Origin of the sequence: Shewanella sp. SM71, assembly GCF_025653905.1 — a bacterium.
Lineage (GTDB): Bacteria > Pseudomonadota > Gammaproteobacteria > Enterobacterales > Shewanellaceae > Shewanella > Shewanella oncorhynchi.
Genome location: NZ_JAKKRW010000001.1, coordinates 1 through 115343, shown reverse-complemented (window position 1 = coordinate 115343; position 115343 = coordinate 1). Strand labels below are relative to the sequence as shown.

Annotated in this window: 93 protein-coding genes, 1 tRNA gene, 2 rRNA genes and 1 pseudogene (1 of these 97 running past the window's edge); 28 read left to right on the top strand and 69 right to left on the bottom strand. The window is 44.3% G+C overall.

The features are described from left to right. Positions 1 to 92: the end of an RNA polymerase sigma factor RpoD gene (gene rpoD, locus L5L97_RS00485; protein WP_105249892.1), read on the top strand. It extends 1747 nt beyond the left edge of the window; only the last 92 of its 1839 coding nucleotides appear in the window; the start codon falls outside the window, past its left edge; its stop codon occupies positions 90 to 92. Positions 93 to 153: 61 nt separating this feature from the next. Here the strand turns inward: rpoD and L5L97_RS00480 are convergent, their stop codons facing one another. After that, on the bottom strand, positions 154 to 1536 hold the full coding sequence (locus tag L5L97_RS00480; RefSeq protein ID WP_263180792.1) for an IS4 family transposase: 1383 nt from the start codon (positions 1534 to 1536) through the stop codon (positions 154 to 156). A gap of 316 nt (positions 1537 to 1852) precedes the next feature. Here L5L97_RS00480 and L5L97_RS00475 point away from each other — a divergent pair. Then, a tRNA-Ile gene (locus tag L5L97_RS00475) sits at positions 1853 to 1929 on the top strand. Between the two features lie 221 nt (positions 1930 to 2150). Continuing rightward, the gene (locus L5L97_RS00470; RefSeq protein WP_259514753.1) at positions 2151 to 2840 is read left to right on the top strand and encodes a hypothetical protein; all 690 of its coding nucleotides are present in this window, start codon (positions 2151 to 2153) and stop codon (positions 2838 to 2840) included. 505 nt (positions 2841 to 3345) lie between these two features. Here the strand turns inward: L5L97_RS00470 and L5L97_RS00465 are convergent. From L5L97_RS00465 to mak, 8 genes are all read right to left on the bottom strand, one after another. Then, positions 3346 to 4446: a helicase RepA family protein gene (locus L5L97_RS00465; RefSeq protein WP_263180791.1), complete on the bottom strand. Its 1101-nt coding sequence runs from the start codon at positions 4444 to 4446 to the stop codon at positions 3346 to 3348. 38 nt (positions 4447 to 4484) lie between these two features. Continuing rightward, positions 4485 to 5402 (bottom strand): primase-helicase zinc-binding domain-containing protein, encoded by a 918-nt coding sequence (locus L5L97_RS00460; protein ID WP_263180790.1) that lies wholly within the window; start codon positions 5400 to 5402, stop codon positions 4485 to 4487. After that, complete coding sequence (locus tag L5L97_RS00455; protein WP_263180789.1) at positions 5395 to 5754, bottom strand: hypothetical protein; 360 nt, start codon at positions 5752 to 5754, stop codon at positions 5395 to 5397. The genes L5L97_RS00460 and L5L97_RS00455 overlap by 8 nt, the downstream gene beginning before the upstream one ends. Then, on the bottom strand, positions 5747 to 5953 hold the full coding sequence (locus L5L97_RS00450) for a helix-turn-helix transcriptional regulator (RefSeq protein WP_259514757.1): 207 nt from the start codon (positions 5951 to 5953) through the stop codon (positions 5747 to 5749). The genes L5L97_RS00455 and L5L97_RS00450 overlap by 8 nt, the downstream gene beginning before the upstream one ends. An 83-nt stretch (positions 5954 to 6036) precedes the next feature. Next, positions 6037 to 6633 (bottom strand): hypothetical protein, encoded by a 597-nt coding sequence (locus L5L97_RS00445; protein WP_263180788.1) that lies wholly within the window; start codon positions 6631 to 6633, stop codon positions 6037 to 6039. Then, positions 6623 to 7936 carry a tyrosine-type recombinase/integrase gene (locus tag L5L97_RS00440; protein ID WP_261271917.1) on the bottom strand — a complete coding sequence of 438 codons (1314 nt, stop codon included), beginning with the start codon at positions 7934 to 7936 and terminating at the stop codon, positions 6623 to 6625. Before L5L97_RS00440 ends, L5L97_RS00445 begins: the two co-directional genes overlap by 11 nt. A gap of 481 nt (positions 7937 to 8417) precedes the next feature. Further along, a complete protein-coding gene (locus tag L5L97_RS00435) occupies positions 8418 to 10538 on the bottom strand; it encodes a methyl-accepting chemotaxis protein (protein WP_263180787.1) in 2121 nt (706 codons plus the stop codon). Positions 10539 to 10768: 230 nt separating this feature from the next. Further along, positions 10769 to 11665, bottom strand: a complete 897-nt coding sequence (gene mak, locus L5L97_RS00430) for a fructokinase (RefSeq protein ID WP_263180786.1) — start codon at positions 11663 to 11665, stop codon at positions 10769 to 10771. A gap of 419 nt (positions 11666 to 12084) precedes the next feature. On the opposite strand from mak, the gene L5L97_RS00425 reads away from it, so the two are divergent. Together L5L97_RS00425 and L5L97_RS00420 are read left to right on the top strand one after the other, a co-directional pair. Further along, the gene (locus tag L5L97_RS00425) at positions 12085 to 13650 is read left to right on the top strand and encodes a peptide MFS transporter (RefSeq protein ID WP_028760874.1); all 1566 of its coding nucleotides are present in this window, start codon (positions 12085 to 12087) and stop codon (positions 13648 to 13650) included. Positions 13651 to 14175: 525 nt separating this feature from the next. Then, the gene (locus L5L97_RS00420; protein WP_263180785.1) at positions 14176 to 15183 is read left to right on the top strand and encodes an LLM class flavin-dependent oxidoreductase; all 1008 of its coding nucleotides are present in this window, start codon (positions 14176 to 14178) and stop codon (positions 15181 to 15183) included. A gap of 127 nt (positions 15184 to 15310) precedes the next feature. Here the strand turns inward: L5L97_RS00420 and gabT are convergent, their stop codons facing one another. The 10 genes from gabT to L5L97_RS00370 all read right to left on the bottom strand — a co-directional run bounded on the left by gabT (position 15311) and on the right by L5L97_RS00370 (position 27778). Beyond that, a complete protein-coding gene (gabT, locus tag L5L97_RS00415; protein WP_263180784.1) occupies positions 15311 to 16588 on the bottom strand; it encodes a 4-aminobutyrate--2-oxoglutarate transaminase in 1278 nt (425 codons plus the stop codon). Between the two features lie 32 nt (positions 16589 to 16620). Continuing rightward, entirely contained in the window at positions 16621 to 18069 is a 1449-nt protein-coding gene (gene gabD / locus L5L97_RS00410) for an NADP-dependent succinate-semialdehyde dehydrogenase (RefSeq protein ID WP_263180783.1), read from the bottom strand. A 50-nt stretch (positions 18070 to 18119) separates the two neighbouring features. Further along, positions 18120 to 19406 carry an NAD(P)/FAD-dependent oxidoreductase gene (locus L5L97_RS00405; protein ID WP_028760878.1) on the bottom strand — a complete coding sequence of 429 codons (1287 nt, stop codon included), beginning with the start codon at positions 19404 to 19406 and terminating at the stop codon, positions 18120 to 18122. A 262-nt stretch (positions 19407 to 19668) separates the two neighbouring features. Then, positions 19669 to 20484, bottom strand: a complete 816-nt coding sequence (locus L5L97_RS00400) for an ABC transporter permease subunit (protein ID WP_105249905.1) — start codon at positions 20482 to 20484, stop codon at positions 19669 to 19671. Next, on the bottom strand, positions 20481 to 21386 hold the full coding sequence (locus L5L97_RS00395; RefSeq protein ID WP_028760880.1) for an ABC transporter permease subunit: 906 nt from the start codon (positions 21384 to 21386) through the stop codon (positions 20481 to 20483). Before L5L97_RS00395 ends, L5L97_RS00400 begins: the two co-directional genes overlap by 4 nt. Continuing rightward, a complete protein-coding gene (potA, locus tag L5L97_RS00390) occupies positions 21383 to 22519 on the bottom strand; it encodes a polyamine ABC transporter ATP-binding protein (RefSeq protein ID WP_263180782.1) in 1137 nt (378 codons plus the stop codon). Before potA ends, L5L97_RS00395 begins: the two co-directional genes overlap by 4 nt. A gap of 177 nt (positions 22520 to 22696) precedes the next feature. Beyond that, positions 22697 to 23797, bottom strand: a complete 1101-nt coding sequence (locus tag L5L97_RS00385; protein WP_028760882.1) for a polyamine ABC transporter substrate-binding protein — start codon at positions 23795 to 23797, stop codon at positions 22697 to 22699. A 599-nt stretch (positions 23798 to 24396) separates the two neighbouring features. Next, complete coding sequence (locus tag L5L97_RS00380) at positions 24397 to 25752, bottom strand: glutamine synthetase family protein (protein WP_105249908.1); 1356 nt, start codon at positions 25750 to 25752, stop codon at positions 24397 to 24399. Between the two features lie 2 nt (positions 25753 to 25754). Then, the gene (locus L5L97_RS00375; RefSeq protein ID WP_105249909.1) at positions 25755 to 26516 is read right to left on the bottom strand and encodes a gamma-glutamyl-gamma-aminobutyrate hydrolase family protein; all 762 of its coding nucleotides are present in this window, start codon (positions 26514 to 26516) and stop codon (positions 25755 to 25757) included. 713 nt (positions 26517 to 27229) lie between these two features. Further along, positions 27230 to 27778 (bottom strand): cupin domain-containing protein, encoded by a 549-nt coding sequence (locus L5L97_RS00370; RefSeq protein WP_028760885.1) that lies wholly within the window; start codon positions 27776 to 27778, stop codon positions 27230 to 27232. A 236-nt stretch (positions 27779 to 28014) separates the two neighbouring features. Here L5L97_RS00370 and L5L97_RS00365 point away from each other — a divergent pair, with 236 nt between their 5' ends. Then, positions 28015 to 29322: an NAD(P)/FAD-dependent oxidoreductase gene (locus L5L97_RS00365; RefSeq protein WP_263180781.1), complete on the top strand. Its 1308-nt coding sequence runs from the start codon at positions 28015 to 28017 to the stop codon at positions 29320 to 29322. Here L5L97_RS00365 and L5L97_RS00360 read toward each other — a convergent pair. The 6 genes from L5L97_RS00360 to L5L97_RS00335 all read right to left on the bottom strand — a co-directional run bounded on the left by L5L97_RS00360 (position 29306) and on the right by L5L97_RS00335 (position 34606). Next, positions 29306 to 29812, bottom strand: a complete 507-nt coding sequence (locus tag L5L97_RS00360) for a DUF2937 family protein (protein WP_028760887.1) — start codon at positions 29810 to 29812, stop codon at positions 29306 to 29308. The two genes, L5L97_RS00365 and L5L97_RS00360, sit on opposite strands and share 17 nt — an antisense overlap. 108 nt (positions 29813 to 29920) lie before the next feature. Next, positions 29921 to 30778: a sulfurtransferase gene (locus tag L5L97_RS00355; protein WP_263180780.1), complete on the bottom strand. Its 858-nt coding sequence runs from the start codon at positions 30776 to 30778 to the stop codon at positions 29921 to 29923. A 306-nt stretch (positions 30779 to 31084) separates the two neighbouring features. After that, entirely contained in the window at positions 31085 to 31498 is a 414-nt protein-coding gene (locus L5L97_RS00350) for a septal ring lytic transglycosylase RlpA family protein (protein ID WP_263180779.1), read from the bottom strand. Between the two features lie 261 nt (positions 31499 to 31759). Next, positions 31760 to 32155, bottom strand: a complete 396-nt coding sequence (locus tag L5L97_RS00345) for a hypothetical protein (RefSeq protein ID WP_105249914.1) — start codon at positions 32153 to 32155, stop codon at positions 31760 to 31762. A gap of 106 nt (positions 32156 to 32261) precedes the next feature. Next, positions 32262 to 32585 carry a hypothetical protein gene (locus L5L97_RS00340; protein ID WP_263180778.1) on the bottom strand — a complete coding sequence of 108 codons (324 nt, stop codon included), beginning with the start codon at positions 32583 to 32585 and terminating at the stop codon, positions 32262 to 32264. 524 nt (positions 32586 to 33109) lie between these two features. Then, a complete protein-coding gene (locus L5L97_RS00335; protein WP_263180777.1) occupies positions 33110 to 34606 on the bottom strand; it encodes an aldehyde dehydrogenase in 1497 nt (498 codons plus the stop codon). A gap of 280 nt (positions 34607 to 34886) precedes the next feature. Between L5L97_RS00335 and L5L97_RS00330 the strand changes: the two genes are divergently transcribed. From L5L97_RS00330 to L5L97_RS00315, 4 genes are all read left to right on the top strand, one after another. Next, positions 34887 to 36224 (top strand): aspartate aminotransferase family protein, encoded by a 1338-nt coding sequence (locus tag L5L97_RS00330; RefSeq protein WP_263180776.1) that lies wholly within the window; start codon positions 34887 to 34889, stop codon positions 36222 to 36224. Positions 36225 to 36293: 69 nt separating this feature from the next. After that, positions 36294 to 37784, top strand: coding sequence for a CoA-acylating methylmalonate-semialdehyde dehydrogenase (locus L5L97_RS00325; protein WP_263180775.1), 1491 nt, complete (start codon positions 36294 to 36296; stop codon positions 37782 to 37784). 30 nt (positions 37785 to 37814) lie between these two features. Further along, a complete protein-coding gene (locus L5L97_RS00320; protein WP_198573942.1) occupies positions 37815 to 38180 on the top strand; it encodes a cupin domain-containing protein in 366 nt (121 codons plus the stop codon). A gap of 183 nt (positions 38181 to 38363) precedes the next feature. Continuing rightward, on the top strand, positions 38364 to 39086 hold the full coding sequence (locus L5L97_RS00315; protein WP_263180774.1) for a TorF family putative porin: 723 nt from the start codon (positions 38364 to 38366) through the stop codon (positions 39084 to 39086). Positions 39087 to 39168: 82 nt separating this feature from the next. Here the strand turns inward: L5L97_RS00315 and nagP are convergent, their stop codons facing one another. From nagP to L5L97_RS00275, 8 genes are all read right to left on the bottom strand, one after another. Then, entirely contained in the window at positions 39169 to 40467 is a 1299-nt protein-coding gene (gene nagP / locus L5L97_RS00310) for an N-acetylglucosamine MFS transporter NagP (RefSeq protein ID WP_263181008.1), read from the bottom strand. A 328-nt stretch (positions 40468 to 40795) separates the two neighbouring features. Further along, positions 40796 to 41950 carry a transmembrane glucosamine N-acetyltransferase NagX gene (gene nagX, locus L5L97_RS00305; protein ID WP_263180773.1) on the bottom strand — a complete coding sequence of 385 codons (1155 nt, stop codon included), beginning with the start codon at positions 41948 to 41950 and terminating at the stop codon, positions 40796 to 40798. Positions 41951 to 42435: 485 nt separating this feature from the next. Continuing rightward, on the bottom strand, positions 42436 to 43605 hold the full coding sequence (gene nagA, locus L5L97_RS00300) for an N-acetylglucosamine-6-phosphate deacetylase (RefSeq protein ID WP_263180772.1): 1170 nt from the start codon (positions 43603 to 43605) through the stop codon (positions 42436 to 42438). A 133-nt stretch (positions 43606 to 43738) separates the two neighbouring features. Next, positions 43739 to 44737: a glucosamine-6-phosphate deaminase NagB-II gene (gene nagB-II / locus L5L97_RS00295; protein ID WP_220592270.1), complete on the bottom strand. Its 999-nt coding sequence runs from the start codon at positions 44735 to 44737 to the stop codon at positions 43739 to 43741. Positions 44738 to 44754: 17 nt separating this feature from the next. After that, positions 44755 to 45690: an N-acetylglucosamine kinase gene (gene nagK / locus L5L97_RS00290; protein WP_263180771.1), complete on the bottom strand. Its 936-nt coding sequence runs from the start codon at positions 45688 to 45690 to the stop codon at positions 44755 to 44757. Positions 45691 to 45912: 222 nt separating this feature from the next. Further along, positions 45913 to 48711 (bottom strand): family 20 glycosylhydrolase, encoded by a 2799-nt coding sequence (locus L5L97_RS00285; protein ID WP_263180770.1) that lies wholly within the window; start codon positions 48709 to 48711, stop codon positions 45913 to 45915. 28 nt (positions 48712 to 48739) lie between these two features. Then, on the bottom strand, positions 48740 to 50227 hold the full coding sequence (locus L5L97_RS00280; protein WP_263180769.1) for a methyl-accepting chemotaxis protein: 1488 nt from the start codon (positions 50225 to 50227) through the stop codon (positions 48740 to 48742). Then, positions 50227 to 51243: a substrate-binding periplasmic protein gene (locus L5L97_RS00275; protein ID WP_263180768.1), complete on the bottom strand. Its 1017-nt coding sequence runs from the start codon at positions 51241 to 51243 to the stop codon at positions 50227 to 50229. The genes L5L97_RS00280 and L5L97_RS00275 overlap by 1 nt, the downstream gene beginning before the upstream one ends. A 495-nt stretch (positions 51244 to 51738) precedes the next feature. Here L5L97_RS00275 and L5L97_RS00270 point away from each other — a divergent pair, with 495 nt between their 5' ends. Both L5L97_RS00270 and L5L97_RS00265 read left to right on the top strand, forming a co-directional pair. Continuing rightward, complete coding sequence (locus tag L5L97_RS00270; protein WP_263180767.1) at positions 51739 to 52656, top strand: sulfite exporter TauE/SafE family protein; 918 nt, start codon at positions 51739 to 51741, stop codon at positions 52654 to 52656. Positions 52657 to 52670: 14 nt separating this feature from the next. Further along, positions 52671 to 54197 (top strand): tryptophan halogenase family protein, encoded by a 1527-nt coding sequence (locus L5L97_RS00265; RefSeq protein ID WP_263180766.1) that lies wholly within the window; start codon positions 52671 to 52673, stop codon positions 54195 to 54197. Between the two features lie 54 nt (positions 54198 to 54251). On the opposite strand, the gene L5L97_RS00260 is transcribed toward L5L97_RS00265, so the two are convergent. The 3 genes from L5L97_RS00260 to L5L97_RS00250 form a co-directional block, all read right to left on the bottom strand. Further along, a complete protein-coding gene (locus tag L5L97_RS00260; RefSeq protein ID WP_263180765.1) occupies positions 54252 to 55793 on the bottom strand; it encodes a tryptophan halogenase family protein in 1542 nt (513 codons plus the stop codon). Positions 55794 to 55813: 20 nt separating this feature from the next. Continuing rightward, positions 55814 to 56518, bottom strand: a complete 705-nt coding sequence (locus tag L5L97_RS00255; RefSeq protein WP_263180764.1) for a SapC family protein — start codon at positions 56516 to 56518, stop codon at positions 55814 to 55816. A 96-nt stretch (positions 56519 to 56614) separates the two neighbouring features. Further along, positions 56615 to 59293 carry a TonB-dependent receptor gene (locus L5L97_RS00250; protein ID WP_411568952.1) on the bottom strand — a complete coding sequence of 893 codons (2679 nt, stop codon included), beginning with the start codon at positions 59291 to 59293 and terminating at the stop codon, positions 56615 to 56617. A 387-nt stretch (positions 59294 to 59680) separates the two neighbouring features. Here L5L97_RS00250 and L5L97_RS00245 point away from each other — a divergent pair, with 387 nt between their 5' ends. Continuing rightward, positions 59681 to 60697 (top strand): LacI family DNA-binding transcriptional regulator, encoded by a 1017-nt coding sequence (locus tag L5L97_RS00245; RefSeq protein WP_131525952.1) that lies wholly within the window; start codon positions 59681 to 59683, stop codon positions 60695 to 60697. A gap of 49 nt (positions 60698 to 60746) precedes the next feature. Here the strand turns inward: L5L97_RS00245 and L5L97_RS00240 are convergent, their stop codons facing one another. Both L5L97_RS00240 and glnB read right to left on the bottom strand, forming a co-directional pair. Continuing rightward, positions 60747 to 62036: an NAD(P)/FAD-dependent oxidoreductase gene (locus tag L5L97_RS00240; RefSeq protein ID WP_105249931.1), complete on the bottom strand. Its 1290-nt coding sequence runs from the start codon at positions 62034 to 62036 to the stop codon at positions 60747 to 60749. A gap of 195 nt (positions 62037 to 62231) precedes the next feature. Continuing rightward, the gene (glnB, locus tag L5L97_RS00235; RefSeq protein ID WP_028760911.1) at positions 62232 to 62570 is read right to left on the bottom strand and encodes a nitrogen regulatory protein P-II; all 339 of its coding nucleotides are present in this window, start codon (positions 62568 to 62570) and stop codon (positions 62232 to 62234) included. A gap of 241 nt (positions 62571 to 62811) precedes the next feature. Between glnB and L5L97_RS00230 the strand changes: the two genes are divergently transcribed. Next, complete coding sequence (locus tag L5L97_RS00230; protein ID WP_263180762.1) at positions 62812 to 63324, top strand: GspH/FimT family pseudopilin; 513 nt, start codon at positions 62812 to 62814, stop codon at positions 63322 to 63324. Between the two features lie 74 nt (positions 63325 to 63398). On the opposite strand, the pseudogene L5L97_RS00225 reads toward L5L97_RS00230, so the two are convergent. Together L5L97_RS00225 and L5L97_RS00220 are read right to left on the bottom strand one after the other, a co-directional pair. Next, positions 63399 to 64269 (bottom strand): annotated as a pseudogene (locus L5L97_RS00225) (IS30 family transposase). A 128-nt stretch (positions 64270 to 64397) separates the two neighbouring features. After that, positions 64398 to 65495 carry an ISAs1 family transposase gene (locus tag L5L97_RS00220; protein ID WP_263180761.1) on the bottom strand — a complete coding sequence of 366 codons (1098 nt, stop codon included), beginning with the start codon at positions 65493 to 65495 and terminating at the stop codon, positions 64398 to 64400. Positions 65496 to 65725: 230 nt separating this feature from the next. Between L5L97_RS00220 and L5L97_RS00215 the strand changes: the two genes are divergently transcribed. Next, positions 65726 to 66229 (top strand): GspH/FimT family pseudopilin, encoded by a 504-nt coding sequence (locus L5L97_RS00215; protein WP_263180760.1) that lies wholly within the window; start codon positions 65726 to 65728, stop codon positions 66227 to 66229. Between the two features lie 21 nt (positions 66230 to 66250). Here L5L97_RS00215 and L5L97_RS00210 read toward each other — a convergent pair whose 3' ends face one another. From L5L97_RS00210 to murJ, 12 genes are all read right to left on the bottom strand, one after another. Then, on the bottom strand, positions 66251 to 66547 hold the full coding sequence (locus L5L97_RS00210) for a TapY2 family type IVa secretion system protein (RefSeq protein WP_263180759.1): 297 nt from the start codon (positions 66545 to 66547) through the stop codon (positions 66251 to 66253). Further along, positions 66544 to 66942 carry a type IV pilin protein gene (locus tag L5L97_RS00205; RefSeq protein WP_263180758.1) on the bottom strand — a complete coding sequence of 133 codons (399 nt, stop codon included), beginning with the start codon at positions 66940 to 66942 and terminating at the stop codon, positions 66544 to 66546. Before L5L97_RS00205 ends, L5L97_RS00210 begins: the two co-directional genes overlap by 4 nt. Positions 66943 to 66955: 13 nt before the next feature. After that, entirely contained in the window at positions 66956 to 70465 is a 3510-nt protein-coding gene (locus L5L97_RS00200; protein ID WP_263180757.1) for a pilus assembly protein, read from the bottom strand. Positions 70466 to 70467: 2 nt separating this feature from the next. Further along, positions 70468 to 70905: a pilus assembly PilX N-terminal domain-containing protein gene (locus L5L97_RS00195; RefSeq protein ID WP_263181007.1), complete on the bottom strand. Its 438-nt coding sequence runs from the start codon at positions 70903 to 70905 to the stop codon at positions 70468 to 70470. 27 nt (positions 70906 to 70932) lie between these two features. Further along, positions 70933 to 71907 (bottom strand): PilW family protein, encoded by a 975-nt coding sequence (locus tag L5L97_RS00190; protein WP_263180756.1) that lies wholly within the window; start codon positions 71905 to 71907, stop codon positions 70933 to 70935. Further along, positions 71908 to 72447: a type IV pilus modification protein PilV gene (gene pilV / locus L5L97_RS00185; RefSeq protein ID WP_263180755.1), complete on the bottom strand. Its 540-nt coding sequence runs from the start codon at positions 72445 to 72447 to the stop codon at positions 71908 to 71910. 207 nt (positions 72448 to 72654) lie between these two features. Then, the gene (gene ispH, locus L5L97_RS00180; protein ID WP_028760920.1) at positions 72655 to 73611 is read right to left on the bottom strand and encodes a 4-hydroxy-3-methylbut-2-enyl diphosphate reductase; all 957 of its coding nucleotides are present in this window, start codon (positions 73609 to 73611) and stop codon (positions 72655 to 72657) included. Position 73612: 1 nt separating this feature from the next. Further along, positions 73613 to 74035 carry an FKBP-type peptidyl-prolyl cis-trans isomerase gene (fkpB, locus tag L5L97_RS00175; protein ID WP_028760921.1) on the bottom strand — a complete coding sequence of 141 codons (423 nt, stop codon included), beginning with the start codon at positions 74033 to 74035 and terminating at the stop codon, positions 73613 to 73615. Further along, complete coding sequence (gene lspA, locus L5L97_RS00170; protein WP_173246249.1) at positions 74032 to 74547, bottom strand: signal peptidase II; 516 nt, start codon at positions 74545 to 74547, stop codon at positions 74032 to 74034. The genes fkpB and lspA overlap by 4 nt, the downstream gene beginning before the upstream one ends. A 9-nt stretch (positions 74548 to 74556) precedes the next feature. After that, complete coding sequence (gene ileS / locus L5L97_RS00165) at positions 74557 to 77379, bottom strand: isoleucine--tRNA ligase (protein ID WP_263180754.1); 2823 nt, start codon at positions 77377 to 77379, stop codon at positions 74557 to 74559. Between the two features lie 32 nt (positions 77380 to 77411). After that, a complete protein-coding gene (gene ribF, locus L5L97_RS00160; RefSeq protein ID WP_105249940.1) occupies positions 77412 to 78347 on the bottom strand; it encodes a bifunctional riboflavin kinase/FAD synthetase in 936 nt (311 codons plus the stop codon). A 65-nt stretch (positions 78348 to 78412) separates the two neighbouring features. Further along, the gene (gene murJ / locus L5L97_RS00155) at positions 78413 to 79972 is read right to left on the bottom strand and encodes a murein biosynthesis integral membrane protein MurJ (RefSeq protein WP_028760925.1); all 1560 of its coding nucleotides are present in this window, start codon (positions 79970 to 79972) and stop codon (positions 78413 to 78415) included. Positions 79973 to 80224: 252 nt separating this feature from the next. On the opposite strand from murJ, the gene rpsT reads away from it, so the two are divergent. Then, entirely contained in the window at positions 80225 to 80491 is a 267-nt protein-coding gene (rpsT, locus tag L5L97_RS00150; protein ID WP_011790375.1) for a 30S ribosomal protein S20, read from the top strand. Positions 80492 to 80554: 63 nt separating this feature from the next. Here the strand turns inward: rpsT and L5L97_RS00145 are convergent, their stop codons facing one another. After that, entirely contained in the window at positions 80555 to 80851 is a 297-nt protein-coding gene (locus tag L5L97_RS00145; protein WP_006084975.1) for an ArsR/SmtB family transcription factor, read from the bottom strand. A gap of 136 nt (positions 80852 to 80987) precedes the next feature. On the opposite strand from L5L97_RS00145, the gene L5L97_RS00140 reads away from it, so the two are divergent. Next, positions 80988 to 82391, top strand: coding sequence for a M28 family metallopeptidase (locus L5L97_RS00140; RefSeq protein WP_173496299.1), 1404 nt, complete (start codon positions 80988 to 80990; stop codon positions 82389 to 82391). A 65-nt stretch (positions 82392 to 82456) separates the two neighbouring features. Here L5L97_RS00140 and yaaA read toward each other — a convergent pair whose 3' ends face one another. Then, complete coding sequence (gene yaaA / locus L5L97_RS00135) at positions 82457 to 83230, bottom strand: peroxide stress protein YaaA (protein WP_113941317.1); 774 nt, start codon at positions 83228 to 83230, stop codon at positions 82457 to 82459. Between the two features lie 129 nt (positions 83231 to 83359). Further along, entirely contained in the window at positions 83360 to 84802 is a 1443-nt protein-coding gene (locus L5L97_RS00130; protein ID WP_028760928.1) for an alanine/glycine:cation symporter family protein, read from the bottom strand. A gap of 428 nt (positions 84803 to 85230) precedes the next feature. Between L5L97_RS00130 and L5L97_RS00125 the strand changes: the two genes are divergently transcribed. From L5L97_RS00125 to L5L97_RS00105, 5 genes are all read left to right on the top strand, one after another. Beyond that, positions 85231 to 87597 (top strand): phosphoketolase family protein, encoded by a 2367-nt coding sequence (locus tag L5L97_RS00125; RefSeq protein WP_105249944.1) that lies wholly within the window; start codon positions 85231 to 85233, stop codon positions 87595 to 87597. Between the two features lie 238 nt (positions 87598 to 87835). Then, positions 87836 to 88954, top strand: coding sequence for an OmpA family protein (locus tag L5L97_RS00120; protein ID WP_263180753.1), 1119 nt, complete (start codon positions 87836 to 87838; stop codon positions 88952 to 88954). A gap of 250 nt (positions 88955 to 89204) precedes the next feature. Next, positions 89205 to 90161, top strand: a complete 957-nt coding sequence (gene tal / locus L5L97_RS00115; protein WP_263180752.1) for a transaldolase — start codon at positions 89205 to 89207, stop codon at positions 90159 to 90161. 19 nt (positions 90162 to 90180) lie between these two features. Then, a complete protein-coding gene (gene pgi / locus L5L97_RS00110; RefSeq protein WP_263180751.1) occupies positions 90181 to 91818 on the top strand; it encodes a glucose-6-phosphate isomerase in 1638 nt (545 codons plus the stop codon). 216 nt (positions 91819 to 92034) lie between these two features. Further along, complete coding sequence (locus L5L97_RS00105) at positions 92035 to 92220, top strand: DUF3545 family protein (RefSeq protein WP_006080618.1); 186 nt, start codon at positions 92035 to 92037, stop codon at positions 92218 to 92220. A gap of 310 nt (positions 92221 to 92530) precedes the next feature. Here the strand turns inward: L5L97_RS00105 and L5L97_RS00100 are convergent, their stop codons facing one another. From L5L97_RS00100 to L5L97_RS00085, 4 genes are all read right to left on the bottom strand, one after another. After that, the gene (locus L5L97_RS00100) at positions 92531 to 93067 is read right to left on the bottom strand and encodes a hemerythrin domain-containing protein (protein ID WP_263180750.1); all 537 of its coding nucleotides are present in this window, start codon (positions 93065 to 93067) and stop codon (positions 92531 to 92533) included. A gap of 236 nt (positions 93068 to 93303) precedes the next feature. Continuing rightward, the gene (locus L5L97_RS00095) at positions 93304 to 94038 is read right to left on the bottom strand and encodes a hypothetical protein (protein WP_263180749.1); all 735 of its coding nucleotides are present in this window, start codon (positions 94036 to 94038) and stop codon (positions 93304 to 93306) included. After that, complete coding sequence (locus L5L97_RS00090) at positions 94031 to 94636, bottom strand: sigma-70 family RNA polymerase sigma factor (protein WP_105249949.1); 606 nt, start codon at positions 94634 to 94636, stop codon at positions 94031 to 94033. Before L5L97_RS00090 ends, L5L97_RS00095 begins: the two co-directional genes overlap by 8 nt. A 45-nt stretch (positions 94637 to 94681) precedes the next feature. Beyond that, a complete protein-coding gene (locus L5L97_RS00085; protein WP_263142716.1) occupies positions 94682 to 96553 on the bottom strand; it encodes a vWA domain-containing protein in 1872 nt (623 codons plus the stop codon). Positions 96554 to 96785: 232 nt separating this feature from the next. On the opposite strand from L5L97_RS00085, the gene dauA reads away from it, so the two are divergent. From dauA to L5L97_RS00065, 4 genes are all read left to right on the top strand, one after another. Next, entirely contained in the window at positions 96786 to 98549 is a 1764-nt protein-coding gene (gene dauA / locus L5L97_RS00080) for a C4-dicarboxylic acid transporter DauA (RefSeq protein WP_131525266.1), read from the top strand. Between the two features lie 270 nt (positions 98550 to 98819). Then, entirely contained in the window at positions 98820 to 99311 is a 492-nt protein-coding gene (gene purE, locus L5L97_RS00075; RefSeq protein ID WP_028760937.1) for a 5-(carboxyamino)imidazole ribonucleotide mutase, read from the top strand. Then, on the top strand, positions 99311 to 100414 hold the full coding sequence (gene purK, locus L5L97_RS00070; protein ID WP_263180748.1) for a 5-(carboxyamino)imidazole ribonucleotide synthase: 1104 nt from the start codon (positions 99311 to 99313) through the stop codon (positions 100412 to 100414). The genes purE and purK overlap by 1 nt, the downstream gene beginning before the upstream one ends. A gap of 163 nt (positions 100415 to 100577) precedes the next feature. Continuing rightward, positions 100578 to 101831, top strand: a complete 1254-nt coding sequence (locus L5L97_RS00065) for a sensor domain-containing diguanylate cyclase (RefSeq protein ID WP_106649726.1) — start codon at positions 100578 to 100580, stop codon at positions 101829 to 101831. A gap of 206 nt (positions 101832 to 102037) precedes the next feature. Here L5L97_RS00065 and L5L97_RS00060 read toward each other — a convergent pair whose 3' ends face one another. From L5L97_RS00060 to L5L97_RS00040, 5 genes are all read right to left on the bottom strand, one after another. After that, positions 102038 to 102655 (bottom strand): hypothetical protein, encoded by a 618-nt coding sequence (locus L5L97_RS00060; RefSeq protein ID WP_302051421.1) that lies wholly within the window; start codon positions 102653 to 102655, stop codon positions 102038 to 102040. A gap of 167 nt (positions 102656 to 102822) precedes the next feature. Then, positions 102823 to 103287 carry a hypothetical protein gene (locus L5L97_RS00055; protein ID WP_168823560.1) on the bottom strand — a complete coding sequence of 155 codons (465 nt, stop codon included), beginning with the start codon at positions 103285 to 103287 and terminating at the stop codon, positions 102823 to 102825. Then, positions 103284 to 104933, bottom strand: a complete 1650-nt coding sequence (gene gshA, locus L5L97_RS00050) for a glutamate--cysteine ligase (protein WP_263180747.1) — start codon at positions 104931 to 104933, stop codon at positions 103284 to 103286. The genes L5L97_RS00055 and gshA overlap by 4 nt, the downstream gene beginning before the upstream one ends. Before the next feature lie 185 nt (positions 104934 to 105118). Continuing rightward, positions 105119 to 107971: a M16 family metallopeptidase gene (locus tag L5L97_RS00045; RefSeq protein WP_263180746.1), complete on the bottom strand. Its 2853-nt coding sequence runs from the start codon at positions 107969 to 107971 to the stop codon at positions 105119 to 105121. Positions 107972 to 108152: 181 nt separating this feature from the next. Next, positions 108153 to 108578 (bottom strand): YqaA family protein, encoded by a 426-nt coding sequence (locus L5L97_RS00040; RefSeq protein WP_219252009.1) that lies wholly within the window; start codon positions 108576 to 108578, stop codon positions 108153 to 108155. Between the two features lie 291 nt (positions 108579 to 108869). On the opposite strand from L5L97_RS00040, the gene L5L97_RS00035 reads away from it, so the two are divergent. Both L5L97_RS00035 and L5L97_RS00030 read left to right on the top strand, forming a co-directional pair. Beyond that, complete coding sequence (locus L5L97_RS00035; RefSeq protein WP_113941634.1) at positions 108870 to 110123, top strand: dicarboxylate/amino acid:cation symporter; 1254 nt, start codon at positions 108870 to 108872, stop codon at positions 110121 to 110123. A gap of 232 nt (positions 110124 to 110355) precedes the next feature. Then, positions 110356 to 110523: a hypothetical protein gene (locus L5L97_RS00030; RefSeq protein WP_168823570.1), complete on the top strand. Its 168-nt coding sequence runs from the start codon at positions 110356 to 110358 to the stop codon at positions 110521 to 110523. A 167-nt stretch (positions 110524 to 110690) separates the two neighbouring features. On the opposite strand, the gene L5L97_RS00025 is transcribed toward L5L97_RS00030, so the two are convergent. From L5L97_RS00025 to L5L97_RS00005, 5 genes are all read right to left on the bottom strand, one after another. Then, positions 110691 to 111821: a sodium ion-translocating decarboxylase subunit beta gene (locus tag L5L97_RS00025; protein ID WP_263180745.1), complete on the bottom strand. Its 1131-nt coding sequence runs from the start codon at positions 111819 to 111821 to the stop codon at positions 110691 to 110693. Positions 111822 to 111829: 8 nt separating this feature from the next. Continuing rightward, on the bottom strand, positions 111830 to 113653 hold the full coding sequence (gene oadA / locus L5L97_RS00020; RefSeq protein ID WP_263180744.1) for a sodium-extruding oxaloacetate decarboxylase subunit alpha: 1824 nt from the start codon (positions 113651 to 113653) through the stop codon (positions 111830 to 111832). Positions 113654 to 113664: 11 nt separating this feature from the next. After that, a complete protein-coding gene (locus L5L97_RS00015; protein ID WP_198573901.1) occupies positions 113665 to 113931 on the bottom strand; it encodes an OadG family transporter subunit in 267 nt (88 codons plus the stop codon). A 948-nt stretch (positions 113932 to 114879) separates the two neighbouring features. Continuing rightward, positions 114880 to 114995, bottom strand: a 5S ribosomal RNA gene (rrf, locus tag L5L97_RS00010). A gap of 140 nt (positions 114996 to 115135) precedes the next feature. Beyond that, positions 115136 to 115343, bottom strand: a 23S ribosomal RNA gene (locus L5L97_RS00005); the annotation flags it as partial.

Here is a 115343-nt window from a genome sequence, read left to right as displayed (position 1 = left end):
GTGAACGTATTCGTCAGATTGAAGCTAAGGCACTGCGCAAACTGCGTCACCCTTCACGCTCAGAAATCTTAAAATCGTTCCTAGATGAATAGGCTGTTACAAGCCTAAAGTCAGCTAAGATGGATTAAAGCCCTGCCCATGCCTGTCTCTTGATCACATCTTTTGCTCAAGAGACAAGGCTAGCTGGTAACCTTCAAGGATGGTTTGCAGTTTAAACCATCCTTGCCATAACCTTTCCCAGCCCACAATTCCGCTTCGTTTGCTGTCATTCCAGCCCGCGAGTTTTCCTAATCTTAGATAAGCCCAATGCACACTGGGGACTTGTTCGGGCGGTTGGCTTTTTTCCGTCTTTAGCCATAACAACTTCCAGGCCAATGGGCTTAACAGGCTATCGCAAGGCCGTTTTTTCGCTTGTTCAGCCTGGCCTGCGTAACAACGTAGTTGCTGGATACGTGTGGCGATAAATGCCAGAATCACAATCATCCGCTCCAGATTATCTTTGCTTTGCAGCCGTAAGTCTTCCACCTGCGTACCGCCCGTTTTCCAGGATTTATGGAAGTCTTCAATCAGCCAGCGGCGCTCGTAGTAATCAAGAATTTGTTGCGCTTGCTCTGCTGTTGTGACTACCTCAGTCGTCAGCAGGTGCCAACAGAGGCCATCTGCGCTGTCTTTCTCCTGACAACCCACATAAAACAGCGGCACAGACTGGCCCGTTTTATTCGCCGGAACCTTCACGGTAATGGGCGCAAAGCGGATATCACAGTGCGCAACTCTGGCTTTGCGACCGCCTTTTTGTTGCACCTGTACCATCCGCTCACCGGCACTTTGCAGCGTCTCACTAAACGCATAGAGTTTGTGCTGTTCTTCTTCAATACAGCGGCTTTGCATCGAGCGCACAATAAACCGTTGTTGTGTATCGGTTTTAAAGCGCAGGTATTCGATGATATCGGCTTCACGGTCACAAACTGAAATCACCTTCTGCATCTGTGGTCCCAAGCGAGTCGTCATCGCTGCTGAAGCCCGTTGCCATTTGTAACTTTCTTTCTGTTCATAATCACGTTTGGCACGTTGTTTTTTCTGGCCATAGGCTTCGCGGTCGCGTGCCCAGCGATGCTGCTCAATCAGTCCAACGACTTGCTGCGCCTTGGGGGCAAACAATAAAACCGTGTGCGCTTCCAGTCCACTGGAGTGTTTGTGGGCAGTGGTGTGTCCAAGTTCTGCAGCGACACTTTGATGGGTGAATTCCAATGACGTGGTGTCTTCCAGTGCCAGCAGGCAGTCAAATGATCCGCAGGCCTGCACTGTGGCAGCAAAACCTGCCTCAGCAATCGCTGCCGGACTGATATGCTCGTTACGGACAAAGCTGTAAGCGGCTTCAATGTCTGCACTGGATGAAAGGGATTGCACGATAGATTGTCCTGTATGAGCTGCAAGTTGAGCCGCCAACTGTACAAGCCGTTTGGTCCTTCGTACATCCCCTAATTGTGCGCGCTGAAAAATGCTTTGTGCCCAGAGTGATGGTTCACTTAAAAACATGGTATGTGGTATCTGAAACAAAAGGTCAGGATCAGATCAGGGTAATTGAAAATGGTTCAAAAAATCCCTCGGGGCAAACCGAGGGATTTGTGTAGAAGAGACAGGCCCATGCAGGGCTTTTTATTGTCTTTATCACCTCAATTTATGTACAAGCACAGTATCGAAGCCCTAAATTTAGGCGACGATTACATTTAAGTTGATTAACAGATAACCAATTGAATCAGTTGTGTGTATTTCAAGCCAAAACACGGGTGACAAGCGTAAGTAAGCTTAGTATACTTCCACCCGCTTCAGGTAATGACGATTACCTTAAGTCGGCCCCTTAGCTCAGTTGGTTAGAGCACACGACTCATAATCGTTAGGTCCACGGTTCAAGTCCGTGAGGGGCCACCAATTCTGATAAGGCGTAGCTGGTTAGTAACCACTACGCCTTTTTCATATCTAGGCATTACAGTTGCTGTAATGGGTGACGTAGTGTTTAAACTCGCATTAAAAAATATCAAGTAAGCACATCTGTTACATACCTCTCCTTTTCTTTAATATCATCTTCCTCCAGTGAAAGAAAAAGCTTATCTTACTGATTAAAGAACCTAATTAATCAGAAGGATTTGACCTTGAAAACAACTAACTGCCTGTTCATTTTTACCTTAGTGTATGCAGCAACAGGCTGTACTAGCATGCCAAATAATGCTCAAACTTCTGTCAAAGAGTTCTCCCTCCCTCCCATAGAACAAACTACGGAAGCATTTATGGGGGACAATATGCTCTATCAAGGCAAAGCATCTACAGCTAAATATCTCCATGTATCAAGAACCATAGATGGTGCGAGCTATGATATTTACGAAGGTTTTTATAAGGCTCTGGGAGATAAAGAAGGAAAAAACTTCTATGCCATTGTTGGAAATCCTGGTGCAGTAATCAAAAACCCTTTTGTAGATCCTGCCTTAGCAATCTCTGTTAACAGCGATAAAGAAGTCTGTGTTTCTACACCATTGGTGATCGAAGCGGCTTGCTATGAAGGTGGTAATCCTGAAGAAGTTGCTCGTAGCATTGAGTCACCTCAAGACTTCCAGCAAACCTTAATTTACAGTGGCAGTGATGGAAAAGTAATTAAATTGTCCTACAGAGAATTTACTGGGGGCATGGCTCGTGATGCCTTTAGTAACGGCGTTGAATACGATATGGATAAATCAAATATCATTCGCTACAAAGGCGCAGAAATTGAAGTTATAAAATATGACAATCGCAGCATAACCTATAAAGTTTTGAAACCATTCAAACCTGCAGTTGAATACAAATACTAATTTTACGAAGGCAACTTGCGAACACTCAAGTATCGAGTATCAAAATTGCAACCAATGAGATACTCGATACTACCTCATAAAAACTGTCGCCTCTAACGTGCGCAGAATCTCAGAGTTCTAGCTCTTTTAATGCCCCCCGTGACTTCCAAATATTATTTTATAACGCATTTTAGAAAGAACATTATTTGGCTCATTTTTACAATGTTCATGACTTCCGAAAACTCTCGCTAATGCGTATCGAATTTAGATTAACTAACGTGTGCGTAATTTTCTTGACCGCCACAGCTTAAAAATACGCCAGTTACGCTACTCATTTGAAAGCTGTATTTAAATGTGTATAGATCCCCGTAAAACCTTGCGACACCCACCTAATAAAAAGCCCCCAGCTAAGGAGGCTTAGTTCAAAGGTCTAGCTAGCAGCAAAAAATACTTGTGATTAGCCTCTATTTTACTCGTTCGTTTTATTTCCCCCTAAGAGCCATAGCAAACGAACGAGCAAAAAAGGTCAATCAGGAGCTACAACCACAGTGACTAACCTACCGTCAATTTCCTTTAAAACGCCTTTATCAATACAGCCCTTAAGCCACTTTGAGAAATTACTGATCCCCTTCTGGCCTTGAGCTTTTAAGTCATCCCTTATCACAGCAATGGCGGTAGATTCCTCACTGACCATTCTTGAGCGAACCGCTTGATATAATGCCTGCTCGCTAGCTGTTAGTGGCTTTATATCTTGAGTAACGGGCTCTAAAGGCACCATGCCCACATTTAAAGCAGCTAATGATCGTACGTCATCACCATCATCATCTGTAAATAACTTATGCTCTACCAACTCGAACGCCTGAGCGGGTTGCTCTTTCTCATCTTTGGATTTAGTCGCTGTGAGAATGTAAGCCAATTTAGGCTCACGTTCTCGCTCTATGCGATATTCAAAATCACACGCCGCCCGTAAAGATGATGAGCCTCTCGCCCTCTCCTTGTCTTGTACTCCGCTATGATGGACGATTAACAATGTAGCACCACCAGTATTAGCTCTGATTTGATCACAAGCAGATATAAACGCTCCCATATCTCTAGCTTGGTTTTCATCCGCACCGCCAAAACTCCGCGCCAAAGTATCAATGATGACTAACCCAAAAGGCTCATCAACTTCTTTCGCTTTATTCTGAATAAGCTTCACTAATTCATTCATCTGGAAACCGTCTGTCACCTGCACACCAAAATCAATACGGTACAGCCGTGAAAGCTGCAAACCATTATGGTATCTCATGGCTAAAGCCTTCAACCTACGGCTAACACCAACGCCACCTTCACCCGCAATATAAAGGACTGGGCGACTCTGAACACGGCAGCCATTCCAATCTAAGCCCAAAGCGATATGAACAGCCCATGACAACGCATGAAATGATTTGTAGCTACCCGATGCCCCGTAAATCATGCCAAACGAATTAGCAGGTAAAAAGCCTTTGATTAAATAGCTAAATTGTTGATCGTAGCCCTCCCATCCCTGCGCTAGCGAGAACAGCGATTCACGCTCCTTTATCTTTGCTAGTGGTTCTAAATAAACATCAGCCACTTGCGGCTTTATAGGGTGATCAATAACGTCCATTCGTTCAGCTTTTGAAATATCAGCACAGTCCGTACTCATTAGGCCACCTCCTGTACTGCTGGTGGCATTATGTATGCGCCATTTACCGCTAAGGCAGCCTTGATAGCTTCGCGCTCGCCCGTTCCGCTTTCGTCATTATCGGCAATAATCACAATGTCAGCCTTTGGCCTACATTTCCGCACACCTAAAGCAACATTAATCAAATTACCTGCACTGAAAGCACACAATACCAACGCATTGGGTACGCATTCAGCCACCGCTGCACAAGTGGCAAAACCTTCACCAATGTAGACCTGATTGCTGTCTTTACCTGATAACGGATAAAAGCCGCCTTTTAGCCTTGTGCCTGCCAAAATATGCTTTTCACCGTTAGGCTTTATAAACTGCAAGCCAGCCAATTGCGGGTTAAATACTGGCACCACCAGCGAGCCAATATCCATCTTGTGATCGCCGTATAAGTAAAGCGTGTTTGCTAGCTCAAACGTATCAAATGGCTGCACTTGTTTTGCCTGTAGATAAATATTGCTGGCGAGGGCAGGCTTACAGGTTTTAATTGTACAGAGCGCCCTTGTAGCGGCTTTTGCTTGTTTAGCGGTAAGCTTTAGCCCCTCTTGTACCTTTGCTTGTTCAGCCTTTCGTTTACTGCTCTCAAGGGCTGCGGTATCAACTTTATGGCCAATGGATAAACCAACATAAGGCGCGACCATTAAAGCCGCTCCTCGTGCGTTTACGCTGTGCACCTTTGCCACCAGCGATAAACCATCACCGCTACCACACCCACGGCAAACATAGGTTCCACGACCTTCTAAATCATCAAAGGTAAAACGGTCATAGCCACCGCAATTAGGGCATGGTTGCGCCTTCTTATAAACTATGTCACCACAAAGACTATTCACGATATTCAGCCACTGACCGCTAGCGAGGGTAACCACATCACGAATTAAGTTCTCACTCATGATCGACCTCTCTTAACTGCCAGCAATAGGGCTTTTTCGTTCCATACCGCGGTAGTTTTTCAATTTTATAGCCAGCTTTAGCAAGGCGCTTTGATAGCTTTTTGCTAATATCATGGGCATTTGAAACGCCCAGTATTTCATGAATTTTATGGGTATCAATTAGAGGGTTGTGATAAATAAGCAATAAAAGAAGCTGACCACAATATCCACCACTAACATGCTTTAAATCATTTGGTAGCCCTTCAATATTAATTAGGCTAGTATTTGAACCGATAGCTTTGCTTAAGGCTGTTACACGGGCTGCGTCCGATCCGCCAAGATACACGCAGCCCTTTTTATTATCTTTACTCATGATTAGCCCCTTCTAACTGAGCTAGCCACTCATTGTATTGCTCTTGCTTCCAGCCTATTGCGCGCCCGCCTTTCATTATTGGTTTCGGGAAAGATTTATCTTTGGCCCACCAACGCCAGATAGAGCGACGATCGCGACCTGTAAGTACTTCCATTTGCTTATAGTTGATAAGCGGTTGTAGTTGATTAGTTTGTGTCATGTGTTGAACCTCAATGTTACTTAAAAAGACATCGTAAGAATGAGGCATTTTTGAGATATAAAAAAAAGGTAGTTACTAACTCCCTACTTTTTTGGGCGTCCACGCTGACCTTTTCGTGGGTTCAAATCGGATATGTATTGTCTAATTGTCACTGGAGCAAGGTTCATTTTACTAGCCACCAATTCGGATACATTTTGCAAAGTAAAGTGAGGGGATTCTTGCCAGAATTGTTTAGCTAACGTTCTAGCTTCCGTCTGCGATGAAGTAGTTCTTTTTTCAGAATGATGAACAGACGCTAGCCTTTCCGTTACAAACTTCTCAATTAATACAAAACTTTGCCTATAATAATGAGAATACATTCCTTCAAGACCACACGCTCTTGCCAATAATGCTGCGGCAAGTAGTGAATTATGAATCTCCAGTAGTTTAGGGTCTGTTACGATTCCTTTGAACATATCGCTGAGCACAGTCAGACGCTTCCCATCTCGATAATTTAAAACACTGTCATTAGCCTTTTCTAGCATTTCGCGTTTAATCTCCCCTATGTCATCTGGGATATTTACATCATCTATTAACTCTAATTTTGAAATCATTTTTTCAAGACTTTTCAATAACACCTTTATGTCTTCTGTAGATGAAAATCCATCAGATCCTGCATTAATTAATCTCTTATTTGGCATGACATGGCCTCAAACTAACAACATTTCCCTGCTCAACTTCGTTTAACTTAGCTTCCCATGCTTCAAGGGCTATGCGCTTTTCGGGCAAGTAGCTGTAACGGTCATAATGCTTGCTAGATACGTCATTAAGGGCATGGTTCTGTAATCTGTCCCTAATGTCCTTAGATATGCCTAGCGCGCCCATAAGTGTTTTACAAGTGCGCCTAATATCACGAGCAACAAAGTGTTTCGCGTCTGGTCTAGCTTCCCGATAACGGCAAAGACTTTGCGATAAGGAATCAAGCCGCATATGCTGGCTATGGTCGAATTTATGCGGAAAAATGAAGGGGTTTAATGGATCTCTTTCAGCATAAAGCTGTTCAAGTATTGTTATTGCAGACTCAACCAAAGGTAACAGGTGAGCACGTTTGTTTTTTGATACATCAGCAATAATTTCAAGTGTCGCTTCATTCCAGTTGATTGCATCCCATCGGCTAGCCGCTAGCTCGTAGGGACGTTGCCCACCAGTATAAAAACAAAGCTGTATTAACTTGGCTACATGAAACCCCATCCTAAAACCTTCGCGGGTTTCGAGTATGGCTAATAACTCTCGCGTTTCATCAAAGGTAAGGTAATTTTCACCAACGCTTTCGGCGGCCGTCTGCTTTGGTATTGCGAGTACAGGATTAAAGCCAATGCCAAATAAAACATCACAGCCCATTTTGGCAGGATCATTATCATGCTTAAGACCATAGTTAAAAGCGGCACTAAGGTATGAGCGAATACGGTTGCTTTGAACTGCTGCCCCTCTGCGAATGATCCGTCCTAGAATCAACTTAATGTCATCTACGCTTACGTCCTTAGCCTTAGTTTCAGGCTTTACTATTGGGTAAACTTCCGCTTCAAGCGCATGTAACACGGCTTTAAAGGTTCGTTTGCCGTCAACCTTCATTTGCTGGGTATAACCTTCAAATAGCTGGCCTAGGCTACCTTTCTTTGCCTCAACTTGCTGAGCGGCCTTTTCTTTTGCTTGCTCCTTTTCAATTTCAATTTTGGGATCAAGCCCCTGCTTTAACATCCCCGCTAGCGGCTGAGAAATTTCGCGCGCTTGTGCAAGCGTCATAGAGGGGTAACGGCCTAATTGAACATATTGCCGCTTACTGTCAATTTGATATTTGAACGAAAAGACTTTGGCACCTGAAGGGTAAACAGCAATGACTAAACGACCTGCTCCACGCTCGCGGGATGAGTCAATTAATTCATACTTATTGTCTTTGGGTTTTGCACCTTTGACTTCGCGTTCCGTGAGGGCTTTTGTTGTCATGGCATGGCCTTGAGTTAAAGCATTGCCATAGCCTAGTGTTACAGTTGCTGTAACGGGTGACGTAGTGGCAAGACTGAATGAGATATAACAAAACAATACAAGACCACCAGCAACATAGTAAAGCATTAATCTTACTAAGTTTTATGTCTCATTAGATTAATTTATTATCTCATTGAATCTTGCCATTTTTATGACTCATAATCGTTAGGTCCACGGTTCAAGTCCGTGAGGGGCCACCACCCGATTCAACAAAAAAGCCCATTGAAAGATGGGCTTTTTCGTATCTAAAAACTGATCTCCGCAATTTATCACACAATATCCGTGTATTTACACATTCCCCTCGCTGAACTGTTTTAAATTTTTAGCCTATTCGATGCTATTTAAATATCCATAAAAATAGGCTCTTTGATAAGTGTTAAGCTGCAACACAATCAAAAAGCCTATTTAAAATCAATGAGCTAACTCCACAAATATCTGAGTGCTAGGTTTTTAACTTGCCTAACTGCTCATGTTGCTGCTTCACTAAGTTTGCTAAAACTACACTGCTCTGTTGCGCTTCACCCGCAAGACGCGCAAGTTCAGAAGCCGAATCAGAAATGCCTGTAATATTGCGATTAACCTCTTCAGTCACCGCGCTCTGCTCTTCTGCTGCTGCCGCGATATGGGTCACTTGGCCCGAAATTTCTTCAATCTGACTCACCATAGAGTTCAATGAGTTCAGCGCTTGCTCAGTTTGAGATACGGCCATTTGTGCCCGTTCCGCGCCTTTATCTATGATGCCAGAAGCACTTTGAACTTCTTTTTGTAGTGCATCAATAAGAGTACTAATATCATTCGTCGAGCTTTGAGTCTTAGATGCCAACGCACGGACTTCGTCAGCCACCACGGCAAAACCCCGTCCTTGTTCACCCGCCCTCGCCGCTTCAATCGCCGCATTTAATGCCAGCAGGTTTGTTTGTGCGGCAATGGAGCTTATCACCTCAAGGATACGACTGATGTTCATACTGCTTTCAGCCACTTTACTCACCGCCAGCTTAGCCTCCATAGACTCCTGAGACATAGTCGCGACAAAACCCATTGCCTTAGTCAGGCTCTCTTCGCTATGACGAATATTTCGCGACATAGCTTCAGTTTCAGCCGCAGTTTGCTCTGATGCCTTAGCAACCTCAAGTGCAGTAGCACTCATTTGGTTCACAGCCGTTACTACACTCTCAATTTCACCGTACTGGCGATTCACACTGTCACGGGTGAGCTGCGCAATTTTGGCAGAGGCTTGGCTTTCCTCCTGAGAGCGGCTCGCAAGCGTTTTCAGTTCGGCAATCAAATTTTTAAGTTTATAAATAAAGGAATTGAAACCTTTCGCTAGCGCAATCAATTCAGCATGGGAATCAACCTCAATCGATTGCGTTAAATCGCCATCGGCACTCGCAAGGTGCTCTACCCGGCCTTGGATCATTCTCAATGGTGAGATAATGCTACGGATCACTAAGCTAATGGTAATTACAGCGGCAATCGATACCACAATACCCACGATCAGCAGCAAACTGCCTAAGGAAGTCGCCATTTCATCCATATCATTATTAAGCTCAATCGAGCTTTTATACGCCTGTGCAGTCGGTACTTGGATAACCAAGGACCACTCGGCATTCGCTAGCGGGATCTTAATGGGGTAGGCAACAATAATTTCATCATCGTTAACCATGTAGCCGGAATTCTTGTGCAACGAGATAATTTGCGAGGCGAGAGTTGGATTTATCGACTCAGCTAATGGACGCGCCTTTTTACTGTAATGACTTGCCGCGACCACTAAACCACGGGTACTCAGCAAAGTGACTTTTGCTTGTCCATCGTAGAGGCTTTTGGATAACTTATCGATAAGGGTTTGAAACACTGGCAAGTTTACATCTACACCGACTATGCCGATAAATTGCTTATGTTTAAGCACGGGCACAGTCAACGAGGTCATTAATGCTTTGTTGCCTGGAGTGATCTCGTATAAGTACGGCTCCATTAAACAGGGCTTTAAGGTTTCTTTACCACATAAATACCATTCAGCATCACGGATCCCAAACTCATTTAAGCTAGTGAGGTACTTTTCTGCCGAATCTTCAACTTGGTTATGCTCCACAGTGCCATCGTCGTTACGGGTGTAATAGACCTCTAGAGCGCCAGATGTCGCCACACTGTGACTGACATTAACATTCAAAAACTCACTGTCGAGCCCATCATAACCATTAGGTTCGAACTGGGCATACATGGAAGAGACTTGCGCATTCTTCTTCAGCACTGCCGCCACTGCGAGTTCTAAGCGGTCGCGCTTTAAAGGTAATTCGTCAGCGGTACTTTCTAGCATACCCGCAAAAGAGAAAGGAATACGGTAGGCTTCATTGATAAATCCGGCGACCATTTCACCATATTCACCGGCGCGGGCTTCGAGTTTATCCCGCGTTTCCGTTTGTAGGGTATTTTGAACTTGATCCGACAATTGTGCGTTTTGAGCCGACAGCGTCCACCATAAACTGATAGATAAAATAGCCACTATCGATAAAAATAATGCTGATGTAATCCACAACAACTTAGTACTGATGGACAAATGCTTCATCTAGTAAACTCCCAAGAGAACGACAATAGCGTAATTATTATGATCTAATTCATTTTTATACTTTCTACCCAGCATTAAAAATAGCACTTAGCGTAAGAATTACCAGCACTTAAGATAAAGAGTTGCTAATGAAATGTAAAACTTTAGAATGACAAAATCAAAAAAAGGCCAAATTCAAATAAATGAATTCGGCCTTAAATATCAAACACTATTTCAAATTAAGGTTAAAGTTAGCGTCCCCACAACCAAGCGGCGCCACGCACGCCCGATGAAGCGCCATAACAGTTTTTAACAACCGGAGTGTGACACTCACGGCCAACCACATATAAGGGTAAAACTTTTGGCAATTCAGTGTAAATGGCATCGATGTTGGACACTCCGCCGCCAAGGACGATAACATCAGGATCCATCATATTGATCACATGTGCCAATGAGCGGGCTAAACGGTCAATAAAACGGTTAAATGCTTGAGTTGCCAGCGGATCTCCCGCTTGCATCATTTGGGCAATTTCAATACCGCTGTCAGCAACACCGCCCGCAGCGCGAAAGTCGCGAACAAAACCCGTTCCAGATATAAACGTTTCGATACAGTCTCTATTACCACAAAAACACGTCGTGGTATTAAATTCATCGGCTTTCATCCACGGTAAAGGATTATGGCCCCACTCACCACCAATACCATTGCCACCGTCATGTACTTGGCCTTTAATTGCGATACCAGCACCACATCCCGTTCCAATAATGGCACCAAATACAACGGACTTTCCTGCGGCAGCGCCATCTACCGCTTCTGATACGGCAAAACAGTTCGCATCATTAGCAATTTTTACTTTACGATTTAATCGAGTCCCCAGATCCACATCAAGTGGATGACCATTGATCCAAGTTGAATTAGCGTTTTTTACTAGGCCAGTAAAAGGAGAAACAACCCCAGGAATACCTATTCCGATAGTGGCGGTTTGCTGCAGGCTGTCTTCGACTTCAGTTACCAATGCAACCAAAGCATTGACTGTCGCAACATATTCTCTCGGTGTCGGGATGCGTTTACGAAAGACTTCGTTACCATCGCTATCTAATGCGACTACCTCGATTTTTGTGCCACCAAGATCGATACCAATTCGTAACATTCATATACTCCGTTTAAATATATTTAACGCAAAGCGGTGCATTAACAACCTGATGCATATCTGCAACTGTAGAGACGCTGCTAAGTAGAACTTTTCGTTTTAAAGTGATCTACATTAGAATTTCCAAGCGCACTATGCCTGCTGGACAAACAGCAATCAACCTCAATGTATTTAAATACACCATAGCGCATACCCGCACATGCCATTATCTGCTTATCCGATAGTACTGCGAATGTTCCTTGATTTATCCGCAGCAGAAAAACTTGGATAAAACTGTCTCCGCTTAAATCCACCTTAAAATTGATAAGGTCATTTGTAACAAAGTCTGTTTTTGCCTATGTCTGCCATTGGTTTGAATTGGTTATCGCCTTATACTTTTGAGCTCAAATATTAAAACAACAATGTTGGAAGCAAGCGATATGACTATTGGGACTGCTCCGGTAAGTAAAACACATTCATTTATGACAGTGTCTCTTATCGAATTATGGGAACGCTTTGGTTATTACGGCATGCAAGCGCTGATTGTGTACTTTATGGTGCAGCGCCTTGGCTTTGATGACTCACGTGCAAACTTAGTATGGAGTGCCTGTGCGGCACTTATTTATGTATCACCAGCGATTGGTGGCTGGGTTGGGGATAAAATTCTCGGCACCAAACGCACTATGCTGCTCGGTGCGGGGATCCTCTCTCTGGGTTATGCGCTAATGGCCGTACCCACTGAAAATACGTGGTTTATGTTTTCAGCGCTCGGCGTGATTGTGGTCGGTAACGGCCTATTCAAGCCGAATGCGGGTAACTTAGTCCGTAAAATCTATGAAGGTGACGATTCTAAAATCGACAGTGCTTTTACCATCTATTACATGGCGGTAAACGTGGGTTCGACCTTCTCTATGTTGCTCACGCCTTGGATTAAAGATTACGTTAACGCCCAATATGGCAACGAATTTGGCTGGCACGCGGCCTTTGCTGTGTGCTGTGTCGGTATATTGGTGGGGTTAGGTAACTATGCACTCATGCGTAAGAGTCTAGTCCATTACGGTTCTGAGCCAGATACTCGCCCAGTGAACAAGAAAAACCTCGCGATTGTATTGGGTCTATCCGCATTGTCGGTTGTCGCTTCAGCCATTATTCTTGAATACGAAGCTGTTGCGCGCGTCTTCGTTTATGCAGCAGGCGTAGCCGTATTGGCAATCTTCTTCCACTTGATCCGCACCAGCGAAACCAGTGAAAGAGCTGGACTGATTGCAGCACTGATCCTTACCGTGCAAACTGTGTTCTTCTTTATTTTCTATCAACAAATGTCAACGTCACTCGCGCTGTTTGCCCTGCGTAACGTGGATTGGGATTTTCAAGTTTTTGGTACCCACTTGTGGACTTGGTCACCTGCCCAGTTCCAAGCATTAAATCCATTATGGATTATGGTATTAAGTCCAGTACTCGCATGGAGCTATTCGTGGGCTGGACGCAATGATAAAGACTTTTCTATCGCGGCGAAATTTGCTCTCGGTTTTGCCGTTGTGGCGATTGGCTTCTTTATCTATGGCTTTGCGGGCCAATTTGCCGTCAATGGTAAAACCTCTTCATGGATCATGATCTGGGGCTATGCCTCTTACTCTTTAGGGGAATTGCTGGTGAGTGGTCTTGGACTTGCCATGATTGCTCGTTACGTACCTGCACGCATGGGCGGCTTTATGATGGGTGCCTATTTCGTCGCATCAGGTATTTCCCAGTATTTGGGCGGTGTGGTTGCTAACTTCGCCAGTGTACCCAAGGATTTAGTCGACCCACTGCAAACCTTACCCGTATACACAAGTCTGTTTAATAAACTAGGTATAGCCGCTGTGGTCTGTACCTTTATCGCACTTGCGGTATTACCTCTGATGCGTCGCCTGACTGAGACTCACCATTCACATAACAATGCTGCTGATCATGATATTAATGAAAGTGCTGCAGCATCGCTACGGGATGTGAAAGCCGAGCAGTAATGCTCGACTGACAATAGCGATTTATCTATTGCATAACATTAACTGCCGATAACCCTGCTATCGGCAGTTTTTTCATCACTTCATTCAACATCGTTTATACCCTTATATTGCTACTCATAACCAAATGAGCTTTAGCGAAAGTCATGCAATCCCACTGTGACGGGCTTAGCGCTGAGTTGCTGAGAATAAGAACTTCAGTTCCACATTATCGGCCCTCAATCACGGATGACTTCAGCCCCTCAATTTGTTACAAAGCGAGTACACACTCAGTTGTATGGCGATGCTCAAGTGCAAACTCAAATTGAATAACGAATGAAATAACAAAGGGAAAAGTGTTATCCATTAAAGCTTGAGAAGCAGTGTCGTTAACCCCATATCAATAACACTGAATACCTTTTATTCATCAAGACTGAGCCGTTAACGCTTTTTCTTAGCAATGAGCCTAGCAATGCAACGAACAATACGCCTAACACAGTTAGCGCCTCTTGTTGTCGTTAGCAAAAACGGCAGTCACTTGGAGACACTATGTCAGAACAGACATCAATATTGGCCGATATTCCCTTCTCGCTATTGGAACTCGCGCCCATGCGCCAAGGCTCAACCGTGGGTGAAACACTGCACAGCAGTTTGCAGTATGCCAAGGAAGCCGACAGACTCGGCTTTAATCGTTTTTGGTTTGCCGAACACCATAATATGCCCGGTATCGCTAGCGCGGCGACCTCGGTATTAATTGGCTATATTGCTGGCAATACTCAGCGTATTCGCGTCGGCGCGGGTGGGATTATGCTGCCAAACCATGCGCCTTTAGTGGTCGCCGAACAGTTCGGTACCCTTGAAAGCTTATATCCTGGTCGAATCGATTTAGGACTGGGCCGCGCGCCCGGCAGCGATCAAATTACCAGCCGAGCACTGAACCGTGATACCAGTCGCGCCGAACAATTCCCCGAAGAAGTCAGTGAATTACAAACTCTACTTGGCCCTTACAATGGTCGCCATGCGGTGCGAGCGATTCCCGGAGAAGGCACTAATGTGCCAATTTGGTTATTGGGCTCGAGTCTTTTTAGCGCACAGTTAGCGGCGCAGCGCGGCTTGCCCTATGTGTTTGCGGGCCACTTTGCACCACGCTTTCTCTACGATGCGATTGAAATCTATCGCCGCGACTTTAAACCTTCTCAAGTGCTTGATAAACCCTATGTGATGCTTGGCTTACCGTTAGTTGCCGCCGATACAGATGAAGAGGCGCAATATTTGGGCACGACCTCAAAACAGCGCGTGCTGGCACTTATCCGTGGTCACGAGTTATGGCTAAAGCCACCAGTTGATACTATGGATGGCTTATGGAGTGCGCAAGAAGAAACCTATGTCGATAACTTCTTAGGTTTATCAGTTACTGGTGGCCCAGCGACGATTAAGCATCGTTTGGAAATGATCGTAAAAGAACTCGGCGTGAATGAGTTTATCTTTACCAACGACTTGTATGATCTTGATAAACGCAAAAAAGCATTACAGATCCTAATGGATATTAAAAAGTAGTGATTCATTTAACTGATGAGTGCTGAAAGTCATTGGCAGTAAAAATGGCTGCCATAAAAAATCCCGCAGAAGCGGGATTTTTATTGGGCAACACTGTCATCTAAAACCTTTTTATATCAAAGCAATATTAGCTTTTCAGTACGGCATTGAAGCTGGCGCTAAGAATACCAAGGCCTGCATCAATTTGTGCATCCGGCGCCGTTAATGGCACCAAAATACGCAGCACATTACCGTAGGTACCGCAGGATAATAAAATCAATCCACGGTTACGAGCTTCAGCCAACACTTGCGCGCAATAGTGCGGTGCAGGTTTGCCCTCTTCCATCAATTCGATGGCGATCATAGCGCCTAAACCACGCACATCGGCGATTTGCGCATGTTCGACCTGCATCATATTCAGTGCTGACTTAATACGCTCGCCTATGGCATTGGCGCGGTCTAACAGCTTTTCTTCTTCAAACACTTCAATGACAGCAAGCGCAGCGGCGCACGCTAACGGATTACCACCATAAGTACCGCCAAGACCACCGGGACCCACTGCATCCATGACTTGGGCGCGGCCGGTAATACCTGAGAGTGGGAACCCACCCGCGATAGATTTAGCAAAGGTCGTGATATCTGCAGCAACCCCCATTTGCTCCATAGCGAAGAAAGTGCCAGTACGGCCAGCGCCCGTTTGCACTTCATCGGCGATCAGCATAATACCTTCACGGTCGCATAGTGCGCGTAAACGTTGCATAAAGGCGGGCGATGCGGCGTAGAAACCGCCCTCGCCCTGCACTGGCTCTAAAATAATGGCGGCGATATCACTTGGCTCGGCATCATTTTTAAAGATACGTTCAATCGAGGCCATAGCATCATCATCGGACACGCCATGCATTTCGCAGGGGAACTCGGCGCGGAACACATTCGCCGACATCAACCCCATACCTTTGCTATAGGGAGCGACTTTTCCGGTCAATGCCAAGGCCGCAATAGTGCGACCATGGTAGCCCGAGGTAAACGCAATCACGCCAGCACGTTTGGTATAGGCACGCGCCACTTTAACGGCGTTTTCAACCGCTTCTGAACCACTAGTGAATAGTGCCGTCTTCTTGGCAAAATCCCCAGGAACCAGTTGATTGAGCTTTTCACATACTTGGATATAGCTCTCGTAGCCGAGCACCATAAAACAGGTATGGGAAAAATTATCCAGCTGAGCCGCAACCGCCGCCTTCACTTTAGGGTGAAGGTGACCCGTATTGAGCACGGCAATGCCGCCCGCAAAATCGATAAACTCGCGACCTTCAACATCCCACACAGTCGCATTTTCGGCGCGGGCGGTAAAAATAGGGTGAATTTGCCCGACACCACCCGCAACTGCGGCTTGGCGACGTGCCATCAATGAATCATTGGTTGTTGTCATTTAGTGTTCCTCACACGCCAAATCGGACCGTATTAAACGGACATGCAGATGTACTTCATTTCTAAATATTCTTCGATGCCGAACTTAGAACCTTCGCGACCCAGCCCTGAGGATTTCATCCCGCCAAAGGGCGCAACTTCCGTCGAAATCAAGCCAGTGTTGACGCCCACCATGCCGTATTCCAAGGCTTCGGCGACTTTCCACACCAGCGAAATATCGCGGCCATAGAAATAGGCGGCAAGGCCAAATTCAGTATCGTTAGCTTGTTTGATCACATCGTCGACATCGCTGAATTTAAACAGCGGCGCGAGTGGACCAAAGGTTTCTTCGCGGGCAACAAGCATGCTTTTATCGACATTGGTGAGCACGGTTGGCTCGAAGAAATTACCGCCAAGATCATGAACTTTGCCGCCCGCGATCACAGAGGCGCCTTTAGCGATAGCATCGATAAGGTGACTTTGTACTTTCTCGACCGCGGCAGCATTGATCAACGGACCCGTAGTGATGCCCTCGTTGATGCCCTCTCCGACCTTAAGCTTGCCAACAGCAGTGCTAAGTTTTAAGGCAAACTCGTCGTATACACCGTCTTGCACATAAATGCGGTTAGCGCAGACGCAGGTTTGGCCGGCATTACGATATTTAGCTATCATGGCGCCTTCGACAGCGGCATCGATATTGGCATCGTTAAATACGATAAATGGTGCATTGCCGCCAAGCTCTAGCGACAGTTTTTTTAAGGTAGGCGCACATTGCGCCATTAATTTAATACCGATATTGGTTGAGCCAGTGAAAGACAGCTTACGCACTATCGGGTTGCTGCACATTTCATTACCAATCTGCACCGCATCACCCGTTAACACACTAAATACGCCCGCAGGAATACCGGCACGCTTAGCAAGTTCAGCCATCGCTAATGCGGTAAAGGGTGTTTGGTGCGCAGGTTTTACCACCATAGTGCAACCCGCAGCTAACGCTGGAGCGGCTTTACGGGTGATCATAGCAGCAGGAAAGTTCCACGGCGTAATCGCGGCGGTTACACCGACAGGCTGCTTAATTACCATCAAGCGTTTATCCCCTTGATGCCCAGGAATGGTATCGCCATAAATACGTTTCGCTTCTTCGGCAAACCACTCGATAAACGAAGCGGCATAGGTTACTTCACCTTTCGCTTCAGCCAGCGGTTTACCCTGCTCAGTCGTCATGAGTAATGCTAAGTCATCACTGTTTTCATTGAGTAATTCAAACCAACGCCTTAACTTAGCACCGCGCTCTTTGGCTGTGAGCGATCGCCATGCAGGTAAAGCCGCTTCTGCCGACTTAATCGCCATTTCAGTTTCAACTTGTCCCATATTAGGAACGTAGCCAATCAGGGCATTGGTTGCGGGATTAACCACCTTTAGCGTGTCACCAGAAACGGCATCACACCATTGACCATTAATAAAAGACTGTTGACGTAGCAAACTCGGATCATTTAATTGCACAAGGATTTCCTCGTATTGTGAAGCTACCTAGCTTCTTAAAAGTGATGATGTTAGAGACCTAGTTTGTCTCTTAACGTGTAATACCAAGCTCCGATAGCACTAAAAGGGACGCGAAGTGCGTGACCGCCGGGAAAAGGATAATGTGGCAATGCAGCAAAGGCATCGAAGCGCGTGGCTTGGCCGTTGAGCATCTCGGCCAGTAACTTGCCCGCCAGATGGGTATAAGTGACACCGTGGCCACTGCAACCCTGTGAATAATAGATGTTCTTACCGATACGACCGACCTGTGGCAGGCGCGATAGCGTCAGTAGGAAGTTACCTGTCCACGCATAATCGATCTTCACATCCTTTAATTGTGGGAAGGTTTTGAGCATGTTCGGAATAATGATCGATTTGATATCCGCCGGATCGCGGGCGCCATACACTACGCCGCCACCGTAAATCATCCGCTTGTCGCCAGACAGACGGAAATAATCGAGTAGATAGTTACAATCTTCGACGCAGTAATCCTGTGGTAATAAACTCGCCGCCAGATCGGCACTCAAAGGCTCTGTGGTAATCACTTGCGTGCCGCAGGGCATAGATTTCGCCTGCAACTCAGGCATTAACTTACCTAAATAAGCGTTACCTGCCACGACCACAAACTTGGTTTTTACACTGCCCTGCGCCGTATGCACAACTGGGCTATCGCCTTCATCGACACTCAGCACTGCTGAGTCTTCAAAAATTTTACCGCCGAGGGATTCAACCGCTCGCGCTTCGCCTAGGGCTAAATTAAGCGGGTGAATATGGCCACCGCTTTTATCGAGCAGACCACCGACATAGCGCTCAGTATTTACCACACCGCGAATGCCTTTGGCATCGAGGAGTTCGAGCTGATTAACATGGCCGTGGCTTTCCCACAGTTGTTTTTGATGGCGTAAATGGCCCATTTGCTTTTCGTTCATCGCGGCAAACACGCCGCCATCTTTTAGATCGCATTGAATATTATACTTAGCAATACGATCGCGGATGATTTGCCCGCCCTCAAAGGCCATTTGGCCAAAGAGTTTACCTTGTTCTTTACCGACTGTTTTTTCAATAGTATCAATGTCACGGCTATAACTATTAACGATTTGCCCGCCATTACGGCCCGAGGCGCCCCAGCCAATGCGAGCGGCTTCTAACACCACCACACTCATGCCCGATTCTAATAAATGCAGCGCAGCAGAAAGGCCTGTATAACCTGCGCCAATCACACAAACATCGGCTTCAATCGATTCCTGTAGACGCGGACGTTCAACCTTATCGTTGGCCGATGCCGCATAATATGATCCAGCGTGAGCTATGGCAGACATGTTGTTCCCTTGAATTCTAATGTTCATTATTTTAAACAGCCATCACATCCTACACCTTCATAAAACGAAACACTAGCCAGAAAAGCGCAATAATTTACATTTTGTTTGATATATCAAACACGAGATTATTTTTAGCTCAGTGATTCAATTCTGGTGATCTTGAGTAACAGGACTAGCCTGCAAAGCAAAGCGGGTGATGGGAGCGGTGACAAATATCAAGGATGGCTTTGGCAATACCAAAGCCATCCCCAAATTAAGCTAACTAGTTCATTGGTGTACGGTCGCGTTTCTCTGCCCGTCTTGCCATATACCAAGAAAGGAAAGCGATGAGTGAAACACACAGTATGATCAGCGTCGCTAAGGCATTGATCTTAGGGGAAACCCCTAAACGTACCGAAGAGAACACCACCATAGGCAAGGTCGTTGCACCAGGGCCTGAGGCAAAGCTTGCGATCACTAAATCGTCTAAGGACAAACTGAATGACAACAACCAACCCGCCACCAGCGCCGGCGAAATCATAGGCACAGTAATCAAGAAGAAAGTCTTGAGCGGTGTTGCCCCTAAGTCCATTGCCGCCTCTTCGATTGACATATCAAGCTCGCGCAATCTTGAAGACACCACCACAGCCACATAGGCAGCACAAAATGTTGAGTGTGCAATCCACACTGTCATCATGCCACGCTCTCTGGGCCAGCCCAACAAATCTGCCATGTGCACAAACAGTAAAAGCAAAGACAGACCAGTGATCACTTCAGGCATTACCAGCGGTGCAGTAATCATGTTCGACAGGGTCAGTTTTGCCCATGAACGCTTAAAGCGTGTCATCACAAAGGCTGCCATAGTGCCGATAATGACCGCCATAGTTGAGCTATAAAACGCTATCCGCAGACTGGTCCATACTGCATCTAAAATCTGTTGGTCTTGAAATAACTCGCCATACCATTTAGGTGAAAATCCGCCCCATACCGTCACTAATTTAGAGTCGTTAAAGGAATAAATCACCAGCACTAACATAGGTGCATACAAGAAAAACAAGCCAAACCAGAGCATCACTGAAGAAAAGCTTAATTTTTTCATAGGTCTTTCTCCAAACTACGCGCCTGATAGCGATGGAATAAAGTGATCGGAATAATCAATAGACCCAACATCACAATCGCCAGTGACGAAGCCACAGGCCAGTCGCGGTTATTGAAAAACTCTTGCCATAACACTCGACCTATCATCAAGGAATCGGGACCACCGAGTAGCTCTGGGATCACAAACTCACCCACGGCAGGAATAAACACCAACATAGAACCAGCAATCACACCACTTTTTGACAGCGGGAAAGTGATTTTCCAGAAGGTATTCAAACGGCTCGAACCTAAGTCAGACGCAGCTTCAATCAAACTCATATCAAGTTTCACTAAGGTGGCGTACAAGGGCAAAATCATAAAGGGTAAATACGCATAGATGATGCCGATATACACGGCAATATTGGTATTGAGGATCTGTAACGGCTCAGAAATAATCCCCAACCACATCAGTGAATTGTTGATGATCCCTGTGTTACTTAAGATCCCCATCCAAGCGTAAACACGGATTAAAAATGAGGTCCAAGAAGGCAACATAACTAACAGCAACAGCACGGTTTGCAACCGCGCAGGGGCACGGGCAATGGCATAGGCCATTGGGTAGCCAATAATCAAGCAGCCCAAGGTCGAAATTAACGCCATTTTCAATGAGCTGAGATAAGCCATGTAATATAGCGAATCATCGAGCAACATCAAATAGTTACCCAAATGCAGGAAGATATTTAATACATCGTCAGCATATTGGAATGTTGCTTCATAGGGCGGAATAGCAATCGCCGCCGTCGAAAAACTCAGTTTAAGGACAATCGCAAACGGTAGGGCAAAAAACAGCAGCAGCCAAGCGTAGGGAATACCTATGGTCCAGAAGCGGCCCTTAAGCCACTTTAATTTAATGGGTTTCTTCATGATCTCAACACCACTCCACTGGTGTCCTCCCAACTAATGAACACTTCGTCATCCCATGTGGCATGATCGGCGCGGCGTTCACGGTTAGTCATACTGCACTGTACGATTTGACCATTCTCTAAACGAATGTAATAGACTGAAATACCACCTAAATACGCGATATCATGTACGATTCCTTTCGCCCAGTTGTACTGACCTTCAGGCTGTTCACGGCTAATAATGGTCTTTTCGGGACGCACTGCTAGCCAAACATTCTTATCTTCAACGTTAGTCGTGACGCCATAACCGACATAGAAAGGTTGGGCCAAATCATTAGACTTAATGATCAGATGGTCGACTTCATCCACTTCAATCGCGCCACCAAACAAATTCACAGTACCGATAAACTCGGCGATCATGCGGCTGTTAGGGCTTTCGTAAATATCCATTGGCGAGCCAGTTTGAGCAATCCAGCCATCACTCATGATCGAAATTCGACCTGCCATTGTCATGGCTTCTTCCTGATCGTGGGTCACCATCACGCAGGTCACGCCGACACGCTCAAGGATTTCAACCACTTCGAGTTGCATTTGGGTACGCAGTTTTTTGTCCAATGCGCCCATAGGCTCATCGAGCAGTAATAATTTAGGTCGTTTCGCCAATGAACGGGCCAGTGCAACACGCTGGCGCTGACCACCGGATAACTGATGCGGTTTACGCTTACCATATTGCTCCATATGCACGAGTTTCAGCATATCTTGCACACGCAGTTCAATTTCGGCTTTAGGCAGCTTGTCTTGCTTCAAACCAAATGCAATGTTTTGTGCCACTGTCATGTGGGGAAACAAAGCATAGGATTGAAACATCATATTGATGGGACGTTCGTATGGCGGTAAATCGGTGATATCTTCCCCATCAAGGAAAATACGGCCAGAGGTGGGCTTTTCAAAACCCGCCAACATGCGCAGTAGTGTTGACTTACCCGAGCCTGACCCGCCAAGTAAGGCAAAAATTTCGCCTTTATTGATAGTTAATGACACATCGTCGACAGCCCGCACGTCATCGAATAATTTGCTTACCCGCTCAATCTTGAGCAGTACTTTTTCTTGCGTCTTTGTTGTCGGTTTATTGGTGACGCCCGAGGTGATTGCCATAGTACTTCTCCACCCGAAAATGAGGCGTAGATACGCTCAAACTCTAGGTTCAACACGATTAATGAATGAAAAGTGGTTAAACAAACTGTGTCAAATCCTATACGTGGATTAACTATGCATAGGATTGGACATAGAAGTTTGCCAAGCTGGGGGCAAGCTAGGCTTGCCCCCTATCGACTATTGTCCTGACTTCACTTTGGTCCAAACACGGGTTAATACGCGCTGAATTTTCAAAGGACGAATTTCACCGATATAAAGTTTGTCTAACACTTCTTGTGGTGGATAGATCGCAGGATCGGTACGGATAGCCTCATCAACCAGAGGTTGAGCGGGATCGTTCGGGTTAGCATAGGCCACATAGTTAGAGATAGGCGCTATGACTTCTGGACGTAGAAAATAGTTAATCAGCGTCAGTGCATTATCGACGTTCGTTGAATCAGCTGGGATAGCTAACATATCGAACCACAGATTGGCACCTTCTTTTGGAATGGAGTAGCCAATCTTATTGCCATTTTTTGCTTCTTCAGCACGGGCCTTCGCCTGGAATACGTCACCGGAGAAACCGTAAGCAACACAGATGTCACCGTTCGCTAAGTCAGAAATATAACGTGAAGAATGGAAATACGTCACATAAGGACGAATTTTTTCCAGTAACTCACCCGCTTTTTCATAATCTTCAGCCTTAGTGCTGTTAGGATCTAAGCCTAAATAAATCATCGCCTGTGGCACCATGTCGTCGGCAGAGTCCAACATAGCAAAGCCACACTTAGAAATTTTTTCAGCGTATTTAGGATTGAAGATCAGTTCCATTGAGTTAAATGGCGCATCTTCCCCCACAGCGGCTTTCACTTTATCTATGTTGTAACCAATGCCATTGGTTCCCCATAAATAAGGCACGGCATATTGGTTACCCGGATCGGCTTTTTCAAGCAACTTCATCAGGGCTGGATTTAAATTTTTAAAATTAGGTAACTTAGCGCGGTCTAAAGGTTTGAAAGCACCCGCTTTGATTTGCTTAGCGAGAAAGTGGTTAGAAGGTACAACGATATCGTAGCCACTACGACCAGACAGTAATTTAGCCTCAAGCACTTCATTACTATCAAATACATCGTAAATTACCCTAATGCTCGTTTCTTTCTTGAAGTTTTCTAAGGTATCTTCCGCGATATAATCTGACCAGTTATACACGCGAACCACTTCTTCCGCTTGGGCCACTGCGCTCGCAAATACGCTCGCAGTCACCAGCGCTAATGTGGTCATCTTATTAAATAGCTTCATGCTTTCTCCTTTCTCGGGTAGCAGAACTGCTTAAGCAAATTCTGACATTGTGTCACCGGGCTGCCCGGATATTGTTGTTATTTTCGACCAATGCTACACCTTAAAAACCGCATCGGCAGTCTCTACGGCATGATAACCATGCCTACTTTATATCTTGCTGCAATTTGTTAAGTATCAGGTTTCGTGCCAAATTTTCGAGGCATCGGTATTGCATTAACACTCAAAAAAATAGACTAGATATGACACTACTTGTACATTTTGCAACATTAAGGCAAATGCCTCAAGTCCCTAAGCAATCGCAAAAAAACACTTAGATAAACACATTTTAAATATGACTAACAATTAGTTAGTAACGCTAGTAAGCGAACAACCTAAAATTGTTAAGCCTATTTTACTTCCCTTGCAGACAAGCAATGGAATTGAATAATCACTTTAACGGACAAGCCATTAAAAACCATCATATTATTTAACAAACGAGTTGCACCAGTTAAGTGCAACCTCACTAAAACAGTGCACACATCAGTATCATTATGGCCAACGTTAACCCCTTATTCCTTGGGTTAACGCGGCAACACGGTCAGTGCAATCAATCCAAAACATTACACAGTGAGTAATAGGAATTCACGTTCCCATGAGCTGACAACACGGCGGAAGTTTTCAAGTTCAGCCTGTTTTACCGCCACAAATCCAGTGGTGAAGGATTCGCCTAAATATTGCTTACAGGCATCACTTTCTTCCATCGCCGCTAATGCTTCCTCTAATGTCAGTGGTAAACAATGGGTATTATTGCTACGACTTTCATTGGCTTTACCTTGCACAGGAGTCGAAGGTTTTAGCGACTCAACCATGCCGATATAGCCACACAACAAGCTCGCGGCAATCGCCAAATAACAGTTAGCATCGGCGCCGGGAATGCGGTTTTCAATGCGACGGTTTTGTGGTGAAGATTCTGGAATGCGTAAACCACAGGTACGGTTTTCATCGCCCCATTCTAAGTTTACAGGTGCCGAAGTGCCGGGGAGGAAACGACGAAACGAGTTCGCATTTGGCGCCATCAGTGGCAGCAACTCAGGAATGAATTTTTGTAGACCTGCAATATATCCCAAGAATAGCTTGCTCTTAGTCCCATCTTCATTGGTGAAAATATTCTTGCCAGTCTCTTTATTGATCACGCTTTGATGAATATGCATCGCACTGCCAGGTTCATCCGTCACGGGTTTTGCCATAAAAGTGGCGCACACATCGTGCTTCAGCGCGGCTTCCCGTAAAGTGCGTTTAAAGATAAACACTTGATCAGCTAAAGATAATGCGTTGCCATGGCTGAAGTTAATCTCCATCTGTGCGGGACCATCTTCATGGATTAAAGTATCGATATCTAAACCTTGAAGCTCACACCAATCGTACATATCTTCAAACATAGGATCATATTCGTTGGCAGCATCAATAGAGAATGACTGGCGACCCGCTTCGGGGCGACCTGAACGACCAATTGGAGGCTTTAAGGGTAAATCGTGGTCGTCACTACGACGAGTCAAATAGAACTCCATTTCGGGAGCGATAACAGGTTCCCAGCCCTGTTCGTCATAGAGAGACAAGACTTTTTTCAACACGTTACGTGGTGACAGCTCAATCGGATTACCCATTCTGTCGTAGCAATCGTGGATAACCTGTGCCGTGGCTTCGATGGTCCAAGGCAACATAAAAACGGCATTTTCATCGGGTACACAAACAAAATCGATGTCGGCGGGATCGAGCAAACTGTAGTAAATCTCTTCGTCGACAAAATCACCGGTCACAGTTTGCAACAACACACTTTCGGGCAAACGCATGCCTTTTTCATCGAGAAACTTATCGACTGGAGCAATCTTGCCGCGGGCGATGCCAGTCATGTCACTGATAACACATTCGACTTCTGTGATTTTTCGTTCTTTTAAAAAAGCGATTAGCTTATTCATTATTATTTCACTCGAGTTGTAGCCCTACGTCGGCATGCATCACCGAAGGCATTGAAAATGGAGAGATAAAACGGATTCTCGCTCACCTTCCACTCTGGATGCCATTGCACACCGAGGGCAAATTCTTTAGTACCAATTACGGAGAAAGCCTCCACTAACCCATCTGGAGCATAAGCTTCTGGCCGCAACCCAACACCCAGACGCTCCACGCCTTGAGTATGTACAGAGTTAATCTCTGCAGAGTTACGGCCCCAGGCCTCGTAAATAAGCCCCCCGGGCTCAACAGTAATACTGTGAGAAGCCCCATACTGCACATCTAAGGATGCGGTTTTATCTTCTCGATGTTCAATAAAGCCACCCACCTCATGGAGCTTCTGGTGCAAACTGCCACCAAAAGCCACATTCATTTCTTGAAAACCGCGACAAATACCTAATACAGGTACCCCAGCAGCAATAGCAGCGTGGATCAGCGGCAAAGTTGTCGCGTCACGTTTAGGATCATGGTGTGTACCAAGCTCACTCGGCTGGCCTGCATAAAGATGGGGTTCTACATTAGAAGGAGAGCCAGTAAACAAAATACCGTCAAGACGCTCTAAAATAGCGTCTATCGGTAAATCGCCACCTAAAGATGGGATCACTAACGGCCAGCCTTTCGCGCCATTAACTACGCCTAAAAGGTATTTTTCACCAACAATATTAAAGGGGTGTGATCCCAATTGTTGATTGCATGCAATAACACCTATGAGGGGTAAATCGGCTGACATATCTCACCTTTAGAATTGATTTTACTAGCATAACGAACACTTTGCCTTTAAATGTTCATTTTTTCACACAGTACACCGAAATTTAGCACTAGGCAAGAGGTTAAACACTTGTTAAAGGTTATTTAATCCACTTATTCTTAATAAGCATAAATAACATGTAGTTAAATGTATATTTGCCCCATTTCACGCTAATTCATGTATATAAACCGGCGGTTACACCAGCATAAAACTCACTTGTTACCGAGTAAATTAAACCGTATTCGAAGCAAATTTGAACCAATATTATTTACACAAAGAAGAGGATACATAACCAATATGACAGGGTTAGAAAGTAGGTAATACCAATCGTATTAAATATCTGTTCATTCAGCGGGAGTTCAACGCGCTTTAGACAAGGCGAAGGCTTGAAGGCATAGTGGTGCTCTGTCGAAAGCCTTAAACGCAGTATAAAGTGCGTTGCCATGTAGTGAACATCAGCCGCCCTTCGGGAGCCTCACAGGCATCCCACTCCCGTGTTGCATTGACTTAAAAGGGAATGACCATTTCTGCGTCAATGCGCCTTGGATTGAAATGCCTGTGAGGCTCTGAACTGATTAGATATTTAATGTGATTGGTATAAATCCGCAGTAATGTTGAATAACAGTATTACGCCACTCACTTTTAGCGAATAAGTGGCCTAATATGTTGAATAATAGGATAAGTTAATGACTTAATTAGAAGTTTGCAGGCGTAGTCGCACTCACTAGGCGACAAGGTTCATCGAAGGGATTGCGGAATCTATGGGGCAATTCACTGTTAAAATAATAACTGTCACCCGCTTCCAAAATATACACTTCATCCCCAACAGTGAGTTCGAATTTACCTTCTATCACCATAGCGGCCTCTTCACCTTCGTGCTTTAGCATCTCTTCACCCGTATCTGAACCGGGTGGGTAAATCTCATTCATCACTGACATTGCGCGGTTCGGGTAATCACGGCCAATCAGTTTAAATTCAAGTGGTCCAGTACCGATATTCAGTAATTCATTGGATCGATAGACGACCTTTTGCTCACTATCCGTTGAGGCTTCAATGGAGAAAAAGTCCACTAAAGACATCGGGATACCCGACAGCACTTTTTTTAAAGAGCTGACTGACGGGCTAACACTGTTTTTCTCGATCATTGAAATCGTACTGTTAGTCACACCAGCACGTTTGGCTAATTCTCGTTGAGATAAGCCTTTCATTTTTCGAACAGTTTTGAGGCTGGCTCCAATATCCAAATTTCACATCCCCCTAAAGGCTCGGGTCAATCCCGATAGATGACGAACAGGTTGTTCAGGATAAACACCATCCAGAACGCATTTTCGCCCAAAAAGCGCGTGTTTTACTGCTTTCATTGTATTCTACATAAAAAGCGTGTTAAATAAAACGAACACTTTTTTGCGTCATGTTAAAAGTGTGATGAGTATACTGAGACAAGTCCAATTTACAATAAAAACAATTTTTGGGAGCCATAATGGCAAGCAAACCTCCAGTGCACAGTGAACAGTATCCACACTCTTATTATGTTGATACTGCTAAAGAAATTTACGCTCACCCACAACTCGAAGGCAATATCAGTGCCGATGTCTGTATCGTGGGAGGCGGCTTTAGCGGTATCAATACCGCCATAGAACTCGCACAGCGCGGTATGAGTGTCGTGCTGTTAGAAGCGAGGCGAATTGGCTGGGGCGCATCGGGGCGTAATGGCGGCGAACTCATTCGCGGCATAGGCCATGACCCTGCACAATTTCAAAGTGAAATCGGCACTGAAGGTGTTCAAGCAATTCAACAGATGGGCTTTGAAGCCGTCGAGATAGTGCGAAATCGCATACGAGAACACAGTATCGACTGTGATCTGCAAATGGGTTATTGCGACTTAGCGGTAAAACCTCGTCACATGGATGAACTTGAAGAAGAATTTAGCGCACTCAAGGCCATGGGTTATCAGCAAGAAATCAAGCTGTTAACTAAGCCACAATTAGGTGAAGTCATAGGCTCAGATTTTTATCAAGGTGCGCTGGTAGATATGGGCAGCGGCCATTTACACCCGCTGAATCTTGCTCTGGGTGAAGCTCGCGTCGCCCGTAATCTCGGCGCTAGGTTGTTTGAGTACAGCGCTGCTGAAAAAATCATTCAAGGCGCCAAACCTAAGGTCATTACCGCTAAGGGCGAAGTCACATGCCAATACTTAGTGCTGGCGGGCAATGCCTATATCGGCCACAAACTTAATAGCTTTGTAGGGGGAAAAGTATTACCTGCAGGCAGTTATTTATTGGCGACAGAGCCCTTAACTGAGGCCCAATGCGTGAGTATTATCCCGCAAAACATGGCCTTCGCGGATATGCGAATTGCCCTAGATTACTTTCACTTATCGGCAGATCGTCGTTTGCTGTTTGGCGGCCTTTGTACCTATTCGGGTAAAGATCCGAAAGATATTGAAGCGGCACTGAGACCGAATCTTGAGAAAGTTTTCCCGCAATTAAAAGGGGTACGTATCGATTATGAATGGGGCGGCATGATAGGTATCGGTGCTAACCGTATGCCACAAATTGGTCGCCTTCCTGATGCAAATAATATTTTTTACGCCCAAGCCTATGCGGGACACGGCGTGAATGCCACTCACATGGCGGCAAAACTGCTTGCCGAGGCCATTTGCCAACAGGCGGGACATTTCGATGTATTTGCTAAAATCAAACACATCACCTTCCCCGGCGGCCCGACGTTCCGCTCACCTATGCTCGCTGCAGGCATGCTGTATCACAGATTTAAGGACTTGTTTTAAGTCGCTTGTTACGCCTTGCCCACAGGATAAAAGGGATAGACCCAAGATAATGCACGACTAAAGCCACCAAGACGCCAAAGCCAATACCACTAGAAGTTAAAGGTATCCCTGGCTTAAAGTTACTGATGGTTTTCTCAAGATAATCAAAGCGAACAGGGTTAAACATATAGGCAGTTTTCTCAAACAAATTGCCCGTATTAAAGATCGCCACGCCCTGTGTTAACGCTTTATAAAGCGCCAGTGTCTGTACCTTTTGCTCAGCGTCGGCACGCACACTTGGCTCCTCATTTTGCTGGTGGCGGGCAATCATGGCATCAACATCGGCGTAATGATATTCCTTAGCCGTTGCCTCGTAACCTTCCACCTGCCATCGAGTCGATTCATAAAGGCCTGATAAAAATTGCTGATAATGATCAGCCAGTTGTGGTAACTGTAAGGCAATCACTAAAATAAATCCAAATACCAACTTATCGATCAATCTCGCTATCAAAGGTTTCTCCTTGGCATTTCGCCAAACGACGTAGAAGTCACATGATGTTCAACAAAAACCACGCTAACTTAATTAATCTACAGCACTAATTTCAATGGTGATACTCAATTAACACTCTATCGGCAGATCGTTACGGCTGCCCCAATCTGCCCATGAACCGTCATAGAGGATGGGATTTTTATGCCCCGCGGCGACCGAAGCTAAGATCAAAATACACGCCGTAATCCCAGAACCACAGCTGAATATCCTTGCGGATTTATCCGCTGCTAGCCCTTGATAAATAGACTGTAGCTCACTGACCGTTTTGATTTTATTACCATCGAGTACTTGAGCGAAGGGTAAATTAACCGAGCAAGGAATATGCCCAGAGCGCACACCGGGACGCGGCTCACTCACTTGACCTAAAAAGCGTGGCGCACCACGGGCATCGACAATCGCCGTTCCGGCATCTTCAATTCGTGATAACACTGCCTCGGCATCCATCACAAGCTCAGGGTGGTATTGCAACACATCCGCCAAAGTATCGATATCCGTCGGGCCATAATCGACGCCTTCGGCTTGATAACGCGATGAGGTAATGCGGTCTTCTTCAATCCATTGAGGCAAGCCACCATCAAGCACATAGACTCGATTAAAGCCCATGACTTTAAAGGTCCACCACGCCCGTGGAGATGAATAAATGCCTTGGTTATCATAGATAACAATAACACTGTCGACCTCAATCCCAAGTTGAGCTATCCCTTGGATGAATTGCTCAAACATCGGCAAGGCATGAATTTGGGTTGAAGTCTTATCGCAAAACACATTTTCCAAGTCGAATCGACGTGAGCGCGGAATGCAAATAGGCTCATCGTAAACTAAGGGTTCTTTACCAATAACGGTTTCCATACTGGCATCGAGCAAGACTAAATGGGGATCGGTGAGGTGTGCTTCGAGCCACTGCGTACTAACAAGTGGGTATTCCATAGCGGGTCCTTTTACTGTTATCCAAATCTGCCGATAGTCTCTCACCAAATGCCGTAACGCCCAAATATCAGCTTAACAAATTGTCTGCTTTGGGATTTTATTTAAAAGCGTCGACTCAATTTTATGTGCTCAATTATTAGTGCATTCAATCATTAGATTGCGGCGAAGCCGTGTTTTGAAGAGCGTGCTTTCAAACTGCTCATTTTTAATGATGCTGCTTTCAAAACGATCTTTTCGATATGGCCGTGTTCGAGATAGCCCTTTTCGCAACAGTCCTTTTCTAGACAGCTGCTTTCAAAATAGCCGCTATTTAATGACTTCTATTTTCACGTCAATCAAACCAGAGGAAGTGTTGCCTATGCTACTGAACGCCGATTTAGACAGATCAATAATGCGGCCACGCACGAAAGGCCCTCTATCATTAATTTTCACAATCACACTTTTGCCATTATCGACATTGGTGACCTTAACGCTCGAACCAAAGGGTAACTTTTTATGCGCCGCCGTCTTTAATTTATGTTTGTAAAGCTCACCGCTGGCCGTCTGCTTATTTTGATGTCTATCCCCATAAAATGAAGCCTGACCAGCTTCCGTGAATCCCACCCAGTTTCCATTCTCACCCGTCTGCATTGAAGAACAGCCGGCCAAAAAGCTTAGCAATGCCAGTACAAATAGTTTGACGACATTGAACTGCCTAATTGGGTTTTGCAGTGCATTCACATGACACCCTCTCTAATGAGTGAACGCTTTGCTGACGAGCGAAAGGCTCAGCAAAAATCACAGGGAAATAACGAACAACCTTAGATGGCAAAGCTCAAGACCTGCATCCTAAAAGATCAAAATAAGAAACAATAAATTTCCACGAGGCTACAGCAGTTGCACGCTAAAATCACGTATTTACAGGTGAATGCTCTTACGTTGAGATAAAATATGCAGTCATAACGAGGCTTTGTTTCCTAATTTAGATCGGTAAACAAAGCCCTAACGAGTTAACACTTCATGGATAATCTCAAATTTGGGTTCTTTACCACTTGGCCATGTAGGTTTCTTTATGGGGTTTTCAAAGGTGGTCAGCCAAATATCAAGATCACTGGAACCAGACAAACAACCCATAAACGCAAAATACATTCCACTATTTATCATGTGACGGGCAAACTGAATAGCGTCTTCAAGAGTGCCCTCTTCCCAGTTATGTGTGAACGTTTCATCATCCCATACCCATTTAATGGGGACTCCACTTTCATCACAAGCGAAGAACCTTACATTTCGATAACCTTTACTTGCTGTTTTTAGAGAATTTATAAAACTTTCTCTGGTGTTATCAAATCTTTTTTTAAACTCTTCAATATCTAGATCTTTGCTAATAAAGTTCTTCATACTTGCCCTAGAGGTAAATACTACCAACGGTATGACATAACCACACACAAAAAAGTCTATCCAATGAGCCCAGTGACTGATGTCGTTTAGCTCTGTTAGAAGCTAATTATGCCAAATATTGGTATTCATTGCTGCCATTATGAAACAACCTAATTTCGATACTTTTTATTTCTTTTTTAGAGGAAATTAATTGCTCCACCAACCAAATATAACCGATTTCATATAGCTTATTTTGTAGGGAGAACAAATCATCTTCTGGCATATTGTCTATATCAACATTCAATAATTGATACCAATTAAAGGCTTTAAATTCAGAAACATCTTCAAACTCACATACTGCGGTTAAAAGCCATGCGCCATTCATCATAGAGGCGATGTCGACAAAAAAAATCGCAATATGCCTCACCTTGATTCTTACAAGAAATCGCATATTCCCTAACAAGTTCCATAAAATCAGATTTGTAACTATCGAGAGCGTTACTGATGATTGCCCCAAACTCTTCTACGTTGTTCATACTTGTCTTCTTATTCAATGATCTAAGCACCCTATAATATCACAAATAACTTACAACACTTTTCACACTATGCCACTACACTATGACTAAATGCATTAATGGTAATGTTTGAAAGCCACAAATTTATAAGCGATAACTTACGATATTTATGAAGCAGATAAAAATGGAAGTAAATTGAGATATTAATGGGAGTGTTTAAAGTCAATATTCTATCGGGTATAAGTGAGCAACAACATTACGAACCAAGACGGTAACATTTTATTCACGGTAACAGATGCATATTTTACAAGTAAAATATGGCTTAGAAAAAATGGGGACGGCTTGAGCTCCAAAAAATAAAAAACCTCTTTCCATGCAATATGAAAAGAGGTTTTAGTATTGAGCGAAAGTGGCTCCTTCTCTTATATAGACAAAAAGAGCGGTTATAAAAATAGTCCGCTTATAGCACGATCCAAGTCGCTTTCAGTTCTGTGTATTTGTCGAAGGAGTGCAAAGATTTATCTCGGCCATTACCTGACTGTTTATAGCCACCGAATGGCGCTGTCATGTCGCCGCCATCGTAATGGTTGATCCACACCATGCCAGAACGCAGAGCTTTAGCGGTTTTATGGGCCTTGCTGATATCCGATGTCCACACGCCAGCGGCTAAACCGTAGATGGTATCGTTGGCTATTGATATCGCTTCTTCCATGCCATTAAATTCAATAACAGATAACACTGGGCCAAAGATTTCTTCACTGGCAATTTTCATCTGATTGTTTACGTTAGAAAATACCGTTGGCTGCACATACACACCGCCAGTGTCGGCCATAACTTGGCAGCCACCGTGGACTAAGGTTGCACCTTCGTCTTTACCCGCTTTGATGTAACTGAGTACTGTATCTAACTGTTGTTTATCGACAACGGCGCCGCTCACAGTGGCGGGATCGAGTGGATGCCCCGGATGCCATGAGGCTAACTCCTCAGCAATAAGCGTGATAAGCTCATCTTTCACCCCGGATTCTACCAGCAAACGCGAACCTGCGGTGCAAACTTCACCTTGGTTAAAAGCAATGGCTTCGGCAGCAGCAACAGCAGCGGCTTTGAGATCTGGCGCGTCATTAAAGACGATATTAGGGCTCTTGCCTCCCGCCTCTAACCACACGCGTTTCATGTTCGACTCGCCAGCGTAAATCATTAATTGTTTTGCGATTTTGGTGGAACCTGTGAAAACCAGCGTATCCACATCCATATGCAACGCTAAGGCTTTACCCACAGTATGACCAAATCCTGGCAACACGTTGAGTACGCCTTGTGGGATCCCAGCTTCAATGGCGAGTTGCGCCATGCGGATAGCCGTTAAGGGTGATTTTTCAGAGGGTTTTAATACCACACTGTTACCCGTGGCCAGCGCAGGCCCGAGCTTCCAACACGCCATCAGCATTGGGAAGTTCCACGGAACAATCGCGGCCACAACCCCCACAGGCTCACGGGTGATCATGCCAATTTCATTGTGAGCCGTTGGCGCGAGTTCATCGTAAATTTTATCAATCGCTTCGCCAGACCAGCGAATCGCACGGGCAGCCCCCGCCACATCCACCGCTTTGGAGAAACGAATTGGTTTACCCATGTCGAGGGTTTCTAACAGCGCGAGTTCATTGGCATTTTCTTCCAGTAACTCGGCGAAACGTATCATCACTTGTTTGCGCTTTACCGGAGATTGCTGCGACCAAACACCAGACTCGAATACGCTGCGGCCATTAGCAACCGCAAGATTAGCATCTGCAAGATCGCAACTCGCCACTTTTACCAACAAGCGACCATCAATAGGACTAATACAATCAAAGGTGTTACCCGAAACGGCATCTTGGTATTCGCCATTGATAAACGCCTTACCATTAATAGACAGGCTGGCAGCCAGACTTTCCCATTCGCTGCGTTTCTTCGGTGTGCTCATGATGACCTCTTAATAATTCGTATAGGTGTGGTTTATCGTTCATCGACAAGAAAATAGTGGTCTGTGACGACTTTAACGCAAATGCTAAACATCATCACAGTCATAATCCGAGCTTCAGGTTACGCTGTTTAAGCAATAAAATTCAATATTTTTTACAAAAATAGCTTTTTTGCCACAAATAACTGCACACGGCTCTTCCATGTTCATTATTTCTAACATAGCATAGCAAATATTAGCCACCCTAAAACAAGACCTGAAAATACAGGACAAGGTAGACACTATGGCCGATTTGCCGCTCAATTCCTCAAGCGTACCCTCACTTGAACATTTCTGGATGCCTTTTACCGCTAACCGCCAATTCAAAGCCAGTCCGCGGTTACTCGCCAAGGCCGAAGGCATGTATTACACGGATATTGATGGTAATAAAGTGTTAGATGCCACCGCAGGTTTATGGTGTTGTAACGCAGGCCATGGTCGCAAGGAAATCAGCGAAGCGGTCAGCAAACAAATTAAAGAGATGGACTACGCGCCCTCCTTCCAAATGGGTCATCCTATCGCCTTTGAACTTGCCGAGCGTTTAGTCGAGCTCAGTCCTGAGGGATTGAACAAAGTCTTCTTTACTAACTCAGGTTCTGAGTCCGTCGATACTGCGCTTAAGATGGCACTTTGCTATCACAGAGCCAACGGTCAAGCCTCACGCACCCGCTTTATCGGCCGAGAAATGGGTTACCACGGTGTCGGCTTTGGCGGCATCTCTGTGGGTGGATTAAGCAATAACCGCAAAGCATTTAGCGGCCAATTACTGCAAGGCGTCGATCACTTACCTCATACCTTAGATATCCAAAATGCGGCATTTACCCGTGGATTCTCACACTTTGGCGCTGAAAAAGCCGAGGTTTTAGAACAACTAGTGACCCTGCATGGCGCCGAGAATATTGCCGCCGTGATCGTTGAACCTATGTCGGGTTCGGCAGGGGTAATATTACCGCCACAAGGTTACTTAAAACGTCTGCGTGAAATCACTAAAAAGCACGGCATCCTACTGATTTTTGATGAAGTCATTACTGCTTTTGGCCGTGTTGGCGCCGCTTTTGCGAGTCAGCGTTGGGGCGTTATCCCAGATATAATCACCACGGCTAAAGCTATCAATAACGGCGCCATCCCTATGGGCGCAGTGTTTGTGCAAGATTTTATTCACGACACTTGCATGCAAGGCCCTAATGAACTGATTGAGTTTTTCCACGGCTACACCTATTCCGGTCATCCAGTGGCCGCGGCTGCGGCGCTTGCCACCCTATCGATTTATGAGAATGAGCAATTATTCGAACGCAGCTTTGAGCTTGAGCGCTACTTTGAAGACGCCGTGCACAGCCTTAAAGGGTTGCCGAATGTGATTGATATTCGCAACACAGGCTTAGTGGCGGGGATTCAATTCTCCCCTAACGCTCAAGGCGCGGGTAAACGGGGTTACGGTGTGTTTGAACACTGCTTCCGCCACGGCACTTTAGTGCGAGCCACGGGCGACATTATTGCCATGTCACCACCACTGATTGTCGATAAACGCGAGATTGACCAAATGGTTAATAGCCTAAGCGATGCCATTAACGCCGTTGGATAATAACGCTAGCTGCTCATTCCACTCTCACATTTAACACCCCGCTGCGGCGGGGAACATCAAAGGTTAACTATGCTCAAGATCACTCACTTTGTTAATGGTCAGCACACCCCTGCCAGTACCAGAACCCAAGATATTTTTGAACCCGCCACGGGTGAACTACGTGGCCAGGTCTCACTGGCAAGCGAAACTGAAGTCGGTGAAGCCATCGCAATCGCTAAAACCGCCTTTGAAACCTGGTCGCAGGTGACACCACTCAACCGCGCTCGAGTGCTATTTAAATTCAAAGCCTTAGTCGAGCAGCACCTAGATGAAATGGCGCAACTTATCACCCGCGAGCACGGTAAAGTGATCGACGATGCTAAGGGCGAGTTGATCCGTGGTCTCGAAGTGGTCGAGTTTGCCTGTGGTATTCCGCACTTGCTTAAAGGTGAACACACCCAGCAAGTCGGTGGCGGGGTCGATTCTTGGTCAGTTAATCAAGCTTTAGGTGTTGTCGCAGGCATAGCGCCCTTTAACTTCCCCGTGATGGTTCCCATGTGGATGTTCCCAATCGCGATTGCCTGCGGTAACACCTTTATTATGAAACCCTCGGAAAAAGACCCAAGCTCGGTGATGCGGATTGCCGAGCTGCTTAAAGAAGCGGGTCTTCCCGATGGCGTGTTTAACGTGATTAACGGCGACAAAGAAGCCGTCGATACCTTACTCACCCATAAAGATGTGCAAGCGGTGAGCTTTGTCGGCTCAACGCCGATTGCTGAATACATCTACAGTACAGCCTCTAAACATGGCAAACGCGTGCAAGCCTTAGGCGGCGCGAAAAACCATATGTTACTCATGCCAGATGCAGATTTAGATCAAGCCGTGAGCGCCTTAATGGGCGCCGCTTATGGCAGTGCTGGTGAGCGTTGTATGGCAATTTCAGTCGTGCTGGCGGTAGGCGATGTGGGCGACGCGTTAGTGGAAAAACTGCTACCGCAAATTCAAACCTTAAAAATCGGCAACGGCCTGGTGCCAGAGATGGAAATGGGCCCGCTGATCTCCAAACAGCACCTTGCTAAGGTCACCCAATATGTTGAAGCCGGTGTTCAAGAAGGCGCAGCGCTGCTGGTCGATGGCCGTAAACTGAGTGTTGAAGAAAATCCACAGGGTTATTTCCTCGGCGCCTGTTTGTTCGACTACGTCACGCCTGAAATGAGCATCTACCGCGAAGAAATCTTTGGCCCAGTGCTGGCGATTGTGCGCGTGAAAGATTACCCAACGGCGCTTGAGCTGATTAACCGACACGAATTTGGTAATGGCACGGCGATTTTCACCCAAAGTGGTGAAGCGGCGCGACATTTCTGTCACCACGTACAAGTCGGTATGGTTGGAGTGAACGTGCCGATCCCGGTGCCGATGGCGTTCCACAGTTTTGGCGGTTGGAAGCGTTCACTCTTTGGGCCGCTGCATATGCATGGCCCCGATGGCGTGCGTTTTTATACCAAGCGTAAGGCAATTACTGCCCGCTGGCCCGTGGGTAAACAGACTCAAGCCGAGTTTGTGATGCCAACGATGAAATAGCTGAATGTCAGCTCAACAAGGAAATCGCAAATGACTGTGAGTATCAACGCCATTATTCGCTTTGCTACGGCGCAAACACCCGTCGAAACCTATCAGTTACCGGCGGAAAAGTTGTTAGCTGGCAATCCAACTCAAGGGCTAGAGAATCATTATTCTAGCCCTTGTGATCAATTTCACAGTGGAATTTGGCAAAGTGAATCAGGCGCTTGGAAAATAAACTACACTGAATACGAGTACTGCGAAATCCTCGAAGGGATGAGTGTTATCACCGATCTTCAAGGTCAATCGCAGACGTTCACTGTGGGTGACAGGTTTATCATACCCGCGGGTTTTCAAGGCACTTGGGAAGTCGTGGAGCCCTGCCGCAAGGTTTACGTCATTTTCGAACAAAAGTGAGATCAACGAGGCTGATGTTAGCCTCAAAAAAGCTAAGTTATCTTAGCAATAACTCGCCATGAGGTCACAGCAACGGGTTTTCCTAGGCTGTTGTTTGGCAAACCAACGGATGCACTGGCGCGATTGAATAACCATGGTCGCCAGTAACATGTCCGAGTCAACAAAGAAAATGGGAGAAATACCGTGCATAACAATCTGAAAAAAAAACGGCTGGTACAGCTTGTCGGACTCGCGCTAACCACGACCCTATTCTCCGGCATTGCCGCCGCCGAAGTGACAGGGGAAATTAGTCTTACTAACGACTATCGTTTTCGCGGCGTATCACAAACCGCTGGCGATCCTGCCCTGCAAGGCGGTATTGATTGGAGCTTCGACTCAGGTTTCTCTGTCGGCGCTTGGGCAAGTAACGTGGATTTTGATGAGCCAGGTTATAACGGCCCAGCGATCGAATACGATTTCTATGTCGCCTATGGTGGTGAGATCAACGAAGATCTGACCTACGACATCACCCTTAACCGTTATAACTACTCAGGCGAGAGTGATATAGGTTATTTCGAAGTGATTACGGGTATGGAATTTAAGGGCTTTCGCCTAGCCTATTGGTTTACCAATGATTACGGTGGTACTGACTTAGATTATCACTATGGAGAACTAAACTACTCCTACGAATTTGTTGAAAACTGGAGTATCGATCTGCACTACGGCTATAACGTGGGTGATGCCTTAGATGATGGAGAAGGCTTCGATAGCTATTCAGATTACTCCATTGGTGTATCGACTGAACTGTCAGGCTTTGGACTTTCATTAGCTTGGTTGGGCACAGATCTCAGCGGTGACCAAAAGGTCTCTGATGGCGCATTCAAAAACTCAGATACCGTGCTTGCGAGCGTAAGTTACGCGTTCTAATTTCGCCTTAGCTTGGTCCAACTAAGACACAAAAAAGCCCTCATCATCGAGGGCTTCTTTTTAGCTGTTCAAACAGACTTGACTACCAACTACGCATTTTATGGCCTTTCACCGCGTAGAAGAGGATGAACAAGTAGCATGGCAACATCACAATATAACCACCCTGCATGCCCATATCTGTCGCTGAGCTCATTAACCCCCAAGACACTGGACCAAAGGCGCCACCTGCAATCCCCATGATGAGAAGCGCAGAACCTGTACTGGTCAATTTACCCATACCAGATAAAGCTAGCGGCCACACCGCAGGCCAAACAATCGCATTAGCTAAACCAAGAAAAGCAATCATCAACAAAGTATCGGGCAGTGCCACACCGCCAAAAGGCACTAACAAAACATTAGCAATAGCGTAGGAATTATTGTCGCCAAACAAAATACCGCACGTCAGTAACAAACCGAGAATAGCCGACACCATCAAAGCCTTAGGCTGTGAAATAAAACGAGGAATTAACAGGATACCTAAAGAATAACCCAACACCATACACACCATAGTATAGGAAGTCATAACACCGTATGACTCTATGCCTAAAGACAAAGCAAATGTACCAATGGTATCGCCAGCAATAACCTCTACAGCAACATAAACAAACAGCGCTAACACGCCAAAGGCTAAGTTAGGGTGAGATAATGCCGCTTTAAGTTGCCCTTTATCGGTATTTTCAGCAGCTTCATCTTCATTCAACAACTCTGGCAAAGGTGATTTTTTTACCGCGAGCGCTAAGATACCGATAAAAATGGCCATGCCTAAATAGGGGAATACTAAACCGTCAGCCATTTCTTCAATTTGTACTTGAGTTAGCTCAGTACCAATACGGTCTTTAAAGCTGTCTAAAATCAACGCCGAAAACACCAAAGGCGCAATCACACCCGCACCTTTGTTCAAAATGCCCATCACGCTCACACGGGCAGCGGCGGATTCTTCAGGGCCTAAACGCACCACATAAGGGTTAACCGCAGTTTGTAATAGGGTTTGGCCTGTGCCCATCACTAATTGGGCCAATAGGAACAAGGCAAATATTTGGGTTTCCGCGGCGGGGATAAACAGTAAACCCGCCAGCATCATCACGCCCATGCCGATCGCCATGCCATTCTTATAACCGACTTTGCGAATAAGCCAGGCGGATGGCAAGGCAGTAAAAGTCACTGCGATATAGAAAGAAAACAGGATCAACGACGCTTGAAAGGGATTGAGTTGCAATATTTGTTTCAAATACGGCATCAAAGACCCATTCAACCAAGTGGCGAATCCGAGGATGAAAAAGAGAGCGGCCACTATGGCCATGGGGAGAAAGCTGCTTTTCTGCTGGCTTTTATCGAGTGTCATTTCCATAAACCTGCTTCTTATAGTAATTAATTATTTAGGTGATAACGGGGTTTAAATTAATGCCTAAGTTCCCGAATATCCGTATCGCGACTCGTCCGCAATGGCTAATGTTATCATCCAAACGCACCATTGTTTCAGTGATGTTAAAACAAATAACACAAAAAGACAACGCTGTCATTTAATAAATTCTCGCGAATATTCCCTCGTAATCATCGATTGGCCAACTGATAAGTTATAAGTAAGTGATGACTCACATCCAGAAAATAATGTAAAAAAAGCCGCAGACACTGAGTGTGTGCGACTTATCTCAAGCGATTAAGCAAACAGACTAAATCCTGACAAAAATATTGCGGCGATACATCCAATATAAAACCAGCCACTGCACCGCAAGCAAGCTGATAACCGCAGCTAACGCTTGAGCGCTTTCAGGCAAGGCCTGCACTAAGCCGCCAAACACACTTTGAGCAATATATTTCCAATCCACTAAGCTCGACGCTAAATAAATGATGATGGCGTTGGTGCCTATCACCACAAAGAAAAAGGCGGCTTTTTGCCACTTAAGCACATCGACTAAGGCATAGAACACTGCCAGCAGAATCATGCTCCAGCCCGACGTCACCAGCACAAATGAACTGGTCCACAGCTCTTTATTAACCGGAATGATAAGATCCAACAGCCAACCTAAGGCTAAGCAAGCACCACCCGCTACGGCGAGTAATCCCACTTTGGCCCACTCACCTTTAGGATGGGATTTAACAATAAAGTGGCCGACAAACACACCCGCTAACGCATTGACTATGGCGGGGATGGTCGACAATAAACCTTCAGGATCGGGCGTGCGCCCCTGATAGCTTATGCCGGGTAGTAAAACTGAATCGACATAGGCATTGATGGATTGCGTTGGCGAGAGGACGCCCGCCTGTCCACCGGGGAAAGGCAACCAAAGTTGCATTGCGCCATAACCGAGTAAAATGCCCAAGGCGACAATAACTTGCGTTCGTAGACTCGTATGCCACACCAGTAATGCGGCAAAGAACCATGCAAAGGCGATTCGACCTAACACACTGGCATAGCGAATTTTTTCAGGATCGGCAGGTACGCCTGTTCCCCAACCGTGATTGTATAAAATGCCCAGTAGCAGCAATAAAAAGAGTCGTTTAATCCCATGCCGATATATAGGTAATCGATCCTTCATCGGTAATTTATCTAAACGTTTGGGAGATAAACCTAAGGCCACACCAGAGAGGAAAATAAACAGCGGAAAAATCAAATCGTAGAAGTGAAAACCATGCCATTGGCTATGGTGCATCTGTTCATCGCCCCATTGCCAACCTGCCCAGCCCGTTAAAATAAGCAAGCCACCAAATAGAGCCTCACCGCCCAAAATCCAAAACATATCGAAGCCGCGCAGTGCATCCAGCGACATCAACCTAGGTTTATTCACCTTTACTGGCGCAATTGCGTTTGTCTGTGTTGTCCCCATGCCATCATCCTTTATTATTGTTATTAAAAGCTTTTATAAAAGTTGAGCAAAACTAATACTGTACAAAACTAATACTGTTTAAAATGAGTGCTGTACAATAAAAAAACTTAGCCCCTGTCATCAAAATATGACAAGGGCTATACCCAAGCTACCTGAAGATACGAGTTTCAGAGCGCCTAGGGTGCTTCAATTCAAGGCGCATCAATGACAGAATGTCGGCCACCTTTTGAATTGATGCAACACGGAAGTGGAGTGCCCTAGGCGCTCCGTCCCGGCGGGTTGTAACGCACTTTATACTGCGTTGGTTATTTTTAACTTAGTCCACTAGGTCTGCAAATAACCGCAATCGCCATGGATGGCGTGAATGCCATTTATGCAGGAGCAATAAATGGCATTGCCTAAAGTGCGTTACATTCCCGCTGAATCCTGCATTTTCAGGTAGTTTGGGTATAGATGTTAAACATTACCTTTGCTGCAAACCCAGTTTAAGGACGAGCCCCAATTGCCTGCCCTGCATAAATCGGCCCTGAATAGGCCACCTGCCCCGCAATATAGTTTGCCAACACTTTGTTGTGCGCATCGAGCAAAACCAGATCGGCCCTGTTCCCCAGTGCTAAACGGCCCGCTTTATGATCAATCCCGAGGAACTGAGCGGGATAAAGTGCTGCCATTCTTAAGGCTTCCGCCAAAGGTAAACCTAACAAGTTGACGGTATTATTGACCGCAGTCGCCATATCGAGCACACAGCCCGCCAGCTCACCGGTCACGGCATTTAATCTGTCGCCGACTCTCAGCACTTGCGTACCGAAGAGCTCGAAGCTAGTCTCACCGTCCATACCGACAGGCGGCATAGCATCTGTGACTAACATCATTTTTCCCCTCGGCTTTGCCCTTAGTGCGACCTTTGCCGCCGCGGGATGCACATGATGACCATCGACAATCAACCCACACCAAGCGGTTTCACTCTCAATCGCCGCGCCCACCATGCCCGGCTCGCGGGAACCCAGTGGTGACATAGCATTATAAAGATGGGTAAAACCCGTCGCGCCTGCCGCTAATGCCGCAATAACTGTATCGTAGTCAGCATTAGAATGACCCAAACACACCTTCACGCCCGAGGCAACGAGCGTACGGATCACCTCTGGCGACACATTTTCAGGTGCAAGCGTGACCACTTTAAGCCCCAGATCTTGACGACAAAATACCGCGAGTTCAGCCTCTGTGATTTCGCGAATAAAACCCTGTGGATGCACGCCTTTTTTAGGCACAGATAAATGTGGCCCTTCAAAATGCACCCCTAAAACGCCAGCACAACCTTTGACTAAAGCCTCGGCCACGGCATCGGCCGCATTGGCCATCACGCTGACATCATCGGTGATAAGCGTAGGTAAAAAACCTGTCGTGCCAAAACGCGCATGGGCACGGCCGATAGTCTCAATGCAATTAACACTCGGATCGGCATTGAATAACGCCCCGCCGCCACCGTTCACTTGCACATCGATAAAACCAGGCACCAGCATGCCAGCTTGGCGGATTTCCTTCGCGCCAACAACCGTATCAAACGCCAGAATGTGCCCGTCTTCGACAGTCACAGGCACATCTTGATGGAAATACTCACCATCAAAAATACGCTCGGCGATCAAGGTGATTTTCATCGCAAACCTCTTTCAATAAATAACACGAGTGACTTAAGTCTTTAATTAAGTTAACTGCGCTGACTTAGCTGCAGATGTTTAATCGTGCAGCCTACCTAGACCTCTTACACTTTGCCGCTTAAAGCTAAGCAACTTAGAGCGTTTGGGTCACTTTTTTAAGGCCAGCAGGTTGATCGGGATCGATACCGCGGGCAATCGCAACCGCAGCCACATCGATATAGAAACGTTGTAATAACGCTAACGGCGCCACACGTGGGTGAATGTCAGTCGAGGTTTGATTCAGATGCACTAAATCGGCGCCGCGTTGGCTCACGTTTTCAATCTGTTCTATGTGGCTAGCGTAGGATTCATCGCCAATACACACATCGACGATAGTGAGTTTTTTCTCAACTAAAGTGACAGGGCCGTGGAGGAACTCGGCGCTGCTGAACGCTTCGGCATGGATTGAACACACTTCTTTTAGCTTAAGTGCGATTTCCTTAGATACCGCATAACCTAAACCACGGCCGAGTACGACTAAGTTCTTCACGTCGGCAACGGATTCTGGCGTGAGCTGCGGCTCAGCGTCCACCGCCGTTTGCAGCGCTTGGGGTAAAGACGCTACGGCACTAGCAAGCGACTCGCTTTGAGTCCAGGCGGCGGCAAGTTGTAAAATCGCTGACAAAGTTGCGAGATAACTCTTAGTCGCGGCAACCGCTTTTTCTTCACCGGCACGTAAAGGTACAACAACATCGACGATATCTTTAATCGGTGCGGTTTCATCATTGACTAAGGCAACACAAAAAGCGCCAGCATTTTTTGCCATACGCGCCTGCGCCAAAATGTCAGGGCTACGGCCAGATTGTGAAATCACAATCACTAACGCGCCTTCGAGTTTCAAGGTTTTACCATACACACTCGCCACTGAAGGCGCGGCGGCGAAGGTCGGTACGCCAGCTTCGATTTCAAATAAGTATTTAGCGAACACTCCCGCATGATCCGATGAGCCGCGACCTACTATCATCACAAAACGAGGGGCGAAGGCGCGCAGTTTCTCACCTAACTGCTGCATGATGTCAGCGTTAGCTTCTAATTGACCCGCAATTTTTTGCGGTGCAGTGCGAGCTTCTTGTTCCATAATAGTGTTTGTCATGTCTTTTACCTTCACGTTCAAATACAGGATTTGGCTTCAGTGCCTATGTGCACTGACAACGACTTATTAAATTCTTGCTGGGCGAAATACATAGCACCGAGTTCGGGTGGTGCTAAGGTTTCTGAAATCTTAGCGACCACATCGGCACCGAGCCAGGCTTGTAAAGGCTCAGCAAGGCCACCGATCATAGAAAAACGCACCGGATTAAGGCTAAATAGCTTACGCGCCATGTCGCTAATATAATCTGCGCCTTCTTGCACTATGGCCGTCGCGACCGCGTCACCTTCATTGGCGCAATCGAGTACGCTTCTGGCTAATGCGGCATAGCAACTTGATGATTTACCGGCTAGATTTTCGACAATACCGAGCGCATCAGTGACCTTAAAGTAGCTCAGCAGCATGTCAGTTAATCGGGTTGGTACGGCAAAGCCATCGAGTGCTAACAACACGTGTTCGGCGGCTTTTAATCCAAGCCAAGCACCGCTGCCCTTATCGCCCAATGCAAAACCATAACCACCAATACTCAAGCTGGTATCACCAACATGGGCATAACCGCAAGAGCCAGTACCCGTGATGATCACAGCGCCATCGGCACCGCGGTGGGCACCAATACAAGCCGTATGCAGATCTGTGGTGACATACATGGCCGCAAAAGGATGCTGCCAGTTGATAACATCTTGATATAACCTAGGGACATTTACGCCAGCAAGACCAAGACCCGCCACCAGCAAGTGACTATCGCTCTCGTTCATGCCCGCATCCAGCAACGCCAGGCGAGTCGATGCTTCAATGGATTCAAATGTTTGTGTGAGACCATGCAGTGGATTTGCACGTCCTGCAACACCTGTCCCTAAAACGGTACCGTCTGCGCAGTAGATGGTGGCTCGGCATTTACTACCGCCTCCATCTACACCTATAAACAGTGGTTGATCTTTTGTCTGGACTAACCCCATGACACCCCTCTTCACCTATCAATGCAGCGCTACCGTTGCTTATTATTTGCCGTTAATACAGCGCTCAACTTTAGTTAACTCAATGTTACAGCAAAAATGACAGCGCTGTCATTTACTTTTTAAGGCAATTCTTCATCTAAAATAAAATTTCGAAAATCACCGACATAGAAAAACAAAAAGGCTGTATTTTATCTTTAAAATACAGCCAGATATAAAAACGATTTAGTTAACGATTAAACTTCGGCCTTTACGAATACCATCGGCCGCAATGGCGCGGATCTCAATCGGTGCAGTGACCGCCAATCCCGCTTGATAAACTTGCCATTGGCCATTGAGGCTTCGGTATTCAAGTTTGAGCCCGGGATAGGCAATATTAGCAAACAGTTTACCGTCACGGATCTCGGCGCCGACCGTCGGTACGCGATAATCAATCCCCGCTTTATCTAGCTTGATAAACTCTTTGTGGCCCAAGGTATTCGCAAGTTGTTGCCACTCCTTTGCCTGTGCATCACGCATGGCTAAGGTAAAAGCCCCAGAGCTTTGGTTATACACAGCGCCTTGATACTGATAAGGCACTTCCCACGCAGCTTGATGCCAAGCACGCTCAGCCAGCATCAACAAACGCGGAAACACCATGTATTCAATCGTATCGTCACTGCGAATCGACTCACTCCAAACCTGCCCTTGCAAGCCAGTAAAGGGTTTACCTTTCTCCCTTGGACCCGAGACTTTGTTACCCGCCTCATCAAGTTTTATTCTGTCATCCGCTTCGAATGGCTGATTTTCAATATCGGTCCATTGCTCGGCGTTAGCGGCTAAATTATCAGGCATAAAGCTAAAGACTTTATGGCTATTGGTCGCGCGGCTCGCCCAGTAATAACCATGCTCTTTAGGATCGGCCTCATAGGGGAAGTCAAAGTACAATACCTCAGGATTAGAAAGTATGGTTTCCCAGCCGAGATTCGCCTGCTGATTGGCGCGCGAATGACCTTTGTGGGCAATCACATCCCAAATATTAGACTGCACCTTAGCGGGCATATTCTCAGGACGAACATGGCTCATACCATCGCTCCATCCTGCTGCTTCAATGCCTTTTGCCGCTAACATAGTCGAAATTCGTTCAATAAAATAAGCGCCTAAGTCATCTATCGACTTAACGCCTTTATCGTTATTGGCGACAAATGCTAAACACTGCGGAGATTGTTTCCAAGCTCCCGCCGTTTCATCGGCACCAATGTGGTAACGCGTCAATGGTTGACCCGCGGCTTGGTGTAACTTGGCAATTTCATCAATCACTTTATCGACAAAGTGATAAGTCGATTCCATGCAGACGTTAAGCGTGTTGTCGTCGTAATATTGCACTGAAGAATAGACCGTTTTGTCGTTTGCATCGGATAACAAATATTGCTCAGCTGCAGTGGTTTTCCCTTCAGCTTGCAATTGACGAGCGCCCGCATCTAACGATTTTACCGCTGCGCTAGCTTGATTTGCCGTCTCCTGCACAGGGACAACCTGCACTTTGCCCGTGTTTTTAAGCTCTACGTCTTCAGCCTGTAATCGACGAAAACGCGCATCCATCGCTTTAATCGCGGCGCGGCTGTGACCCGGCATATCCATCGATGGGATCACTTGAATTTGACGCGCCTCGGCATATTTCACTATGTCGATATAGTCTTGTTTAGTATAGAAACCATTAACGCTCGACTCCGCAAAAGGACCACTGCCCAGTTGTGGTAACAGACAGGTATTTTCAGCAAGATCATGACAACGTTTACTACCGATGTCGGTCAGCTCAGGTAGCCCGTCGATTTCGAGTCGCCAACCTTCATCGTCAGCCATGTGTAAATGCAGTTTATTGAGCTTATAAGCCGCCATTTGGTCGAGCAAATCCAGCAACAATTGTTTGCTGTGGAAATTACGTGCCACATCAATGTGCATACCACGAAACGGATAACGTGGGCTGTCTTCAATGGTCATCGCATTCACTTTCAGCGAATTCACATCCACAAGGCTTGCTAATGATGACAAACCGTAAGAGAAGCCCGCCGCATCATTGGCAGCAATCACAATTTCAGTTGGCTGAATATCTAAGCGATAACTGCCCTCATCCCCTTTTTGGCTGGCAAATTTCACCGTAATGCCACTCGCAGATTCAGCCACACCCAGGCGAGCTAAACGTACCACCGCCGCCGCAACTTGACGCTTTTGCTCTGGGTTATCATGCTGATATTCGAGCTTAATACCACCAGCAAGGGATACTGGTGTATCGGTTGAATGGATCTTCACCTTTTGTGGCGTTGGGATAATGGTATCCACAGCCAAGGCGGCATCTTCACTCACGCTTCGATTGGCTTTAAATAATTGCGCGGCATCGGCTGGCGCGAGTTTATCCGTTTCAGTGCGTTGATATTGGGTTTTAAAATTCGTAAACCCTTCAACATACGGACGCGTCTCTAAACCCGTTTCGGCATCTTTACCCACTTGAGTGCTGGCGATAATGACGGGCTCTAATCCTTTTGCTGCGAGGTAATAGTTTGGCATAGCGTCGGTTTCAGCCAATTGCCACGGCTCACCACGGAATGTCAGTTGCATTTTCTCGCCCTTAACAAATCCCTTAAAAGCGGCCGTTGGCGTAATACGATGTAAATCGCCTTTAACGTGCGTTATCGTCAACTCACCGCTTTCAACCGATTGCACTGGGCGCATTTGGCTTAAATAAATTTCCCAATCTTGGCTGGCTAAATCCATACCGGGCACGAAATCAATTTGAGCGACAAAACAGCGACCATCGGCTTTATCTTTTAAGCACTTATCGTCTGGCACATTGGTCACAACACGATAAGTTACGACTAACGAATCCCCGAGTTGTTGTAACTGCGCTTGAGTTAATGCGTCCTGAGCTTGCTGTGTTTGAGCTACAGCCTTATCGGCTGACGCTGCGGAAGGCGTCACAGGCGCCTCGGAACAGGCCGCTAATCCTAAAGCCAGTAAAATGGCGCTTGCTGAAAGTGTTTTATTCATGATTATCCTTATCTAGCTCCAGAAATGGCTATAATCTGAAGGAAGTTACTAACGTCCGCAGTCTTTCCCCTTGGTGAAACAGTCGCTCGCTCGAGTGCGCTAAGTGCTCGCTATCGAGTGAGGCTGAACCTGAGACATTGGCAAGATCATTTAACGTGCGAGAAATCGCTTCGGTGACGCAGGTTTGCTCCTGTGCCGCATGGGAAACTTCGATGTTCATATTACTGATATTTGAGACTAAATCAGTCACTTTAGTAAGCACTAACTTAATTTCTTCTGAGCGGTTAACGCCCTGAGTTGAGAGGGCTTGGCTCGCTTGCATCACAGTGACCGTTTCGGCCACTCGGCTCTGGACCTGCTGGATCATTTTCTGTATTTCACCAGTTGCCTGTTGGGTTCGGCTCGCCAGCGTACGCACTTCGTCGGCAACCACAGCAAAACCGCGCCCTTGTTCACCCGCCCTCGCCGCTTCAATCGCAGCATTAAGCGCCAGTAAGTTGGTTTGTTCGGCAATACTGTTGATGACTACAACGACTTCATCAATCTTTTGCGTTTCTTGCTGTAACTGTGAAACAGACAGTGCCGAGCGGGCTAATTCAGATGCCAGTTTACGAGTAATGTCTAATCCCGAATCGAACTGCCGCTGGCTGTCATCGACCGCTTTATCGGCCTGACTCGCCGCATCCGCGGTGCGTTTCGCATTAATGGCGACTTCATTGGCACTGGCGCTCAGCTGAGTTACAGCCGTCACTGCCGCCTCGGTTTCTTTTAATTGGGTTTGCACACGATCATTGTTGGTTTGCGACAGTGAACCAAGCGCTTTGGCATCGCCCAGTAATTGCCCTGAGGTTTCGTGCACTCTGGAAATCGTGCCGTGAATTTGCTCAACAAAACCATTAAATGCCTTGGCAAGCTGACCAATCTCATCCTGACTCTCAACGGGTAATCTGTGGCATAAATCGCCGTCACCGCTGGCAATTTCTTCCATAGCACGGACCACATTCCCAAGTGGATTAATCACTAAACGTTTAAGAATAATGAAGATAACAAATAAACTGCCACCGAGAATTAACAACGCCTGCAAGAAATAACCTAAGAGTAAATCTGACAACTGAGCGCGAATAGGCAACATAGAAAACTGAATAGCCAATTGGCCCGTTGGGTTACCTTGCTCAGCAAATTGAATTTCACGTTTCACTAGATACTCATCGGCCACTATTTGAGCCTGTTGACTCTCGGCTAACACTTTACCGCGATGGTCACTCACGACAATATGATAAATCTGCGCAGATTTAAGCATCACAGATAGCACTGCACGGATCTGCTCATAGTCGTAGGTAAAAATGGGCTGCGCCATGGTCACTTGCAAATTGGCGACGGTATTTTCTTCAAACTCAGTTTCACTGGCAGCCAACTTATCGCTCGCCAGCCAGTAAGATGCACCGAACAGAACGCTAACAATCATAAAAATTGCTGCCGCTAATCCAATCTGTACTTTTAAGGCTAATGTTTTCATTATTTTGCACCTTGCATACTAAAAAGATCTAACCATAATTCTGTGCGTTCTATTGGTGTTAATGGACTTAAATCAGGTGTATCAAGACGGATAATCACCCGTTGTTCAAACTTAGCCTCACGGTACAGCTGCTCAATTTTAAGCTCGCGATTAAACATCTCATCAAAAGAGCCGTCGCTTACCATACTTTCAAGCCCGGCTAAAATGGCCGCAGCAAGTTCGGGGCGCTTAGGGGAAACAAAGAAATAAGCTGGCGAACGATATTGCAGCAGGATATGGCTATCGACCTTAAGTGCGGGATCGGGGTGATTTGCGAGTTCTTCGCCAATTTCCTGAGCGCCGAGGGCAAGATAATCGAAACGCCCGCCTTCTAACATGGAGTATAAATTGGTGTACTGATAGCTAGTGACGACGGGTAATCCATTGGCTTCTAAAATCGTGGCATCGGGCCAATAACGATTTTGCCCCGCCTTTAACTGCCTAAAATCCGCCATGGTTTTCACATTAGCAAATCGTGCCTCATCCGATTTACGGATAATCAGCAGCCGATTACCGAGTAACCCTTTAAACAATGGAATGCGCACGGGAAGCACAGTTTCTTCCAATTCTTTTGAGGTCATGCTCCAAAACACGTCTACTGTCCCAGCGAGTGCTTCTTCGACCTTGCGCTTTTGATTCATTTGAGTCGACATTTCTTGCACTTGATAACCCGAATCCGAGCGCCGCAGTGCTTCTTCAAGTAACTTTAGCAACCATTCCTGCTGTATCGCGGTGGTGATTTTTTTTGAAACCTGTGCAGACGATTTAGACACATCAGAATTTGAAGCTAAATTGTTTGTGGCTGTGTCGGTAGCAAATACAGCAAAAGAGGAAAATGCCGAAAAAAACGCTAATGCCATTATAAACAGGGGTATGCAAACCGTTCTTCTTGTCATGATGAGTGCGGTGACATGGCCAATGACACTCGACATGCCAATTGCAATGACACGCATCGCAGCCGTTAAATGAATCGCCATAAATTGCAGCCTCTTTTATTATCTGGTTTATACCAGTGAGTTTTATTTATCTATGCCGCTAACGTTCAAGTGCTGAGGTAGGCAGTTGAGTAATACCGTAAAAACATCCTAAAAAAATGGCTGGGCACTGCTTACAGTACCCAGCCCACGCTAGTTTCTGGGGAGAGACTATCAAAATATCAAAGACAAACGTATCGCCGCCCGACAGCAATACTCCTGCCAAACACATGATAAGGAGACCTCATCCTCTCATGCAGACCTTACAAACAACGCGTCACACAAGCAGATGACAGCGCTGTCATTATTAAGGTACACAAGAAAGAACAGGATTTCTACATTTTTTTGACAATTATTGTTATTTTTTATGGAAAGACATAATTAATGCTAATTTTTCATATACTTAAAATGTTTAATTTATTTATTCAAGCTTACATGACAACGCTGTCTTTCATTGATAACATAGCGATAACATGACAAAGATCACGGTAGCTATTGATGAATCCCATTAACACACTTGTGCCCAATAATACCCAGCCTGCTCCGCACTTAAATCGGTATTACCTAAACCTCAGTTTGGTATTACTACTCTGTGGAGCTTGGTTATTTTGGGCGAACCATTTTTATTCGCTATTTGATCTTATCCAAGAATATGGACGCTTCGTTTTTCTAGGCATCACAGGAGCGATATTTGCAAACTCGACGGGAGCTGGCGGTGGAGTCATCTTTATTCCGGTATTTTCGAGCCTCAACTTTAGTGAGTCTCAAAGTGTCTCGACTTCATTTATGATCCAATGCTTTGGCATGACAGCAGGCGCGATTTCATGGTCACTGCATTATAAAAAGCACCATCGAGAAGATGATGCATGGTCTGGTTTTGTAAAAGCATCATTACTTGCAGCCTTCTTTTCTGTCTTAGGTTTCTGGAGTAGCCAATTACTACAACTCAATTCGCCCTCTTCGCTACACACCAGCTTTAGCATTTTCTCGATAGTGCTTGGTATCGCCATCATTATCAGTAGCAAAAAAAGCACACAAATCACTCACTCTATAATGCCGGTCGATTTTATTTGGCTCGCTCTCATTGGCTATTTCGGCGGTATTATCACAGCTTGGTTATCGGTAGGCGTCGGCGAATTAGTCGTCATTTATCTCATGATAAGGGGACTATGCGCCAAAATGGCGGTCGCCACTGGCGTTGTTGTTTCTGCGATTACAGTCTGGTCGGCAAGCCCTATCCATATTTTTTCAACAAATAGCCATGCCCTCTTTGAGCTAGTGTTATTCGCAGGCCCTGGCGCCATTATCGGAGGATTACTTGCTCGTAAATTAGCACTCTTTCTCCCAGTAAAAGTATTAAAACTCTTTTTCTCCATTTGGATCATTTTGACGGGTAGCGTCATGTTGGCGAGTTAATAGGAAACATTAAGATGAATAATTCTCCGCTAAAAAGTATCACGATTGTCGGTGGCGGTAGCACAGGCTGGATGACGGCTCTCTACTTGAGTAAGTTATATAACCACTCATCTAATATCATAGATATTAGACTTATCGAAAGTAAAGAAATTGGTATTATTGGCGTTGGCGAAGCTACAGTTCATAGTCTACGATTCTTCTTTGCAGCTATGGGATTAGATGAAAATGAACTACTTAAAGAAACTAACGCAACATTAAAGACTGGCATCTTATTTCGTAACTGGATGAAACCAGTCGATGGCAAAATTCATGAGTATTTCCATCCATTTGAGCAACAAAAACCATCTGGAAAAGTTGATAATGCAAGTGCTTGGATTTTAAATAATCAGATTAATGAATCGAACAGCACTTCCTTTGCTGAAGCAACAAGCCTTTCATTTAGTTTAATGAGAAATAACTTAAGTCCTAAAACACAATACTTGAATCAATATCAAGGCATTGTCCCCTATGGTTACCACTTAGACGCGACACTTATGGCGGCCTTTTTAAAGCGCAAAGCCACCCAAGCAGGGGTAGAGCATGTTGAAGCAAATGTAACGGACGTTCTGGTTAATGATGGCAACATCACAGAGGTTGTAACTGACCAAGGCTCATTCAAGAGTGACATATTTATCGACTGTACAGGCTTTAAAGGGCTTTTAATTCAAAGCCTAAAGAATGATAATTGGCAATCATTCGAAACCGAATTACCTTGCAATAAAGCCGTTGCAATGCAGCGGGAATATCTGCCTCACCAGCTACCAAGAGCCTATACGACAGCAACAGCGCTTAGTCATGGTTGGGCTTGGGAAATTGACCTAACGAATCGTCAAGGAACGGGTTATGTCTACGATGGACATAGTCTAACGAGGGAGCAAGCTGAGGCTGAATTAAAAGCTTATCTTGGCGATGTTCAAGAGATCATCAGAACAGTCCACTTAGATATGAAGATAGGTTGTAGACGTGAATTTTGGGTTGGAAATTGTATTGCAATGGGGCTCGCAGGTGGATTTATTGAACCCTTAGAATCGACAGGCTTGCATCTTATAAACTTAGGAGCAAGATTGCTAGCGACGCATTTAACTTCATCTAATCCCTCCCAAGCGATAAGGACGTCATATAATATCGCAATGAACGGATTGTATACCGATCTTAGACAATTTATCGTACTTCATTACTGTTTAACTGATAGAGATGATAATGAATTCTGGCAAAAAGCTGCACAAAGCTCAGCATTCATCCCTGCTCTAGAACAAAAAATGACACTATGGAAAGACAAGGTTTGTGAGTATGTCGATCTTGCCAATGGATATAGTTCAGTTTTTACAGATGAGAATTATCGCTACGTACTTTATGGTATGCAGTATATTCCTGAAATTCATATACCTTGTCCCCAAAATGAAATATCAAGAATACTCGATAACTTAAAAACACAACAGTTTAGAGCAAAAGAGCAATCTTTATCACATCAAGAATTCTTAGCGAAAATTAAAAATATTTAAAATAATAAAGAGCAAGATTAAAAATCTTGCTCTACTTACCATTTAATTAAACCATTAATTAAGTTGGATGCCATACAACTTGATACGTTCAATTAACTCTCTATGGGGTAATAATTGCGATTTGAGTAATGTAACCTGCTTGCCTAATTTCTCGGTCATTACCGAGAAAAGCCTTTCCTCTTCATCATTTAATTTCCTCTCTAATTTTGACTCAAAGTCTGAGCCATAGAGTACATATAAATAATTTTCTAAATTGAAAAATTCTAGCGTAGAAGTAAAGTCATAGGCAGTCGGCATGTGATAGCGCCACAATTCTAAATGTTCTTTTAATGTGTCTGGAATACTTATTTCATTTTTATTATCAACCCAAAATGGCGTATCCATTCTTTTAGCTATGACATAATGAAGTTTAATAAAATCAATCACCCGATTCCAAGCATTCGATACGCGCTGATTATAATGATTAGCCACAAGTGGCATAACGTCAGTATTAGCAGGAAAACATTCGGCTAACATTCTGGCTGTCGCATCAAACATAAGCAGACCAGTCGCTTCTAGAGGTTCAACAAAACCACTCGACAAACCAATCGCCACACAGTTACCTTGCCACGATTTCTCTCTATACCCCACCTTCATCGGTATGTATCGAAACGAGACGTGTTCTGCTGCTTTACCAAGATATTCCCGCAATACACTCTCAGCTTGCTCTATTGATGAATATTGACTGGAATACACATAACCAACACCACGACGTTCAGACAAACCGATATCCCATATCCAGCCAGCCTCTTGTGCTGTTGATTTAGTGAAACAAGGGATAGGCGTATATTTATCTTCATAAGGAAGCTGCACAACTAATGCTGAGTCGACAAACAAAATGTCACTCTTATCAACGAAGGGAACGTTACATGCGCTGCCAATGAGTTGAGCACTAAATCCAGTACAATCAACATACAAGTCCGCATTCAATACACCAGCATTATCAGTATGTAACTCTAAGATATGTCCCTGAGCGTCTATTTTTGTATTAATGACTTCTGCAAGAAGATGTTTAACGCCTAACTGTTCAACACCAAATTTGGTCAACATCTTGGTAAACTTTGCAGCATCGAGATGATACGCGTAATGCATAGCACCTCGATATTGAGGCTGTGTCATCACTTTAGGTCCAAGTCCCGCATCAATCAAATGACCTTGAACTGACACAAGATCAGCGTAGCGGCCTCTATCTGAAAGAGATTTATTAAGCCACGTTGAAGTAACGTCTTTAAAGTAGGGATAATCAAATAAATGGTGATAGTACTCCCCTGAATTGGGTTTATTCCAATCAATGAATTTAACACTCTGCTTAAATGTTACGTCACAGCAACGAATAAACTCATCTTCTCGAATACCAAAATACTTTAATGTTTCTCGTAACATAGGTACAGTCCCTTCACCAACACCGATAGTGGGAATATTCGGGGACTCAACTAACATAACTTGTACTTTAGGTGTTCTAACATTCAACTTTTTAGCTAAATGGCAGGCAGAAATCCAACCTGCAGTTCCGCCACCAACAATGACGATACTCTTTATTTCTTTTCTTGAAGTCATGATCTATGCCTGCTGATTACTTAAACGCTCAACTCGATTTCTTCTTTCGCTAGGCGATTAATTTGATGCAATGAGTTCAAATGGCTGTAAATCGGCGCTAAAAGGCCCCGTTGCTTGATATCTAAGAACTCATCTGAGTTGAGTTGATTTAACTTAGCTTCGTCGATGAAATAGATACCATTTATGCCGCGTTTTTCACCTTTAATGTCAACAGTAAGACTTTGGGGAGAAAATAATTCTTTTTGTGCCAAAAATGCAATAATTGCCTTACTCATTTGCTCTTGTTCGAAGTTTTTTATAATACTGTCTTTACGCAATCTTAAAAACGCAGTTTCCTCTCCACCTTCAAACAATGCATTTCCCTTATCAGTGCTCACATGAGCGCTTTCTTCTCGTATCCCCACCCATACTTTATCCTGCTGTTCAGCACTCAACATTAAACCAAACGGATAGTTTTTAAGTATATTTGGAATATACAGCCCTAACCATTTTCCATCTTTTTGCTTCAAATTCTGTCCAGGTTTTAATCCAAGCATAATTACGGACTGATATTCTCCTGTTTCACTATTTTTAACAAAAACAACAGGAGCATCTACAGCAGCAAAGGCAAACTCATAAATTGAAATGGGTAGTAAGTGTTGCTCAGCTACATGTTCATAGGTGGTAGGAGTCACTTTCAGGTGCGCATGTTTTGCTGAGTCAAGTGGGGTGATTGAATTAGTCATATGAGCTCCTTGAGGGCTTCTTCTGATTGAATATTATTGAGATATAAAAAAAGGGAGCAAGCTCCCTTTTTCATTTATACCTGAGTTAAACCGAGATTAGAATCGTACGCTAGCGCCTAATGTAATTCGGCGGGCCATGTTGTATTCAAATACAGGGAAGCCATCCGTAAAGCCACTTAGATTAGATTGGAACTGATTATTACCAAACTGACGTGAACCTTCTTCTAACAGGTTATTACCATCAAGCTTAATATCCATATAATCAGTAACATGCCAAATTGCGCTCAAGTCCAAGCTACCAAATGCATCGTGTAAACGATTACCGTATGAACCAGTTTCACGGATCATATACTCACTACGCCAGTTATATGCTAAACGAACTTGGAACAAATCGTTTTCAAAATAACCAGTTAAGTTATATGAATGCTTTGAACTATCGCTTAAGAACGGGTTGCGATCTGTATATGTATTTGGGCTAGTTTCACTATCAGTATAAGTGTAGTTAACAATTGAGCCGAAGCCGTTCCCAAAGTCTTGTTGATATTGCAGCTCTAAACCTTGGATTGTCGCCGATTCGCCATTGGCTTTCTCTTGCACAGTCCAACCACCAGCAACTTCATCAGGTTTTAACGTGCCAGTAAATGGGATATCGGCGCTATCTGCATGGTACTCACTAAAGGTCACGAAGTTTTTAACATCCTTCATAAACAAAGCCGCAGAAAGTAATGACTCTTCATTGAAATACCATTCAATGCCTAAGTCTATTTGATTAGCAATAAATGGTTTTAATCCGATATTACCAACAACCCATTTTTGGTTATTAGGCACATCATCATTTGCACCTAAAACGTTAGGGTTAACATACATGTCATCATACTGTGGACGAGCCATAACTCGAGCCGCTGATGCGCGCAATATGAGATCAGGTGCTAAGTCGAATGCTACGTTTAAGCTTGGTAACCATTCCCCATAATTAGCTGAAGCATCGGCTTTCTTACCATCAACATAGTACGTTGAGGTCGCTTCAGTACCCGCATAACGCACACCAAAGTTACCGCGTACACCTTCTGATGCAAAGTTAGCCATCACATAAGCAGCATAGTTATCTTCATCAATTTCACGGTATGAACCAAAATCTTCAGTCTCACCGATGATGCTCGATTTAGCCCAATCTTTTAGTGCATCTGGATCAAAACGAATAATATCGTATTCACTCGTACCTACAGCAAAAGTACCAGTATTTAAGCCTGCTGTTGATATGACAGGATTAAAGTCATCGGCTTGTACAAAGTCAAAACGTCGACTAGTTGTATTATGCTTCGCATATTTCAGACCCGTTTTAATGGCATTAATCACACCTAGATCTACATCAAACTTAATATCTGCTTGAATATAAGTTTCATCATCTGTTTTTGGTGTTTTATTAAAGTTACTGCCAGTACCCATTGCAAGCGAACCAGGATCATAAGTAGCTGTATCAAAACCATTTAAATCCCAAGTTTGATGACCATTGGTAAAGTCGTAAGTCGCACCATTTAATGCTGTACCACCCAGACCATCTTCAACAACCATTTCAAAATCGGTACCACCAGTAGAACTTGTATCACCGATTTGAGTCGTAAACTGGTATCCATCACCGCTATATTCCATCTTCAAGTCGAAAACTTGAGACTTCATTGTCGCTTCACGAGGACGAGCTTGCCAATATGCTAAGTTAACAGGGCCTGCAACTTGAGAACCTGACTGTGATGCATCTGGCTTATCACCACCACATAAACCGCAGCCACCTATCCATTCCGTGTTATCCCAAGCACCAGAACCAGGAGCTCCTGACCATGAAGTGTCAGCTTGCGTAAACCATAATGCGTAGTTGGTGTTGTCCGCGGCCATTTGCATGTCCATCGCGTTAAACACAAAGTTTAATGAATCAGATGGGGCATATTGAAATGTTGCAGCAATAGCTGAACGCTCGCGCTCTTGTTCAAATGCGACAGGGCCAGCACCCCATTCCCAAAACGCTTCATCGCCTTGACGCTGCAAGCTACGATTTTGCATAACGCCAGAAACTAATACACCAAAAGTTTCATCATCATTCTTCCAGCTACCTAAGCCTGAAAATTGTGGATCTGTTTCACCCGAATCGCTTTGATATTGAGCTTCAGCAGAAGCAAAGAAAGTCATTGAATCCATATCCAATGGCTTACGGGTATTAACTACAACAGTACCACCCACACCACCTTCAGCTAAGTCCGCTTGAGATGATTTATAGACCTCTAAGTTACCAACTAATTCAGATGGTAATAATTCATAGTTAAATGAACGTTTTGCTGGCTCAAGAACAAACCAACCTGTTGAAGCTACGTTTTGTCCATTCAGAGTCGTCAAAGTCAGATCTTGACCCGCACCACGAATTGAAACACCCGCGCCTTCACCAAATTGACGCTGGATCGTGACACCAGGAATACGTTGCAGAGATTCTGCAACGTTTTTATCCGGAAATTTGCCAATGTCTTCAGCAGTAATCGCATCCACAGTACTGTCTGAGAAGCGTTTAGCATTTAAGTTAGCTTGCTGGGAAGCGCGAATACCGCGAACTTCAATTTTTTCAATATTTTCAGGTGCTGCGGTGGTTGCCACGGCGTCTGCAGCAACAGCGCTGATGGATACAGCACTGCCAAGTAGGATAGCAATATTTGTTGCTAGTACAGTTTTCTTAAAGGTTGATGGTCGCATCTCGTTTCCCTTCCATAACTTTATTATCGTTTTAGTATTCATAACCATTCCCTGCGGAATGACAACGCTGTCATGTCTAGTGCAAACATTACACAATAATTAACAGCCTTGCCACAACAAAATAACGATGGAAGCAAAAAAATGTCATAAAGCAGAATTTTGAATCAGTAGTTTTATTAAAAACCATTATAAAACATGAGCTTTAATATTATGACGTAAATTTACAACTCCCAGCATAATTGTAACAATGATAAATTAACGCCAATTTGTAACAATTCAGGATTGCTAAGCACATCAAAAGCTCGCACTATAAGATGTATAAGTCAGAAAAAACTGATAAAAAATGTAAGCTTGTAAATTGCAGGTAAAGAATTTACGTTCATAGAACAGTTAACCCCTCGCGACCTTAGACAAAGAGTTTTTACATCAATGAAAGTCACTATCAACGACGTAGCTAAATATGCTGGAGTGTCTATCAAGACAGTATCCCGTGTAACCAATAACGAACCTTCAGTGAAGCAGGCCACCGTTGACAAAGTGAACGAGGCGATAAAAGCACTTAACTACCAACCTAATTTAGCAGCAAGAAATCTAGCAGGAACTAAATCCTATGCTATTGGTTTTATTTACGATAATCCAAACGCTTACTATATTATTGATATGCAAAATGGGATCTTGTCAGCCTGTAAAGACAAGGGCTATGAACTTGTCATCCACCCTTGCAATGCCAAATCAGAGACCATATGTGATGAGCTTACAGCACTAGTCAAATATTCTAGGCTCGCTGGATTAGTACTGACACCGCCCTTGTCAGAAGATCCCAAAGTACTCAAAGCACTCACTGAAATTGATGCTAACTATGTGCGCATTATTGCGGGAGAAAAGGACAACGATCAGAATGGGTTGACTATTTTAGTCAACGATAAATTCGGTGCAGTTCAAATCACCCAGCATCTGATTGATTTAGGTCACAAGCATATAGCTTTTTTAAGCGGAGATTTACACCATGAATCTACCAAAGAGCGATTACTTGGTTTTAAACAGGCATTAACAATAAATAACCTAAAACTGAATGAAAACTACATAATTGAAGGGAAGTACTCATTTGAGTCCGGTGTTGATGGTGCTAACAAGCTCATCAAACTAAAAAATCGCCCGACGGCGATTGTTGCTTGTAACGATGAAATTGCCGCTGGTGCACTTTTTGCGGCTCGTTTAGCGGGTTTAGACATACCCGTTGATTTATCAATTGTCGGTTTCGAAGATAGCCCATTCTCACGTCAAACCTGGCCTAAACTTACCACTGTACATCAACCAAACGCAGAAATTGCTCAGGTTGCTACCGAATTATTAATAGCAAAACGTCGCGAGCAAGATGCCATATATTCTAGAACCTTTACTCCTGAACCTATCATTCGTGACTCGTCGGCAATTCCTAAACAATAAAAAAAGAGAGCATATTTGCTCTCTTTCTATCTCCTAAATCACATAGAAATCAATGTAATTTGAGCTTCGGACGCTGCCACTTCAATAACTTTTGTGCTACTCGATACACAATTGCCGAAAACCAACCATAAAGGCTGGCTAAATGCCTCTGATACAAAGAGATATACATCAATCTTGCTATATGGCCTTCAACAAAGAAAGTGCCAGAACGTAGGTTCCCCATTAAATTGCCTACCGCAGAGAAGCGGCTTAAAGACACTAATGAGCCGTAATCTTTATAAATAAAGGCCTTTTCAGGCTTACCTTGTAATCGATTAACGATATTATCAAACAAGGTATCAGCCATCTGAGCTGCTGCTTGCGCCCTTGGTGGAACAGGCTGGCCAGAACTTTGGATCAATAGAGCGCAATCACCAAGGGCGTAGATATCTTGATGACCTTTCACTCGCATACAATCATCAACTTCTACCTGATTTCGCGGAGTAATGGGCAGTTTTGCAAAATGCTGAAATGCTTTTGGCCCTTTGACACCGGCAGCCCATACTTTTAAGCCTGCTTTAATCACATCACCATCTTGGGTAATGAAACCATCACGAGTCACTTCTTTAACTTGAACACCGATATGTAAACGTATACCAATCTGATCAAGAACAGCTTGAGCCCTAGCGCTTACACGCTCTGGTAATTGAGGAAGGATTTTGGGTGACGCTTCAATCAAATGCACATCAAGATGATGCTTCGCGATATTCAGATAACCGTACTCTTTAACAGACTCAATAACATGATGAAGCTCTGCTGCCAATTCAACACCTGTCGCACCCGCACCGACAATACCAATGCTGACTCTTTCTTGCGTTTCATTTAATTGGAGTAAAGCGTCGAGTAATTTATGATGAAATAAATTGGCATTTTCAAGACTGTCTAAGAAAATACAATGCTCATCAGCACCTAATGTATTGAAACTATTAGAAACTCCACCCAATGCAAGCACTAAAAAATCGTAATTGATTTGTCGCTGCTCTAGGAGCAACTCACCTTCATCATTATAGACTGCGGCTAACTGAATCGATTTAGCATCCGGCTCACACTGCTCTATCTCACCACGAATATAGCGATAACCGTTTTTAAGTCCATGATCGCGATAGAGTAAACCTTCAATAGATTGATCTATCACACCAACAGCGACTTCGTGTAATTTAGGCTTCCATATATGAATAGGACTTTTATCAATTAAGCACACATCGACGACATCACTACCGCCCCATTTACGGCCCAACTTCGATGCAAGCGCTAAACCAGCAGCACCACCACCCACGATCACTATTCTTTTTGTAGCCAAAATGACAACCTCATAAAACTCATTTGCGAGGCTAAGTTATACCATGTTACAGATAAGAGATAACTACATTAGTTGAGTAAAACAGGCTATTTCCATTAAAGATATTTCAGAAACCCAGCAGTACTATTTAGTTTTTCCATATGCTTAGGTAACAAAAAAGGGCCACTAGGCCCTTTAGAATCGTTCGTAAGCAGTTTATACCGCTTCTTCGTTTTCTTCACCCGTTCGAATACGGATAACACGTTCAACATCTGTGACAAAAATTTTACCATCACCAATTTTGCCTGTGCGGGCCGTTTCAACAATGACATCAATTGCTTGGTCGAGCAGATCGTCTTGGATCACTAACTCTATTTTTACTTTTGGCAGAAAATCCACCATATATTCGGCACCACGATACAACTCTGTATGCCCTTTCTGACGACCAAAACCCTTAACCTCCAGTACCGTCATCCCAGTGATACCAATTTCTGCAAGTGATTCGCGCACATCATCTAACTTAAATGGCTTAATAATGGCTTCAACTTTTTTCATTAAAAATTCCTCATCCCTTGCAATAACATAAACAAACAGAATAACACTAGCTTACACGGGGTTACGTCAATATTGAAGTGAATGTAGTGCTTTACTCATAAAACACAGTTTCTATAAAATCGCTTTTAGCACATAAAAGTCTAAAAAAAGTACTATGAATATTGCCTCAGATTTTATACTTACATTCTAACCAGCACTAACTCGCTCGCGGGATGCAAGCGTAAAATAACAAGGATCTGTTATGAACTCACATCGAAAAGGCTTTAGCCTGATAGAACTTATGACTTCACTTTCCATCTTAACGATCTTACTTACAGGCGGAATACCATCCTTAACTGATGTTTATACCCAATATAGAGCTGATAGCAGCATACGCATCATCCAACAAACGCTACAGTTTGCACGTAACCAAGCAATTACCCTTAACAGAACAGTGACAGCATGTGCTGTTATCGATGAAAAATGCGTACAAAATTGGCAAGTTGGACTAACAGTATTCATTGACACTAACAATAATAGCCAACTAGATGACAGCGATAAAATACTCTATATGACAAATGCTTTTGATTCAAAAGACACAGTTAAATACAATCGTACGTCGATTCGATTTCGGCCTGACGGACTAGCATCAGGTACAAATGGGACACTCAAATATTGCCCCTCATCAGCCACAAGCCCTTATTCTAGAGCTGTTATTGTTAATCAAGCTGGACGTGTACGTTTTTCTACAGAAAAGAGCATAAGATGTAGTTAGCCGGAACAATGAATTACCCATTATAAAGCTACATATTATACCCGCATTCAACTCCGAAGTGCGACACTCGCCAATTAAGCAGCTAATTGGTTAAACACTACCGCTAGCTGCTTAAACTTCAAACATTTCTTAGGTCGGTAGTTAATCCGGCTCTGAGCAAATTTGATTAACTCATCACTCACCAGCCTTAAATCCCCCCCCTTTTTTGACATACTGTCTCAGTAAAGCGTTGGCATTTTCATTTTGCGCCTCGTTCACAAGAACGATAAGGATGCGCAAAATACACCTTAGTATCCAGTGCGTTTGCTATCTCTTCATGGTTCGCAAACTCTCGGCCATTATCCGCGGTTACCTTTAACACATGCGCCTTGTACGGCATCAACAGCTCGATTTTTACTTTATTTATCAAATAAAACCGTGTCTTACGGTCTAATATTGTCACCATGGCGCCTGTTACAGGCCGACCCAATACCGTATCAATTTCCCAATCACTAAACCGTTCTCTGCTATCGACAATCGCGGGTCTTTTATCAATGGATACGGCATTTTTTATCGTTGGTGCTTGCTCTGCTTAACCGCGACGATAGCGATTATGTCCTTAACGTAAATGACGATAAAGTTTACCGCCATTGCGTTTATCACGCGCTATGAGCGATAAATCCACTCATGGCTAACGGGCATTTTTACAAGATTCAATACATGCGAAATCTGCTCTGGACTCCAATCGAGTTGCAGCAATAGCAGTAGGGTCTCTATGCGCCGCTCGGGTATCGTATATTTGGCCGATTGACGCCTAAGTTCTACTGTTTTTTGATGTGCCATCTTTGGATTGTAGTGTGGCAGTCCTTGGCAGCGTTTAATCTCCCGATACACGCTGGAGCGATGACAATGAATTCATTTGGCAATGATGGCTATCGCCCCCCCCTGTTCTAACAGAACTGAAATCTGGTATCGTCTAGCTTAGATCAACTGTTGATAATTCATTGTGATACTCTTTTACTTTGGCGAGATAAAGCGTACCACTTTTCAGCAGTTGGCTTCTTCTACACCCAGGGCAAGAGCGTGAATGTTTTTTAAGCATTTATTATCTTGTCCAAATACGCTGAATTCATTGCGGCTAGGCGTCTCTTGCGCCGTAGACTTAATTTGCTTGGTTCTTTTTTCAGTATATTGACGGTAGCCTGCCGCATTCTTGCTAGATTTTCTGCACCATCACCTCGAGATATCTGGCAAGCATCCTCATTCATCATTACATCCAGTACCCAGTGAAGCTGATTTTCAACCGCCCAATGACCACGAGCAACGTCAGCTAATTCCTCTGACGATAATATGGCGGAACTGATGTAGTAACGTGTCTTAAGCTTTCCTTCACCTTTGTGTACCCGATAGCTAATGACTTTGCCAAATGTTTGTATTCTCGGCCATTTAGCATCAATCAGCTCCTTTGGCGCCGCTATGGTTTGGTATTCCAGATATTCTTTTCGACTACGCTGCGCCTCGATTTGAGTGACGTTTTCGACTTCCTCAGACTGAGCGGCAAAGGCCTCTTTTACGCGCTGATGTAAAGCACTTTGATTACCTTTGACTGCTAACAGGAAGTCGGCACCTTTATCTATGATGGTATGCGCAATATCTGCTTGAGTATCCATAGCATCAATGGTGACCAGTGCACCTTTAATATCCAATAATGCTAATAACTCAGGGATCGCAGTGATATCATTGGACTTCGCATCAGTTTTAAGTTGTCCCATCACCACCACACCATTGGTGACAGAGAAAGCATTCACCATATGAATAGCGGATTGACGCTCTTCTCTGTTATAAGAACCGCGTAAGGTTTTGCCATAAATGGCAATGACTTGGCCTTGAGTCAATTGTTGGGTTGCCTGCATCCATGAAATAAAAGCTTGTTGCAACGCTTCTGGATCAACTTGGCTGATAATTCGTGCGATGGTGTCATGAACAGGAATACCTTTGCTGAAATCACCATACTTCTTAAGTAATTCCAAGTGACAATGGCCAAAGTCTTCAATATCTTCCCAGCCCTCAGAGCCCCCGATGACCGCCACCACGGTTAAGAACAACATATCGAACAAGGGATAAGTCACTTTGGCGGCCTGTCGGCGGTCTTCAATAAGTTCAAAGTGCTTGGTAAGGGAAAGAAGGCTCATAATCGTGTCTCGGCAAAAGAGTATATAAGATCACAAAGCCGTCAAATTGAGAAGTATTGCCCGTTTTAATGGCTGAAAATTGTTCGCGATCTCACCCTGCTTCTACACCTCAATTTGAGTGTCGCAGTTATTATCTGAATTCTGGTATTTAGATGTTATATTCTATTGATTTATGCTGAAAGAAATACGATTCTCGCTTATACTTTATAAAATATAAGAGGGTTGGAATTATGCATAGTAAAAAACGAGCCTTTACCTTTGTTGAATTAATGATCACGATTGTAATTACAGCTATATTATTAACTATTGGAATTCCTTCACTCATATCTATGTATGAAGGTTTTAGAGCAAATAGTAATATAGAAAAAATACATGACATTATGGCTTTTGCACGAAATCAAGCGATAAACTATGGTACAACAGTTAATGTCTGTCCATTTGCTAGTGTTTCCTCATGTGGAACAGACTGGAATAATGGCATTAGAGTTTATATTGGTGCCGCTAAAAATTTACGTTTTATAGATAACTTTAATGCTAATGACAATATTAAAGGACCTGGGAAAATTGCAGCTGATAATAATGGTGCATATATAAGGTTTACAGCTGACGGTCTTTCCTCAGGAGGCTCTTTCATTTACTGTCCAGCAGGAAAAGCATCCGGTTCTCGTAGTATTAACATATCCCCATCAGGACTAATCAAGTTTGGCGCAAGTAATATGGGGTGCATAACATAAATATTATTTATCTTTTAAATACTACCTCAGTGTTTGTCGATCTAGTTTTCTTGCTGTAGTTGAAACAAATTCCTCATCCAAGGTGATACATTCATCAACAGATTTAACAAAATACTTTTTACTCATTCGGTCAGTTAATTGTGTTGAAGGCAATACGGTCATATGTCGACGCACATCTTTATCCTTCCATTTAAAAAATACAATGTACTCATTGCCATACGAAGATTTAATATAACATTTATAATCTTGAGCACTTTCAGCTGCACTACAATTAAACCCGATTAATGCTGCAAAAATACCATAGATAAACTTATTCATTTCCAACACTCCTCTGATGACCCTTTAATTCCATCACTAGTCAATGTAATAGTTAGACAAGCTATGACATCTTCTCGAGATGCTTGTATACCTATTGCCGTTGCAGTAACAGTTGTCGTTGTTGTTCCAGCTGACGTTACACTGTAGTGTCCATGCTCAGTAATAAACGGACTTTTATCTAGCCCTAATTTAGTCATGTCGGTTGTATAAGTTCGATTATCTAAATAATACTGCTCTTGCAAATTAGCAACTCGCATGACAGCCGCTACGCCTTCAGAACGCGCACTTTTAATGACATACTGCGTATAAGAAGGATAGGCAATAGAAGCAAGAATACCGATAATAACAACCGTAATCATTACCTCTATCAACGTAAAACCTTTATTTTCTTTCATACTCTCATCTACATTAATTATCATCTATATGGTAATAAATTTTGTTGACTCCTAATCCTGAGCCTACATTTATTGTTCCGCTATATTCACCATCATCTCGCTTATCACCTTTTCCTACACCAATGATATAAATATATGGATCTTTTCCTGATTCAGGAGTGGGAATAACTATCTGCGGTGTATCCGGAACACGTTCGCCTAACTCATAATACACACTGGCGAGTGTACGAGTACCTTTATGCAAATCAAAAACGTAAAGTCGACCCAAACCAGAAACCGTACATACTGTGTCTGATACTGACTGAGATGGAGGGACAAATGACGTAAAGTAAACTTTCCCGTCAACGATTAAACTGGCCGTTAGACTTTTCTCTCCCGCGGTTGGATAGTCATAATACCATCCAAGCTTCTTACCAAACTCTATATTTTCAGCCTCGGTTTTCGGAGGCGCTGCAGTTACATTATACAAATTACCAAGCGTAATCGCTGCTGGTGCTACTGGATTACCACTACCGCCATAACTCTTAGTGATAACATTGCGATCCTGAAGTACATAGTACATATCTTCGGTTGATTTAGATAAGGGTGTTGGCCGATTTCCACTACCTATGGCAATAGCGTCGTAAGGCACATTTTGATAATTTTTAGTTACTGCCTTAGAACCACTGACAGGATCTACGACAGCCACCTCTGTTATATTGTTAAATGCAGTTTGAGCGACCACTGGTTCGGCAAAAAAACGCCTATCTGCGGCTAAGTCTCCACCTAATGAAGCAAACTTGTAGGCGGTCCAAGTCTTATCATCCTTACTAGGTAAATCCATACGCCAAACATTACCACCAGTATCAGTCGCATAAATTCGGTCAGTAACACCATCATTATTACTATCCAAAACCGCGACAGCATTAGGTATGCTATCAATAATGCCTGGTAATACGGTAGCCTTAGTGCCTGCTGAAGGGCCAAATGTATGCAATAAAGTCCCTAGCTTAGCATCAACGATATAAACATTTCTTCCTGAAGGAGTACTTGACGGAGTTGAGTCGTAGCTAACATCGTATCCACCACCAAAAATAAGTACGGGTGTGCTATGCCCAGGAATTAAGGTAATAATCGGTTCTGCCCAAGTTTGTCCTAATTCAGAAAACCCATATGTTTCAGTATTTATAGTCCACATTAAACTGGGAGCATCAGGTAACGTGACATTCAGGGCATAATACGAAGAGCCCCCTCGCCTCATACCAGCAAAAACCCAAACATCAATTGGTTTATTGCCATTAGCACCGCTTTTTACGTAAGCGACCGGAGATGCATCCATACCATATACGTAATGACCGCCAGGTAAATTTTTACGTAATTTTGGAACGTTTGGCAGTAACTCATAGGGCATAAATGCCCATGTTTCATCAACACTCACTCCTGAGTCTTTAAACATATGCAAGAGCCCATGGTTAGTTCCTAAAAGAACTCTAATGTCAGGGGCTGCACTCGTTCCAAAATTAATTGCGAGTGGTTTAGAATGTAATGGATCTCCCATAATATCTTTACGTTTGTCTGTGCTGTTATCCCCATCTTCATCGTCAACATCCGTTCCCAATATCCATTTAAATGTAGAATCAAGTTCAGTTTCATCAATGCTCATATAAGCAGCTAAATCAGCGTTACTGCCATTGGCGGCATTAGCAATAGAAAGCTCCTCGAGTCCATTACCGCTGGCGGTATTACTCAATACCGTTCTTTTAGTAAGCCCTTCCAGCATTTGTGTCACGCCACCGATTTCAACTTGATTACCATCGGTACCGCCACTGCAATTAGTCCAAAACGTACATGCTTCTTTCTTAATATTACCATTATCGCCAATGGCGATACTTCCTTTAGCATCGATCAATGTTCCGCTAGAATTCACTTTTAACTTTTTAAGATTACCAGTCCAGCGTGGCCCTTTGCCTGGTAAAAACATTGCATAATATGCAGAATCAAAAGTCTGAGTACGATCGAAGTTATTACTCGCGATACTGGGTGAGGTAAAACTTGAATCAATCTCTAAAATTGAGCTCAATGCATCCGATAAGGCATTAGTTAACTGTAAGCTATCTTGCGCCGCAAAATATTTACCGCCCCCACGCTTAGCCGTCTCAATCAACAAAGGTGCAGCATCATCGGCACCAGAGCTAAAACCAATTGTAAAAGTTCTCACATTTTGTAGTGGATTATCGCCATTATCATCCTTTTTATTAACCAAATCATTCTGATACATATAACTGGCTAACGCAGGAAGATAATTACTTTCGTACTGACCACCAGCGTTTTTAGCTGATACAGCTGTATAATTTCCCAGTTCATTAGCCTTAGCAGTAATACTCACTATTGAAGCGTTTGCAGCATTATCATAATTTGGCGCACCATCGGTTATATAAATAACATACGCCATATCAGTACAGATTTTAAGCGGAGACATATAGTCTGAACCAGACTCGACACTTACATCCCAACTAGGACTATTATTATCTTGGTGGCCAAACATTATCGCTCCACCTGATAAATATCGATATGCCTCAAATAATGTCTCACATAGTGGTGTGTTTGTTTCGGGATTTAATAGATTTATTTTTGTGAGTATATTATTTCTCGCAGCAATCCCAGGAGTCGTACCCGGACTCATATCTCGAATACCTGAAACAATTCGCCCGCCATCTTTTCCGTAAGAGTTATAATTCGTGTTGAATACTGCCAAGCCAAAATCAACTGACGGTGTCGTTTTAATCACATCTGATATTGCTTTTTTTGCAATATCAATACGCTTTTTTGACACTATAGGAATATTGCCATTCTTAATTAGTTTATTCCATAATAGGTAATTTTCAGAGTAAAGGGTAACCGAACTTAAATTACTTATAGTCGTTTTTTTAGCATTTTTGATTGCACTATCCCAGTTTTTATCTGATGCACCAGAAACTACTGTGTAAGGAGGATTTGTAAAACCATCTTTTGGAAAACCTAATTTACCATAGTCACTTGAGTTTATAGGATCTTCTGCAGCTATATCCTCCCAACAATCTATAGCTCTCGCCGTAGTTAAGCTTTGTGTCGTTCTAAGAGCTTTCCAGTTATTAGAATAATATTCACTTACACGCCCTTTAAAAAAACCAATATCAGCTAAAGGCGCCCAACTCTGGTGACATCCATTATACTTGCTATAAAAACGCTGGTTTGAGCTTAACAATGACTCAAGGTTAGCACTCGAGCTCGTTGAGAAATAAACAATATTTTTTATGCCAGAGCCAGAATAATCGGTTGAAGGATTATAGTCAGAATTGTAGTCCGCAGGAGGAATGTAATCAGGATCGGGAACATTCTCCTTCGTATCCATACTGCCTGAGTTATCAAATATAATAAGCACTTTAGGACGCGCCCCCGCATCGGTGGCGGTTTCAAATACATAAAGTTCAGTGTCATCGCCATGGGATTGACTTGATATACCAATCAAAACAAACACACAGATAAAGGTTAATACTTTTAACATTTTCACCCCCCAGCAAGCACTTCTTGCTCAATACCTGCAACAACTTCTAATTGGCCTAAGTTTTCTCGACCAAATGTCCTAACACTTTCTACTTCAAGCCGACGACAGCTAATTAAATTGGCACCATTTGCTTTACTACTACGTTGGCAACTAACATCTTTTACCGTCCCATCCCATGGCATTGGCACCAAACGTTGTTTCCCACCAAGCAAACTATCTGGCTGAGAAAATGTCATATTAGCAAATGCTGCACCTTTATATTTATTAATGACACTATCTAGCGCACCATTTGCTATTGCATTAGCCTCTATTCGTTCAGCACCTGCACCAGCCATTCGCAGCGACTGTGTAGAATTCACAGCTAAAGCTACGCCAATTAGGGTCATAAGAATCAACACTATCAAGGCAAAAAATAACACTATCCCTCTTTGATATTTTATCGATTTGCTTTTCATACTTACCTCAAACTAACTACGGATTAGTAATGGATTTTCCAATACCACCGTTGTAGACATTACTTTGCGCCGAAAATGGTCATTTGGCGCATTAATAACTTTATCGCCTAGTTGATATACAGCTTTGTTAGTATTATAGGTACTATCAGCCTTAATTGTTCGAACCAGTACATAAACTTTAATAGCAACTAACCGTTGAAACCCTTCATTATCCCACATTAATGATGTGACAGCTGATGCAGGTATAAAACTGTCTGGTGTGCCATTCCCATCATTATCAAAACCGTATAAAAAACGAATATTTTCGATTCCTTCAACTAGTTGCTCATCATTATTCATGCCTAAATTAGTCAGTGTTTTCCGATTTAACATAGGGACACTATTAGCTTCATCGATATAATAAACATGATGCTGATACTCCCAGACTCGAGCATTAGGAAGGGTAGTCGAAGGAGCCGCTGAATTAAAGAATATGGCTTGACTCGATGTTGAAGCAACGTAATATCCTGCCGTACTAGCAACCGCTGTCGGCCCAATTAATCGTTTGAGCTGAAGCACATCAGTGTCTGATTTTACACCAGACAAGCATGCTAACGAACTACCACTACCACTCGTGTAACCCCACAACAATCTAAAATGTGCAGGTTGATTATTGGGTAAAGTAGCGTTATTTAATCCAGCTCCAATACAATCTTTCCCAGAAATTGCTGCATCAACAGTTGTATTGCTACCAAGAATAAAATCAGTACCGGTCATATCCCCCATAAAACCGAGCTGAGTCATATCTCGCGCCATAATCGCTAATGCGATTCGACCATTTTCTTGTAACTGATTAAGCTGACTGGTCGTTGTCACATTAGATGAAGACATATTGAACATAGTGAATACGCCAGCAGTTAAAAATAGGCCAATAACCATAGCAACCATGAGTTCAACAAGTGACATACCCACTTGAAAGTATTTTAGTTTAACAACTGACTGTTTCATCTACATAATCACTGTTTGGATTGAATAAACGCGCCGCCGAGTGCTTGCCGTACCACAATCGCCACCCGCATCCGATGTACTGCTAATCCCTTTCCACGCTAAAGTCACTGTAACGACATTACCAGCCACAACTACACACCCAGTAGGAGTGTCTAATCCACCAACAGCTTTATCTTCAATTTTCTCAGACTCTCCAAAGATAGCTTGTTTCCATTCGTATTTATCAGCTAATACTAGTTGACTAGGCGTACATAAATTAGCACCTTGACAACTAGGGCTTGGTGAGGATGTGACACTAGAATATGTATCATGATACTTACTCATTTCAGTGCGATTTAATTTAATTCGATTTATCATGTCATTTGCATAATAGGAGGCTTGAGTTTGCTGAAAGGATTCAAAGCTGCCACGCTTTGCAACAATATGCAGATTAAAAATGCCAATTAAGCCAATGACTAAGATCACTAACGCAACAAGCACTTCAATTAATGAGAAGCCCCGTTGAAATTCCCTTTGTGTCAACCTTTCGATTTTAGTCATATTTTTGACAAGCTTTTCAGCTATTTACCTTTAAAAATCTTAGTATTACGATAAAAATTACCAACAGTTAATAATAGATGAGTAAAATGTAAGTAGCCAGTAACATTAGCACATAAGCATTGACATCATTATGCTTTGAATGAATTTGAGACAATAAAAAAGAGGCTTATAGCCTCTTTTTTATTGACGATTAAACAGTACACAGATTTAACGTAATTCGGCTGGCACAGCAAAAACAGTGTCTTCTTTACGCCCTTCAACTTCAGTCACAACACTAGGGGCAAGTTTAGCGATTGCTTGAACCACTTGTTGGACTAAAACCTCGGGGGCTGAAGCTCCTGCGGTGACGGCTACACGTGTAACATTATCAAACCAACTAGACTCAACATCATCTGCAGTATCCACTAGATAAGACTGGGTTCCTGTTTTCAATGCTAGCTCGCGTAAACGATTAGAGTTAGAGCTGTTCTTTGAGCCAACAACAATCAATAAATCAACGTCTGCAGATAAATTGCGTACCGCATCTTGACGATTCTGCGTTGCATAACAAATATCGTCTTTTCGCGGACCTTCTATAGAGGGAAACCTTTTCTGTAACGCAACAATAATGTCCAAAGTATCATCTACAGACAAAGTAGTTTGTGTCACGAAGCAGAGATTATTGGGATCGCGCACTTCCAAAGCTTCAACATCAGCAGGCGATTCAATCAGATAAACGCCACCATTAGGATTATCGTATTGACCCATAGTACCCTCGACTTCAGGGTGCCCTTCATGGCCAATCAGGATGCACTCAATACCTTTGCGGCTGGCACGCGTCACCTGAAGATGTACTTTAGTCACTAAAGGACACGTCGCATCAAAGACTCTCAGCCCTCGCGCCTTAGCCTCTTGTCTCACCGCTTGAGATACACCATGGGCACTGAAGATAACAATGTTGTTATCCGGCACTTGATCTAACTCTTCGACAAAAACCGCACCGCGATCCTTCAGATTCTGCACGACATAGCGGTTATGTACGACTTCATGGCGAACATAGATAGGCGGCGAAAATAATTCCAACGCCCGTTCAACAATACTGATAGCACGATCAACACCCGCACAAAAACCGCGCGGGTTAGCGAGCATAATATTTAAACTTGGGCTAGTAGGATCGAGTTTCATCTTAAAATACCTTTACTACGTCCAGTTCAAAAGTGATCTTGTGTCCTGCCAGAGGATGATTAAGATCGACTGTGATGGAATCACCCGCAACATCACGGACAATACCTGGGATCTCACTACCACCAGGGCCAGCAAAACTCACAATCACGCCAGCCTCTAAACTCATGTCAGCCGGAAAACGGCTTCTGTCTAGATAATGGATAGCATCAGGATTGGACTCGCCAAAGGCATCAATCGCTTCAAGCGTGAAACTGTGCTTATCACCTTCAGCAAGCGTCACCAGCTGCGCCTCAAATGCAGGACTTAAAGTACCATCACCCACATTTAATCGAGCCGGTTTACCCGAGGCTTTAGTGCTATCGGCAGTTGAGCCATCAGCAAGCACAATGTTCATGTGGCATAATAATGAACGTGTCACAGTCACTTTTTAACCCCTTCAGCGCTATCAGCTTCAGACTTTCCGCTGACAAATGCATCCCAAATAATCAGCACTGCACCGACGCAAATGGCAGCGTCGGCAATATTGAATGCTGGATAATGGCTCTTATTCCAGAAGAAATCGATAAAATCAACCACGAAACCATGCATCAATCGATCGACTAAATTACCTAAAGCACCACCAATCACTAAGGTGTAAGCTAGATTCAGTTTCCATAAAGAAGACGATTGCTTACGCAACCACACAGTCAATAACGTACTGAATCCAATCGCAACAATCGTAAACAGCCAGCGCTGCCAACCTCCGGCTTCACTTAAAAAACTAAAAGCTGCACCATAGTTACGTACATAAGTGAAATTAAAGAAGGGCAATAATTTCACTGATTCATACAAATCAAAATTGGCTAAGACCCATTGCTTAGATAGCTGATCGGCTAAAAACACCAATACAGCTACCCAATACCAACGTAAGCCACTGTCTTTCCAAGTTAATGGCATACAGATCCTTTACGCAAACTGACGAACTTCGCCGTCACCTTCAATATTGGTTACGCAGCGAGTACAAAGTGTCGGGTGAGCCTCAATAGTGCCAACCTCTTCTCTGTGGTGCCAACAACGCTCACACTTCTCGGCAGTGCTTGAAGCAACCACTAATTTCAGTGATGCCAACTCAGTCTCAACCGCTTCCAATGTCGCATCGGCTAAAGGCAATACTTTGGCTTCAGAGGTCAACAACACAAATCTCAGCTCATCGCCGATATGGGTTAATTGCTCAGTCAAGGTAGCATCCGCAAACAAGGTCACTTCAGCTTCTAATGAGCCACCGATACGTTTGTCGCGGCGAGCTTGTTCAATCACTTTGTTGACTTCATTACGCACGGTTAGCAACTGCTGCCAATAGTCATCACTCAAATCAGTCGCTAAGGTGACTGATTTCAAGCCTTGATACCACTCTTGGGTAAAGACATAAGCATCACGCTCGCCAGGCAGTAATTGCCATACTTCGTCAGCAGTGAAGCTTAGAATTGGCGCAATCCAACGCACCATGGCCTCAGAGATCAGATACAGCGCCGATTGACAACTACGGCGTGCATGGCCTTCTTGCTTAGCCGTATATTGGCGATCTTTAATGATGTCCAGATAGAAACTGCCTAACTCAACCGAGCAGAACTGCATCAGTTTTTGAGTCACTATATGGAAGTTATATTGATCATAGGCTTCGATGATTTCCTGTTGTAGCGCAGCGGCACGGCGAACAACCCAACGATCTAACGCCACCATATCTTCAACGGCCACTAAATCCTTAGCGGGCTCGAAACCGTTTAAGTTGGCTAATAAGAAACGCGCAGTGTTGCGAATACGACGATAGGCATCGGCGCTGCGATTTAAGATTTCGTCAGAAACCGTCATCTCACCGCTGTAATCTGTTGCCGCAACCCATAAACGCAGAATGTCGGCGCCTAATTTGTTGGTTACCGTTTGTGGTGCAATCACGTTACCAATAGATTTTGACATCTTACGGCCTTTACCATCGACGGTAAAACCGTGGGTAAGTACTTGCTTATACGGTGCTTTGCCATTCATTGCGGTTGAAATCATCAAAGATGACATAAACCAACCGCGATGTTGATCGCTACCTTCAAGATACAAGTCAACCCCGTGTCCGTGGAATTCAGGACGTGCGGCTACCACTGATGAGAAGGTTGAACCTGAGTCATACCAAACGTCCAAAGTATCAGTGACTTTACGGTATTGTTCCGCTTCATCACCCAGCAATTCTGCGGCATCAAGATCCCACCAAGCTTGAATACCCTGCTGTTCGATACGATTCGCCACGCGTTCCATTAACGACACGCTATCAGGGTGCAACTCTTCGGTTTCTCGGTTCACAAACAGCGTGATAGGCACACCCCAAGTACGTTGGCGTGAGATACACCAGTCAGGGCGGTTTTCAACCATTTTTTCGATACGACTTTGGCCCCAATCAGGGATCCATTGGGTTTGTTCGATTTCTTTCAATGCTTGCGTACGTAGGCCGTGGTTATCCATAGAGATGAACCACTGCGGTGTCGCGCGGAATATAATTGGTGTTTTGTGGCGCCAGCAATGTGGGTAGCTGTGACGGTAAGCCACGTGATTCAGCAAGGCACCTTTTTCTCTCAGTAAAGCTACGACGTTATCGTTAGCTTTAAAAACATGTTGCCCAGCAAAATACTCAGTATCAGGCTTGTATACACCGTTGTCGCCAACAGGGTTTGCGACTTCTAAGCCGTACTTTTGCCCAACAACAAAGTCGTCTTGACCGTGACCAGGGGCAGTATGAACGATACCAGTACCCGCATCAGTAGTAACATGATCGCCTAAAATTGCAGGCACATCAAAATCCAAGAACGGGTGATTAAAGCGGACAAGCTCAAGCGCAGCGCCTTTGGTTGTACCAAGCACTGTATGGCTTTCGATGTTATAGCGAGTCAGGCAAGATTCAACCAAGACTTCAGCTAAAATAAGCGCTTGCGTCACACCGTCTTTTTCGAATTCGACTAAGCTGTAATCCAGTTCAGGACTCAAAGACAAGGCGCGGTTCGCTGGTAGCGTCCATGGCGTGGTCGTCCAAATTACCATAGAGACAGGATGTGAGTAATCGCTTACCCCAAACTTAACCGCAACGGCTTTACTGTCAGCGGCGACAAACGCCACATCGATTGCGGGTGATGTCTTATCTTCATATTCGACTTCGGCTTCGGCTAACGCTGAACCACAGTCGGTACACCAATGCACAGGTTTGACGCCTTTATGCAAGTGACCACTCTCAATCACTTTCGATAAAGAACGAACGATATTAGCTTCCGTCGAAAAATCCATTGTTAAGTACGGATTTTGCCAATCACCCAACACACCTAAACGGATAAAGTCTTCACGTTGGCCGTTAACTTGCTCTGCAGCGTATTTACGGCATTCTTCACGGAATTCTGCTGCAGTGATTTTTTGACCTGGCTTACCCACTTTTTGCTCAACTTTCAGCTCAATAGGCAAACCATGGCAATCCCAACCTGGTACATAAGGTGCGTCAAAACCAGACATAGTTTTTGACTTAACAATAATATCCTTGAGGATTTTATTAACTGAGTGACCAATATGAATACTGCCATTCGCATACGGTGGGCCGTCATGCAAAATGAAGGGAGTACGGCCAATTCGGCTATCACGGATCTGTTGATACAAACCGTCTTTTGTCCAGCGCTCTAACATCTCTGGCTCGCGATTTGCCAAATTACCACGCATCGGAAACTCTGTTTCCGGCAAATTCAAAGTAAATTTATAGTCGCTCATTGATCCTATACCGTTAATTAAACTGATAAATTTCAGCCTGCATCATTACCAAATAAAGCTCTGGCTTCATTTGCATCATTTAAAATCTGTTTTTTTAGCGCATCCAATGAGTCAAAAGGTTGCTCATCTCGGAGTTTAGCTACCAACTCGACTTCAACATGTTTGCCGTAAATGTCACCTTCAAAATCAAAAAGATGCACCTCAAGCTGACACACTTGACCGTTCACTGTCGGGCGAAACCCAATATTGGCGACGCCCTCATAAATATCGCTGTTATCCCAATAACATTTAACCGCAAACACACCGCGTACCGGCACAACATTGCGCTTTAAGGCGATATTAGCGGTGGGGAAACCAATTGTGCGGCCAATTTTTTGCCCATGCGCTACACGGCCACTCAAGGTAAAAGGGTGTCCTAATAGGCGTCTCGCCTGTTCAAGATTGCCCTTCGCCAATTGTTCACGCACAGCAGTCGAGCTCACTCTTTGCGAGCCCAGCATAAAACTTTGAGTGCTGACCACAGTAAATCCATATTGGATACCCGCCTGCACTAGCATTTCAAAATTGCCTTTACGGCCTTGACCAAAACAAAAATCATCACCGACGACGAGGTATTTGACACCCAGTTTGCGGACCAACAATTCTTCAATAAAATGCTCTGCAGGTTGATTAGCAAAAGTGCGATTAAAGTTAACACACACTAACCGCTCAACCCCGAGTTCATCGAGTAAAATAACTTTATCACGTAATAAACTTAAACGAGCCGGCGCGTTGTCGCCGCTAAACAATTCTTGCGGCTGAGGTTCAAACGTCATTAATGTCGATGGCAGCGATAACTGCTTCGCCTTCTGCACTAAGTTCGCAATCACTTGTGCATGACCACGATGGACGCCGTCAAAATTACCTATAGTCAATACACACCCGTGGTGGGATGACAAAATGTTATGTATACCGCGGATTAATTCCATAACGTTAGACAACTGCCAAGCGCAAATCGGCTGATTATATAACAGCTAGCGATGAGAATCAGCAATCAAGCTCCCCGTTTAATTGACCAAGGACGAATTCCGAGCAAAAGCAGACACAATAAGTAACTGACTGCCCCAACTAAAATTAAGCCTATCAAGGCTTTCGCACGATCGAACAAATGCCAATCTAACCAAATTTGTTGTGAAGGCAAAAAGTAATACAAGACTACCACCATCAAGACTGTCGAGACCACGGCTTTAGCAAAAAACACCATAGTCGGCCTAGAAACACGATAAACGCCAGCTAAATGCAAGCCTCGGTATAGTAATGTGGCGTTAAGCAATGCTGACATCGAAGTCGCAATCGCCAGTCCAACATACCCAAAAGGGATAGCAAACAGCAAGTTAAAGACCATATTTGTGATCATGGCAATAATGCCATAACGCACAGGTGTTTTGGTATCTTGACGAGAGTAATAGCCAGGAGCAAGCACCTTAATCAGCATAAAGCTAAGCAAACCACTGCCATAAGCCATCAAACTATAGGAAGCCATTTCAACATCATGCAATGAAAAAGCGCCGCGCATAAATAATACCATCAGCATGGGCTTTGCGAGCACGATCAACCCCATCATAGCCGGTAGACCTAGCAGTAGAACCGCTTTAATCCCCCAATCCATCGTCTTGCCAAAGCCCGCACCTTCGTCATTCACATGGTTTCGTGACAGCGCAGGTAAAATCACAGTAGCAATCGCGATCCCAAACAATCCTAAGGGAAATTCGAGTAAACGGTCAGCATAATAGAGCCAACTTATTGAACCCGTCATCAAAAAACTGGCGATAAATGTATCAAATAGTAGGTTAATCTGTGAGACAGACACGCCAAACAATGCTGGGATCATCAAAGTTCTGATTTTCACCACGCCCGGGTGATGCCAGCCCCAAGAAGGCTTGACGAGCGCATTTTCACGCAATAAAAAGGGAATTTGAAATAGGAACTGAATCAAACCACCACAAAAAACGCCCCAAGCCAAGGTAATCTCAGGCTGGGTCGATGTAGGCGCATAGAAAATAGCCGCCGCAATAATTGCCACATTGAGAAATACGGGTGTAAAAGCCGATACCGCAAAACGGCCTCGGGTATTTAAAATTGAGCCCGCTAATGCCGTAAATGTGATAAACCACAGATAAGGAAAAGTAATTTTAAGCACAACGGTAGCGAGTTCAAATTTAGCACCATCTGGCTCGTTGTTAAGCCAAGCGATGAACCAACCACCACCGAATAAAGCTGACAACACAGGTGATGCAACCACCCCCAAAAGGGTCACTATTGTCACTAGTAAACCTAATGTGCCCGCAACTTTACTCAATAAATCACGAGTCTCTTCTGCGGTATGTTTCTCTTGGTACTCAGTTAAAACAGGTACAAACGCCTGTGCAAAAGCCCCTTCAGCAAACAAACGGCGTAAAAAATTAGGAATTTTATTTGCAAAGAAAAACACATCAGCACTTGTCCCTGCGCCCATCAAATTAGCAACAACCACATCCCTAACTAGACCTAAAACTCGGGATATCAATGTCATAGCACTAACAATCAGGCCAGATTTTAATAATTTTCTACTCAAACGTCCCCCAGACCCATATCGAATTGATTAGGTGATACATCTCAAAAAATCGATTCAGGCTCTGTCACACTGCGGTAATAGCTGCTAGAATTGCGCCACATATTACACGAGTTGGGTCGAAGATAGCCAAGGCAGGTTGGATTAATTTATCTTTATGATGAATATTCAATCATAGTCATTGACAAAGTGACTAAATGCAGGCATATTCCTCGGCCTTTAAAAGTATCAAATCCAGTTTTTAGGAGTTGCACCTTGGCTAATAGCAAGTCTGCAAAGAAGCGCGCGCTTCAATCTGAAAAGCGTCGTCAGCATAACGCCAGCCGTCGCTCAATGTTACGTACATACGTTAAAAAAGTAATCGCTGCAATTAAAGCAGGCGATCACAAAACAGCAACAGAAGCTTTTGCTGTTGCACAACCAATCGTTGACCGTATGGCGACTAAAGGTCTTATTCACAAGAATAAAGCCGCTCGTCAAAAGGCACGTTTGAACGCTAAGATCAAAGCAATCGCTGCTTAATCTATAAAATAGCAAATGAAAAAAACCGGCAATTGCCGGTTTTTTTATATCTGAAAAACACTATTAATGACAATAAATGTTGTTCAATAAGTGAATCATCTCCCGTACTTCATCACTCTTGAGTGAATAAAATACCGTTTGCGCTTCTTTGCGTGTGGTTACTAAATTATCTTTGCGTAACCAAGCAAGGTGTTGTGATAGTGCCGATTGACTTAAGCCTAATTTTTTATTCATTTCGCCAACGCACATTTCTCCTTCATTCAATAAATAACAAAGAATAAATAAACGGCGTTCGTTCGCGAGTGCCTTTAATAGCACTACGGCATGATCGGCTCGCTCCTGCATTAATTCAATATTCATTACGCACTTTCTCTCCTAAAACTAACCCCTGCGCTAATATAGCGTCGCCTTACGGATATAGTCGGGACATAAAGCACACTTTTTGCTAGATTGTTTTTAAAAATGGGACATGCTTAATAAAAATAAAGGAAATCTAATGAAGCCCTATCAAACTACACTTCTCTCGAGTCTTTTAATCGGGAGTTTAAGTGCGTGCCAAACTCAAGTAGAAACTGCCCCTAGTGAAGTCATTCAATTACAACAGGCAGCATTATCTTCGCAATTAAGCTATGACTTAGTCGAATCACTCACGGTTGAAGTGGGTCCAAGACTTGCAGGTAGTCCAAAGGATATCCTCGCCGTTAACTGGGCGATAAATAAACTGACCAGCCTTGGTTTTGACCGTGTTTATAAAGAAACCGTACAAGTGCCAATTTGGGAGCGCGGTGAAGCCAAAGCCAAAATCACCGTCCCTGTAGAACAGCCGTTGGTCATTACTGCGCTTGGTGGCAGTATTGCGACTCCTGCTGGAGGTATACAAGCTAAAATCGCGCGCTTTGATAGCCTAGAGGCATTACAACAAGCCAAGCCTGAAGAGGTGCAAGGTAAGATTGTTTTTATTGACCAAAAAACAGAGCGCCATATCACTGGTGAAGGTTATGGTAAAAGCGTTGGTGGCCGCTCGAAAGGGGCAGTCGCTGCAGCACAAAAAGGCGCAGTTGCTATCGTGATCCGCTCTATTGGCACAGATCATGACCGCATGGCCCATACTGGCATCATGCGCTACCAAGATGGCGTGCCTAAGATCCCCGCGGCTGCCATGTCAAATCCCGATGCTGATTTGGTTGGTGCATTGCTAAAACGCGATCCTAATGCCCTGCTCGAATTGCATATGTCGCCAAAAAACTTAGGTTTTAATACTTCTTACAATGTCATTGCCGAAGTAACGGGCAATAGTAAGCCCAATGAAATAGTGCTCATTGGTGCTCATTTAGATTCCTGGGATGAAGGTACTGGCGCGATTGATGATGGCGCTGGTGTCGCCATTGTGACGGCTGCAGCCAAGCACATTCAAGATCTCCCCATAAAACCCGCTCGCACTGTTAGAGTCGTTCTATATGCCGCTGAAGAAGTTGGGCTCGTTGGTGGTAAAGCGTATGCAGAGGCTCATAAAGCGGAATTACCGCTGCACTACATAGCTGCAGAGTCTGATTTTGGGGCCGGCAGAATTTATCAAATCGATACTAAAGTGAATGAGAACATATTCACCGAAGTACAGCAAGCGCTCAGCCCTATGTCATTCAATGGCGTTGCACTGGGCAATAACCAAGCTTCTGGCGGGCCAGACGTGTCTATGCTCCCTGCCTTAGGTGTTCCAGTTGCATCCTTGAGGCAAGATGGCCACGATTATTTCGATTACCATCACACACCGAATGATACCTTAGATAAAATCGACCCTGCCGCATTGGCTCAAAACGTCGCCGCCTACGCACAATTTGCTTATATCATGGCAAATTCAACGGTGACATTAACGCCTTTAGCCACCCAATCTGAAAAATAGGCCATCAATGATATAGAGAACAGCATTAGCTGTTCTCTATCAATTAACATCTTATCGATATTGCGCTATTGCTCTTCACGTAAAAATGTTGGATTTGTTGGGGAACTCTGCTCTTCACTATAATAATAACCAGCAACATTAAATGCTTTTAATTCATCTAAAGTGTTAATTTGATGCGTAATGAGATATCTCGCCATCATGCCTCTAGCACGCTTAGCAAAAAAACTGATCACTTTATATTGACCATTTTTACAATCTTTAAATATGGGTGAAATTAATTGCCCTTGAAGTTTTTTAGGCTTTATTGCTTTGAAATATTCATTAGATGCAAGATTGACAATAATATCACTACTCGTTTCAGCAAGCGTTTCATTTACCGCTTGAGTTAACGTCTCTCCCCAAAACTCATATAGGTTTTTACCTTTAGGATTAGAAAGTGCCGTGCCCATTTCTAAACGATAAGGCATAATTAAATCCAGCGGTCTGAGCAAACCGTAAAGTCCAGATAAAATACGTAGTTGTGACTGAGTTCGAGCAATTTCATCTTCAGACAATGTATCAGCATCAAAGCCAGTATACACATCGCCTCTAAAAGCAAAAATGGCCTGTTTTGCATTATCTAAACTAAAATCTGGCCGCCACTCCCCAAAACGTGCCGCATTTAAACCCGCAATTTTATCGCTCACTTTCATTAAAGTGGCGATGTCTGTAGGGGTCAATTGCCGACACACTTGGATCAACTCCTGACTATAAGTTAAAAAATCAGGTTGTGAATACACCTGCGTCAGTGGCGGCTGTTCAAAATCTAAGGTCTTCGCCGGCGAAACCAATATCAACATCAAAAACTCCCAACAGAAACAAAAATATATGCCTATGATACTGAACGAGCATAAAAAAACCACGCTTTAACAGCGTGGTCTTTTCGATTACAACAATCAGTAATGCCTATTGTCGATGCGCTAGGCTAATTAAAGCTTTTTAGCCGGCACAAGACTGGTATCTTGCCAAATATCATCATCAAGCTGATCCATCAACTCAGGAAATTTACTACGATCGAATTCTGGAGTCTTACCCGCTTTGATCTGTTCGCGATAATCATTAATAACGCGAATTGCCAAACCCGATAATAATAATAGAGCAACAATGTTTACCGTCGCCATCAACCCCATCGAAACGTCAGCCAAGTTCCACACTAAACTTATCTTAGCGACGGCACCAAACATGACCATGCCAAGCACACACAAACGGAATAAGGGCAGTGCTTTGGTACTATTTCCCATTAAATACATCACATTTGTTTCAGCGTATGAGTAATTGGCTATGATGGATGTAAAGCAGAATAAGAAAATAGCCACCGCAATAAATGCGCCACCCCAGTCGCCAACATGTGCAGACATGGCATTAATGGTTAATCGAATCCCATCATCACTCGAGCCAATATCCCCTGATAGCAGAATTATCGCAGCCGTTGCAGTACAGATAACGATAGTATCCGCAAACACGCCCATCATCTGCACAAAACCTTGGGATGCTGGATGATTAGGGTTAGGCGATGCACTTGCCGCAACATTCGCCGCACTGCCCATGCCCGCTTCGTTCGAGAAAAGTCCGCGAGCAATACCCGCTTGCATTGCCTGCGCGACAGTATAAGCCACGCCGCCAGCGGCAGCCTCTTGCCAACCAAAAGCACTTTTCACAATTAAGCTAATAATCGCAGGTAATTGTTCTAGGTTGAAAATAACGATAATGAAGGCTACAAGAATGTAGGCTAAAGCCATAATGGGGACAAGAAATTCAGATACTCGCGCGACTTTACGTAGACCACCGACAATCACAAATCCACTGGCAATCACTAGCCCAATCCCTACATAGGTTGGATTAAAACCAAATACTCGCTCCATGGCACCGGTAATCGTGTTAGCTTGTACTGCATTGAATACTAAACCAAAAGCAATGATCAAAAAGACAGCAAATAAAATGCCCATCCATTTCTGACCCAATCCTTTTTCCATGTAGTAGGAAGGACCACCGCGGAACTGGCCATTATGATCTCGGACTTTATAAACCTGCGCTAAGGTTGATTCAACCATAGCAGTCGCCATACCTAAAATAGCGATAAGCCACATCCAAAATACTGCACCTGGACCCGCTGCACCAATAGCAACAGCAACACCGGCCATATTACCAGCACCGACGCGGGCAGCCATACTTGTACAAAAGACTTGAAATGAAGAAAGACCGCTATCGCAACCTTGCCGACTCATGGTCATAACTTTGATGGAATGTTTAAAGTGGGTTAACTGAATAAAGGCAAGTCTAATGGTGAAATAGAGACCAGCTCCTACTAGTCCATATACTAACAACTTACCCCAAAGTAGCGCATTCAAAAAATTAACTATGGTTTCTAACATATTATTTTACTTCTTCCCGTAGCAAATGCTCCTCTAATTGCAATTAAAGGTACAACATCTGTGGTGAATGAATCCTTCCAAGTTAAAGGTAAGAATTTCGGTAGATTTATTTTTTCAAATTATCCTTCCGTGAATTTACAACATCACGGCTACCGAATTCAACGCAGCAAAATAGCACAGTATTCGAAATTGCTCATGTGATCAAGCTCGCGTTTGCACAGTTAAACGTCATCGACATCACGTCTTACAACACTAGCTAAGCTACTGTTAAAGCTAGATTAACAAAAGGTCTAAGTTGCGCTATTATTTTTAACAGCAAAAACAACTTTTAAAATTTGGATGTAGGGCACATTTTTGTAATAAAACTACAAATATAGTAACCCCATAGAAACTTCAATCATCTCTTGTTTGTTTTAGTGAGGCTTAACATGACACAAATACATGAAATCAATGCTCTGAAAAAGTACGTCAGAGCGACAAACTTTCTTGCGACCTCGCAAATTTACCTCAAACAAAACGTCTTACATAAACGTCCACTTGCCCATACTGATATCAAGCCACGTTTACTTGGCCATTGGGGTACCTGCCCAGGTATTAACTTTGTCTATGCCAACATTAACCGCTTGATAGTGAAGCATAACCGCTCTTTTATCTATTTAGTCGGTCCCGGCCATGGTTTTCCCGCTGTACAAGCAAACTTATTCATTGAAGGCTCTTTAAGTCATTTCTACCCAGAAACTATTCCCTACAATGAAACTGGCATCGAAGATATTTGTAAGAAGTTTTCTGCCGCTTATGGTTATCCTTCACATGCAAACCCTGAAGCACCTGGACAAATTCTTGAAGGTGGCGAATTAGGTTACTCACTCTCAGTAGGCTGGGGGGCAGTATTAGATAATCCAGATCTGATCGCAACCGTCTTAATTGGTGACGGCGAAGCAGAAACGGGACCATTAGCCGCATCGTGGTATGCAAACCGCTTAGTTTCACCAGCGACCAGCGGTGCAGTATTGCCAATTGTGCATATTAACGGCTATAAGATTTCCGGTCCTACCCGCATGGGACGTATGAGCCATGAAGAACTGGATCTTGAATTCCGTGGTCTTGGCTATTTCCCCATCATAGTTGATAACGAATTAGAAGAAGATATCTATGTGCAGATGACAAATGCCATGGATACCGCTTATACCATGATCAATGACATTCAACGTCGAGCACGCAGTGGCGAAGACGTAGTTAAACCAAAATGGCCCGTCATTTTAATGCGTACAGCCAAAGGTTGGACTGGTGTCAGTGAATATAAAGGCAAGAAATTAGAAGGTAACTGCGAATCGCATCAAGTAATCGTCAATAAATGTGCCACTGATAAGGGTCATTTAGATGCGCTGGATAATTGGCTTGCCAGTTACGACTTCCAAGAACTCTACCAAATGAATGAAAAAGGCGAACTGATTTTTGATGCCGACATTTGTTCATTAATCCCACCCAAACAACTTGCCTGTGGCCGTCAACATTTAACCTATGGCGGAGAAGTTGTTAGAGCATTAACCAATCCAGATCTTGAAAAACTCAGCTATGGCCCAGAAGTACCACGTGGTCAACGTGGCTATTCAATGCTAAAAATGGGCGAATGGATGCGCGATGCATTCAAGTTAAACCGCGACCAACGTAATCTACGTATTTTTAGCCCTGACGAAACCTATTCAAATCAACTACAAGCTGTATTTGAAGAAACCGATCGTGCATGGCAGTGGCCAATTGAGAGTTGGGATGAAGATATGTCCCGTGAAGGTCGAGTCATTGAACTGCTTTCTGAAAACTTACTTTTTGGCATGCTACATGGTTACACAGTAACAGGCCGCCACGGCATGCTACCCACCTACGAAGCATTCTCACAAGTTATCTCATCGATGGCCGATCAGTACTGTAAATATGTCTACGCCAGCCAAGGTGTGCATTTCCGTAAGCCACTGCCAGCCTGTAATGTCGTATTATCTTCATTACTTGAGCGCCAAGATCATAATGGCTATTCACATCAAAACCCATCTTTCCTTGGGGCTATGCTGGAGAAACATCCAAAAATAATCTCGGCTTACTTACCCGCAGATGCCAACAGCACATTGGTTTATACAGAGCGAGCCTTCGCTGACCGTGACAAACTCAATATTCTGGTTGCAGGTAAAAAAGAATTACCACAATGGCTAAGCTTGGAAGAAGCGCGTAAACAAACAAAAGACGGCGTAATGGTGTGGGATTTTGCCTCAGATGAGAATCCCGATATTGTGCTGGCAGGTTGTGGTGATTATGTCACTCAAGAATGTATGGCTTCTCTAGTATTAATCAGAGAACTCCTTCCAAGAGTGAAAATCCGCTTCGTTAGTGTCACTGAATTAAGCAGTGATGGCTTAGGTAGCCGTAAATTTAAAGAAAAACCTTGGTTAATGGACGAAATATTTACTCAAGATAAAGGTGTGGTATTCAACTACCATGGTTACCCAAATACAATCAAAAAGTTAATTTTTGATTACAAAGGCAGCCGTCGCTTCAGAATTAAAGGCTACGAAGAAGAAGGTTCAACAACAACGCCATTTGATATGGGTGTTCGTAACGGTACATCTCGCTATCACCTTGTAATTGATATGGCTTACAAGCTGTTCCAACAGGGCGTTATTGATGAAACTATGCACGTCTCTATTACCACTGATATGCTGCAAAGATTAGTTGACCACCGCAACTATATTAAAGCGAATGGTGTAGACCCAGTAGAAATCGAAAATTGGGTATGGACACGCTAATAGAAACATCTAGTTAACATTAGATTGTAATTTAAAGGCATTCTTCGGAGTGCCTTTTTTGCATTAAAAATACCAGTTACAGAATGGCAACCTTTAAAAGGTTGATCTTAATACTGGAAAAAGTTAACAAACCAAGTGATAATTAACCGCTGGCTAAAATATCAAAGGATCCCCACACTAAGTGCTAGCAATGTTTTGCACAAAACCAGCAAAGCATATTGGTGGAGAATCATAATCAATGGACGTAAATAAAATGATGAAGAACACATTAAAAGTAGTATTACTGACATCTCTGCTTCCACTCGCAGCCAGCGCATCTCAGGAACTTACACCTTGGTATGTTGGTGCCGGTTTAGGCGTTAATAACTATGAGCACGTTGCCACTCAGAACGGTGAAGACAGTCCATACGCTTGGGATGTTTTCGCAGGCTACATGTTCAACGATTACTTCGGTGCTGAAATCGGCTTCCGTGATTTAGGTAATGCAGATTGGACTGAAGCAGGTATCAGTAATGATGTCAGCGTTAAAGGTTCAACATTAGGCTTAGTGGGTATTTGGCCTTTGGCTAACCGTTGGAGCTTATCAGCTGAAGCCGGTGTGATGTACTATAGCCTTGAAAACAGCCAAAACTTCAATAACCAATCCACTTCTTACAGTGATTCTGACTTTGCTCCATACTTGGGTGCAGGCGTTGGCTATAACTTCACTGATAACTTGAAGTTACAAGCTAAATACCGCCGTTATGAAGGCTTAGATGACAATACAAATGGCTTAGTTCCAGTCAATGCAGATAGCAACTATTGGGGCTTAGAATTAAGCTACCGCTTCGGTTCTGCTGCTGTTGTAGCTCCAGTTGCCGCTGCAGTCGTTGCCGCAGCACCTGTTGATTCTGACAACGATGGCGTTTATGACGACAAAGATCAATGTCCAGCAACACCAGCAACTCACAAAGTTGACTCTGTTGGCTGTACTATCTATGAAAACGTGAAGAACAAAGAAGACGTAGGTTCAATCCAGTTTGCTAACGATTCTGCTGTAGTTAAAAATGTTTACTACAAAGACATCGAAAGATTAGCTAACTACTTGAACAAAAATCCAGCTTTCACTGTTGAAATCGCAGGTCACGCCTCAAATGTAGGTAAACCAGAATACAACATGGAATTGTCTGACAAACGTGCTGACGCCGTTGCCAAGATTCTTGTAGAGAAATATGGTATCAGCGGAAGCCGCGTAACTTCTAACGGTTACGGTGTTACTCAGCCATTGGTTGCTGGTGATTCAAAAGAAGCTCACGCTGCGAACCGTCGCATCGAAGCTATCGTGACTACCACAACAAAACAACCTGTTCTGAAGTAATAGTTCTTACTGAAGTAAAAAAGTCGCTGCTTGCAGCGACTTTTTGTTTTTATGGGGTATACACTAGGACAAGCGACGCCCTCTACTGCTGCCAAGATGATAGCCCGTAGCTCGAGCCATACCTTAATAGACATAAAATTGTCATTTTTGTAATTTTTTTACATTCAAGGTTGGAAAAGTTGGCAAAATCGCTTCTAATAGTCATCAGTGAATTCCGAGTTAAAACTGCTACCTGAGAAGGATGTTTTTCATGGCCAATACATTAGAGCAACTCAAGTTATATACCACTATCGTCGCTGACACAGGCGACATCGAAGCGATTAAACGCTACCAACCTGAAGATGCGACCACTAATCCATCACTCATCTTGAAAGCGGCTCAAATTCCTGAATATGAATCCCTTATAGAAAACGCTATAAACTGGGCAAAATCACAAAGTACCGATCTCGTGCAGCAACTTGATGATGCCAGCGACAAACTAGCGGTCAATATCGGCGTAGAAATACTGAAACTCGTTCCAGGCCGAATTTCAACTGAAGTTGATGCCCGTTTATCATTCGATAAAGAAAAATCAATCGCTAAAGCCCATAAATTGGTTCGCCTATATAAAGAAGCGGGTGTAGATAAATCACGCATTCTGATCAAACTCGCTTCAACTTGGGAAGGCATTTGTGCCGCTAAAGAACTAGAGCAAGAAGGCATCAACTGCAACTTAACCCTACTATTTAGCTTTGCTCAAGCGCGTGCGTGTGCCGAAGCGGGTGCTTATCTCATTTCTCCTTTTGTAGGCCGCATACTTGATTGGTACAAAAAAGATACGGGTAAAGATTACAATGCCGTAAATGACCCTGGTGTCATTTCAGTGACTGAAATTTATAACTACTACAAACAACACGGTTTTGACACTGTTGTTATGGGTGCAAGTTTCCGTAATATCGGTGAAATTATTGAGCTAGCAGGTTGCGATCGTCTGACCATTGGCCCTTCTCTATTAGAAGAACTGGCTAATTCGCAAGTTGACATCACACCTAAACTGGTTGCAGCAACGACCACTGTCGCTGCAGAACCCCCATTGACTGAAGCGCAATTCCGTTGGGACTTTAACCAAGATCCAATGGCGGTTGATAAGCTTGCCGAAGGCATTCGAAACTTTGCGATAGACCAAGGTAAGCTCGAAGTCATGCTCACGACTAAGCTCGCGAACTAAGCACTCTGGAGACGGTGAAATGACACTCTTGACCCAAAGCTCAACATGGCAAGCTTTATCAGCACACAGTAAAAATATTCCGCATATGCGGGAATTGTTTGCAACTGACGCAGCACGTTTCAATAAAATGTCGCTATCAGCCTGTGGTTTATTACTGGATTACTCTAAAAACAGAGCAACAGCGGAAACGCTGGATCTGTTATTTGCGTTGGCAAGCAATAGCCAACTTGAAGCAAAAATCAAAGCGATGTTTGCAGGTGAAATCATTAACACCACAGAGAAGCGCGCCGTACTGCACACTGCGCTTCGCAGTACTGCAGAACAATTGATTATTGCCGAGGGTCAAGACATAGTTCCTGAAGTTCAACAAACTCTAGATAAGATGCAAGGGTTTGTGAACTCAGTGACGTCAGGTCAATGGAAAGGTTACACAGGTAAAGCGATAACCGATATTGTCAGTATTGGTATTGGCGGCTCTTTCCTAGGCCCCAAAATCGTCTCTCAAGCGTTGCGCCCTTATTGGAACCCCGAATTAAATTGTCACTTTGTGGCAAACGTCGACGGGACTTCTATTAGTGAGAAGCTGAAGTTATTGGATCCTGAAACGACCTTGTTCATCATGTCATCCAAATCTTTCGGGACACAGGAAACCTTAACTAATACCCTCACCGCAAGAGACTGGTTCCTAGCGAAAGGCGGTTTGCAGTCTGATGTGGCAAAACACTTTGTCGCAGTCACTTCAAACGTGGCAAAAGCGACAGATTTTGGCATAGATGCAAACAATATTTTCCCTATGTGGGATTGGGTTGGTGGCCGTTACTCTCTCTGGTCAGCGATTGGCTTGCCGATTGCACTTTTGATCGGTATGGATAACTTCAGGGCTCTACTCACAGGTGCGCATCAGATGGATGAGCACTTCGCCACAGCACCACTGACTGAGAATATGCCGGTTATCATGGGATTACTCTCCCTATGGTACGGAAACTTCTTTAATGCTCAGTCCCATGTCGTATTAACCTACGATCATTACCTACGTGGTTTACCCGCTTATTTCCAGCAGCTAGATATGGAAAGTAACGGTAAATCAGTCACCTTAAATGGTACTGATGTTGACTACAGCACAGGTCCCGTCATTTGGGGGGGCGAAGGCACTAATGGCCAACATGCCTACCACCAGTTATTACATCAAGGTACCGCACTGATCCCTGCCGATTTCATTATGCCGCTGCAAAGCCATAATCCTATCGGTGAGCACCATGACCAATTAGCGTCAAACTGCTTCGGTCAAACCCAGGCCTTAATGCAAGGTCGTACTTTTGATGAAGCTTTAGCCGAACTTGCTAATAGCGCATTATCCGCCACAGAGAAGCAACTGATCGCTCAACATAAAGTCATGCCTGGTAACAAGCCGAGCAACACCTTACTTATGGATAAGCTCACTCCAAGTACCCTAGGCGCTTTAATTGCCTTGTATGAACATAGAACCTTCGTTCAAGGTGCTATTTGGGATATCAATTCCTTCGATCAATGGGGTGTAGAACTCGGTAAGAATCTCGGTAACGATGTGTTAGCACGCATTGGCGCAGAGCAAGATTCCGATGCTTTAGATGCCTCAAGCAACGCATTGATTAACCTTTATCGACAAGGCAAAATCTAATCGAACAAAAAGCCAGCAATTGCTGGCTTTTTAATTCTACCCCGTTCTTTTTATTAAATTTTTCTGCTTAACTCCGCTCTACTTCTGCATATAACATCAATGACATATCACTCAAAGTTCATTTCAACTTAACACAAATGAAACATAATTCTTGCACCCTGTTTTAAAAATATGTTATTTAATCGCTGACAAAACATACAACAACAGGAGGTTGCCATGGATCGTTTAGATTATGGTTGTGCGCTAGATGAAGTCGTTGAAAGACCCGATCGTTCGCGAGGCTCCAATAAAAAGCGTAAATGGCGTGAGATCGAAGCGTTAAAAGATAAGCATCGTTTGCTCAAAGAACTCCAAGAAATCGATAATAACTTTAACTACGACATTGATGCTATCCAGTTGTAATTACATGTTTATATGAGCTAGTTATCATTTCAAACATGAATAGAAAAGCGCCCTTCGGCGCTTTTTTATTTACAACTATTGGAGCAAACAGAATATAAGCGGGGTATGACCTTACGAGCCGGAGCTTTAAAAAACACATAAAAACCAGTGATTTACGATAAAAACCAACGTCATCGACTCCGATAATACTTTACAAATTCCAACCAACTTTGGCTCACGAGACATCGCCGTCAGAATCAAAAATGTGCTCCTCAGCCTTATAAAAACACCAGCTTAAGCCCACAACATGGACCCAATAAACTAAAGAGTATTAGTCAGATGCTGTGAGATAAACCCGTAAATCTTCAAATTCTTTCTGCTCTCGATCCAGAAACAAAGGATCATCGATCAGCGATTTCTGACACTCTAACTCAATAACTTGCCAATCTTGCTCAGTTAAAATTTTGGCTAACAAAGGAAATATTTCCCGTTCCTCCATCTGCATATGTCGCTCTTGCAATGCGACATACTCTGCAAAGTCAACAATCAGTTTCTCGCGGGCAACCACAATATCACTGAGGATCAAGTTTAAAGTCGCCATCAAGGTCGCCGAGGATTGGATCACCGACTCATGTTCGGCACTCAATTTATCGATAGTATCGTTCGTTTTATGGGCTAGGTAGTAGGCATAAATAATGTCTTCAATGGGATGATGGCAACGTTCAGCATATCCTTGCATATATTCAACAATATCGCGCACGACGCTGAAGTTGATTGACTCACCTTCGGATAGTTTCATCTGCTTGTTTTTTAAAACATTTAGCAATACAGCTATATGTTTATGATCATGCATGAGTCTTTTAAGCATAATGCCTCCTGAATATGGGTCTGACTATTGATACTAGCCAAGTCGTGAACTAACACCAATATAACAGGCTAAAACCTGTTCACTTTATGACGTTGATCAAGTAAATCACATACCAAACAGTAAACAGACCACAAACATTAGCACGTCTCGGCATATTTCAGGGAAATTTAGCTGTTTATCTCACCACTTTGCGATTTCTAATCACTTTTTTATTCGTAAATACCACAACCACATAGTTACTTGGCAAGCTGATGTAATTGCTGTTGTAGCTTTTTAAACTCAAGTCTTAATACTTGCTGCGATTCGATTAGCTGCGCTTCATCGACATCCTTAACTGCAAGATACGGGTAATCCTTGAGCAGTTTTTGTTCCAGCACGAATGCTTGACCAGTCTCCTTCGCTTCGATGAGGACTTGTAACCGATGTAAATACTCAGTCAATGACACTTGGTTGATTTCAGCAGGCTCAGATAATCTTGGTGCATTCATAGACCTTGCAGCGATAGCGGGGCTAATTGCATCCTGCTGCTCAGTTGCTCCCAATGCGGCTTTAGCTTGCTGCATTTCCATCTGTCTTTTATGTTCAGCCACGGCTTCTGTTTGCATGTTTAAAGATTGCATCGCTTCAGTATCAGCCATTCTTGCCATTGTTTGTGGCGCAGGGGCACTCATCACCATAGGACTTGGAGCAAGTGCATCTTCGACTTGAGGTCGATTCAGCACCAGCAGACCAACAACAAGCACTAACGATGCCGCGCTCGATAACGCCCAAGGATGGCGTCGCCAAACGGAACTTGGCGCTTCAACGGCGGTTATTTTGCTTTGATGCATTTCAGCTAAGTGAGTTTGCGCCAGCTGTAAGATATCTTGATCGAGTTGCTGCGGTGGAACCTCTAAGGCCTGCTGGTGATACCAAGCCAGCACTTCCTGTTGTAATGCGCGCTCATCAGCACTTGAAGAAGAATTACTCATGACCCGCCTCCTGCCATTTCGCGCTGACACAATCTTTTAGGCTTTGGTAAGCATAACGAATACGGCTTTTAGTCGCTTCTAAGGTCACGCCCGCAATGTCGCTAATGATGGCAGCCGTAAAACCCATTTCAATATTCAGGATAAATGCCTCTTTCTGAACTTGGGGTAACAGTGCGATACAGGTCTTTAGCAATAAGCTCTTTTGCGCTTCTTGCCACTGCACATCGGGCTTATCTTGCTCACCCGCCACAAAAGTATCGAGTCCTGCATCATCTTCATCAGTAGCGACTAAATCCACGGGCTTAACCGCCCGAACATGATCAATCAATAAGTTATGAGCGATACGATACAACCAGGTAGTAAACTTGGCACTGGCTTCATAGTTAGCCGCAGCGCGGATCACCCGCCCCCAGGTTTCTTGATACAAATCTTCAGCTAACTGCTTATCACCTAACTGGCGTACAAAGTAGCGATAGAGTGCACCTTTGTGCTTCAGGTATAACTGTTCAAATGCTTTTGAATCGCCCTTGGCATAGCACAACATCAATTGCTCATCTGAGTGCTCATGGTTTGATAATTGCGCTATTGCTAATGCCACGGGAAATTCCTCATCATTGGGGTTAGCCCCACGAATTTACTTTTACTATTGTAATCTCTCATTGCGCGTATTGCTCTTGTCTCTCACTGGCTCGCCATGAAGCTTATCTTGGGGAGGAAAAGGTTTATCCGTACCATCGAATACCTTCTTAATCGGCACATGATTAGATTGCTCTATGGCCGCGGCGGTTTCCATTAATTGCACAAACTCATGGCGATATCCAAAGGGATCGTCCCCTAATGCCGAACGTGCTAACTGGCTTAACTTAGTATAATCAAATTGATGTAGATAATGGCTGCCATTCAGTAATTGCCCTAATCCTGCAACCGCTGCTGCAAATCTAAAATCATCACTCGCTTGTTCTAACAGCTTAACATTTTGGTCTAACCTGATGGGATAACTCAGTAACTGACTCTGTGTTTGCTCTGGCAACTTGTATCTCAGTTTAAGGAAAGCGATTTCTTCACGGCTGTATTTTTCTTGCCCCGTTTGAGCATCAACGCCATATCTGAGTTTATCATTCGCCATCTGCCCTGCTTCAACATATCTTAATTCATATAAGGCAGTCACTGTATGACCCGCGCCAATTTCGCCCGCATCCACCTTATCGTTGTTGAAATCCTCCCGTGCTAAAGCACGATTCTCATAACCGATTAGACGATACTCAGACACTAAGGCCGGATTAAACTCCACTTGCACTTTGACGTCTTTAGCAATAGTGAACAAGCTTGAACTTAACTCGTCCACCAGCACTTTTCGCGCTTCATTCAGGGTATCGATATAGGCATAGTTACCATTGCCCTTATCCGCTAATTGCTCCATGAGTTGATCGTTGTAATTCCCCAAACCGAACCCTAAGGTTGTCAGGCCAATACCATGATCTTTTTCCTTCTCAATCAAGGCAATCAAATCATCAAAATCTGTCATACCAACGTTGAAATCACCATCAGTCGCGAGGATGACTCGATTAATACCATGGGGGATAAAATGCTTTTTCGCCAATTGATAGGCTTGTGTGATTCCTTGCCCACCATTGGTTGAACCACCGGCGCTCAATTGCTCTAACGCATAGGTTAAAGTTTGAGTGTCATTACCCGACGCGCCATCGAGCACTACACCAGCAGCCCCTGCATAAACCACAATAGAGACTTTATCCTGCGCGCTTAATTGCGCCGTCAGCAACTTGAGTGCTGTTTGCAGTAAAGGCAATTTATCGGTAGATGCCATAGAACCTGACACATCGAGCAAAAAGACTAAGTTACTAGCACCTAACTGAGATTTAGGTAAGTCATACCCTTTAAGACCAATCCGTAACAGCATCATGTCATCGTTATAAGGGGATGACGCAAGCTCTGTCGTAACGCTAAACGGCGCGGCATTTTTAGCAGGTAAGGGATAGTCGTAGGAAAAATAATTGAGCATTTCCTCAACTCTGACTGTACCTTTCTCGGGCAAGCGCCCTTCCCTCAGCATCCGCCTTAAGGTGGCATAACTGCCAGTATCAACATCGATGGAAAAAGTCGATACTGGAATTTCTCCTGCCACCATGATGCCATTTTGTACCAGCGGCTCGAATTTATTTTGTGCTAACAGAATCGCGGCATAGTCTGACGGCATTGGGGCTATGTTCATTCCCATCACTGCACCATGGGTAGACATTTGCATCGGCGCCGCGACTCTGGCCATCTCAATCTTAGTAGCATCACGCATTTCAGCACGGCGCAGTGACACTTCTTTATGACTCTGTTCGGCTTGCAGCTCCGCTTGTCGTTGTTGAGCCTCAGAACCTTTACCGCCACAGGCCGTTAAACTCAGCATGACTAAGAATAAAGCTGCGCTATTGCTCGCCGATATGCTGGCGTTTCCCCAAGGTAATAAGGAATGTGCAATGGTTTTCTGGGAGTATATTGTTTTCATATTGAATGCCTTTGATGTTGACCTAAGGCTGTAAACGGCGCAAATGACTAAAAGGGTTAAAGTATCAAAATATTTTACAAACCACTCTTAAATGAGAATCAAACAGCCTCCAAGCACACTATTTATACAAAACAAAGTATTTTCAATCGTTTTTGCAATCAAGCTCACACTGCGGCTTGTATCAGGTCACTAAAATAGAAGCTTGTTACTCGCCTCGCTATGGGACCCACTCGTGTCACACTCAGCTCATTTGTTTTCCCTAAGAATCGCCCACGCACTCACAGAAGCTTGCGTGAAGGATAAGTATTCGTTTAAACGTTTTGGGCAAGATCTTCTTGCAGGTCTCACTGTCGGCATTATTGCCATTCCGTTAGCAATGGCATTAGCCATTGCCAGTGGAGTAGCACCTCAATACGGTTTATACACTGCGATTGTCGGCGGTTTTATTATCGCCATATCTGGCGGCTCACGTTATAGCGTGTCAGGCCCGACAGCGGCATTCGTGGTATTGCTCTATCCAATAGCCCAACAATTTGGTTTAGCAGGATTATTAATCGCAACTGTGATGTCCGGAATGATACTCGTCGGCATGGCAATGCTGCGACTTGGTCGATTAATTTTGTATATCCCTGAATCCGTCACCTTAGGCTTTACCGCGGGGATAGGTGTCGTCATCGCTACCTTGCAGCTCAAAGACTTTTTCGGACTCGAGATAGCCCAAATGCCAGAGCAATATCTGGCTAAGTTGATGACATTAGCTCAAGCGCTACCCTCGGTGCATTTACCTAGCCTACTGGTAGCATCCGCGACCTTAGCGACTATGCTACTTTGGCCAAAACTCAAAACACCCGTGCCAGCGCACCTTCCGGCTATTATACTCGGCACTATGTTCGCCTTGGTTCTCAATGCCATGGGTGCAGATATAGAAACCATAGGAACCCGTTTTCACTATCAACTGAGTGATGGCACCACAGGCATGGGAATTCCTGCCGTATTACCCAGTTTCGAATGGCCTTGGCTGCAAGCTGGCGCGAATGGCCAAGCGTTTCAGTTTAATCTCGCGACCTTTCAAGCTTTATTACCAGCCGCCTTTGCCATTGCCATGTTAGGCGCAATTGAATCGCTACTGTGTGCAGTGGTGCTCGATGGCATGACAGGTAAACGTCACAGTGCCAACAGTGAATTACTAGGGCAAGGTATAGGTAATATCATCACACCGTTTTTTGGCGGTATACCGGCCACTGCAGCAATTGCCCGTAGCGCGGCAAACGTCAAAGCGGGAGCTCAGAGCCCGATAGCGGCCATGATCCACGCCATAGTAGTCTTAATTGGTTTAGTCGCCTTAGCGGGCGTATTAGCTTATTTGCCCATGTCAGCCATGGCAGCCCTGCTACTTGTTGTGGCTTGGAACATGAGTGAAGCCCACAAGGCACTACATTTAATTAAAACTGCGCCCACCAGCGATATCATGGTTTTTGTCAGTTGTTTTTCATTAACGGTTATTTTCGACATGGTGATCGCCATCAGTGTTGGAATTATCCTTGCTGCCTTGCTGTTTATGAAAGAAATTGCCGAGATGACAAAGCTTTACGATATCAGCACCAACAAGCGTTATGTGGATCAAGAGCTACCTGCCGATTGGGCTGTCCTTAAAATTAACGGGCCGCTATTCTTCGCTGCTGCTGACCGCATTTTCTCCGAAATCGCGAGTCTCACCGAAGATAAACAAGTGATAGTGCTTTATCTCGATGGAGTATCTATTCTGGATGCGGGAGGATTAGCCGCACTGACGAAACTGATTGAAAAATGCAAAGCAAATAAAACTAAGCTCATTATCGCCGATCTGCAGTTCCAGCCCATCCGAACGCTGGCGAGAGCGAAGATCCAGCCAATTGAAGGTGTATTGAAGTTTTACTCGACCCTACGTGAGGCAATGACAGAAGCGCCAGTTATCACTCAGCAAACAGAAATTACTACGGATAAGCAAATACTGTAAACCTTGCAACCCAATATCAGCAGCTTATGACTGCAAACTAATGCCAAAGGCCAACCTCAGTGTTGGTCTTTTTTATTGCTCCATCACCTCACCTATTCATCGCCGCGAAAGACGTTTTTTCACACGCAAAAACGGGCAGAAATCGCTAGGATCATGGTATTATTCAGCGCCATGATGCTAGCTACCGATGACGGCTAGACAAGCATCAACTGTACCTAGACCTGAAACAAGGTCAAAATATAATTAAAATTAGTGAGTTAAGGAGTTATCATGCAAGCCCTTGTTGCTGTTGTTATGGGTTCTAAAAGTGATTGGCCCACGATGGAAGCCGCCGCTGAAATAATGGATAAACTGCAAGTGCCTTATCATGTTGAAGTGGTTTCCGCCCATAGAACGCCAGATAAACTCATGGAGTTTGCAGCCTCTGCCGCCGAACGTGGTTTTAAAATCATCATTGGTGGCGCCGGTGGCGCAGCGCACTTACCCGGTATGATTGCCTCTAAAACTCGCTTACCCGTATTAGGTGTACCAGTCCAAAGTAAAGCACTGTCAGGTATGGATAGCTTATTGTCTATCGTTCAAATGCCAAAAGGCATTGCCGTCGGCACCTTAGCCATAGGCACAGCGGGCGCATTCAATGCAGGATTATTGGCCTGCCAAATCCTTGCGAATAACGATGCAGAATTAGCGGCTCGTGTTGACGCTTTCAGAGAAGAACAGACCCGTGCGGTACTGGACAATCCAGACCCGAGGGAAGTCTAATGACCCAGACAAACACTAAACCTAAGGTTTGGGTATTAGGTAATGGTCAGCTGGGCGCCATGTTGACCCACGCTGGTGAGCCATTAGCGATTGAAGTTAACGCCGTCGATATCATGACGCCTACGGATGACATTCTGCCACTCGCGCCCCACGACATTATTACCGCCGAGCGCGAACAGTGGCCAGAGTCCGCCCTGAGTTTACAACTCAGCTCACACCCCCATTTTGTTAATGGTCCGGTATTTAGCCGTTTAGCCGACCGTTTTAGCCAAAAGAGTCTACTCGACCAGCTCAGCGTTCCCACGGCGCCTTGGACCTTAGTCGACGATAACACCCAAGTCGATACCCTGTATCAGCACTATGGTCCTAGAGTCTTGATGAAACGCCGTACTGGGGGTTATGACGGTAAAGGTCAACATTGGCTTAAACAAGCCGAAACGGGTGATATTCCAAATGATTGGCGTAACCTTGCGATTGCTGAGCAAGCGATTAATTTTGATGAAGAAGTATCATTGGTTGGCGTGCGTACTCGCGAAGGCGAATGCGTGTTTTATCCGCTGACGCTGAACTTACATCAGGACGGCATTTTAATGGCGTCGATTTCGCCACTGGCACGCTTAAGCCCTTTGCAAGCCCAAGCCGAAACTATGCTCAGCGCTATTATGCACGAACTTGAATACGTTGGCGTAATGGCGATGGAATGCTTCCGTGTTGGCGATGAGTTACTGGTGAATGAGCTGGCACCGCGAGTGCACAACTCTGGCCATTGGACTCAAGCCGGAACCCATATGGATCAATTCCAGCTGCATCTTAGAGCACTTTGCGGAATTGCGATCCCACAGCCACAAGTGAATTTTCAGTGTGTTATGGTCAACCTTATCGGTATCGATAATGACCCTCGCTGGTTAAGTTTGCCCAATGCAGAGTTGTACTGGTACAACAAAGAAGTTCGCCCGGGTCGTAAAGTCGGACATTTAAACCTATCAGTGCCAAATCAAACTGTGCTCAACCAGAGCATAGCCGCACTGCAAACTTGGATGCCAATCCAATACCAAGCACCATTAGCTTGGATATTGGCCGAATACGCAGAAAATTTGCGTTAATTCAGTATTTAGTACCAAAATCACTGATATGAAATTGTTCACAGTTTCATATCAGTTTATATTTCAATTTTCGTTATATACTTAACTGAACTCAGTGTGAATACGTTAGTGATGTATAGCATTCAATGATTACTAGCAATGACACAGATAAAGGAATAGTCGAGTGAAATTAAGGGATAATTTCAAACGTAAGACCATAGATCGCTTAGATTATCGCTATCATCTGCTACTGCTTATAGTGCCGATATGTCTATTCATCCTGCTGTTTATCTTTAATGCACCCACAGAAAATTGGACTATCCTGCCCTTACTGTTTGTTTGCATCATTTATATTTTTGCCTACAGCCTAATTTACTATTTGCATCAGGGTCGTTTAACTCGACTATGGCAGCATTTAGAGCAAGTCGTCACCATCAACGATGCCATCTATGAACTCGCACATCTCTCGAGCCATTATAAAAATGAGCATGCCTTTCTGGACGCCTTACTCAATAAAGCCGTGTACGTGATTAATGGTGCCGAAATGGGCAGCATCATTAAAATCAACGAGGTGAATAATAAACTGTATTTTGAATCTGTCGTGGGGCTCGATTTAGCAAAGCTCAGACAACTGGATTTTACCTTAGAGCAAACTTTTGAATATCGACTCACTGAAGGGAGATGCGATCAAGTAGTGGTCATCAATGATATGAAGAATATCAATGCGGCTAGCACCTTAACGGAAGATGATCAAAAAGTGTTACTCTCAGTGTCGAAGCAGCCGATACGCTCAACCCTGTCTAGCCCTATTCGTATTGATGGCAAACTGTATGCCATGCTCAATCTCGATAGCAGTAGCCTTGGCGCCTTTAGCGATTACGACCGCAATCTTGTCTCTATCCTAACTCACGAAGCTAGCAATGCCATTGCGCTCTATCAGAAGTCACTGCAGATCACTAAACTTGCCAATTTTGATCCATTAACAGGACTTTATAATCGAAAGAATTTTGAAGATGAACTGCACCATTGGCAGCACAAACCTCACTTAGGCAGTTTTTTAATTATTATCGATATGGACAATCTCAAGTCCATTAATGATGCCTATGGGCACCAGATGGGTGATGTTGCCATCAAGCGAACGGCCACTGCCATGCTCACCTATTGGCAAAACAAAGGCATTATTTCCCGTTTTGGTGGCGATGAGTTTGTCGCTTTATGCCATGGGCCGTTAGCTCAAATTGAACAGGACTTAGATGATATGCGCAAAACCTTGAATCAAGGTTCAGAGCTTAGCCTAGGTTTTAGTTTTGGTATTGCCCCCTTCGAAGCCGATTGGTATCAATCCTTTAAGACTGCAGATCATGCCATGTATGAGCAAAAGCGTGCAAAGAAAAAAGCCATTCAGGCATTAGAAACCTTCGCAGTGAAAGCGCAATAAATCAATTGAAGTATGGTGCTGCAGCCGATGTCAAAAGGCTAATATCAACAATCAGTAAGCGTCGGAGTTGAATATCTGAGTTTAAGATTTGAGTTTACAATCTCGATTAGCTATCTCAATTAGCTAGCTCGATTAAATATCTAAATTGAACACCGACAGTCAGCCATTCTCACTTAGGTGGCTGACAATGATATAGAAACGTAATCTTAACCAAAAAATAAACGCCACAGCCAAGATGAATCTAAATCTTCTTGGCAGGTTTTATATTGAGCCGCGTAGCGTTTCGACCTCGCATCCACCTTGTTCGCCACTTTCACTAACCACGCCTTAGATTTATAACTGCCACGGCGATAACCGCCCCAGCCTTCGTGATAATTAAGATACTGCGCCCGCGCATCCCATTTAGATACGCCATTTATCTTATGGGTTTTGCTGATAAACCAGCCCATAAAATCCAAGGCATCATCGAAATCACTGCGGCTCGACCAACTGTTTCCCGTCTCACGCACATAATCATCCCACGTCATGGTCTTAGCCTGCGCATAACCATAGGCATCGCTGGCACGGCCAATAGGGATAAAACCTAAAAAGTATTCCATCGGTGGCGCGGCGTTGTGCTTGAATGAGCTTTCTTGATACATCATAGCTAACGGCACATGCACTGGCACACCCCATTTATCACGGACATCTTTAGCGGCATCGTACCAATCTCGGTGTTCTTGAAATATCTCACACAAATTTTCGGGAGACTTAGGCGGAGATGTCGCGCAACCAGACAAGATGCCGAGACTGGCGCAGAGTAAGATAGCGAAGGATTTATTCATTAATATCATGTTCTTTGGAGAGTTAGCTCGCGCCATAATGTCATAGACTCAGGCTGAGGCAAGCATAAAAAGCCTTTTTTGCGCTTAGAAGATCTCAGCGCTAGAGGCTAAATCAATATGATTTAAATCGAATGTAGCTGGCTTACCACTTGAGCTTAACACTTTGGCTATTTCGTTTCGGGACTCAGCTCAAACTGACACTCATGATCTTCTTGCTGCCACACGCCGGGTTCCCAATACGCAGTGTCTTTACCCATATAGCGCTTATCAGTGTGAAATAACGCACCGATATGATAACGCTGATGACTTTCGACATTGAGCTTGAATACTTTGGGTGTCCGCGCGGCAAGCGTGACAGACAAACTTGGATCATCAATCAGCTCCGCAACGGTAAATTCATATTCGCCAGGCGCTAACTGATAATTAGGCTTAGAAACGACTGCCTGCCCGTTTAAATGGGTCACCACAACTCGATACCAGTGAGTACTGGCATCGGGCTGCAAATAACCCGACACAGTACCACAGCCCAGTGGGTCTTCAGGTGACGCGGCGCAGCCAGATAACAAGGCACTGAACACAATCAAAGCTGCGCGGGCACGTAGGCCAGTGAAAGAGAATAACCCCTCTTTCACGGCTTCACTCCAAAGTAATCTTCCAGATAATCATCGAATGAAACTGCACTCTGCGCCGCCTCTAGTTCAGCTTGCTTGTTAAGCGAACTGGATGCTTCAGCTTGATACTGCGCTATGGTCTCGCTCGACAAGGGATAATCGATAAAGTATTGATAGTATTGCTGCGCTAACGTCATCACCCACTGACCATGATCTTGGCCCTTGTTGATCACGTTTTGCAGTACTTGTCCCGACAGGGTTAAATTCGGATCTTCAGCCGCTTTACGCCAATGGGCCAAAGCCACTTGATAATCCGTCCCCTCACCATCAAGCAATACTGCCAAAGGTTGCAAGGCATCAAACAACTCTTCTAACCAAGATTTAAGCGAATGTGAACCGTCTGCAGTTAATAACTCAAGCCCAGGTTTACGGCCTTCAAGCACCACAGCTTTAAGATTCGCGCTTAATCTCGCCTCTTCGCTCGCCTCAGACTTAGGCGACTGCGTTAATAAACAATAGAGTAGGAATAAATCGAGGAAACGTACTTGTGTCGCCTCAATGCCAACTGGGCTAAATGGATTAACATCCAACGCTCTCACTTCAATGTATTCCACCCCAGCACGGGCCAGAGCTTCAGACGGTTTCTCGCCACTACGTGTGACCCGTTTCGCACGGATTGGCGAGTAGAACTCGTTTTCAATCTGCAATACATTGGCATTAAGTTGACGATACTCACCATCGACTTTAACGCCGATATTAGCAAAGTTTGCTGAAGGCATTTTAGTGGCAGCATTCACGCCAGCCAGATACTCAGGCAAAGAGTTATAGCTGATATTTAGATCTTCTTGCTCTTTGTTGGTGTAGCCTAAATCACTCATACGCAACGAAGTGGCATAGGGCAGATACAGAGTTCCATGGCCCGTTTTTTCAAACTTGAGGTCGGTTTTTTGATCTTTAATAAAGGAGCTACATAACGCTGGCGAGGCACCAAATAAATAAGGAAGTACCCACACTAAACGGCGATAGTTACGGATCAAGCCGAAATAGGATTCTGAAATAAAATCATCGTAAGTTAACTCTTTATCACTTAACTCATACAGGCTTTGCCATAATTCTTGCGATACCGAAAAGTTAAAGTGCACCCCAGAGATGATCTGCATCAGGGCACCATAACGATAGGTTAACCCCTTACGATACAAGGTTTTCATCATGCCAGTATTCGATGAGCCATAGCGGGCAACGGGGATCTGTTGCTCATCTTTCACATAGCAAGGCATGCTCACGGGCCACAAACGTTGACCATTTAAGTGGCGCACGCTGAAGGCATGAGTCTCAGTTAACCCTGTGAGAAGTTGCTCAACATTGTGATTTACTGGCGTAATAAACTCGAGCAAGGCTTCACTGTAATCCGTCGTAATACGTGAATGCATTAACGCCGAGCCTAAGGCTTCGGGATGCGAGTCTGTAGCGAGATAACCAAACTCATCAATCCGCAACGCCTCACGTTCTATGCCACGTAACATACCCAAGAGTGCGGTGCGCCCATTGGCGTCCGAGAGATATTGTACTAATTCATTGAATGACTTCAATTTGCGCTTCTCTAATTGGTGATTCGCTATCGCGACAAGGTTAACAGTCAGACCTTTATTTTGAGGCTTATCTTGCAAAATATGCCTCAAAATAAATCTAAACCTGTCTGTGGGGCAAGCCAAATTCACACCTTGTATGATTAAAAGCAGACGGTGACAGCTAATGCTGTCACCGTCTTTCGATGTAAATCCGGTAAATATGGGGCAAATAGTCGTTAACTAATGCACCCGTCTATCTACCTATATAAGGGCGAAATACTAATTTACAATACTAAAGTTTCAATTGGATAGCCCAATACCGCTAAATCCGCTTCAATTGTCGCTTTATCTCCCACCACCAGAATCACCATTTTATTGATATCTAGCTCGGAAGCCGCGAGGGCATTGAGTTCATCTTTTGTTACAGTATTAATGATCTTGTCCTGTTGAGTCGTAAAATCTTGACTCAATTGGTAACGTTGGATCATCCGTATAAAGCCCGCTTTTTGATACGGTGTTTCATAATCAAGTGCTTGGCCTTGCGAGACTGAATTTCGCATAAAGGCAAGTTCAGCATCTGTCATGCCCTGCTGCTGATAAGCACTGATTTCTTTTACAAACTCAATGAGTGCTTTCGCCGTCACGTCACTGCGAACGTTACTTGATGCGACAAAATCGCCCACTTCAGCACCGCCAGTAAAACGAGTGCGAGCACCATAGGTATAACCTTTATCCTCACGTAAATTTAGGTTGATACGGCTATTGAATGCGCCGCCTAACGGATAATTCATCAGATAGGATTTAAAATAATCGCCTGTGGCATCGTAGGGTAATGCGCGCTTGGCAATATTGATTACCGATTGCGCCGCACCAGGTTTATCAATCAGATAAATTGTGCCGCCTTTTAATGCAGGGAGTGGCTTAAGTGGCGGTATCACAGCTGCTTCTCCTTTCCACTGGTTTAATCCCGCTAATTTAGGCAGCAATGCAGATTCAGATAAATTAGCAACAGTGACAATTTTAGCGTTGCCGCCTTGATACTGCTGGGCATAAAATGCTTTTACATCGGCTAACGTAAGCGCCGCGACAGAATCGAGCGTGCCGAGATCATTCACACCTAACGCATTGTCTTTACCGTATAACAAAGACGACAACGCCGTATCAGCCAGATAGCTAGGATCAGACTGCATATGCTGGATCTGTTGTAATTGCTGTTGTTTCACTCGCGCAAAGTCAGCTTCGCTGAACGCTGGCTGAAACAGCTTTTCTTCCATAATCGCCAGCGTCTCATCTAAATGTGCTGTCAGAGCTGATACTTTGATCGAACTTTGATATTCAGACGCACTAAAGTCGACACTACTACCTAGCATTTCTAAGGCTTGTGATAGTGCTTCACTGCTGCGCTTCTGGCTCGATTCATTAAGCATTTCCGCAGTCAGCGTTGCTAAGCCTACTTTTTCGACGGGTATGAGTCTGTGGCCACCATTGAGATAAACAATTAACTCAACTGTTGGTGTTTCAGTACTTTGAGTGCCCATGACTTCGATGCCATTGGCTAAGGTTTTTGTCCAAATTTTAGGTACTTTGAGCATAGGTGCAACGCCAGATGCAGGCATCTTAGTCCGATCAAAACTTGAAACAAGTTCAGGCTTGGGCAAATCCCCCTCTACCGCAGAGTGTGCAATCGGCAACGTTGCTGGCGTGAAGTTATCCGCATGGGCAATAAGTGACGTCATTCCCTGCGGCACCACACTCATAACCACCATAGGTTTATCTTTAATGTATTGCTTAAACACGCGCATCACATCGTCTTTGGTCACATTGGCATAACGATTCAGATCTGAGGCAATCATGTTCGGATTGCCCGACAGCGTTTGGTTCATCGCTAAGGTCGACACTTTGCCAGAAACACTCTGCAGGCTATAAATGGTATCAGCCTCAAACTGCACTTTGACTTTTTGCAGATCGTCATCGGTAACGCCACGTTGCTCAAACTCCTTAATCGAGTCGAGAATACGTTGCTCCAGATCCGCCAGTTTGCCGCCCTTTTCAGGATTGGCTAAAGCATAAATCGACATCTGACACGCAAGCTCTTGACAAGGATGACTCACATTAGCCTGCACGGCATAACCGTCCTTAACCAAGTTTTTATATAATAAGGATGTTTTACCACCACCTAAAATATTGGCCAACAGATCGAGCGCGGCCTCATCTGAATGTCTAGCGTATACGGTTGGAAAACCAATACGGATCAAAGGCAAGTGCACTTGATCTTCCATGGAGATGTAACGCGTCTTGTCTAAGTTAACCAGCGCCTTTTGCTCTAACGAGACTTCAGGGCCGCGGGGGATTTCACCAAAATATTTATTGACCCAGGCTAAGGTTTGCATTTCATCGAAATCGCCACCTATGGTCAAGGTCGCATTGTTAGGACCATACCAACGTTGGAAAAAGTGTTTAACATCGTCAACCGTGGCGCGATTAAGATCGTCCGGCCAGCCAATTACAGGCCAAGAATAAGGATGACCGACAGGGTACATGGCTTGGCTAAAACGCTCACTCATGCGGCCATAGGGCTGATTATCGATACGTTGTGCACGCTCGTTTTTGACGGTTTCGCGCTGCACTTCGAATTTTTCACTGGTGAGTGCGGGCAACAAAAAGCCCATACGGTCCGACTCAAGCCACAACATTTTTTCTAATTGATTGTTGGGAACTGTCTCAAAATAATTGGTTCTGTCGGTATTAGTCGTGCCATTTAGGGTACCACCGGCTTCGGTAACCACTTCAAAATGCTGCTCATCGGCAACATGCTGCGAGCCTTGGAACATCATGTGTTCAAATAAATGCGCAAATCCCGAACGCCCAGCTAATTCACGGGCAGAGCCCACATGATAAGTGACGTCGACATGCACTAAGGGATCTGAATCATCTTGATGTAAAATAACCGTTAACCCATTGGCTAATTGGTACTTTTTGTAGGGGATCCCTACTTGCGAATCGGCCAATTGCACATTTTCGATAAGTTTAACGCCTGCGGGCAAGTTCGCCGTAGTCGTTTCAGATGCACAACCCGCAAGTGCGGCAGAAATTGCGACCGCTAATATCCATTTCTTCAAAACATTCCCCTCATACATCAATGGGCCAAAAATACAGCTTCATAATCATAGTGCTGCGTTTAGTCATAGTGCGCTTGAATGATTAAGCATTGGGATTTATGACTCGCAAAATTAACACTAAGTTCCTATCTATACAGTAAATTCAGTCTAAACGGAAAAACACTCCCCACCCTTGACCATTAAATACATCCTAGCGCCATCATGCCATCCATTGCAGCACGGCAGCGGCAATAATTAAGTAACGAATTGTTTTACCAATTAAAATCATCACCAAAGAGGGTATTAGCGGTAGTCTCAACCAACCCGCCAATAAACAGAGAATATCGCCGACAACTGGTGCCCATGAGAGTAACAACGCCCACACGCCGTAGCGTTCAATCAAGGTGAGCCCCTTTGCGTGTTTACCTGTCGCTAACGCTTCTGGTGATTTTGCGAGGCGACCTAAGCGGCCTAAATAGAAACTGGTCATCGCGCCCAACGTGTTACCAATACTGGCCACCACGACCAGCGCAACCCAAGCCTCTGGAGTTTTGTTTAATAGCGCCACGAGTAAGACTTCAGATCCCCCCGGTAACAAAGTGGCCGCTAAAAAAGCGCCGGAGAACATAATGCCTAACTCAGTCATAATGGCTTACTCAATGATAAATCTCTCTTTTTGTATTCAATGCGATGAGGTTTGCCATGGGTTAATTGAATGTTTCACTTAATCTTTTTACAACAAACTCACTTATCACAATAAGTTATAAGAAAAACGGTTTGTTATAACCCTAGCTCTGTCGATACAATGGTTAACTATGGCAGGCAATAACCATGCGCATGACTGAGAGCGCGTTAACATCACGCTCATCTCGTTAAATACGAATCCTATCATCGCAGGCCTATTGGCTCACTCTTAATTTATTTTTCTGGAATATGCATGATCCTTCAAACCATTAGCCGCATTCCGTTTTGGCAAAAAGTCTTAGCAGGCTTTATCTTAGGTGCGCTCGTTGGCGTTATTTTAGGTGAAAGCGCCACAGTGCTAAAACCATTAGGTGATCTGTTCATTGGGGCCATTAAGATGTTGGTCGCACCTTTGGTATTTTGTGCCATTGTCGTGAGTATCACATCGCTCAACTCGCAAACCAGTCTGAAACGCCTGAGCTTGAAAACTTTGGGTATGTTCATGCTGACAGGCACAATCGCCTCTCTGATCGGCTTAGCTGTGGGCTCAATGATCGACATGGGTGGCACCATGCAACTCACAACGACTGAAGTGCGCGAGCGTAATATTCCCGGTTTCGCACAAGTGTTGCTCGACATGATCCCTGTCAATCCTTTTGCTTCACTCGCTGAAGGCAATGTACTGCAAATTATCGTGTTTGCAGCTTTGGTAGGTATCGCTATCAATAAAGTCGGCGAGAAAGCAGAGCCATTAAAACGCACCATTGAAGCAGGTGCTGAAGTCATGTTCCAACTGACTCGCATGGTCTTAAAACTCACTCCTATCGGTGTGTTTGGTTTAATGGCATGGGTTGTGGGTGAATATGGTTTATCAACCTTATTGCCTTTAGGTAAGTTTATCGGGGCTATCTACATTGCCGCTTTTATCCACATCATCTTTGTTTACGGTGGCTTAGTGAAATTTGTCGGTGGTTTAAGCCCACTGCAATTTTTCCGCAAAGCTATGCCAGCGCAGTTAGTCGCCTTTAGTACTTCCTCAAGTTTCGGTACTTTACCTGCGAGCACCCGCGCAGTCGAAACCATGGGTGTATCAAAGCGTTATAGTGCCTTTGTGATGCCATTAGGTGCGACCATGAACATGGACGGTTGTGGAGGTATTTACCCTGCGATTGCCGCTATCTTCATCGCGCAGATTTACAATATTCCGCTCGATACACTGGACTATGTGATGATCGCCGTGACTGCGACAGTAGCTTCTGTTGGTACCGCTGGCGTACCAGGAAGTGCGATGGTGATGTTAACTGTCACCTTAGGTGTGATTGGTCTGCCACTTGAAGGCATTGCCTTTATCGCCGCGATTGACCGTATTATCGATATGATCCGCACAGCAACGAACGTAACGGGCGATATGATGACTGCTGTTGTGATTGGTAAATCCGAAAATGAACTCGATGAAGTACAGTTCTATTCGAATGACAATCAAGACATTACACCTGTGAGTTCGTAGCAATAACAATACTGTATAAACAGTATTAAGCTAAATCATCAGTACCATTGACCACAGTAAGAGACCGCTTCGGCGGTCTCTTTTATTATCCTGCAAACAGTCTTTAATCTATTGGCTTTAGAGACCACAATCGACTTCGACAGTCTCTATTAACTGCAAAATAGGTTACTCAAATAAGATCAAGCTGTTAGACTCTAAAACTACTCTAACTCACACTTTAGCAGAACAGACAATGACGAGACTCTTCCTTATCCCGCTGATCCTATGTTTGTTTTGGGCGTTATTTTTAAAAGCCAACAAACTCACGCTAAAACAAGGCCGGCGAGGTTTTATCTACATTATCGGTATAGGTGGCGGGCTGATTTTAATCCTTATGGCATTACTCTGGTTAACAGCTTAGGTTAATACCAAGGATTTATAATATAAATGAGTGACTTAATAAAAAAGCCAACTCAATACTGAGTTGGCCTTAGTGATAAAACAGCGTTAACAACTAGAATAAATTCGAAGATAAACCCGCTTAATTTACCCACTCAGTCAAGCACAATCAGTTAACCCAATCTGTCATCACCCCAGCACGGCAAGCAAAATCCCCGCAGCCACAGCAGAACCTAGCACTCCCGCCACATTGGGACCCATGGCGTGCATTAACAAGAAGTTGTGTTGGTTGGCCTCTAATCCAACTTTGTTCACGACTCGTGCTGCCATAGGTACAGCCGACACCCCTGCGGCACCAATCAACGGATTAATCTTACCACCCGACAACTTACACATCAGTTTTGCCATCAATACACCTGCAGCAGTACCAATGCCAAATGCTAAAGCTCCCAATACCAAAATTCCTAAGGTTTCCAGTCGCAGGAATTGATCGGCTGATAACTTAGAACCGACAGCTAGACCTAAGAAAATCGTAACGATATTGATAAGCTCGTTCTGCGCCGTTTTCGATAATCTATCCACCACGCCCGATTCACGCATCAAGTTACCAAGACAAAACATACCCACTAACGGCGTGGCCGCAGGTAGGAAGAGAATCGTTAATCCCAGTACCATCAAAGGGAAAATGATCTTTTCCTTTTTACTGACTTCGCGCAACTGCTCCATTTTAATTTCGCGCTCGGCTTGAGTTGTCAGTAAGCGCATGATCGGCGGTTGAATAATCGGGACTAACGCCATGTAGGAATAGGCCGCGACCGCGATCGCCCCCAATAACTCAGGCGCCAGTTTTGAGGCAAGGAAAATCGCCGTTGGTCCATCAGCACCGCCAATAATCGCAATGGCCGCCGCGTCCTTGATAGTGAACTCAAAGCCCGGCACTAAGTTCAGCGCTATTGCGCCAATCAGTGTCGCAAAAATCCCAAACTGCGCAGCCGCCCCTAATAACAGAGTTTTAGGATTCGCGATCAAGGCACTAAAGTCGGTCAGCGCGCCGACGCCCATAAAGATCAACAGTGGGAACACCCCAGTCTCAATCCCAACATGATAGGCGTAATACAGCATGCCACCTTCTTCGGTAAATCCCGCGTGGGGAATGTTCGCCAGCACTGCACCAAAACCAATGGGCAACAATAGCAAAGGCTCAAATCCACGCACTATGGCGAGATACAAGAGCAAAGCGCCCACTGCCATCATCAACACTTGCCCGCCAGTAAAATGGGCAATACCTGTCTCGGCCCAAAAAGCCATTAAACCTTCCATAATGACTCCTACGCCAAGGCCAGTAATTGAGAACCCACAGACACTGAGTCACCTTCTTTCACCCAGAGCTTAGCGATAATGCCATCGCCCTGAGCACGAATTTCAGTTTCCATCTTCATCGCCTCAAGGATGATCACGACATCGCCTTCACACACTCTATCGCCAGGAGAAACATGCACTTTGAAGATATTGCCCGACAAAGGCGCGCTCATTTCAAACCTGATTTCACCATGGCTTGTTGCTGGCGTTGTACTCTCAGTCACAGCTTGCACAGCATGAACACTTTGTCCCTGTGGCTGGATTTGCGAGATCTCACCGCCTGCGGCAACTTCAACTATGTACTCTTGCCCTTCGACAGTGACAGTGTAAGTTTCAGGGCCACGATCCGCAGCATTAGTAGCAAGTGCCGAAGTCAGCTCAGGTTTAGGCTCGAAGGCGCTCGGATCGTCACGATTCTTTAAGAACAGCAATCCTATTTGTGGGAAGAGTGCATAGGTCAGCACATCATCGTCATGCTCTGAAGATAGGCGAATGCCTTGTTCCTGTGCTTTATCAGCTAACTCAAGCCGTAATTTAGCCAGCTCTGGCGTTAATAGGTCTGCAGGACGACATGTAATAGCTTCAGCCCCTTGCAAGACTCTAGCTTGCAATGCGGCATTAACTGGCGCAGGTGTCGTGCCATATTCGCCCTTAAGCACGCCTTCAGTCTCTTTAGTCAGTGACTTATAACGCTCACCCATCAACACATTAATGACCGCCTGCGAGCCGACAATCTGCGATGTAGGTGTCACTAAGGGCAAAAAACCTAAGTCAGCACGCACGCGGGGAATTTCTTCCAAGACCAAGTCCATCTTATCGGCCGCGCCTTGTTCCTTAAGTTGGCTCTCCATATTGGTCAGCATGCCACCAGGCACTTGTGCACGTAAGATCCGCGAATCAATGCCTTTCAGCGCGCCTTCAAACTTAGCGTACTTCTTGCGTACTTCACGGAAATAAGCGGCAATCTCCTCAAGCAATACCATATCGTAACCAGTCGCACGCTCAGTATCTTCCACCATAGCGATAACGGTTTCAGTAGCAGTATGTCCATAGGTTTGGCTCATCGACGAAATTGCCGTATCGAGCACATCGATACCCGCTTCAATGGCTTTCTGGTAAGTGGCGGTACTTAATCCTGTCGTCGCATGGCAATGCATAGATAACACGAGTTGCGTTTGGGATTTTAGTCGACTGATAAGCTCAAACGCTTCCATAGGCTTAAGTAAGCCCGCCATATCTTTGATACACAAAGAATCACATCCCATATCTTCGAGACGTTTTGCCATATCAACCCAAGTCTCTATGGTATGCACTGGACTTGTGGTGTATGAGATCGTCCCCTGCGCATGGCCACCAACTTGGCGCACCGCTTTCACCGCAGTTTCGAGATTACGAACATCATTCATTGCATCGAAAATACGAAATACATCGACGCCATTGGTATGGGCGCGCTCAACAAAACGCGTGACTAAATCATCGGCATAATGGCGATAGCCTAATAAGTTTTGGCCACGCAGCAGCATTTGTTGCGGCGTATTTGGCATGGCCTTTTTCAACTCACGAATTCTGTCCCAGGGATCTTCACCAAGATAACGAATACAGGCATCAAAAGTCGCCCCGCCCCAAGATTCCAACGACCAGAAACCAATCTTATCGAGTAACGGCGCTATAGGTAACATGTCATCAATGCGTAAGCGCGTCGCTAAAATGGATTGATGTGCGTCCCGCAATACGACATCAGTTAAAAATAATGGCTTAGCCACTGCTGTCGTAGAATTAGATACAAAAGTCATACTGCTCCCCATTACTTAATCTTTGAACGATACTGCTTTACCGCTAGTGAAATCGCAGCGACCAAGCTTGGATCTAAAGGTTTAGCATCAGATTGCGCTACCCTCTGCTGACTCTTAGCATGATTTTTAGCAAAACGTGCAGATGCAGCATCGACTGCACACCAACGCGCAACCAAATGAATCCCAAGGATTAGTACACTTAAAAATAAATAAACTAAGCCCATCCCCAAAAACATAATGCCAACGGCATCCAATAAAGATTGCGTTACATCCTCCATAGCCCCCTACCCCTTACTCTCTAGATCCCTATCAACAGCGCGATTGCCCCAAAATCATCGCTATCGCATTACAAGTTCAAAATTCATCAAATGAACAGCTCCAAACTATGGTTCTTCCGTAAACAGACACATAGCAATCACCAATCAGAAAAAATCGAATAAAAAATCACATTTTAAAGCTAACTAATCACACAACAAGAAAGCCAGCTAAACTCAACCTGCTAAGAACATAACCAATTGATAACAAAAAAACCATACCAGTGTAAATTGGTCTTACCAACATCAAGTAAATCCACAGGCGACAAGTTATTAATTCTCATAAATCGAGCGATTAATTCAATATTCCATAATGAAACAAGCATAATGTTGGATTTAAGCTGAAGTGATGTCTTAGGCTAAAAAATGATTCCTAAATTGAAAACAACGAGCATAGGAATAAACCAAGTGAAAAAATATGCAAATTTAACAATCCAAGTCACTGCTATTTGATTCTGAGAGAAGATAAAAAGGAATGTCGTTCTGAAGGCATTGATTGAAGAAGAGGAATGGGTTCAATCTAGACAAATTAAATCATCCATTTTGACAACTTAAGTATCCGCCTTGGTATCAACGCCGAGAAGTGCCCGACAATACGATCTGTGTCTCGAACAGTTACCTTGAGAGATACGTAACAGTATTACCTCAGAAAACCTTAGCCTCTTAGTTATGCGCAGGATTAAGCAATAGGACTAGGGCAAGAACGAAATGAGAAATCCTAGGATCGACAAGGTGAGTTGGTGAGTTGGTGAGTTGGTGAGTTGGTGAGTTGGTGAGTTGGTGAGTTGGTGAGTAAAAATAGCAGAGAAACATGCAAGCTGAAAGAAAAACGGACTAATTTCTACAAATTGCGAATGCAAAAAAGCCAGCTTATTCAGCTGGCTTCGTTACATCTCAATGAGATAATTAGGCGCTTGGCGATGACCTACTCTCACATGGGGAGACCCCACACTACCATCGGCGCGTTTGCGTTTCACTTCTGAGTTCGGGATGGGATCAGGTGGTTCCACAAGGCTATTGTCACCAAGCAAATTCTGTTTATTACCGTGTCCATCTCTGGACCACGTTAATAATAATTCGGAAAGCTGATTTGCTTTATTTGAGTCTTTAACTTTATCAAGTATCTGTATTCTGTCTAAGGCTTCTTTGTAAAACCCATCTGGGTTGTATGGTTAAGCCTCTCGAGTCATTAGTACATGTTAGCTCAACGCCTCACAACGCTTACACACCATGCCTATCAACGTCCTAGTCTCGAACGGCTCTTTAGAGGAATTAAATTCCTAGGGATGACTCATCTTAGGGCTCGCTTCCCGCTTAGATGCTTTCAGCGGTTATCGATTCCGAACGTAGCTACCKGGCAATGCCATTGGCATGAC

Coding starts and splice junctions, on each gene's coding strand:
- L5L97_RS00480 (WP_263180792.1), bottom strand. CDS start 1,536: ATGTTTTTAAGTGAACCATCACTCTGGGCACAAAGCATTTTTCAGCGC.
- L5L97_RS00465 (WP_263180791.1), bottom strand. CDS start 4,446: ATGGACGTTATTGATCACCCTATAAAGCCGCAAGTGGCTGATGTTTAT.
- L5L97_RS00460 (WP_263180790.1), bottom strand. CDS start 5,402: ATGAGTGAGAACTTAATTCGTGATGTGGTTACCCTCGCTAGCGGTCAG.
- L5L97_RS00455 (WP_263180789.1), bottom strand. CDS start 5,754: ATGAGTAAAGATAATAAAAAGGGCTGCGTGTATCTTGGCGGATCGGAC.
- L5L97_RS00450 (WP_259514757.1), bottom strand. CDS start 5,953: ATGACACAAACTAATCAACTACAACCGCTTATCAACTATAAGCAAATG.
- L5L97_RS00445 (WP_263180788.1), bottom strand. CDS start 6,633: ATGCCAAATAAGAGATTAATTAATGCAGGATCTGATGGATTTTCATCT.
- L5L97_RS00440 (WP_261271917.1), bottom strand. CDS start 7,936: ATGACAACAAAAGCCCTCACGGAACGCGAAGTCAAAGGTGCAAAACCC.
- L5L97_RS00435 (WP_263180787.1), bottom strand. CDS start 10,538: ATGAAGCATTTGTCCATCAGTACTAAGTTGTTGTGGATTACATCAGCA.
- mak (WP_263180786.1), bottom strand. CDS start 11,665: ATGTTACGAATTGGTATCGATCTTGGTGGCACAAAAATCGAGGTAGTC.
- L5L97_RS00425 (WP_028760874.1), top strand. CDS start 12,085: ATGACTATTGGGACTGCTCCGGTAAGTAAAACACATTCATTTATGACA.
- L5L97_RS00420 (WP_263180785.1), top strand. CDS start 14,176: ATGTCAGAACAGACATCAATATTGGCCGATATTCCCTTCTCGCTATTG.
- gabT (WP_263180784.1), bottom strand. CDS start 16,588: ATGACAACAACCAATGATTCATTGATGGCACGTCGCCAAGCCGCAGTT.
- L5L97_RS00405 (WP_028760878.1), bottom strand. CDS start 19,406: ATGTCTGCCATAGCTCACGCTGGATCATATTATGCGGCATCGGCCAAC.
- L5L97_RS00400 (WP_105249905.1), bottom strand. CDS start 20,484: ATGAAAAAATTAAGCTTTTCTTCAGTGATGCTCTGGTTTGGCTTGTTT.
- L5L97_RS00395 (WP_028760880.1), bottom strand. CDS start 21,386: ATGAAGAAACCCATTAAATTAAAGTGGCTTAAGGGCCGCTTCTGGACC.
- potA (WP_263180782.1), bottom strand. CDS start 22,519: ATGGCAATCACCTCGGGCGTCACCAATAAACCGACAACAAAGACGCAA.
- L5L97_RS00385 (WP_028760882.1), bottom strand. CDS start 23,797: ATGAAGCTATTTAATAAGATGACCACATTAGCGCTGGTGACTGCGAGC.
- L5L97_RS00380 (WP_105249908.1), bottom strand. CDS start 25,752: ATGAATAAGCTAATCGCTTTTTTAAAAGAACGAAAAATCACAGAAGTC.
- L5L97_RS00375 (WP_105249909.1), bottom strand. CDS start 26,516: ATGTCAGCCGATTTACCCCTCATAGGTGTTATTGCATGCAATCAACAA.
- L5L97_RS00365 (WP_263180781.1), top strand. CDS start 28,015: ATGGCAAGCAAACCTCCAGTGCACAGTGAACAGTATCCACACTCTTAT.
- L5L97_RS00355 (WP_263180780.1), bottom strand. CDS start 30,778: ATGGAATACCCACTTGTTAGTACGCAGTGGCTCGAAGCACACCTCACC.
- L5L97_RS00345 (WP_105249914.1), bottom strand. CDS start 32,155: ATGAAGAACTTTATTAGCAAAGATCTAGATATTGAAGAGTTTAAAAAA.
- L5L97_RS00340 (WP_263180778.1), bottom strand. CDS start 32,585: ATGCGATTTCTTGTAAGAATCAAGGTGAGGCATATTGCGATTTTTTTT.
- L5L97_RS00335 (WP_263180777.1), bottom strand. CDS start 34,606: ATGAGCACACCGAAGAAACGCAGCGAATGGGAAAGTCTGGCTGCCAGC.
- L5L97_RS00330 (WP_263180776.1), top strand. CDS start 34,887: ATGGCCGATTTGCCGCTCAATTCCTCAAGCGTACCCTCACTTGAACAT.
- L5L97_RS00325 (WP_263180775.1), top strand. CDS start 36,294: ATGCTCAAGATCACTCACTTTGTTAATGGTCAGCACACCCCTGCCAGT.
- L5L97_RS00320 (WP_198573942.1), top strand. CDS start 37,815: ATGACTGTGAGTATCAACGCCATTATTCGCTTTGCTACGGCGCAAACA.
- nagP (WP_263181008.1), bottom strand. CDS start 40,467: ATGACACTCGATAAAAGCCAGCAGAAAAGCAGCTTTCTCCCCATGGCC.
- nagX (WP_263180773.1), bottom strand. CDS start 41,950: ATGGGGACAACACAGACAAACGCAATTGCGCCAGTAAAGGTGAATAAA.
- nagA (WP_263180772.1), bottom strand. CDS start 43,605: ATGAAAATCACCTTGATCGCCGAGCGTATTTTTGATGGTGAGTATTTC.
- nagB-II (WP_220592270.1), bottom strand. CDS start 44,737: ATGACAAACACTATTATGGAACAAGAAGCTCGCACTGCACCGCAAAAA.
- nagK (WP_263180771.1), bottom strand. CDS start 45,690: ATGGGGTTAGTCCAGACAAAAGATCAACCACTGTTTATAGGTGTAGAT.
- L5L97_RS00285 (WP_263180770.1), bottom strand. CDS start 48,711: ATGAATAAAACACTTTCAGCAAGCGCCATTTTACTGGCTTTAGGATTA.
- L5L97_RS00280 (WP_263180769.1), bottom strand. CDS start 50,227: ATGAAAACATTAGCCTTAAAAGTACAGATTGGATTAGCGGCAGCAATT.
- L5L97_RS00275 (WP_263180768.1), bottom strand. CDS start 51,243: ATGGCGATTCATTTAACGGCTGCGATGCGTGTCATTGCAATTGGCATG.
- L5L97_RS00270 (WP_263180767.1), top strand. CDS start 51,739: ATGAATCCCATTAACACACTTGTGCCCAATAATACCCAGCCTGCTCCG.
- L5L97_RS00265 (WP_263180766.1), top strand. CDS start 52,671: ATGAATAATTCTCCGCTAAAAAGTATCACGATTGTCGGTGGCGGTAGC.
- L5L97_RS00260 (WP_263180765.1), bottom strand. CDS start 55,793: ATGACTTCAAGAAAAGAAATAAAGAGTATCGTCATTGTTGGTGGCGGA.
- L5L97_RS00255 (WP_263180764.1), bottom strand. CDS start 56,518: ATGACTAATTCAATCACCCCACTTGACTCAGCAAAACATGCGCACCTG.
- L5L97_RS00250 (WP_411568952.1), bottom strand. CDS start 59,293: ATGAATACTAAAACGATAATAAAGTTATGGAAGGGAAACGAGATGCGA.
- L5L97_RS00245 (WP_131525952.1), top strand. CDS start 59,681: ATGAAAGTCACTATCAACGACGTAGCTAAATATGCTGGAGTGTCTATC.
- glnB (WP_028760911.1), bottom strand. CDS start 62,570: ATGAAAAAAGTTGAAGCCATTATTAAGCCATTTAAGTTAGATGATGTG.
- L5L97_RS00230 (WP_263180762.1), top strand. CDS start 62,812: ATGAACTCACATCGAAAAGGCTTTAGCCTGATAGAACTTATGACTTCA.
- L5L97_RS00220 (WP_263180761.1), bottom strand. CDS start 65,495: ATGAGCCTTCTTTCCCTTACCAAGCACTTTGAACTTATTGAAGACCGC.
- L5L97_RS00215 (WP_263180760.1), top strand. CDS start 65,726: ATGCATAGTAAAAAACGAGCCTTTACCTTTGTTGAATTAATGATCACG.
- L5L97_RS00210 (WP_263180759.1), bottom strand. CDS start 66,547: ATGAATAAGTTTATCTATGGTATTTTTGCAGCATTAATCGGGTTTAAT.
- L5L97_RS00205 (WP_263180758.1), bottom strand. CDS start 66,942: ATGAAAGAAAATAAAGGTTTTACGTTGATAGAGGTAATGATTACGGTT.
- L5L97_RS00200 (WP_263180757.1), bottom strand. CDS start 70,465: ATGTTAAAAGTATTAACCTTTATCTGTGTGTTTGTTTTGATTGGTATA.
- L5L97_RS00190 (WP_263180756.1), bottom strand. CDS start 71,907: ATGAAACAGTCAGTTGTTAAACTAAAATACTTTCAAGTGGGTATGTCA.
- pilV (WP_263180755.1), bottom strand. CDS start 72,447: ATGACTAAAATCGAAAGGTTGACACAAAGGGAATTTCAACGGGGCTTC.
- ispH (WP_028760920.1), bottom strand. CDS start 73,611: ATGAAACTCGATCCTACTAGCCCAAGTTTAAATATTATGCTCGCTAAC.
- lspA (WP_173246249.1), bottom strand. CDS start 74,547: ATGCCATTAACTTGGAAAGACAGTGGCTTACGTTGGTATTGGGTAGCT.
- ileS (WP_263180754.1), bottom strand. CDS start 77,379: ATGAGCGACTATAAATTTACTTTGAATTTGCCGGAAACAGAGTTTCCG.
- ribF (WP_105249940.1), bottom strand. CDS start 78,347: ATGGAATTAATCCGCGGTATACATAACATTTTGTCATCCCACCACGGG.
- L5L97_RS00145 (WP_006084975.1), bottom strand. CDS start 80,851: ATGAATATTGAATTAATGCAGGAGCGAGCCGATCATGCCGTAGTGCTA.
- L5L97_RS00140 (WP_173496299.1), top strand. CDS start 80,988: ATGAAGCCCTATCAAACTACACTTCTCTCGAGTCTTTTAATCGGGAGT.
- yaaA (WP_113941317.1), bottom strand. CDS start 83,230: ATGTTGATATTGGTTTCGCCGGCGAAGACCTTAGATTTTGAACAGCCG.
- L5L97_RS00130 (WP_028760928.1), bottom strand. CDS start 84,802: ATGTTAGAAACCATAGTTAATTTTTTGAATGCGCTACTTTGGGGTAAG.
- L5L97_RS00125 (WP_105249944.1), top strand. CDS start 85,231: ATGACACAAATACATGAAATCAATGCTCTGAAAAAGTACGTCAGAGCG.
- L5L97_RS00120 (WP_263180753.1), top strand. CDS start 87,836: ATGGACGTAAATAAAATGATGAAGAACACATTAAAAGTAGTATTACTG.
- tal (WP_263180752.1), top strand. CDS start 89,205: ATGGCCAATACATTAGAGCAACTCAAGTTATATACCACTATCGTCGCT.
- pgi (WP_263180751.1), top strand. CDS start 90,181: ATGACACTCTTGACCCAAAGCTCAACATGGCAAGCTTTATCAGCACAC.
- L5L97_RS00105 (WP_006080618.1), top strand. CDS start 92,035: ATGGATCGTTTAGATTATGGTTGTGCGCTAGATGAAGTCGTTGAAAGA.
- L5L97_RS00100 (WP_263180750.1), bottom strand. CDS start 93,067: ATGCTTAAAAGACTCATGCATGATCATAAACATATAGCTGTATTGCTA.
- L5L97_RS00095 (WP_263180749.1), bottom strand. CDS start 94,038: ATGAGTAATTCTTCTTCAAGTGCTGATGAGCGCGCATTACAACAGGAA.
- L5L97_RS00085 (WP_263142716.1), bottom strand. CDS start 96,553: ATGAAAACAATATACTCCCAGAAAACCATTGCACATTCCTTATTACCT.
- purE (WP_028760937.1), top strand. CDS start 98,820: ATGCAAGCCCTTGTTGCTGTTGTTATGGGTTCTAAAAGTGATTGGCCC.
- purK (WP_263180748.1), top strand. CDS start 99,311: ATGACCCAGACAAACACTAAACCTAAGGTTTGGGTATTAGGTAATGGT.
- L5L97_RS00060 (WP_302051421.1), bottom strand. CDS start 102,655: ATGAATAAATCCTTCGCTATCTTACTCTGCGCCAGTCTCGGCATCTTG.
- L5L97_RS00045 (WP_263180746.1), bottom strand. CDS start 107,971: ATGTATGAGGGGAATGTTTTGAAGAAATGGATATTAGCGGTCGCAATT.
- L5L97_RS00040 (WP_219252009.1), bottom strand. CDS start 108,578: ATGACTGAGTTAGGCATTATGTTCTCCGGCGCTTTTTTAGCGGCCACT.
- L5L97_RS00035 (WP_113941634.1), top strand. CDS start 108,870: ATGATCCTTCAAACCATTAGCCGCATTCCGTTTTGGCAAAAAGTCTTA.
- L5L97_RS00030 (WP_168823570.1), top strand. CDS start 110,356: ATGACGAGACTCTTCCTTATCCCGCTGATCCTATGTTTGTTTTGGGCG.
- L5L97_RS00025 (WP_263180745.1), bottom strand. CDS start 111,821: ATGGAAGGTTTAATGGCTTTTTGGGCCGAGACAGGTATTGCCCATTTT.
- oadA (WP_263180744.1), bottom strand. CDS start 113,653: ATGACTTTTGTATCTAATTCTACGACAGCAGTGGCTAAGCCATTATTT.
- L5L97_RS00015 (WP_198573901.1), bottom strand. CDS start 113,931: ATGGAGGATGTAACGCAATCTTTATTGGATGCCGTTGGCATTATGTTT.